At 61.6% G+C, this 115,343-nt stretch carries 102 protein-coding genes, 1 tRNA gene, 1 pseudogene and 1 riboswitch (1 of these 105 running past the window's edge); of the genes and pseudogenes, 74 read left to right on the top strand and 30 right to left on the bottom strand.

Going from position 1 to position 115,343, the window contains the following annotated elements; translation table 11 throughout:
* Nucleotides 1–89 precede the first annotated feature (89 nt).
* The 3 genes from KI811_RS11945 to KI811_RS11955 all read left to right on the top strand — a co-directional run bounded on the left by KI811_RS11945 (nt 90) and on the right by KI811_RS11955 (nt 1,451).
* Nucleotides 90–611, top strand: a complete 522-nt coding sequence (locus KI811_RS11945) for a hypothetical protein (protein WP_214186710.1) — start codon at nt 90–92, stop codon at nt 609–611.
* A gap of 87 nt (nt 612–698) precedes the next feature.
* The gene (locus KI811_RS11950; RefSeq protein ID WP_214186711.1) at nt 699–1,130 is read left to right on the top strand and encodes a hypothetical protein; all 432 of its coding nucleotides are present in this window, start codon (nt 699–701) and stop codon (nt 1,128–1,130) included.
* Nucleotides 1,131–1,211: 81 nt separating this feature from the next.
* Entirely contained in the window at nt 1,212–1,451 is a 240-nt protein-coding gene (locus KI811_RS11955) for a hypothetical protein (RefSeq protein WP_214186712.1), read from the top strand.
* A 14-nt stretch (nt 1,452–1,465) separates the two neighbouring features.
* Here KI811_RS11955 and KI811_RS11960 read toward each other — a convergent pair whose 3' ends face one another.
* From KI811_RS11960 to KI811_RS11975, 4 genes are all read right to left on the bottom strand, one after another.
* On the bottom strand, nt 1,466–1,780 hold the full coding sequence (locus KI811_RS11960; protein ID WP_214186713.1) for a helix-turn-helix transcriptional regulator: 315 nt from the start codon (nt 1,778–1,780) through the stop codon (nt 1,466–1,468).
* Nucleotides 1,770–2,102, bottom strand: a complete 333-nt coding sequence (locus KI811_RS11965; protein WP_214186714.1) for a type II toxin-antitoxin system RelE/ParE family toxin — start codon at nt 2,100–2,102, stop codon at nt 1,770–1,772. Before KI811_RS11965 ends, KI811_RS11960 begins: the two co-directional genes overlap by 11 nt.
* Before the next feature lie 328 nt (nt 2,103–2,430).
* Nucleotides 2,431–2,715, bottom strand: coding sequence for a HigA family addiction module antitoxin (locus tag KI811_RS11970; RefSeq protein ID WP_214186715.1), 285 nt, complete (start codon nt 2,713–2,715; stop codon nt 2,431–2,433).
* 11 nt (nt 2,716–2,726) lie between these two features.
* Nucleotides 2,727–3,152: a type II toxin-antitoxin system RelE/ParE family toxin gene (locus KI811_RS11975; RefSeq protein WP_281874630.1), complete on the bottom strand. Its 426-nt coding sequence runs from the start codon at nt 3,150–3,152 to the stop codon at nt 2,727–2,729.
* 139 nt (nt 3,153–3,291) lie between these two features.
* On the opposite strand from KI811_RS11975, the gene KI811_RS11980 reads away from it, so the two are divergent.
* Together KI811_RS11980 and KI811_RS11985 are read left to right on the top strand one after the other, a co-directional pair.
* Complete coding sequence (locus tag KI811_RS11980; protein WP_214186716.1) at nt 3,292–4,476, top strand: Fic family protein; 1,185 nt, start codon at nt 3,292–3,294, stop codon at nt 4,474–4,476.
* A gap of 142 nt (nt 4,477–4,618) precedes the next feature.
* Complete coding sequence (locus KI811_RS11985) at nt 4,619–5,338, top strand: hypothetical protein (RefSeq protein WP_214186717.1); 720 nt, start codon at nt 4,619–4,621, stop codon at nt 5,336–5,338.
* Between the two features lie 162 nt (nt 5,339–5,500).
* Here KI811_RS11985 and KI811_RS11990 read toward each other — a convergent pair whose 3' ends face one another.
* From KI811_RS11990 to KI811_RS12000, 3 genes are all read right to left on the bottom strand, one after another.
* Entirely contained in the window at nt 5,501–8,425 is a 2,925-nt protein-coding gene (locus tag KI811_RS11990; protein WP_214186718.1) for an HD domain-containing phosphohydrolase, read from the bottom strand.
* A gap of 190 nt (nt 8,426–8,615) precedes the next feature.
* Nucleotides 8,616–10,007, bottom strand: a complete 1,392-nt coding sequence (locus KI811_RS11995; protein ID WP_214186719.1) for a sensor histidine kinase — start codon at nt 10,005–10,007, stop codon at nt 8,616–8,618.
* A gap of 20 nt (nt 10,008–10,027) precedes the next feature.
* The gene (locus KI811_RS12000) at nt 10,028–10,396 is read right to left on the bottom strand and encodes a response regulator (protein ID WP_214186720.1); all 369 of its coding nucleotides are present in this window, start codon (nt 10,394–10,396) and stop codon (nt 10,028–10,030) included.
* An 85-nt stretch (nt 10,397–10,481) separates the two neighbouring features.
* Between KI811_RS12000 and KI811_RS12005 the strand changes: the two genes are divergently transcribed.
* Nucleotides 10,482–12,215, top strand: coding sequence for an ATP-binding protein (locus KI811_RS12005; RefSeq protein WP_214186721.1), 1,734 nt, complete (start codon nt 10,482–10,484; stop codon nt 12,213–12,215).
* 96 nt (nt 12,216–12,311) lie between these two features.
* Here KI811_RS12005 and KI811_RS12010 read toward each other — a convergent pair whose 3' ends face one another.
* The gene (locus tag KI811_RS12010) at nt 12,312–12,527 is read right to left on the bottom strand and encodes a hypothetical protein (protein WP_214186722.1); all 216 of its coding nucleotides are present in this window, start codon (nt 12,525–12,527) and stop codon (nt 12,312–12,314) included.
* 85 nt (nt 12,528–12,612) lie between these two features.
* Nucleotides 12,613–13,707: a putative NPN-dependent ornithine cyclodeaminase gene (locus tag KI811_RS12015; RefSeq protein ID WP_214186723.1), complete on the bottom strand. Its 1,095-nt coding sequence runs from the start codon at nt 13,705–13,707 to the stop codon at nt 12,613–12,615.
* A 226-nt stretch (nt 13,708–13,933) separates the two neighbouring features.
* Here KI811_RS12015 and arcC point away from each other — a divergent pair, with 226 nt between their 5' ends.
* Complete coding sequence (gene arcC / locus KI811_RS12020) at nt 13,934–14,878, top strand: carbamate kinase (RefSeq protein WP_214186724.1); 945 nt, start codon at nt 13,934–13,936, stop codon at nt 14,876–14,878.
* The gene (locus KI811_RS12025; RefSeq protein WP_214186725.1) at nt 14,875–16,248 is read left to right on the top strand and encodes a cyclic 2,3-diphosphoglycerate synthase; all 1,374 of its coding nucleotides are present in this window, start codon (nt 14,875–14,877) and stop codon (nt 16,246–16,248) included. Before arcC ends, KI811_RS12025 begins: the two co-directional genes overlap by 4 nt.
* Here KI811_RS12025 and KI811_RS12030 read toward each other — a convergent pair.
* Entirely contained in the window at nt 16,241–17,353 is a 1,113-nt protein-coding gene (locus KI811_RS12030) for a phosphotransacetylase family protein (protein WP_214186726.1), read from the bottom strand. The two genes, KI811_RS12025 and KI811_RS12030, sit on opposite strands and share 8 nt — an antisense overlap.
* 47 nt (nt 17,354–17,400) lie before the next feature.
* Complete coding sequence (gene metX, locus KI811_RS12035) at nt 17,401–18,510, bottom strand: homoserine O-acetyltransferase MetX (RefSeq protein ID WP_214186727.1); 1,110 nt, start codon at nt 18,508–18,510, stop codon at nt 17,401–17,403.
* A 95-nt stretch (nt 18,511–18,605) separates the two neighbouring features.
* A riboswitch (SAM riboswitch) is annotated at nt 18,606–18,735 on the bottom strand.
* A gap of 230 nt (nt 18,736–18,965) precedes the next feature.
* Between metX and KI811_RS12040 the strand changes: the two genes are divergently transcribed.
* The 5 genes from KI811_RS12040 to KI811_RS12060 all read left to right on the top strand — a co-directional run bounded on the left by KI811_RS12040 (nt 18,966) and on the right by KI811_RS12060 (nt 22,856).
* Nucleotides 18,966–19,355 carry a DUF948 domain-containing protein gene (locus tag KI811_RS12040; protein ID WP_214186728.1) on the top strand — a complete coding sequence of 130 codons (390 nt, stop codon included), beginning with the start codon at nt 18,966–18,968 and terminating at the stop codon, nt 19,353–19,355.
* A gap of 5 nt (nt 19,356–19,360) precedes the next feature.
* Nucleotides 19,361–19,675, top strand: coding sequence for a YtxH domain-containing protein (locus tag KI811_RS12045; protein WP_004511681.1), 315 nt, complete (start codon nt 19,361–19,363; stop codon nt 19,673–19,675).
* Nucleotides 19,676–19,751: 76 nt separating this feature from the next.
* Nucleotides 19,752–21,113: a YhjD/YihY/BrkB family envelope integrity protein gene (locus tag KI811_RS12050; protein WP_214186729.1), complete on the top strand. Its 1,362-nt coding sequence runs from the start codon at nt 19,752–19,754 to the stop codon at nt 21,111–21,113.
* Between the two features lie 122 nt (nt 21,114–21,235).
* Entirely contained in the window at nt 21,236–22,603 is a 1,368-nt protein-coding gene (locus KI811_RS12055) for a penicillin-binding transpeptidase domain-containing protein (protein ID WP_214186730.1), read from the top strand.
* Nucleotides 22,604–22,628: 25 nt separating this feature from the next.
* Complete coding sequence (locus KI811_RS12060; protein ID WP_214186731.1) at nt 22,629–22,856, top strand: YkgJ family cysteine cluster protein; 228 nt, start codon at nt 22,629–22,631, stop codon at nt 22,854–22,856.
* On the opposite strand, the gene KI811_RS12065 is transcribed toward KI811_RS12060, so the two are convergent.
* Nucleotides 22,853–23,572, bottom strand: coding sequence for a UDP-2,3-diacylglucosamine diphosphatase (locus tag KI811_RS12065; RefSeq protein ID WP_214186732.1), 720 nt, complete (start codon nt 23,570–23,572; stop codon nt 22,853–22,855). The genes KI811_RS12060 and KI811_RS12065 overlap by 4 nt on opposite strands.
* Before the next feature lie 62 nt (nt 23,573–23,634).
* On the opposite strand from KI811_RS12065, the gene KI811_RS12070 reads away from it, so the two are divergent.
* From KI811_RS12070 to KI811_RS12160, 19 genes are all read left to right on the top strand, one after another.
* Nucleotides 23,635–24,072: a UPF0158 family protein gene (locus KI811_RS12070; RefSeq protein ID WP_214186733.1), complete on the top strand. Its 438-nt coding sequence runs from the start codon at nt 23,635–23,637 to the stop codon at nt 24,070–24,072.
* A gap of 46 nt (nt 24,073–24,118) precedes the next feature.
* Nucleotides 24,119–25,165 carry an AI-2E family transporter gene (locus KI811_RS12075; protein ID WP_214186734.1) on the top strand — a complete coding sequence of 349 codons (1,047 nt, stop codon included), beginning with the start codon at nt 24,119–24,121 and terminating at the stop codon, nt 25,163–25,165.
* Nucleotide 25,166: 1 nt separating this feature from the next.
* Nucleotides 25,167–26,219 carry an AI-2E family transporter gene (locus KI811_RS12080; protein WP_214186735.1) on the top strand — a complete coding sequence of 351 codons (1,053 nt, stop codon included), beginning with the start codon at nt 25,167–25,169 and terminating at the stop codon, nt 26,217–26,219.
* Nucleotides 26,212–28,608: a heavy metal translocating P-type ATPase gene (locus tag KI811_RS12085; RefSeq protein WP_214186736.1), complete on the top strand. Its 2,397-nt coding sequence runs from the start codon at nt 26,212–26,214 to the stop codon at nt 28,606–28,608. The genes KI811_RS12080 and KI811_RS12085 overlap by 8 nt, the downstream gene beginning before the upstream one ends.
* A gap of 87 nt (nt 28,609–28,695) precedes the next feature.
* Nucleotides 28,696–29,520, top strand: coding sequence for a PstS family phosphate ABC transporter substrate-binding protein (locus tag KI811_RS12090; RefSeq protein ID WP_214186737.1), 825 nt, complete (start codon nt 28,696–28,698; stop codon nt 29,518–29,520).
* A 7-nt stretch (nt 29,521–29,527) separates the two neighbouring features.
* Entirely contained in the window at nt 29,528–30,757 is a 1,230-nt protein-coding gene (locus KI811_RS12095; protein ID WP_246551721.1) for a sensor histidine kinase, read from the top strand.
* An 85-nt stretch (nt 30,758–30,842) separates the two neighbouring features.
* Complete coding sequence (msrB, locus tag KI811_RS12100; RefSeq protein ID WP_214186739.1) at nt 30,843–31,241, top strand: peptide-methionine (R)-S-oxide reductase MsrB; 399 nt, start codon at nt 30,843–30,845, stop codon at nt 31,239–31,241.
* A gap of 87 nt (nt 31,242–31,328) precedes the next feature.
* Nucleotides 31,329–34,049, top strand: coding sequence for a 2-oxoglutarate dehydrogenase E1 component (locus KI811_RS12105; RefSeq protein ID WP_214186740.1), 2,721 nt, complete (start codon nt 31,329–31,331; stop codon nt 34,047–34,049).
* A gap of 57 nt (nt 34,050–34,106) precedes the next feature.
* Nucleotides 34,107–35,345, top strand: a complete 1,239-nt coding sequence (gene glgC, locus KI811_RS12110; protein ID WP_214186741.1) for a glucose-1-phosphate adenylyltransferase — start codon at nt 34,107–34,109, stop codon at nt 35,343–35,345.
* 32 nt (nt 35,346–35,377) lie between these two features.
* Nucleotides 35,378–37,885, top strand: a complete 2,508-nt coding sequence (locus KI811_RS12115; protein ID WP_214186742.1) for a glycogen/starch/alpha-glucan phosphorylase — start codon at nt 35,378–35,380, stop codon at nt 37,883–37,885.
* A 74-nt stretch (nt 37,886–37,959) separates the two neighbouring features.
* Nucleotides 37,960–39,174 carry a 2-oxoglutarate dehydrogenase complex dihydrolipoyllysine-residue succinyltransferase gene (odhB, locus tag KI811_RS12120; protein WP_214186743.1) on the top strand — a complete coding sequence of 405 codons (1,215 nt, stop codon included), beginning with the start codon at nt 37,960–37,962 and terminating at the stop codon, nt 39,172–39,174.
* Nucleotides 39,164–39,952, top strand: coding sequence for a tetratricopeptide repeat protein (locus KI811_RS12125; RefSeq protein ID WP_214186744.1), 789 nt, complete (start codon nt 39,164–39,166; stop codon nt 39,950–39,952). The genes odhB and KI811_RS12125 overlap by 11 nt, the downstream gene beginning before the upstream one ends.
* Before the next feature lie 62 nt (nt 39,953–40,014).
* Entirely contained in the window at nt 40,015–41,424 is a 1,410-nt protein-coding gene (gene lpdA, locus KI811_RS12130; RefSeq protein WP_214186745.1) for a dihydrolipoyl dehydrogenase, read from the top strand.
* A gap of 14 nt (nt 41,425–41,438) precedes the next feature.
* Nucleotides 41,439–43,385: an aconitate hydratase gene (locus KI811_RS12135; RefSeq protein WP_214186746.1), complete on the top strand. Its 1,947-nt coding sequence runs from the start codon at nt 41,439–41,441 to the stop codon at nt 43,383–43,385.
* Between the two features lie 59 nt (nt 43,386–43,444).
* Nucleotides 43,445–45,115: an ATP-binding protein gene (locus tag KI811_RS12140; protein WP_214186747.1), complete on the top strand. Its 1,671-nt coding sequence runs from the start codon at nt 43,445–43,447 to the stop codon at nt 45,113–45,115.
* A 31-nt stretch (nt 45,116–45,146) separates the two neighbouring features.
* Nucleotides 45,147–46,367: a CHASE domain-containing protein gene (locus KI811_RS12145; RefSeq protein ID WP_214186748.1), complete on the top strand. Its 1,221-nt coding sequence runs from the start codon at nt 45,147–45,149 to the stop codon at nt 46,365–46,367.
* 55 nt (nt 46,368–46,422) lie between these two features.
* Nucleotides 46,423–47,400, top strand: coding sequence for a pyruvate dehydrogenase (acetyl-transferring) E1 component subunit alpha (gene pdhA / locus KI811_RS12150; protein WP_214186749.1), 978 nt, complete (start codon nt 46,423–46,425; stop codon nt 47,398–47,400).
* Between the two features lie 30 nt (nt 47,401–47,430).
* Nucleotides 47,431–48,378, top strand: coding sequence for a YbgA family protein (locus KI811_RS12155; RefSeq protein WP_214186750.1), 948 nt, complete (start codon nt 47,431–47,433; stop codon nt 48,376–48,378).
* A 73-nt stretch (nt 48,379–48,451) separates the two neighbouring features.
* Complete coding sequence (locus tag KI811_RS12160) at nt 48,452–48,958, top strand: hypothetical protein (protein ID WP_214186751.1); 507 nt, start codon at nt 48,452–48,454, stop codon at nt 48,956–48,958.
* A 5-nt stretch (nt 48,959–48,963) separates the two neighbouring features.
* On the opposite strand, the gene KI811_RS12165 is transcribed toward KI811_RS12160, so the two are convergent.
* Nucleotides 48,964–49,569: a hypothetical protein gene (locus KI811_RS12165; protein ID WP_214186752.1), complete on the bottom strand. Its 606-nt coding sequence runs from the start codon at nt 49,567–49,569 to the stop codon at nt 48,964–48,966.
* 82 nt (nt 49,570–49,651) lie between these two features.
* On the opposite strand from KI811_RS12165, the gene KI811_RS12170 reads away from it, so the two are divergent.
* The 8 genes from KI811_RS12170 (at nt 49,652) to KI811_RS12205 (ending at nt 59,269) form a co-directional block, all read left to right on the top strand.
* Complete coding sequence (locus KI811_RS12170) at nt 49,652–50,560, top strand: NAD(P)H-binding protein (RefSeq protein ID WP_214186753.1); 909 nt, start codon at nt 49,652–49,654, stop codon at nt 50,558–50,560.
* Nucleotides 50,561–50,652: 92 nt separating this feature from the next.
* Entirely contained in the window at nt 50,653–51,639 is a 987-nt protein-coding gene (locus KI811_RS12175; protein ID WP_214186754.1) for an alpha-ketoacid dehydrogenase subunit beta, read from the top strand.
* Nucleotides 51,640–51,658: 19 nt separating this feature from the next.
* Nucleotides 51,659–52,945 (top strand): dihydrolipoamide acetyltransferase family protein, encoded by a 1,287-nt coding sequence (locus KI811_RS12180; RefSeq protein ID WP_214186755.1) that lies wholly within the window; start codon nt 51,659–51,661, stop codon nt 52,943–52,945.
* 107 nt (nt 52,946–53,052) lie between these two features.
* The gene (locus KI811_RS12185) at nt 53,053–54,882 is read left to right on the top strand and encodes a sensor histidine kinase (RefSeq protein WP_214186756.1); all 1,830 of its coding nucleotides are present in this window, start codon (nt 53,053–53,055) and stop codon (nt 54,880–54,882) included.
* Nucleotides 54,879–55,520 (top strand): lipoyl(octanoyl) transferase LipB, encoded by a 642-nt coding sequence (gene lipB, locus KI811_RS12190; RefSeq protein ID WP_214186757.1) that lies wholly within the window; start codon nt 54,879–54,881, stop codon nt 55,518–55,520. Before KI811_RS12185 ends, lipB begins: the two co-directional genes overlap by 4 nt.
* Before the next feature lie 65 nt (nt 55,521–55,585).
* Entirely contained in the window at nt 55,586–58,021 is a 2,436-nt protein-coding gene (locus KI811_RS12195; RefSeq protein WP_214186758.1) for a Lon protease family protein, read from the top strand.
* Between the two features lie 128 nt (nt 58,022–58,149).
* Complete coding sequence (locus KI811_RS12200) at nt 58,150–58,749, top strand: ComEA family DNA-binding protein (RefSeq protein ID WP_214186759.1); 600 nt, start codon at nt 58,150–58,152, stop codon at nt 58,747–58,749.
* A 49-nt stretch (nt 58,750–58,798) separates the two neighbouring features.
* On the top strand, nt 58,799–59,269 hold the full coding sequence (locus tag KI811_RS12205; RefSeq protein WP_214186760.1) for a YidB family protein: 471 nt from the start codon (nt 58,799–58,801) through the stop codon (nt 59,267–59,269).
* 79 nt (nt 59,270–59,348) lie between these two features.
* Here the strand turns inward: KI811_RS12205 and KI811_RS12210 are convergent, their stop codons facing one another.
* On the bottom strand, nt 59,349–60,386 hold the full coding sequence (locus tag KI811_RS12210; RefSeq protein ID WP_214186761.1) for an Ig-like domain-containing domain: 1,038 nt from the start codon (nt 60,384–60,386) through the stop codon (nt 59,349–59,351).
* Nucleotides 60,387–60,591: 205 nt separating this feature from the next.
* Complete coding sequence (locus KI811_RS12215) at nt 60,592–61,062, bottom strand: hypothetical protein (RefSeq protein WP_214186762.1); 471 nt, start codon at nt 61,060–61,062, stop codon at nt 60,592–60,594.
* 155 nt (nt 61,063–61,217) lie between these two features.
* On the opposite strand from KI811_RS12215, the gene KI811_RS12220 reads away from it, so the two are divergent.
* Complete coding sequence (locus KI811_RS12220; protein WP_214186763.1) at nt 61,218–62,090, top strand: diacylglycerol/lipid kinase family protein; 873 nt, start codon at nt 61,218–61,220, stop codon at nt 62,088–62,090.
* On the opposite strand, the gene KI811_RS12225 is transcribed toward KI811_RS12220, so the two are convergent.
* From KI811_RS12225 to KI811_RS12250, 6 genes are all read right to left on the bottom strand, one after another.
* Nucleotides 62,047–63,159: a TIGR04283 family arsenosugar biosynthesis glycosyltransferase gene (locus KI811_RS12225; RefSeq protein WP_214186764.1), complete on the bottom strand. Its 1,113-nt coding sequence runs from the start codon at nt 63,157–63,159 to the stop codon at nt 62,047–62,049. The two genes, KI811_RS12220 and KI811_RS12225, sit on opposite strands and share 44 nt — an antisense overlap.
* 128 nt (nt 63,160–63,287) lie before the next feature.
* Nucleotides 63,288–64,226, bottom strand: a complete 939-nt coding sequence (locus KI811_RS12230; protein ID WP_214186765.1) for a chemotaxis protein — start codon at nt 64,224–64,226, stop codon at nt 63,288–63,290.
* Nucleotides 64,227–64,351: 125 nt separating this feature from the next.
* The gene (locus KI811_RS12235; RefSeq protein ID WP_214186766.1) at nt 64,352–66,367 is read right to left on the bottom strand and encodes a molybdopterin oxidoreductase family protein; all 2,016 of its coding nucleotides are present in this window, start codon (nt 66,365–66,367) and stop codon (nt 64,352–64,354) included.
* A 232-nt stretch (nt 66,368–66,599) separates the two neighbouring features.
* Nucleotides 66,600–68,159, bottom strand: coding sequence for a sensor histidine kinase (locus KI811_RS12240; protein WP_214186767.1), 1,560 nt, complete (start codon nt 68,157–68,159; stop codon nt 66,600–66,602).
* A gap of 6 nt (nt 68,160–68,165) precedes the next feature.
* On the bottom strand, nt 68,166–69,029 hold the full coding sequence (locus tag KI811_RS12245) for an ABC transporter substrate-binding protein (protein WP_214186768.1): 864 nt from the start codon (nt 69,027–69,029) through the stop codon (nt 68,166–68,168).
* Nucleotides 69,030–69,049: 20 nt separating this feature from the next.
* The gene (locus tag KI811_RS12250; RefSeq protein WP_246551722.1) at nt 69,050–70,843 is read right to left on the bottom strand and encodes a TonB-dependent receptor plug domain-containing protein; all 1,794 of its coding nucleotides are present in this window, start codon (nt 70,841–70,843) and stop codon (nt 69,050–69,052) included.
* Between the two features lie 218 nt (nt 70,844–71,061).
* Between KI811_RS12250 and KI811_RS12255 the strand changes: the two genes are divergently transcribed.
* Both KI811_RS12255 and gptM read left to right on the top strand, forming a co-directional pair.
* A complete protein-coding gene (locus KI811_RS12255; protein ID WP_246551723.1) occupies nt 71,062–71,181 on the top strand; it encodes a geopeptide in 120 nt (39 codons plus the stop codon).
* Nucleotides 71,182–71,512: 331 nt separating this feature from the next.
* Entirely contained in the window at nt 71,513–72,847 is a 1,335-nt protein-coding gene (gene gptM, locus KI811_RS12260) for a geopeptide radical SAM maturase (RefSeq protein WP_214186771.1), read from the top strand.
* Nucleotides 72,848–72,872: 25 nt separating this feature from the next.
* Here the strand turns inward: gptM and KI811_RS12265 are convergent, their stop codons facing one another.
* Nucleotides 72,873–73,967 (bottom strand): AAA family ATPase, encoded by a 1,095-nt coding sequence (locus KI811_RS12265; protein WP_214186772.1) that lies wholly within the window; start codon nt 73,965–73,967, stop codon nt 72,873–72,875.
* 140 nt (nt 73,968–74,107) lie between these two features.
* On the opposite strand from KI811_RS12265, the gene KI811_RS12270 reads away from it, so the two are divergent.
* The 5 genes from KI811_RS12270 (at nt 74,108) to KI811_RS12290 (ending at nt 77,338) form a co-directional block, all read left to right on the top strand.
* Entirely contained in the window at nt 74,108–74,662 is a 555-nt protein-coding gene (locus KI811_RS12270; RefSeq protein WP_214186773.1) for a chromate transporter, read from the top strand.
* Nucleotides 74,662–75,186, top strand: coding sequence for a chromate transporter (locus KI811_RS12275; RefSeq protein ID WP_214186774.1), 525 nt, complete (start codon nt 74,662–74,664; stop codon nt 75,184–75,186). Before KI811_RS12270 ends, KI811_RS12275 begins: the two co-directional genes overlap by 1 nt.
* Before the next feature lie 165 nt (nt 75,187–75,351).
* Nucleotides 75,352–75,597 carry an AbrB/MazE/SpoVT family DNA-binding domain-containing protein gene (locus tag KI811_RS12280; protein WP_214186775.1) on the top strand — a complete coding sequence of 82 codons (246 nt, stop codon included), beginning with the start codon at nt 75,352–75,354 and terminating at the stop codon, nt 75,595–75,597.
* Nucleotides 75,594–76,004 (top strand): type II toxin-antitoxin system VapC family toxin, encoded by a 411-nt coding sequence (locus KI811_RS12285; RefSeq protein WP_214186776.1) that lies wholly within the window; start codon nt 75,594–75,596, stop codon nt 76,002–76,004. Before KI811_RS12280 ends, KI811_RS12285 begins: the two co-directional genes overlap by 4 nt.
* An 8-nt stretch (nt 76,005–76,012) precedes the next feature.
* A complete protein-coding gene (locus tag KI811_RS12290; RefSeq protein ID WP_214186777.1) occupies nt 76,013–77,338 on the top strand; it encodes a radical SAM family protein in 1,326 nt (441 codons plus the stop codon).
* 85 nt (nt 77,339–77,423) lie between these two features.
* Here KI811_RS12290 and KI811_RS12295 read toward each other — a convergent pair whose 3' ends face one another.
* From KI811_RS12295 to ligA, 3 genes are all read right to left on the bottom strand, one after another.
* Nucleotides 77,424–78,152 carry a PEP-CTERM sorting domain-containing protein gene (locus KI811_RS12295; RefSeq protein ID WP_246551724.1) on the bottom strand — a complete coding sequence of 243 codons (729 nt, stop codon included), beginning with the start codon at nt 78,150–78,152 and terminating at the stop codon, nt 77,424–77,426.
* Between the two features lie 310 nt (nt 78,153–78,462).
* Nucleotides 78,463–78,738, bottom strand: coding sequence for an acylphosphatase (locus KI811_RS12300; RefSeq protein WP_214186778.1), 276 nt, complete (start codon nt 78,736–78,738; stop codon nt 78,463–78,465).
* A gap of 2 nt (nt 78,739–78,740) precedes the next feature.
* Nucleotides 78,741–80,756 (bottom strand): NAD-dependent DNA ligase LigA, encoded by a 2,016-nt coding sequence (gene ligA, locus KI811_RS12305; protein ID WP_214186779.1) that lies wholly within the window; start codon nt 80,754–80,756, stop codon nt 78,741–78,743.
* A 234-nt stretch (nt 80,757–80,990) separates the two neighbouring features.
* On the opposite strand from ligA, the gene KI811_RS12310 reads away from it, so the two are divergent.
* From KI811_RS12310 to KI811_RS12320, 3 genes are all read left to right on the top strand, one after another.
* On the top strand, nt 80,991–82,187 hold the full coding sequence (locus KI811_RS12310) for an OmpA family protein (RefSeq protein WP_214186780.1): 1,197 nt from the start codon (nt 80,991–80,993) through the stop codon (nt 82,185–82,187).
* A gap of 83 nt (nt 82,188–82,270) precedes the next feature.
* Nucleotides 82,271–83,125, top strand: coding sequence for a KPN_02809 family neutral zinc metallopeptidase (gene ypfJ / locus KI811_RS12315; RefSeq protein WP_214186781.1), 855 nt, complete (start codon nt 82,271–82,273; stop codon nt 83,123–83,125).
* Between the two features lie 219 nt (nt 83,126–83,344).
* Nucleotides 83,345–85,381 carry an ATP-dependent helicase gene (locus KI811_RS12320; RefSeq protein WP_214186782.1) on the top strand — a complete coding sequence of 679 codons (2,037 nt, stop codon included), beginning with the start codon at nt 83,345–83,347 and terminating at the stop codon, nt 85,379–85,381.
* A 109-nt stretch (nt 85,382–85,490) separates the two neighbouring features.
* Here the strand turns inward: KI811_RS12320 and KI811_RS12325 are convergent, their stop codons facing one another.
* The 5 genes from KI811_RS12325 to KI811_RS12345 all read right to left on the bottom strand — a co-directional run bounded on the left by KI811_RS12325 (nt 85,491) and on the right by KI811_RS12345 (nt 91,332).
* The gene (locus KI811_RS12325) at nt 85,491–86,678 is read right to left on the bottom strand and encodes a class I SAM-dependent rRNA methyltransferase (protein ID WP_246551725.1); all 1,188 of its coding nucleotides are present in this window, start codon (nt 86,676–86,678) and stop codon (nt 85,491–85,493) included.
* A 65-nt stretch (nt 86,679–86,743) separates the two neighbouring features.
* Nucleotides 86,744–87,019 carry an ArsR/SmtB family transcription factor gene (locus KI811_RS12330; protein ID WP_004512990.1) on the bottom strand — a complete coding sequence of 92 codons (276 nt, stop codon included), beginning with the start codon at nt 87,017–87,019 and terminating at the stop codon, nt 86,744–86,746.
* 125 nt (nt 87,020–87,144) lie between these two features.
* Nucleotides 87,145–88,122: an ABC transporter ATP-binding protein gene (locus tag KI811_RS12335; protein WP_214186783.1), complete on the bottom strand. Its 978-nt coding sequence runs from the start codon at nt 88,120–88,122 to the stop codon at nt 87,145–87,147.
* On the bottom strand, nt 88,119–89,081 hold the full coding sequence (locus tag KI811_RS12340; RefSeq protein WP_214186784.1) for an ABC transporter ATP-binding protein: 963 nt from the start codon (nt 89,079–89,081) through the stop codon (nt 88,119–88,121). The genes KI811_RS12335 and KI811_RS12340 overlap by 4 nt, the downstream gene beginning before the upstream one ends.
* Before the next feature lie 118 nt (nt 89,082–89,199).
* Complete coding sequence (locus KI811_RS12345) at nt 89,200–91,332, bottom strand: HD domain-containing phosphohydrolase (protein WP_214186785.1); 2,133 nt, start codon at nt 91,330–91,332, stop codon at nt 89,200–89,202.
* 376 nt (nt 91,333–91,708) lie between these two features.
* Here KI811_RS12345 and KI811_RS12350 point away from each other — a divergent pair, with 376 nt between their 5' ends.
* The 23 genes and pseudogenes from KI811_RS12350 to KI811_RS12460 form a co-directional block, all read left to right on the top strand.
* Nucleotides 91,709–92,842 carry a SpoIID/LytB domain-containing protein gene (locus KI811_RS12350; RefSeq protein WP_214186786.1) on the top strand — a complete coding sequence of 378 codons (1,134 nt, stop codon included), beginning with the start codon at nt 91,709–91,711 and terminating at the stop codon, nt 92,840–92,842.
* Nucleotides 92,832–93,863, top strand: a complete 1,032-nt coding sequence (gene queA, locus KI811_RS12355) for a tRNA preQ1(34) S-adenosylmethionine ribosyltransferase-isomerase QueA (protein WP_214186787.1) — start codon at nt 92,832–92,834, stop codon at nt 93,861–93,863. Before KI811_RS12350 ends, queA begins: the two co-directional genes overlap by 11 nt.
* Nucleotides 93,864–93,908: 45 nt before the next feature.
* A complete protein-coding gene (tgt, locus tag KI811_RS12360; RefSeq protein WP_214186788.1) occupies nt 93,909–95,024 on the top strand; it encodes a tRNA guanosine(34) transglycosylase Tgt in 1,116 nt (371 codons plus the stop codon).
* A gap of 63 nt (nt 95,025–95,087) precedes the next feature.
* Entirely contained in the window at nt 95,088–95,408 is a 321-nt protein-coding gene (gene yajC, locus KI811_RS12365; protein ID WP_214186789.1) for a preprotein translocase subunit YajC, read from the top strand.
* Between the two features lie 19 nt (nt 95,409–95,427).
* A complete protein-coding gene (secD, locus tag KI811_RS12370; protein ID WP_214186790.1) occupies nt 95,428–97,029 on the top strand; it encodes a protein translocase subunit SecD in 1,602 nt (533 codons plus the stop codon).
* A 9-nt stretch (nt 97,030–97,038) separates the two neighbouring features.
* Complete coding sequence (gene secF / locus KI811_RS12375; RefSeq protein ID WP_214186791.1) at nt 97,039–97,947, top strand: protein translocase subunit SecF; 909 nt, start codon at nt 97,039–97,041, stop codon at nt 97,945–97,947.
* Nucleotides 97,948–97,965: 18 nt separating this feature from the next.
* A complete protein-coding gene (locus KI811_RS12380; RefSeq protein ID WP_214186792.1) occupies nt 97,966–98,562 on the top strand; it encodes a tetratricopeptide repeat protein in 597 nt (198 codons plus the stop codon).
* A gap of 71 nt (nt 98,563–98,633) precedes the next feature.
* Nucleotides 98,634–100,370: a single-stranded-DNA-specific exonuclease RecJ gene (gene recJ, locus KI811_RS12385; RefSeq protein WP_214186793.1), complete on the top strand. Its 1,737-nt coding sequence runs from the start codon at nt 98,634–98,636 to the stop codon at nt 100,368–100,370.
* A complete protein-coding gene (locus KI811_RS12390; RefSeq protein ID WP_214186794.1) occupies nt 100,364–101,263 on the top strand; it encodes a cation diffusion facilitator family transporter in 900 nt (299 codons plus the stop codon). The genes recJ and KI811_RS12390 overlap by 7 nt, the downstream gene beginning before the upstream one ends.
* A gap of 143 nt (nt 101,264–101,406) precedes the next feature.
* Complete coding sequence (locus KI811_RS12395; RefSeq protein WP_214186795.1) at nt 101,407–102,891, top strand: hypothetical protein; 1,485 nt, start codon at nt 101,407–101,409, stop codon at nt 102,889–102,891.
* 145 nt (nt 102,892–103,036) lie between these two features.
* Nucleotides 103,037–104,620 carry a LysM peptidoglycan-binding domain-containing protein gene (locus KI811_RS12400; RefSeq protein WP_214186796.1) on the top strand — a complete coding sequence of 528 codons (1,584 nt, stop codon included), beginning with the start codon at nt 103,037–103,039 and terminating at the stop codon, nt 104,618–104,620.
* An 18-nt stretch (nt 104,621–104,638) separates the two neighbouring features.
* Nucleotides 104,639–106,554, top strand: a pseudogene (locus tag KI811_RS12405) (GspE/PulE family protein).
* A 104-nt stretch (nt 106,555–106,658) separates the two neighbouring features.
* Nucleotides 106,659–107,726 carry a prephenate dehydratase gene (pheA, locus tag KI811_RS12410; protein WP_214186797.1) on the top strand — a complete coding sequence of 356 codons (1,068 nt, stop codon included), beginning with the start codon at nt 106,659–106,661 and terminating at the stop codon, nt 107,724–107,726.
* A 12-nt stretch (nt 107,727–107,738) separates the two neighbouring features.
* Nucleotides 107,739–108,599: a prephenate dehydrogenase gene (locus KI811_RS12415; RefSeq protein WP_214186848.1), complete on the top strand. Its 861-nt coding sequence runs from the start codon at nt 107,739–107,741 to the stop codon at nt 108,597–108,599.
* A gap of 38 nt (nt 108,600–108,637) precedes the next feature.
* Complete coding sequence (gene aroA, locus KI811_RS12420) at nt 108,638–109,927, top strand: 3-phosphoshikimate 1-carboxyvinyltransferase (RefSeq protein WP_214186798.1); 1,290 nt, start codon at nt 108,638–108,640, stop codon at nt 109,925–109,927.
* A complete protein-coding gene (gene cmk / locus KI811_RS12425; RefSeq protein WP_214186799.1) occupies nt 109,924–110,631 on the top strand; it encodes a (d)CMP kinase in 708 nt (235 codons plus the stop codon). Before aroA ends, cmk begins: the two co-directional genes overlap by 4 nt.
* A 39-nt stretch (nt 110,632–110,670) precedes the next feature.
* Complete coding sequence (locus KI811_RS12430; protein WP_214186800.1) at nt 110,671–111,519, top strand: 4-hydroxy-3-methylbut-2-enyl diphosphate reductase; 849 nt, start codon at nt 110,671–110,673, stop codon at nt 111,517–111,519.
* Between the two features lie 68 nt (nt 111,520–111,587).
* On the top strand, nt 111,588–113,348 hold the full coding sequence (locus KI811_RS12435) for a 30S ribosomal protein S1 (RefSeq protein ID WP_214186801.1): 1,761 nt from the start codon (nt 111,588–111,590) through the stop codon (nt 113,346–113,348).
* Between the two features lie 125 nt (nt 113,349–113,473).
* Nucleotides 113,474–113,761 (top strand): integration host factor subunit beta, encoded by a 288-nt coding sequence (locus KI811_RS12440; protein WP_004513014.1) that lies wholly within the window; start codon nt 113,474–113,476, stop codon nt 113,759–113,761.
* Nucleotides 113,762–113,770: 9 nt separating this feature from the next.
* Nucleotides 113,771–113,858: transfer RNA gene (locus KI811_RS12445), tRNA-Leu, on the top strand.
* Nucleotides 113,859–113,921: 63 nt separating this feature from the next.
* The gene (locus KI811_RS12450; RefSeq protein WP_214186802.1) at nt 113,922–114,275 is read left to right on the top strand and encodes a hypothetical protein; all 354 of its coding nucleotides are present in this window, start codon (nt 113,922–113,924) and stop codon (nt 114,273–114,275) included.
* Nucleotides 114,276–114,421: 146 nt separating this feature from the next.
* Nucleotides 114,422–115,099, top strand: a complete 678-nt coding sequence (cysE, locus tag KI811_RS12455) for a serine O-acetyltransferase (protein ID WP_214186803.1) — start codon at nt 114,422–114,424, stop codon at nt 115,097–115,099.
* A gap of 13 nt (nt 115,100–115,112) precedes the next feature.
* A protein-coding gene (locus KI811_RS12460; RefSeq protein WP_004513017.1) for an Rrf2 family transcriptional regulator crosses the window boundary here: on the top strand, nt 115,113–115,343 show its 5' portion. Its footprint extends 198 nt past the window's final position; 231 of the gene's 429 nt are visible here — the first part of the coding sequence; it begins with the start codon at nt 115,113–115,115; its stop codon lies off the right edge, out of view.

The raw sequence follows: 115,343 nt of genomic DNA on the forward strand, positions 1-115,343 counted from the left end.
CAACAGTTGAGATGAAACTGTATAACACTCGGGTGCTGCTGTTTCCGCTACGCTCCACAGCAGACCCTCAAGCCGTTAGGTAGACAAAAATGAGAATGAGAATACAACTCTGCATTTTCCTTATCCTTCTTGCTGCCAATACCGTTGCTGCCTCAGATGTCCACGTCCCCAAAGGGTGGCGCTTACCAACTGAAAAAGATATGTCTGGGGACTGGGCAGAATTCCGAAAAGACAACCCTCACCCATATTTAGCCCAAGCGGACTTCAACGGGGACGGAATTCCTGATGATGCTTACATTGCCCTAGCTGTGAACGGCAAGAGCTGGGCGCTATTCGTAAACCTGAACAAAAAGAAAAGCCCACCTAAAGTCCTCAAACTTGATGAGGACAATGGAGAAACCCCACCGCAGAGAATGGGACTAGACATAGCCGAGCCAGGCACCTACAAGACGGCTTGCGGCAAGGGTTATTGGGAGTGCGACAAAGATGAAACTGAGACTCTTAAGCTAAGAGTCCCAGCAATAGACTTCTATCTCTTTGAGAGCGCAAATTCATTTTTTTGGTGGGACAAAAAGCTTGGACATTTTCGTCGCACTTGGATGAGTGACTAAGACCTAACAGCGGCGTAGACACTGACGCGGCAAGAAACCGCCGCGCAGGTCACGCCGCGACACGTTGAGCGGAAGAAATGAAAGAAAATGAAAAGCTATAAAGTCATCAAAAGCATAGCGCACAACTTGGGCCATTCCTTCACGAGCCTTATGAACTATCACGGTACAGATTATGTCTTGGGACATATCCTCCGTGCGGCCAGAATTACAGGTAAAGACAAATTGGAAGTTGATTTTCTGGCCGGAACTGCGGAGCCATCAGAGCTGTTAGTTGCACCAGTCAAAGAATCAGTTGAATGGTACTGCAAGACTTTCGCTGATTTCGTCAATAGAAGTGGCTCAGATATTGATTTGATAGTTTCGGCAAAGATGACCTTTAAATATGATTTAAAAATCACTCGACCATACCCACGCGACCCAAAAATCATTGAGAACCCCTACACATGTGACGTAGTGATCATCGACAACAGACAGAAGGAACATGCCGTACACTTTGAAAGTTGGTGGTTTCCAGAGTAAAAAAATGCTCAACTAAGCGCTAGACCGGCCCAAAAACAAATGCGGCCGGTCAGCTCTCAGCCGTTGATGGAAAGACAAAATATGAAAAATGCGAAAAAAGCACTGAATGAAGTTGAACTTCAACGAGAATATCCTTTAGCCGATTTGGCAGCAGGATGGTTCTTCCGCTGTGAAGAAACTTCGGCTGGTTGCTACCAGGTGGAAGGAATGGATCTATGGGGCCGGCTAGTATCAGTGACGGGGTTTGATCCTGAGGCACTGCTACAGAGGTGCGTCGCAGACGCCAAAATGATTAACTCAGAAATCCAAGTGCCGGGTTAAACCTCTCAAACAAGTCATGAACGCTGCGGTACCAGCTTAATCTCCAGTTTGCAGTTAACAGCGGCAGCATACTTGCGGAGCATCTCCAGGGAGGGAGAATGGCGGCGAGAACCGAGTGACGCTTCTACTCTTGCCAATGAGGGCTGAGAAACTCCCATTTTGGCCGCCACTTGCTCTTGGGTCATCCCAGCCTGACGCCGCGCCGCTAGCAGGGCATCCAGAGCGGCAAATTCATCATCCAAGGCTTCCCATGCTTTCTTGAAATCGGGGTCTTGAAGCTCATTCTCCAATTTTTTCTTGGGGTGGTACGAAACCGGTTTATAGCTCATGACTGATTACCTCCTTCTGCCGAGTGAGCGCTATATCGAGTTCCCGTTTTGGAGTTTTGTCCGTCTTTTTGATGAAACTGTGAAGAATAACGATCTTCCTTCCGACCATGGTGCAGAAAAGCGCTCTTCCAATTCCTTCTTCTGCCTTGGCGCGGATCTCAAAAAGGCCATTACCAAGCGCGCGTGTATGCGGCATTCCCAAGTTGGGGCCGTATTCTTCCATGCGTATAGTCAATGCTCGAAATCGAGCACGCAAGCCAACAGGCCACGCATCAAGCTCCGCCTCGACAGTTTCATTGTAATATGAAAGTCGGAAAACCATGACTCAAATATACCACGCATGTTATAAAAGTAAAGGATTTTGAAAGCGCGGTCCCAACCATCGGCAAGAACCGCCGAGGGCGGGTCAGCCTCAGCCCCCGTTGAAAGATTAAAAGAGAAAAAGGCCGAATCACGAATCCGTGCAGGTCCCCGAAATTGGCGGGACAGGCTGAACCTGCCAAATTGGCATTCAGTAGAAACAAGGAAGCGGGAATACAGAAATGACGAGGAAACGGCAACAATCTGGTAAAAGCTGACAAAGGCGAGAGAAAATCAAAAAACGGAGGAAAAGCCGAAGAAAAGACGAGAGAAAAGATGCACTGCAGGTTTCAGGCAGCTTTCAGACGCTCGACTTTAAGGTCCTTTCGTTTCGCCCAAGCTTTCCATAAGTCATACTGAGTCTGCTGTGCAAGCCAGCTTTCAGGAGTTGTATCGAAGGCTATAGATAGCCTAATGGCCATCTCAGGCGAAACCCCAGTATGACCATTCAAAAGCTCAGATAGCGCCTTTCGGCTGACTCCAAGTGCCCTAGACGCTTCAGAAACCGAAACACCAAGTGGTTTGAGGCAGAGTTCGCGGATGATTTCACCTGGGTGTGGCGGATTGTGCATCATAATGAAGCTCCTTAGTGGTAGTCGAGGTAATCGACCAAAATAATGTCATGCCCCTCGAACTGAAAAATCAACCGCCAATTACCGCTGACGTCTACAGCCCAGAAACCTGCATACTCGCCTTCCAGCTTATGCAGGCGCAAACCAGGCAAGTTCATATCCTTCGGTTCGGCTGCGACGTTAAGTCTCGCCAAAATGAGCCGTAATCGGTCAGCATGTTTTGCTTGTATTCCGGCTTTGTTGCCCGTCTCGAAGAAATTTTTCAAGCCCTTGTGCCGGAAGCTTATGATCATAGGAGAAATATAAACTGTAACCCTGTGGGTTGCAAGAGATAAATCCGAAGCTTTCAACCAGGAGGCGGCAGCAGTCTCCGCTGACGCTCCGCTGCTGCGCCCCCGCGCCGTTGGCCGAAAAAAACACGAGAAACCATGCTTGATCACAGAAACTCATGCCCAGTCTGCCTCAACAAGACATCCCGCCTTGTCTATTCTGAAGCCGATCCTTTAATAGCACGCTTGCTTATTAAAGGTAATCAGAATATATTTTAATAGCGTCGAGCGTTATTAAAGGATTGTGTCCATGAAAACTTCAGATTTGAGCCCCGACCGGCAAAAGCTGCTTGTCGCCCTGAAGGAGTATCCAGGTGCTTCCGCGCTTGTACCCCCTCCTGCCCCTCGCACACTCGGACTGAAGGAAGTTTTCGGCGATGTAGTCAAGGCGCACGAGGCGCTTGGAGCAGTGCAGGCCTCCACTTCCCGTCTTCCCAACCCGAACCTTGTCACGAGGACGCTCGACCGTCGGGAGGCCGTCCGAAGCAGCCAGATTGAGGGAACGTCCTCGGACGTCGACCAGGTTCTTGAGTATGAGGCGACCGGCAGCGACGACGGACTTCCACGGGACGTTATGGTGACCCTCAACTACGTCAAGGCATTGCAATACGGCTTACAACAGGTGGCCATCAGAGGGTCCGCCGCTTTGGACCGCACACTGATTGAGATGCTCCACTGTCACCTTATGGAGGGGACCGACTACAAGGACACGCCCGGCGAGTTCCGGCAAAGACAGAACTGGATCGGCGGCCATAGAAACATCTACGATGCGAAATTCGTCCCGCCCCCTCATGAATATCTTGGAGATTGCATTACAGACCTGGAGGAGTTGCTGCGCTATGCTCCGTCAGAGGAAGACCAAACGGAGATATCTATCGTCATCCGCATGGCGATAGTCCACGCGCAGTTCGAGACGATCCACCCCTTCATAGATGGTAATGGCCGCGTAGGTAGGCTCCTTTTACCGCTCATGCTGTTTGCCGAAGGCTATCCGCCGGTTTACCTGGCCGGATTTCTCAAAGAAAACCAGCAGGAATATTACGACACTTTGGGCGCGGTGCAGTTGCGTGGAGAATGGGTACCCTGGGTCCGGTTCCTCGCCGAGGGGGTGCAGGTGGCCGCACGAGAGACAATACAAACAGCGGAACGTTTGACCGCCCTTCTTGATCAGTGGAAGACGCTCATTCGCACCAGCAACGTCCGGAGCGACGCCCTGCTCCACCGACTCCCTGAATACCTCATCGCTCACCCGGTTGTCACGGTCCGCTCAATCCAGGAGGCGTTCAACACCTCATTCCCGACGGCAAATGCCGCTTTGAACATCATGCGAGAGAAGGGGGTCGTCGCGCCGCATACTGAACGCAAACGGGACCGAATTTTCATTGCTACGGACGTGATCAATGTTCTGAATAGGCCTCCTGTTCCAGACCAGTAAACAATTCGCGGCTCTACCGTCCGCTTAATGCAGAGAATACAGAAGGGGCCAACCATCGGGTGGTGGTGCAGTCAAGCTGCACACCCTCAAGGCGTTATTGAAAGGACAGCCGTAGGAAAACATAGTGCAGGAGGTATAGATAATGCTCATTCCGGCCCGTTTCAGAGTCATCTGCTTTCTGATTGCCACATCCACAATGATCTGCAGTTGCACCCCCAGTGTTTTGCCCAGTGAAGAGCTGAAAAAGATCGGCCAATGCCCAAAGATTCATGCGGTACATAACCCTCCGCGTCTGGCATTCACCTTTTTCCCCGAAGAGGGTTTTAAAGGCGAGGCAATCGGGAAGTACTTCGGCCCCGTGGGTTTATTTACCGGTGCTTGGTCCGACATTCGGTCGGCGCAGGCACTGGGGGACAAGCTGATTCAAGGGTTCGGCCTGCAAGACCCGGTTCTCCGTGTGAAATCGAGGTCGATTGATCTGCTCGCGAGGGAAAACTTCCGAAACATCCAGCCGTACGATTCACAGTTGCCAGAAGACGATCTGGGAAACTTGAAGCAGAAATTGGACAGTGACATGATGATGGACTTTAAGACCATCACCTGGGTGCTCGCCTCAAACCCCAAGGATCCGAAGCGCTATCTGGACTCTTTCCGTGCGCGGTCCCGCCTGATAAGAGTCGAAGATGGAAAGGTGCTGTGGGAAGGAGAATGCGGCTTCAAAAAGCATGATCCGAAGTCTGCTCCCACCATAGACGAGATGATGGCCAACCAGGGAGCCCTGCTGAAGACCCTGTTCCAGGAGGATGCCGATGCCTGTGCCGGTGAGATAGTCGGCCAATTCCTGGGAAGGGCATCTCGATGATGCTCCGCACTGACCGCGGCAGCCCCCGCCAAAAAAGGGGAAGGCTAAGGGGTCGCGTCTCCAAAATCCAAAAAATTATGTAGATGATTTCTCAACTCATGGCTGGGCCGGCCCTAGAACCGGCCGGTCAGTCTAGCGTTGAGCGGCATGGGCGGGGCAATATCAGGCTTCGTCCATATCGGCAATCCTCTTGAACTCATCCTGAATCTCCAGAAACGCATCCACCACATCGGGGTCGAAATGGGAGTTCCTTTCGCCGGCTATTGCCGCGACTGCCTTTTCATGGGGCCAGGCGCTTTTGTAGGGCCGCTCCGACCGCAGGGCGTCATAGGTGTCGACCAGGGCCACTATCCGTGCCGAAAGGGGGATTTCCTCGCCTTTAAGGCCTTTCGGGTACCCTGATCCGTCCCATCTTTCGTGGTGATAAAAGGCGATGTCCCGCGCAAGCGCCAGATAGCTGTCTCTTCCGAACCTGGTGACGATGGAGCTGTTCCCGCGGCCGAGAATGTCCCCGGCAACAAGGGTATGGATTTTCATCTGCTCGAATTCTTCTGGGGTATATCTGCCCGGCTTTGTCAGGAGGTGGCGGGGGATGGCAATTTTGCCGATGTCATGAAGGAGGGATGCCGATGAAAGATCTTCGGCATAATTGGGTTTGGAGGAGAGGTAGGCTTGGAATTTCGGCGTCTGTGAGAGCCGTTGTGCAAGCATGCCGGCGTAATATCGAACCCGGCTGAGGTGTTCCCCCGCAGTCTTGTCGTTGTTATCCGCCAGGATGGCAAGCGTTTCGATGGCAGTGAGCCCGGTTGCCCGAATTTCCGCCGTTTTCTCGTCGATGATCCGTTCAAAGCTGGTGTCTGGTTCGTTGAAAAAAGCCTCGGATGCAGGAGGGGGGAGGTTGAAATAGAACGTCGCGCCTTCGCCTTCCTTGGCCTCGGCCCAGATCCTTCCGTTCTGGCGTTCGATAATCCGCTGCGCGACCGAAAGCCCGATGCCGCTCCCTTCGAATTCGTCCTCTTGGTGGAGGCGGCAGAACGGCTGGAACAGCTTGCCGGCAAATGCCATGTTGAATCCCACCCCGTTGTCCCGTACAAAACATGCCTTGTCGCCGGAGTGCCACGTCTCGCCGAATTCGACCTTTGCGTCGGGAGTATGGACGGTATATTTCACGGCATTGCCGAGGAGCTGTTCCAGGAGGATGGTCAAGAGACTACGGTCACCGGCAGCGACGATGCCGGGCGCAATCGTTACCAGCAGGCTCCGCTCTTTTTCTCCATCCAACAGTTTTGCCATGATCCGCCGGGCCAGCTCGGAGAGGTCGACCGATTCGATGTGCAGCGGGACATGCGAAAGCCGGGTTATCAGCAGGAGGTTGTCGATGACGCTCCTCAGGCACCGGCTTGCCACGCTGATCCGTTCCGCGAGGCGTCTCGATTCATCGAAATCCGTCTCGGCGACCGATTCCGTCAGCGCCTCGCTCAACCCTTCGAGGCGGGCGAGCGGAGCCTTCAGCTCGTGGGAAATGGAGTAGCAGAAGGACTCCAGTTCCCTGTTGACCCGCTCCAGCTCGGCGGTCCGAAGCGCCACCCGCTGGTCCAGCTCCTCGTTCAGCGCCCGGAGGTTCTCCTCCAACCGTTGTCGTTCCGTGATATCACGGGCGGCAGCGAAGATGCCGATGGTCGTTCCGTTCTCGTCCTGGAAGAGAGAGGCGTTGTAGAGGACCGGCGTGGTGTGGCCGCCCCGATGCCTGATCTCCAGGGGATAGTCCCGCACCTGCCCGTCGCGGAATACCTGGCGGTACCCTGCCCGGGCCAGTTCCGGATTGGTGAAGTAATCCGAGAAATCGGTGTTTATCAGCTCTGCTCGTGGGTGGCCGGTGATTTTCTCCGTGGCCGCATTCACATCGGTGATCCTGCCGTCGGGGCCGATTGTCACCAGCGGGTCGATGCTCGCCTCGATCAGGCTCCTGGTGTAGCGCGATATGGCGCGCACCTCCGCTTCGATCCGCCGTATTTCCGCAAGGTCTGTCGCGAGCTGCCCGTTGGCGACGGATAGGGCGGCTGTCCGCTCCTGAACGCGGTTTTCCAGCTCCTCGTTTGCCCCGCGCAGGTCTTCCTTCGCCTTGATTTCGCTTCGCCACCGGAGCATCAACGCCCTGGAATAGATGAACGTGCCAAGGGAGAAGAGCAGCAGAAACGCCGACACGATGGCCGATTCCTTGCGCCAGCCCGCCATGTACTCGCTCGTGGCTTTCCCCACGTTCAGATAGAGAGGATAGTCGCCTATCTTGTGGAAGGCATAGAGACGCTCGATATTGTCTACGGGGGTACGGGTCTGGTAGGTTGCCTCCTTCCTCCCCGATACGACCAATTCCCGTAATGTTCCGGAAACCTTCTTCCTGTTCATTCCCTTGATGTCGGGATGCCGGGCGATGAGTTCAAGCGCTCCGTTACGAAGCGCTATGGCGCCGGATTTGCCGACATCCACGTGGGAAAAAGCCTGTTGGAAGTGCTCGACGGTAATCGGCGCAACGACGATTCCGGCAAAGGAACCGTCCCTGTTGTTCAGGCGTCGGGCCATGTTCAGCACCCATACGCCGGAAAGGCGCCCCACTAGGGGGCTTCCGAATACCAGCCCCGCCTTGGGATTGTCCCGGAGCTCCGCGAAATAATCCCGATCCGCAAGATTGGCCCGATTAAACACGGTACTGGCGTAGAGCACATCCCCTGCTGCATTGGTTACATACAGCTCCGCGAACTGCGGGATACGGGAGTGGATTTTGGCGATGCTTCGATTGAGCAACGCTCTGTCGATGCCGCCGGCAGCAAGTTGGTCTTCAACTTCGTCCTTCACTGAAAAGAGGGAGAGGTTTATCTTTTCTATGGTTCCCGCGATACTGTCTTCGATGACACTTGCCAGATTCTGGACCGCGACGGTGTTTTCCTTCTGGTGATCGTTCCGGCTGCGATAGAGGTAGAACGCGGCGCAGGCATAGATGAGCAGATTGATAACGAGGATCCCGTTGGCGAGCCGCCGTATCAGATCCGAGAACTTGGAGGTTTCTTCGCGCATGTGAGGGTCGCGCACGGTGGGGCCCCAATTCCTGAAGAATAATGTGAGTTCATACTGGTTAAGATTACTAAATAAATTCTTAGAATCAAGGCGGTATCAAGGAAAGAACAAGGAGGGAAAGGTGAGTAAATAGGGAAAGGGTGGCGAGCCGATTCGCCACCGGTGGCGGAAAATTCAGAAGAACCGAGGGAGAGAGGGCAACCGGTTAACCACGCATTGCCCGACCGAGGGTGAAATAGAACGTTGCCCCTTCAGCCACCTTTGCTTCCGCCCAGATCCTGCCGCCGTGGCGGTGGATGATCCGCTGGACGGTTGCCAGCCCGACCCCCGTTCCTTCGAACTCGTCCTGCCGATGCAGGCGCTGGAAGGGGGAAAAGAGCTTCGAGGCGTACTTCATGTCAAAGCCTGCGCCGTTATCCCTGACGAAATAGACGTGCTCCTGGTTTTCCTCGAGAGCGCCGAATTCTATCCGCGCCGTTTCATTCTGCCGGCTGTACTTCCAGGCGTTGTTGAGCAGGTTGTCGATGACCGATGTGATCAGCGGCCTGTCCGCCTCCGCGGTCACGTCGTCGGCTATGACTAACGTCACGCGGCGCTCCGAGTCCGCTTCCTGCAGGGCGGAGATGATCTCCCGGACGATGGTGCTCAGGTTGACGGTGTCGGGATGCAACGCCGCAGAGCTGGCCTGTGACAGCCCCCGCAGCGCCTCGATCAGCTCGTTCATCCTGTTGACGCTCCGCTCGATTCTGCCGATATATTCCAGCACCGACCCGTCGACCGCGTTCTCGCACTCCTCGCGCACGATGCTGGCGTACCCGATGATGCTCCGGAGCGGCGCCTGGAGGTCATGGGTCACCGCCGAGCTGAAAGCCTCCAGTTCCCGGTTCAGGCTCTCCAGCGATTCGGTCCGCCTCACCAGAACGCCGTTCAGCAGGGCGATCTCGTCCTGGGCCTGCCTGGAGCGCTGGACTTCCTCCTGCAAGCGCCCGTTCGCCGCTGCCAGCAGGGCAGTGCGCTCGGCGACCCGTTCTTCGAGGGTACGGTTCACTTGCTGAAGCTCTTGTTCGGCCTTTTTGCGCCCTTCGATTTCGTGTTCCAGCGCCCGGTTGGCCTGCTCCAGGTCTGCCATCTTTTTTTCCAGCTTCCGGAACAGCGCTTCGCCATACTCCTGGAGGTGTCCAGCCTGCTCCTGGCCCTTCTCCGCCGGCTCAAGGCCGGTTCCAGGCCGCGGCACGGCGAGCAGCTCGCGGACAATCCGCATCATCTCATCCGGCTCCTGGGGCTTGAGGAGAAAGCGGTCGGCGCCGAGGCTCAGGGCAAGTTTCTCGTCCTCTTCCTCGGTGAAGGTGGCGGTGTAGAATATGAACGGAACATCCTTCAGCTGGGCCGTTTTCTTGCATTCGCGACAGAATGCGTACCCATCCATGACCGGCATGAGGATGTCGCTGATGATGAGATCGGGGAGGGAGGCCTGGGCCAGTGCCAGCGCTTCGGCTCCGTTTGCCGCTGAGAGTGCCTGAAAACCATGGGCGGAGAGTAAAACCTCCAGCATGTAGAGGTTCTGCTCGTTGTCATCGACGATCAGGATTCGAGTCATGCCTTCTCTCCTGTGGACAGTTAGGCCGGCAAGTGCTCCTTGACCTGCTGCATGAAGGTGTCGGGATTGATCGGCTTCTCGATATAGCCGCTGCATCCGGCGACCAGGGCCTTTTCCCGGTCTCCGGCCATGGCGTATGACGTGACGGCAACTATGGGGACATCGGCCAGGGAAGGATTGGTCCTGAGTTTGCGCGCCACGTCGTAGCCGTCCATTTCGGGGAGCTGGATATCCAGCAATATGAGGGTTGGCCGGACACTGTCGGCAAGGGCGATCCCCTCGAACCCGTCCATGGCGGCGAAGACTTCGTAACCGTGCTTCTCAAGGATGAACGACAGAAGATAGAGGTTTTGCTCGTTGTCTTCGATGATGAGAATTTTGTTGTTCACGATACAGTCCTTTGGGCTTGATCTATTGCTCGCTGTATCTTACCGTATGTCGGTTTTTTGGCAATTGCTCATTAGCGGGGTGTATATGATTTTGACAAGAAGCGCTGCCGTATGTGGACGCCATCTCCTGGCGATCCTCTTGGCCCTGTTCACGTTTTCAACTCTCGCAATTCCCACTGCCGGAGCCGATGTCGGGGTCGTGAACGTCGGCGTCTATGAAAACTCCCCCAAGATCTTCACTGACGAATCCGGCACGCCGTCGGGCATCTTTATCGATATTATCGAGCACATCGCGAAAACCGAGGGGTGGACCCTGCGGTATGTGCACGGCACCTGGGCGGAAGGATTGGATCGGCTCGCGAAAGGGGAGATCGACCTCATGCCTGACGTGGCATATACGGCTGATCGGGAAAAATTATACTCCTTCCACAAGATTCCGGTCCTCACCGGCTGGTCCCAAGTGTATGCCCGCAAGGGGAGCGGCATCCAATCGATCCTGGACCTGAACGGGAAGCGGGTTGCCGCCCTGGAGCAGACGATCCAGCTCGAAACCTTCAAGAGGCTCGCAAGCAGCTTCGGGTTGAAGATCATCCTCGTTCCCGTGCCGGACTATAAAGCAGAGTTTGACATGATTGCCAAGGGCACGGTCGATGCCGGCGTCACCAACCGTTTCTACGGCTTGATGCATGCGCGAGAGTCCGGGCTGGAAGATACGCCGATCATGTTCGACCCCGCTCCCTTCTTTTTTGCCGCGCCCCAGAACGCCTCCCGCCAACTGCTGGACACCATCGACCGCCATCTCTCGGGGCTGAAAAGGGATCCCCGGTCGGCCTACTATGCATCACTGAAACGATGGACCTCGGAAGACGTACAGTTCAAACTGCCTCTTTGGCTGCAAGTTTCGAGCCTGGTGTTGGGGGTGGTGGTCATTATGACGGTGACGGGGTTCATCCTGTGGAACCGCACGCTCCGGCGGACCGTCAGGCTTCGCACCGGGCAACTGGAGCAGGAGCTGGCCGAGCGCAAAGTGGCCGAGGCAGAGTTGCAGAAGTACCGGGAGAACCTGGAGGATCTCGTCAAGGAGCGAACTGCCGAGCTTGCCGTCGCCAAGGAGCGGGCCGAGGCGGCCGACCAGCTGAAATCTGCTTTTCTTGCCACCATGTCCCATGAACTGCGAACCCCTCTCAACTCCATCATCGGCTTTACCGGCATCCTTCTGCAGGGGCTGGGGGGCCCCATCAATGACGAACAGGCCAAGCAGCTGACCATGGTCCGGCATAGCGCCAACCACCTGCTTTCCCTAATCAGCGACGTTCTCGATATCTCAAAGATCGAGGCGGGGCAGTTGAAGATATCTCCTGAGCCGTTCCAACTGCGGGAGTCCCTTCAGAAGGTCACCCAGTCGGTGGCCGGGCTGGTTGACAAAAAAGGGCTGCACCTCATCCTGGAAATCGCGGATGACGTGGGAAGCATCGTCAGCGACCAGCGGCGCGTGGAACAGGTCCTGCTGAATCTGCTCAGCAACGCGGTCAAGTTCACGGACCAAGGGACCATCAGCGTGCGTTGCTCCCGCGAATCGGAGTGGTACGTCACCAGCGTCGCCGATTCCGGCATCGGCATCAAGGAAGAGGATCTGGAACGCCTGTTCAAGCCATTCCATCAGATTGACACCGGCTTGAGCCGAAAGTACGAAGGAACGGGATTGGGGCTCTCCATCTGCAAGCGGCTGGTTGAGTTGATGGGGGGGAGCATTACGGTTGAAAGCCGCCAGGGGGAAGGGAGCACGTTCTGTTTTCTGCTGCCGGCCAATGGCGGGTAGAAGCAACCAGTAGAGACTGTTCGGGCGGGGGGGATTTGGGGCAGCAGAAAGCCGCCTTTCATTGCAAGGCGGCTGGGTGGCAGTATCAGCGGGTGCTTATTCAGGTACGTAGGTGCCGAAGGTTTCAGTTACTTCCCGGGCAATATCCCGCATTTCACTGCAGCTTTCATGGAGTGCCGCTTCCAGTAGCTCATCCTGGATATCCATGGGTATTTCGTCACGGTCCAGAGCGACGCTTACTTCATCGCCCTTATGTATCCGAAGCTTTCCGGAATAGCTGACCCGTAGTCCGTCGTTGAATTCGCATCTCATACAACCCGCCTCCTTTCTGTCCATATTATACATCAGCAGGGGCTAAGCCGGTCAATACCCGCTGATTCCATTTCATTTCCCGTGTTCACCCCCGCAGGTTGTGCCAGAGATTGACCATGAAGTCCTGGGCGTTGGTCAAAATGGCCCGGGCCTGGGCGGAGCCCCGGTTGGCCAGTTTGTCGGCGATGAATTCAGACATGTCGACGACGTAGAAATAGACCGGCCGCACCGTGCCGTCGTCCATGACCCGGTAGCCCGGCGTCATGTTCCCGACGGCGATGGCGTGGAGCTGGGTGGCCAGCGCGATGACGGTGGTGGCGCGGCGTGCGTGGACCCGCATGGCGTCCTGGGCCCGGCTGGAGTCGGTGATGACCTCGGGGAGCGGCCCGTCGTCGCGGATGGAGCCCGCAAGGACCACCGGCACCCGGCGTTCCAGGCAGGCACGGATGATCCCGTCCCCAGTCCCCAGTTCGGCGATGGCCCGCTCCAGGGAGCCGTGGCGCAGGACCTCGTTGATGACGTCCAGGTGGTTGTAGTGTCCCCGGGAGACCAGGGCCTGGGTGTAGATGTCCTGGCCGAGCCCGGTGTGGAAGAAGGCCGCCTCCAGGTCGTGGGTGGCAAGGGCGTTGCCGGCCAGGAGGGCATGGCAGTAGCCGGCGCCGATCAGGCTGGCCATGGCGTCGCGGCTGTCCCGGTCAAAGGCCACGGCGGGCCCCAGCACCCAGACGATGGAGCCGTTGTCGCGGTCGTGGCGCAGGATGTCGTACAGCTCGTCATAGGAGCGGGAAAAGGGGGTCTCCCGGGTGCCGCGGCTCCGGAAGCCGAACTTGTCGCCCGATAACGCATCCGCCGGCAGATCGAATCCCGTGGTGTGCACGTAGATGCCATCCTCGCCGTTCTCCGTGCGCCCCACTACGACCCTCTCCCCTTCCCGCACCAGCCGGGGCTCCACCACCCTCACTCTCTCATCCTCAAGAACGAGAACCGCATCCATTCTGCTCTCGACGGCCAGGAGCCACCTGCCGCCCCCCAGGTGGACATACTCCGGGTGGTTTGAGGTGGCGTGGAAGCCGGGGGGGAGCACACCGTCGCGGGGAGCCTTCTCGGTGCGGGACGGAGGGGCGGCTGCCAGGTCGGGACGGGTGAAATCGGGGGGGATATACGGCGGGAACGGTGGCATGGCTATACCTCTTCAACAAAAACAATTCACCACTGAGACACAGAGGCACAGAGAATTGAAAAACGGAATTTTTGATTTCTCCGTGTCTCTGTGCCTCTGTGTTTAGTTGCCTTTTTTTAAAGTAAATCCCCCGAACCCACCCTTGTCAATGCCGACGCCTGCATCGGAGCCATCTCTGTGGTACCATTGCAGAGACTCTCATGAATTCCCACCGGGGGGAGCACCCATGACCCGCAACGCGAGCCGGCCCATCCTCCTGATCGCCCTCGGCGGCAACGCCCTTATCCGCCAGGGAGAGCGGGGGACCTGCGCGGAGCAGTTCGCCAACCTGAGGCGCCCCATGGAGCAGATCGCGCGCCTGGCGGACCGCTACCTGATCATCATCACCCACGGCAACGGACCCCAGGTGGGAAACCTCCTGATGCAGCAGGAGTCCTGCCCGGAGGTGCCGGCCATGCCCCTGGAGGTCCTGGTGGCCCAGACCCAGGGACAGATCGGCTACATGATCGAATCGACCCTGGAAAGCGAGCTTTTGGCCCTCGGCGGTGAGAAACGGTTTCTGGTGAGCCTCGTCAGCTACGTGCAGGTGGCGGAGGATGATCCCGCATTCCGCACCCCCACCAAGCCCATCGGTCCCTCCTACACGGCTGAGGATGCTGCGCGGTTCCCGTGGCCCATGGTGAGCACCCCCAGAGGGTACCGCCGGGTGGTGGCGTCGCCGGAACCCCTGACCGTGGTTGAAAAGGAGGAGATCCGGCGCCTCGTGGAGATGGATTTCATCGTGGTCTGCTGCGGCGGGGGCGGGATTCCGGTCACCAGGGAGGGGCGCGCCTTCCACGGCATCGATGCGGTGATCGACAAGGATCTGGCCAGCGCGTGCCTCTGCCTTGAAGTGGGGGTGGATATTCTGGTCATCGCCACCGACGTGCCGGGGGTGGCCACCGGCTTCGGGACGACGGCCGAGGAGTTCCTGAAGCGCCTCGATGCGGACGAGGCAGAGCGGTTGCTGGCGGCCGGCCAGTTCCCTCCGGGCTCCATGGGGCCCAAGGTGGAGGCGGTCCTCCGCTTTGTCTGCGGCGGCGGGAAGAGGGGGGTCATCTGCCATCTGGACGAGATCGAACAGGCAGTTGCGGGAACGGCGGGAACGGAAATAACCAGGGGGACGCCATGAAGCGGAAACGGATCATCATCATGGGGGCAGCCGGGCGGGACTTCCACAACTTCAACTGCTCCTTCCGGGATAACCCCGCCTTCCGGGTCGTGGCCTTCACCGCGGCCCAGATCCCCTATATCAGCAAGCGGCGCTATCCGGCGGGACTGGCCGGCAAACTCTATCCCCACGGGATACCCATCTTCCCCGAGGATGAGCTGGGGGAACTCATCCGTCGCCTCGGGGCGGAGCAGGTGGTTTTCGCCTACAGCGACGTCTCCCACGAGCGGCTCATGCACACGGCATCCCGGGTCCTGGCCTTGGGCGCCGATTTCCTCCTCATGGGGCCGGACGCCACCATGCTCCCGAGCCGTCTCCCGGTGGTGTCGGTCTGCGCGGTGCGGACCGGGTGCGGCAAGAGTCAGGTGGTCCGCTACTTCTGCGACATCCTCCGGGAGCAGGGGATTCGGCCCGTGGTGGTCCGGCACCCCATGCCCTACGGCGACCTGGCCGCCCAGGCGGTGGAGCGGCTGGAGAGCCTGGCGGACCTGGACCGCTTCCGGTGCACCATCGAGGAGCGGGAGGAGTACGAGCACCTCCTGGACCACGGGGCCATCGTCTACGCCGGGGTGGACTACCGGCGTATCCTCCGGCGGGCGGAAAAGGAGGCGAAGCTCATCATCTGGGACGGCGGCAACAACGACCTTCCCTTCTTCCGGCCCGACCTGGAGATCGTGGTGGTGGACCCGCTGCGGCCGGGCCACGAGACTTCCTGGTATCCGGGGGAGGTGAACCTGCGCCGGGCCGGGGTAGTGGTCATGAACAAGGTGAATGCCGCCGAGCCGGCGGCCATCGAGGCGGTGGCGGCGGCGGTGCGGACGGCGAACCCGTCGGCCTTGCTGGTGCGGACGGCGTCGGTCATCACGGTGGCCGAAGGGGAGCGGATCAGGGGGAAGCGGGTGCTGGTCATCGAAGACGGGCCCACCATTACCCACGGCTCCATGCCCTCCGGCGCCGGGCTCGCTGCGGCCCGCCAGCACGGCGCAGCCGAGGTGGTCGACCCGCGCCCCTGGGCCCAGGGGTCGCTGCGGGATGTCTATGGGGCCTGGCCCCACATCGGGCCGGTCCTCCCGGCCATGGGGTATAGCCCCGCCCAGGTGGCGGACCTGGCCCGCACCATCGAGGCGGTGCCGTGCGACCTGGTGGTGGCTGCCACCCCCATCGACATCGCCCGCCTGACCGGCACGGGGAAGACAGTTCTCCGTGCCTCTTACGCTATCGGCGAAGAGGAGGGGGAACCGCTTCGGGGTGCGTTCGACTCCTTTGTCAATACCGCGGAGAGTCTGAAAGTCCAAGCGTCCGGGAGTGCCGGGACGGACAGGATCACGTGAGGCCTGCCGGCCCGAAGAGCGCGTCGAGCCGGTCGAAGTCGAGGCGGGTCTCGGCCAGGCTCCTGATGAGGGCCAGCTTTTCGGTGTCCTCGGCGGTGATCTTCGAGACATCCTCGGTGATGAGGTGGTAGAGCTCGGCGGTGGTGTGGGTGTAGTTGCGGAGGAAGGGGATTTTGCTCCGTTCCAGGATCTGCTGGGTGATGGTGCTGACCGGGATGATCCCCGGGATGACGAGACCCACGAGCTTTGTGCGGTATTCGGGCATCTGGTAGAGGTTGGCCAGGGTCACGAGGAGTTCGTCGCGGCTGCTGGTGACGATGAGGAGGGTGGAGTCCCGCAGCAGTTCCGCCACCCGCTGGGTGGAGGCGGCGCCGATCTGCACGTTGTGGATGATCCGGTTCCGGTCGCGCCGGTTGCCGTGGAGGGGGAGGTCCAGGAGCTTCGAGACCCGGTCCAGGGTCGGGTTGGCCAGGACCGGCTGGTAGTCGAATCCGCCGATCACGGGGAAGGGTTCGTCGGCGAAGGCCCGCTGCAGGTAGTCGAGGATCTGCTCACGCTTGTGGGGGACCAGCTTGTTGGCCAGGATGGCCCGCACCTGGGCACCTTCTTTCTCGAAGAGGGCCAGGTCCACGGAGACGGCGTCAACCACGTTTCCCACGCCGCCGCCGGTCACCATGAGCACCGGCGCGTCGAGCATCCGGGCGATGCGGGCGTTGGAGAGCTTCATGACGGAGCCGACCCCCGGATGCCCCGACCCTTCGATGATGATGAAGTCGCACTGCTTCTCCAGTTCGGCATGGGCTTCCAGGATCCGCTCCCGGAGTTCGTCGGTGGAGATCTCGCCGTCGATCACCTTCCGGCTGGTGTCGGGGTAGACCACCACCGGCGACATCCAGCGCAGGTCTTTTGTCAGGCCGAAGACCTGGGCCATGAGGGCCGCGTCCTTGTCCATGGGGACCCCGCGCAGCGTCGCCGGCTTGGGGCCCAGGGGTTTCATGAAGCCGACCCTGTCGTATTTCTTCCGGGCCAGGTGGAGCAGCGAGAGGCTGGTGGTGGTCTTGCCGCAGTTCTGTCCCGTGGCCGCTATGAAGATTTTCCTCGCCATCGTCACCTCCCGGCAGTGCATCACTGCAACGCAATGTTCGCCCGAGGCTACTCCGAACGTTCCACCTTGTCGAGGAATTCCCGCACCATCGGCGCAAAGGTCTCGTGTTCCAGGAGAAAGGCGTCGTGGCCGTAGGCCGATTCGATCAGGTGGTATTCGACCGGTTTGCCGAGGGAGCGGAGGATGGTCGCCATCTCCTCGGTCTGGTAGGGGGGATAGAGCCAGTCGGAGGTGAAGGCGAAGAACTGGATCGGGGCCTTCACCCGGGAAAACGCCTCCTCCAGGGACTCGTACCCCCAGGCCGCGTCGTAGAGGTCCAGGGCCTTGGCCAGGTAGAGGAAGGAGTTGGTGTCGAAGCGGTCCACGAAGTTGTAGCCGTTGTAGGAGAGGTAGCGCTCCACCTCGAACTGGCCGAAGAAGTCGAAGAGGCCGTCCCGGGCGTTGAAACGGCGGCCGAACTTCTGCCACATGGACTCGTCGGAGAGAAAGGTGATGTGGCCGATCCCCCGGGCCAGGGCCAGCCCGTCCTTGGGGTTCTTGCGGTATTCCCCCTTCTTCCAGGTGGGATCGTTGAAGATGGCCCAGCGGGCCACGGCGTTCAGGGAAATGGCCTGGGGCGACGGGCGGCTCGTGGTGGCCAGGGCGATGGCGGAGCGGACCCGGTCCGGGAACTGGGTGGCCCACTCCAGTGCCTGCATCCCCCCCATGCTCCCGCCGAGGACGGTGAGGAGCCGGTCGATCCCCAGATGGTCCAGCAGGAGGGCCTGGGCCCTGACCATGTCGCGGACGGTGATGACGGGAAAGGTGAGGTTGTAGCGCTTGCCGGTTTTCGGGTTGATGGAGGCGGGGCCGGTGGAGCCGTAGCAGGAGCCGATGACGTTGGAGCAGATGACGAAGCACCGGTCGGTGTCCAGGAGCCGGCCGGGGCCGACGATGGCGTCCCACCATCCCGGCTTCGTGTCCTCTTCGCTGTTTTTCCCCGCCAGGTGGGCGTTGCCGGTCCAGGCGTGGGCCACCAGGATCGCGTTGGAGCGGTCGGCGTTCAGTTCGCCGTAGGTCTCGTAGGCCAGCGTGATGGGGCCGAGGATACGGCCGCTCTCCAGCCGGAGTTCCGTGTCGAAGGTTACTGATTGTTCCTGTACGATGCCGACGGACATGCGTCAATCCTGAATAAATGGTTCGAAAGCAAAAGCCCCTTCCCGCGGTGGCGAGAAGGGGCTTTGTTGACAGTTGTGGCTATCGTCAAGCGCCGTTCTCATCTTTGCCTCCCGGCAGGATTTAGCACCTGTCACCTTCCGGTTCGCCTTCGTACTCGAATGCGACCCGAAAGACCGGTTGCTGTGGTTTCGCAGGGCCTTTCCCTCCACCACTCTTGATAAGAATGCGTTTCTATTTAATTTTCCAGAAAGAATACGGAACCCCCCGGGGTTTGTCAAATGAAAATTTCCCCGGCGCTGGAGGTGAAACTCCGCGCCAAACCTGAGCATTTCGTTTGCAAACGCCGACGGGGATAGGGTATAGTGGCCCCGCTTCCGGCCTTAACGGTATGCTTGCATTATCCCGCTCCTCTTCTATACTTACACTACTTTCCGTCCCTGGAGGAATCGACCGCATGACTGTGACCGCAATAGCCGTGGTGGTGATTGCCCTCGCCCTGGTGGTGCTGGTGGCTTTCATTATCCCGACCCTGATCGAGATTCGGAAGGCCGCGGCAGACCTGCGTGGCTTCATGAGCCGTACCGGCAGCGAGTTGAAACCGGTGCTCCTGGAGTTTGAGCGGACCCTCACTGAACTGCGCACGGTGACCGAGGGGATCGCCGAGAAGCGCGAGGATGTCCAGACCTTCATGGAGGCGGTCGGCGACACGGGCCGCAACATCCGCACCATCAACGCCGTGGTCGGCTCCGTGGCCCACGCGGCGGCAACCTCGTCGGTGTGGATTGCCGGCGCCAGGACGGCAGGCAAATTTCTTGCTCAGCGACTCATCAAGAAAAGGGGGTAAATGACATGGCAGACGAAGAAAAAGGGATAAGCGTCGGAACGGTGTTCCTCTCCTTCCTGGCCGGCACGGCGGTCGGCGCGGGGCTGGGGCTCCTGCTGGCTCCGAAAACCGGCAAGGAGATGCGGGAAAACATCATGGATCTGACCGATGATGCGATCGACAAGATCAAGGGCTTCACCAAGGAGGCCCAGGGCAAGATCAAGGACACCTACGAGGAGACCAAGGACCTGATCGCCGAGAAGAAGTCGATCATCACCTCCGCCATCGAGGCCGGCAAGGAAGCGATGGATCGGGAAAAAGAAAAGTACGGACAGATGTAGCGGCCTCCGGTTTATGCACGAAAAAGCCCACCTCGCGTGGGCTTTTTCGTAAGCAGGGCCGTCCGGTGCGGGAGCCATGGCGCAAAGAGAAACGGCGGTGGACAGGATCATAGGGTTTTTCACCCATACCCTCTGGGAGATGGAGCCTGACTCCTTTGGCCCGGTGAGGGGGCGCCTGGTGCGGTATCTGCAGATCGGCGCCCTGGTGGTCAAGGACTTTCTGGACGACCAGTGCCTCATCCGGGCCTCAGCCCTGGCTTTTTCCACCCTCCTCTCCATCGTCCCGTTCTTTGCCCTGGCCTTCGCGGTATTAAAGGGGTTTGGAGTCCAGAACACCCTGGAGCCCTTCATCCTTGAACAGGTTGCAGCCGGCTCCCATGAGATCGTCGACAAGATCGTCACCTACATCAACAACACCAAGGTCGGCTCCCTCGGCGCCATCGGCCTTGCTGCCCTCTTTGTCACGGTTGTGACGCTCCTCGGTAACGTCGAGGAGGCTTTCAACGCCATCTGGGGGGTCCGGGAGACCCGTTCCCTCTACCGCAAGTTCAGTGATTACCTGAGCGTGCTGGTGAGCGGCCCGATCCTCCTTTTCGCCGCGGTGAGCACGACCACCACCATTGAAAGCCAGGCGTTCGTCCAGTGGATCATGGGATACACGTATCTCGGCGATGCGCTGCTGGCCCTTTTTCACCTGATTCCCTACCTCAGCATCTGGATCGCCCTTGTCTTTCTCTACATGTTCATCCCCAACACCAAAGTCCGCTTCCGCTCGGCCCTTGTGGGGGGGGTTATCGCCGGTACGATCTGGCAGGGAGCCCAGTGGGGGTACATCCACTTTCAGGTGGGGGTGGCAAAGTACAACGCCATCTACGGGACGCTGGCGGTGCTGCCGGTCTTCATGGTCTGGCTTTACGCCAGCTGGGTCATTGTTCTTCTGGGAGGGGAAGTGGTTTACGCCCATCAGCACCTGAGGACCTTCCGGCGCGAAGTGCGTACCCCCGCCATCAGCAGCGCGGCCCGGGAGCGCCTGGCCTTGGCCGTCATCTACGAGATCTCCCTGGCGTTTCATGATGATCGTCCGGCCTGGAGCGTCACCGGGCTTGCCGAGCACCTCGATGTGCCCGAGCGTTCCGTGAGGGAGCTCCTCGAATGCCTGTCGGATGAAGGGATACTGGCGGCGGGGTGCGGCGATGATCCCCTCTACCTGCCGGCCCGGGACCTGGAGCACATCAGGGTCGGCGAGGTGCTCTCCTCACTGAGGAATCAGGGGATCGGGCTGCCCGGTCAGCTGGGAGGAGAGGACCATGCCGCCGTGGACGAGCTCTGGGAAGCCATCGAGGCGGCGGTTCGGAGTGCCCTGGGTGATCTGAGTTTCCGGGATCTGGCGGAGCGTGTGCCGTCGTCGGGTGAACCTCTGTCGAGGCGCGATTCATGAGAGGTTGGTAACGGGGGCCGTCGTTGACAAAGGGAGGGGTTTTGCATATAGTGACGGCAATGTAACCGCCATGAATTCAATGTATTCACGCCTGTTTCGGGTAACCGGACCCTTTTCCCTATATGCAAGATTTTAAACATCTGACGAGAAAGCGCCGTTTTTCTTTTTCCGCCTTCACCGGGCGCCGGAAAGACCCTCCCCGCAACTCCTTCAAAAGACTCGAAAGCAAGAGGCTCGAAGAATCGAAGCCCCGGAAAAAAAGTCTTCGGGTCCTCCTTCCCGTGCTGGCGGCCCTTATCGCCGCTTACCCGGTGTTTTCTTCCGTGCTTTCGGGGCGAACGGCCGTTTCCAGCGATCAGAAGGAGGCGCAACCCACCGGGAAGCTTCCCCGCGATCTGGATATTTACAGCTCCTTCCGTCTCGGTGCCGGACTCTTTCCCCAGGCCCGGCTTGAAGGCGACCGCCTCGTTGCTCCCGTTCCCGAAGGGGGGAGAGTGGTCTTTGCCATCGACAGCACGATTCAGGAGAGGGTCAGGGAGGTCATGACCCAGTTCGATGTTCCCTATGGGGTCTTTGTTGCCATCGAACCCAAGAGCGGAAAAGTGCTGGCCATGGTTTCCCACTCGTCCGTCTCTCCCGAGTGGGAGGCGCGGGCCTTCTACGGGGTCTACCCCATGGCCTCCCTCTTCAAGATCATCACCGCCACGGCGGCCCTGGAACAGGGGAAAGTGACCCCCGATACGGTCGTCCCCTTCCGGGGAGGGCTCTATTCGGAGAGCGCCCGCTACTGGAGTTCCCTCCCGAAGCGGGGCGCCCAGGAGATGGACCTGACCACCGCCATGGGCAAATCGGTCAACCCGGTCTTCGGCCGTGTCGCCTGCGACATCGCAGGGAGGGAGTCGGTGCTGCGCTGCGCCGAGCGCTACGGGTTCAACCACTACCTCCTCCCCGGCACCCCGGTCCAGCCGAGCAGGGCCGAGTACCCCCGGACCGACAACGATCTGCGCCTCATGGGTGCCGGCCTCGGCCGGGAAGTGAAGATCTCTCCCATCCATGCGGCAGTCATGATGGCGGCCATCGCCAACGGCGGCACCATGCTCGCCCCCTCCCTCGTGGAGGAGATCAGGAACACCGGAAACAAGGTGACCTATACGCACCAGCCCCGGACCATCCGCTCCATCGCGGCTCCCGAGGTGACTGCCCAGCTCACGCGGATGCTCTCCACCACCGTCACCAGCGGCACCTCCCGCCGCGCCTTCCACGACAACCATGGACGCCCCCGGATCGCCAATGTCAACATAGCCGCCAAGACCGGCTCCATCAACGGCACCGATCCCGAGGGACACTACAACTGGTTTGCCGCCTACGCTCCCGTTGAAAATCCGCAGATTGCCCTCGCCGCCCTCGTCATCAATCAGGACAAGTGGAAAATCAAGGCGTCATATCTGGGTGAACAGGCTCTGGAGGCGTTTTTCGCCAAGGGCCGGTAATCGGGGCGCGGGAAGGGGGAGATCCATGGAGTGTCTGAAGTGCGGCACCTGCTGCACTGCCCCCGATATTACGACGCTCGGAAAGCCGGTGGGGGAGAGGTGCCGGCATCTGGGCGAGACAGGGCTCTGTACCGCCTATGATGAGCGACCGGCGGTCTGCCGGGGGTACCGCCCCGACGAAACCTGCCTCCTGGTGGCAGCGCCGACCCTGGAGGAGCGGGTAAGGAAGTATCGGGAACTGTTCGGGGTTTAGGTCTGTCGGTAGGATTTTAACGTGAGCGTTCCGTCCCGCCACTCCCCGTAGGTATAGTGGGTGAGCCAGTCCCCCAGGGAGAGGAGAACCTTTCCGTCGGCTTCGTCCAGGAACGGGATGTGGAAGTGGCCCGAGACAACCACGTCGCACCCCTCCCGGAAGCGCCGGGTGGCGAATTCCCGCAGGAGCGCCGGGTAATCCCAGCGGTGCTGCCGCCGGCCATGGTTCTTCCTGCTGCCGCGGGACATCCGTTCGGCGATGCGGGAGGCGACCGAGGGGGGAACGACACGGGTGGCCGCCCGGACGAGGGAGCTGTGGAGGATGATGCGGAGGAGCCGGTAGGAGTAATCCCGGCTGTTCACCTCGTCGCCGTGGCAGAGATAGACCTGCTTCCCCTCGATGGTGACGACGGCCGGGCCGGGGTGGACCCGGGCGCCGAGGGTCTTGGTGAAGAACGGCCCCATGTGGAAGTCGTGGTTTCCCTCCAGGTAGACGATCTCCGTGCCGCTTTCCGCCAGTTCCCGGAGCTTTTTCAGGATGGGAAGGTAGTGGGTGAAGGGGACCGTTTCGTAGCCGATCCAGAATTCGAAGAGATCGCCGAGGATGAAGAGGGTGTCGACGGTTCCCCGGAGTTCCGTCAGGAATTCAACGAGGAGCCGGTAGTTTTCGTCCCCCTCGTGCCGCAGATGGGCATCGGCGATGAAGATAGCGCGCATGGCGGCACTATAGAACAAAAGGCCTGCAAAGGTAAAGATAGAGAGAGGAAGACGGGTTAGCAATGGGGTTCATGCGTGATGTGGAGATAGTCTGGGACGATCTCCTGGAGGCCTTTGACAATCCGGACGAAGGGATCATGTACTTCCTCGACCGGGAGACGGGGGAGATATTCGCCGTCCCTGCCGACTACGAGGACGAGGAGTTCTGGCGCGATCTGGAGGCGAGCGGCGAGCGTTTCATCCATATTCCCGGCTTCGATTACGATCAGGAGCGCCTGCTGCTCCACGAGTTCATCCGCGGGGTCGAAAACGAGGCCTTGAAGCGGATGCTCGAACGGGCCTTCGAGGGGAAGAAGCCCTTCGGGAAACTGGACGAGATCCTCTCCTTCTATCCTGATGAGTTCGACCGCTTCATGGCCATGAAGGAGGAGATCATTTCGGAACGGATCAGGCGCTGGCTCGAAGAGCATGATCTCTTCGGAGCCGAAGAGGAATTCTAGGAGCCTGCCGGCCAGCGAGGGCGGCATCACGGGAACGGGGGCAACCATGGGAGAGAGAGCACCGGCCGCACAGAGGGGGATCATGTGGTTCCTTGCGGCCGCGGCCGTGATAGCCGCGGGCTATGCCGTCAGCCACACCCTTTCCTGCTTTCTCCTCTCCTTTGTCCTCGCCTATCTCCTCGATCCGGCCGTGGTCCTCCTGGAGCGGCGGGGCCTTCGCCGCAGATGGGGGATCGTCGCCCTCTACCTGGTCCTCACGGTCCTCTCGCTCTTCTTTGTCGCTTTCATCGTCCCCTTTGCCAGCATCCGCTGGGAGGCGTTCCTCAAGGGACTTCCCGCCTACCTCCAGAAGGGGAAGGCGATCGTCCTCTCCTGGAAGATGCAGGCCCTTCCCGCCGGTGCCGACGATGAGTGGCGCTGGCTCTTCGAGACGGCAACCGGCCAGATCGACAAGATGGCGGCACGCCTGGGCGCCGGCGTCTATGAGGCCGCCACGGGCTTTGTCTTCAACCTGTTCAACCTGGCCCTGGCCCCCATTCTCATCTTCTTCATGCTCTGGTACAAGAATGAGATCAAGACGGGGATCATCACGTGGCTTCCCCGTTCCCGGCGCGAAGCGGTCCTTACCCTGGGGCGGGAGATCAACGCCAGCGTCGGCGGCTACATCCGGGGGCAGCTCATCGTTTCGGCCATCGTGGCAATCCTTTCCATCATCGCCCTCTTCATTCTCGGCATCGACTATCCCTTCCTGAACGGCATCTTCGCAGGCCTCGCCTCGGTTCTCCCCTTCATCGGGGTGATCCTTGCGACGCTTCCCCCGCTGTTCTTCGCCTATGTCCAGTACCAGAGCGGTTTCATGCTCCTGAAGGTCATCGGGTCCTTCGCGGTGATCTACTTCCTTGAGGGATACGTGGTGAAGCCCCTGGTATTCAGGGAGTCCATGGACCTCAACCCCCTCGTGACGATCATGGTCGTCATGCTCTTCGGAGAACTCATGGGGTTCTGGGGGATCCTGCTCGCCATCCCCATCGCCGCGGCGGTCAGGATCGTCGCAGACCACGTGCGGCGCGGCGATCTTTCGGGAGGGGCGTGAGGTGCGCCCTCGGGACGCGGCCCATATCGCCTGGTTTCTGGCCGCCACCCTCGGGGTGGTGCTTCTGGCGGGCCACGTGGCCCGGCACAGCCTTTCGGCAATCCTCACCTCCCTCGTCATCGCCTACCTGCTGAACCCCTTCATGAAGTACCTGGAGCGCAAGGGGCTCGGCCGTATCCCCGCCATCGCCATCCTCTACCTGTGCATCGCGGTGATTCTGTTCTTTTCACTCTTTGCGCTTATCCCGTACCTGAACCATCAGCTGGAGGCGTTTCCCCGGGCGGTCCCCCGCTACGTGCAGAACCTGGAGAGGGTCATGGATCTGTGGAAGGGACGGCTTTCCCCCTATTACGGCGGCGACGAGGGGACATGGCTCATCGCCAGTGCCCAGGATTCCCTGAAAAAACTGGCCCTGGATGTGTCGGGCAAGGGATACCAGGAGTTGAAGGCGGCCCTCTTCGGACTGTTCAACCTGGTTCTGGCGCCGATCCTCGTCTTCTTCATGCTCTCCTCCAAGCAGTTCTTCAAGGATCTGATCCTCCGCTTCGTCCCCCACCGGGAGCGCCACTCCTTCCGGGAGGTGGGGAGGCGGATCAAGGAGTCCCTCGAGCGGTTCGTCATGGCCCAGTTCTTCGACTGCCTCCTGGTGGGGCTACTGTCGGCCCTGGCCCTCTACCTCCTCGGGATCGAGTTTCCGCTCCTGAACGGCTTCGTGGCCGGGTTCGCGTCGGTGGTCCCCTACGTGGGAGTGATGGTGGCGGTCATCCCCCCGGCTCTCATGGGGTACGCCGAGACCGGGGACCTCATGATCATCCCCAAGGTCTGCGCCGCCTACTTCGTCATCAACGTCATCATCGAGGGGAACCTCATCAAGCCGCTCCTCATGCGGGGAACCCTGCGCCTGAACCCCCTTGCGGTGGTCTTTGCCCTCATGTCCCTGGGGGAACTCATGGGGTTCTGGGGGGTGGTTCTGGCGGTGCCGGTGGCTGCGGTGGTGAAGATCTGCGCCGTGGAACTGAAGGGGTATCTGGTGGAAGGAGGCCGGGATGCGTAAGGCGATGTTCGGCATAACCGGCATGCATTGCGCCGGCTGCGCGGCCCGGATCGAGAAGGAGATCGGCCTGATGGACGGGGTCGGCATGGCGGTGGTGAACTTCGCCACCGAGGAGATGGCGGTGGAGTACGACGAGGCGACGACCTCGGAAGACGTCATCGCGGCCCGGGTGAAGGAACTGGGGTATGGGGCGCGGCGGGCAGCGGCGGCGGGGGAGCTCCGCTTCGGGGTCCGGGGGCTCCACTGCGCCTCCTGCGTGGCGAACCTGGAAAAGAAGCTTCTCTCCAACCCTGCCGTGAGCGCTGCCGTGGTGAACCTGGCCCAGGAGGAAGCCCTGGTCCGGTTCGACCCGTCCCGCCTCGGCCAGGCCGACATCTTCGCCCTGGTGACGGAGGCCGGGTACACCCCGGTGGAGCCGGAGCAGGGGGGAGCGGAAGCCGCTTCGGAGCTCCTCTCCCAGCGGAACTGGTTCATCCTGAGCGCCGTTCTCTCGCTTCCCATCATGTTCACCATGACCCAGCACGACAACCGGGCCGTGGGGTGGATGAACCTGGTGCTGGCCACCATCGTCCAGTTCTCGGCGGGGCTCACCTTCTACCGGGGGAGCTGGTTCGCCCTCAAAAACAAGAGTGCCAACATGGATGTCCTGGTGGCCCTCGGCACCTCCGCCGCCTACTTCTACTCCCTCTTCGCCTTCTTCGGCGCCTTCGGGGAGCACGGGGGCCATGTCTTCTTCGAGACCTCGGCCATGCTCATCGCTTTCATCCGTCTCGGCAAGTACCTGGAGGCCCGGGCCCGGGGGAAGGCGAGGGAGGCCCTGAAAAAGCTCCTGCGGCTCCAGGCCGACAAGGCCCGGCTCGTGACCCTGGAGGGGGAGCGGGAGGTGCCGGCCTCCGCCGTCCGGGTGGGGGACCTGGTGCGGGTCTTCCCCGGCGAGGCACTCCCCGTGGACGGGGAGGTGGTGGAGGGGAGTTCCACCGTGGACGAGTCCATGGTCACCGGCGAGTCGGTGCCGGTGGTGAAGAAGCCGGGGGACCCGGTCACCGGCGCCACGGTGAACAGAAGCGGCGTCCTCACGGTCCGGGCGACCCGCATCGGTGAGGAAACGCTCCTCTCCCAGATCGTGCGGATGGTGCGGGAGGCCCAGGCCGACAAGGCCCCCATCCAGCGCTTCGCCGACCGGGTCTCCGGCGTCTTCGTGCCGGTGGTCATCGCCCTGGCCGTCATCACCTTCGCGGTCTGGTACTGGGGGCTCCACCAGGAGTTTCTCTTCGCCTTCAAGCTGGCCATCGCCGTGGTGGTCATCGCCTGCCCCTGCGCCATGGGGCTCGCCACCCCCACCGCCATCATGGTGGGGAGCGGCGTGGGGCTCAACCGGGGGATCCTCGTGAAGCGGGGGTCGGTGCTGGAGAACATCTCCCGGGTTCAGGCGATCCTCCTCGACAAGACCGGCACCCTCACCCGGGGGGAGCCGGCCCTCACCGACCTCGTGCCGGCGCCGGGGGAAACGGAGGAGCGGCTTCTGACGCTCCTTGCCGCCGCCGAGTCCCGCTCCACCCACCCCCTGGCCCAGGCTGCCGTGGCCGGTGCCGCGGAGCGAGGCGTGGTGCCGGCTGAGGCGGCCGACTACCGGGAAACCGAAGGGGGGGGCGTTGCCTGCACCGTGGCCGGGGAGCCGGTCATGGCCGGGAATGCCCGCTTCCTGGAGGAGGCGGGGATAGCCACTGCACCCCTGGCGGCCGATGCGGCGCGGTTGGCGGGGGAGGGGAAGTCCCTGGTCTTCGTGGCGGCAGGGGGGCGCCCTGTGGGGGTCGCTGCCCTGGCCGACCGTCTCAAGGAGGGTTCGGCCGCGGCCGTGGCGGCCATGAAAGCCATGGGAATCGCCACCTTCATGATCACCGGCGACCACCGGGCCGTGGCCGCTGCCGTGGCCCGGGATGCAGGGGTCGACGGCTTCGAAGCGGAGGTCCTCCCCGGCCGCAAGCAGGAGGTGGTGAAGGAGTACCAGGCAAAGGGACTCTTCACGGCCATGGTGGGGGACGGCATCAACGATGCCCCGGCCCTGGCCCGGGCCGACGTGGGGATCGCCATCGGCGGCGGCACCGATGTTGCCAAGGAGACCGGCGACGTGATCCTCGTCCGGGACGATCTCATGGATGTGGTGCGGGCCATCCGGCTCGGTCGGGCCACCCTCGCCAAGGTGAAGCAGAACCTTTTTTGGGCGCTCTTCTACAATATCCTCGGCATCCCCGTGGCCGCGGGGGTTCTCTACTATCCCCTCGGCATCACCCTCAAGCCCGAGTATGCCGGGCTCGCCATGGCCTTCTCGTCGGTGTCGGTGGTGACCAACTCGATTCTTCTCAGGAAAGTTGGCAAGAAATTTGAATAAGCTTTAATTTGTTTTTCTTTTCAAAGATTTGGCATCGGCACTGTTCCGCGCACCATGCGCGGTCGGCGTTGTCCAGGGGGATGATGGATGGAGTGGATGGAACGGATGGTGCTGACATTTTTTGTCGCGGTGATGATGTCGGCCGGTGCGTCCGCGTGGGCACAGGACCCGCCGATTGTGGTGGCCGGTTCCGGCACGTGCATCCCCATCGTCCGCATTCTTGCCAAGGAGTTCCAGCGTTCCCATCCCGACATGGAGGTGCGGGTTTCCCCCAGCGTCGGTTCTTCCGGCGGAGTCACGGCCGTTGCTGACGGAGCGGTGGAGATCGGCATGGTTTCCCGCCCCCTGCGGACCGACGAAGCTGGAAAAGGGCTTGCATTCAAGCCGTTTGCACGGACGGCAATCGTCTTTGCGGCAGCGCCTTCGGTGCCCGACCGGGACCTGAGCTCTGCGGATATCGTTGCGATCTACCGCGGTCAGAAGAACCGGTGGAAGAACGGCCGCACGATCGTGGTCCTGACCAGGGAGCCCCGAGACAGCGGCCTAGCCGTGCTGCGGGGAAAAATCCCGGGGTTCGGCGAAGCCTATGATGCCAGCCGCGACAAGAAATTCTGGGCAACCTTTTACACCGACCAGGAGATGAATCAGGCCCTTTCGCGGTCGTGGGACGCCCTCGGCATTACCGATCGGGGCGCCGTTGTGGCGGAAAAGCTTCCCGTGAAGATGTTGAGCCTGAACGGGGTCGAACCCCATGACAATAATGTGCGCAGCGGGCGATACCCCCTGTTCAAGACCCTTGCCTTTGTCCATCGTCCGGAAACGCTTTCCCGGACCGGCACGTCGTTTCTTCAATTCGTCTTTTCCGGCAGGGGAAGGAAGATACTGAAAACGCATGGCTATCTGCCGGAATGAGGTGAGGATGAGGGAAGGCAAGCGGGGACATATAGCGATAGCAAAGCAGATGGCGAACCGGCTCTATCCCCTCGCCCTGGCGATCGCGCTCCTCATCGGCATCGGCTTCCCGGCGGTCTATGCCATTCTGGCAGCCGAAGTACAGATGAATACCGCGACGTGCCACGCCGGGGAGCTGGCGGAGCGGCTCGGGAAAATGGCCCGCGAGGATGTCACCCTCTGGAAGTTCCAGAACCAGAAGTATGCCGCTGTCCTTGACGATTTCCTTCCCCAGAAAAACATCATGCATGTCAGGATTCTCGATGAATCGGGAAAAGCGCTGACGATGTTCGAGCGTGTTGAAGCCCACGGAATGCCGATTTTCAGACCATTAGCCCTCAGCAGTGAGGCCCCCATCGTCTTCAACCGGCAAACCATAGGGACCGTTGTCATCGAAACGGCATCGGACCGGCTGATTTTCTCCACCCTTGCCGTTTTTCTCTTTTTCGCCGTTGTCGGTTTCGGCCTGGCGGTCTCCGTCTACCACTATCCCACCAGGGTGGCTAAGGGGCTCGAAGGGGAGATCGGGGGGCTCATCGCCGAGCTTGAATCCTTCAGCTACACGGTTTCCCATGATCTCCACGCGCCGCTGCGGCATATCAGCGGTTACAGCGGTGTTCTCCTTGAAGACCACGGCGACCGGCTCGGGCCAGATGTTCGGGAGATGCTGTCCCGCATCCACGGTTCCAGCGAGAGGATGAAGGAGATCATCGATTCCCTCCTGGAGCTGTCGCGTATCGGCAGGACCGAGCTCAAGCGAGAACGGGTCAATCTCGGAACCATTGCCCGTGACATCGCGGATGGCCTCAAGTCATCGGGAGGGGAGCGTCAGACAACCTTTCGCATTCAGGACAATGTCATGGTCGAGGGAGACCCCCACCTCCTGCGGAACGTGCTGGAAAACCTCCTCGGCAACGCCTGGAAATTCACCGCCAAAAGGAACGTGGCCGTCATCGAGTTCGGGACGGTGGAGGTTGACGGAAGCAAAACCTGTTTTGTTCGCGACAACGGCGCCGGGTTCGACATGGCTTACGCCGACAAGCTCTTCGCGCCGTTCCAGCGGCTTCACAGCGCTGCTGAATACGACGGGTCCGGCATCGGCCTCGCCACGGTGCGGCGCATCATCAACCATCACGGGGGAAATCTCTGGGCTGAAGGAAAGCCCGGCGAGGGAGCGGCGTTCTACTTCTCCCTCTGATTTCTTCACCCCCCTCTCCCTGTAGAATCGGCAGAACGTGGTATCCTTTCCGTGGATTGCGAACCGGCCATGGAAAGGTGATCCCATGAAGAAAAAGATCGTGAAATCCGATGACGAGTGGCGTGAGCGGCTTACTCCCGAGCAGTACGAGATAACCCGTCGCAAGGGGACGGAGCGAGCCTTTACCGGCGCCTACTGGGACTGCCACGAGGAAGGCGTCTACCGCTGCGTCTGCTGCGGTGCCGAACTCTTCACTTCCGCGGCCAAGTTCGACTCCGGCAGCGGGTGGCCCAGCTTCACATCTCCCGCAGATCAAGAAACCATTGAGGCAGAACCTGATGCCAGTTTCGGCATGAACAGGACCGAGATCCACTGCGCGTCCTGCGGCGCCCATCTGGGGCATCTGTTCGACGACGGCCCAGCCCCCACCGGCAAGCGTTACTGCATCAACTCGGCCTCCCTGAAGCTGGAAAAGACTGGATGACAGGAGGACGGTCCCTGGCAGCTTCTGTTTGAAACCCCACCCCCCTCTGCTATACTTTCGGCGTTATCCCGTCGAGAGGAAGTACCCATGACCATTCTCCCCGGCGCCGACCCGGAATTCATAGAATCACTCTACCTGCGGTGGCGTGACGATCCCGCCGCCGTTTCCCCCCAGTGGCATGCCTTCTTCAGCGGGTACGAACTGGGGGGGGGCATTCCCGGCGCGGAAGCCCTCCCCCCCGAGCTTGCCGCCAAACAGTCGGCGGTGGATTCCCTCATCTACCGCTACCGGGACCTGGGGCACCTCCTGGCCTGCACCGATCCCCTCTCCCCCTGCAAGCTGGAGCATCCGCTCCTGGCCCTGGACCGCTACGACCTGGGCGAAGAAGATCTCGATCGCACCTTCCATCCCCGGCGCTTCCTGAAGAAAGAGGCGACGCTGCGGGAGATTCTCGACACCCTGCGGGAGACCTACTGCCGCTCCGTGGGGGTGGAGTTCATGCACATCCAGGATCCCGCCGTGCGGAGCTGGCTCATGGAGCGGATGGAGCCGGTCCGCAACCGGCCCGCCGTCTCCCGGGAGGAGAAGCTCCGCATCCTTGGCACGCTCCAGGAGGCGGCCCTCTTCGAGGAGTTCCTCCACCGCAAGTTCCCGGGGCAGAAACGCTTTTCCCTCGAAGGGGGGGAGACTCTCATCCCGCTCCTCGATGCGGCGGTGGAGCGGGGCGCGGAGCACGGCGTCACCGACCTCATCCTGGGGATGGCCCACCGGGGGAGGCTGAACGTCCTGGCGAACATCTTCGGCAAGCCGTTGGAGAACATCTTTGCCGAGTTTGCCGACAACGCCGAATTGGGTATCGTGGGGGACGGCGACGTGAAGTACCACAAGGGGTTCTCCCACGACCGGGAGGTGGCCCCGGGACGCTCCATCCACCTCACCATGGCCTTCAACCCCTCGCACCTGGAGGCCGTGGACCCGGTGGTGGAGGGGAAATGCCGGGCCCGCCAGGACGCCGCCGGGACGGGGAGCGACAAGCGGGTGCTCCCGGTCCTGATCCACGGTGACGCCTCCTTCGCCGGCCAGGGGGTGGTTGTCGAGACCCTCAATCTCTCCCAGTTGGAGGGGTACCGGACCGGCGGCACCCTCCACATCGTCATCAACAACCAGATCGGTTTCACCACGCTCCCGGTCGACGCACGCTCGTCCCTCTATGCCACCGACGTGGCCAAAATGGTGGCGGCGCCGGTTTTCCATGTCCACGGCGAGGACCCGGAGGCGGCGGTCCACGTGGTCAGGCTTGCCCTGGACTACCGGCAAACCTTCGGCGCCGACGTGGTGGTGGAGATCATCTGCTACCGCCGCCACGGCCACAACGAGGGAGACGAGCCCTACTTCACCCAGCCTGCCATGTACAGCCTCATCAAGGATCGGTCACCGGTCCATGATCTCTATGCCTCCCGGTTGGCCGAGGAGGGGATCGGCCGGGAGGAGATCGACGCTCGGGCAACAGCCATGGGGCGGCGCCTCGACGCGGCCCTTGCTGCACCACTCGGCCCCGTCCCCGGGGGCTTCGAGGGGAAGTGGGAGCGGTACCGGCGGGAATACGCCCCGATAACGGTCGAGACTGGCGTTTCTCAGGAGATCCTGCGGGATCTGGCCGGCCGGCTCGCCGCCATCCCGGACGGCTTCACCCCCCATCCGAAGGTGGCGGCCCTCCTGGACAAACGGCGGGAGGCGGTGGAACGGGGAGAGGGAATTGACTGGGGGAACGCCGAGACCCTCGCCTATGCCACGCTCCTGGCCGAGGGGGTCCCTATCCGCCTCTCCGGCGAGGATTCCCGGCGGGGGACCTTCGGCCACCGCCACTCCTTCCTCTACGACATGGCAACGGACGCGCACCACGTCCCCCTTGCCGGTGTGGCGGCGGAAGGGGCCACATTCCATGCCTGGGACAGCATGCTCTCCGAGTTTGCGGTTCTCGGGTTCGAGTACGGCTACTCGGTGGAGGCTCCCGAGTCTCTCGTTATCTGGGAGGCCCAGTTCGGCGACTTCGCCAACGGCGGGCAGGTCATCATCGACCAGTTCATTGCCGGCGGCGAGTCCAAGTGGCAGCGGGTGAGCGGCCTCGTCCTCTTCCTCCCCCACGGCTTCGAGGGGCAGGGGGCCGAACACTCCAGCGCGCGGATCGAGCGCTATCTCCAGCTCTGCGCCGACAACAACATGCAGGTGGCCTACCCCTCCACCCCGGGGCAACTCTTCCATCTCCTGCGGCGGCAGATAAAACAGCCGTTCCGCAAGCCCCTCGTGGTATTCACCCCCAAGAGCCTCCTGCGCCACCCCCGCTGCATCTCCCGGTTGGAGGAGTTGGCGGAGGGAGGGTTCCGGGAGGTGATCGTCTCCGGTGCCGCCTCCGACAAGGCGCGGCGGCTTCTCCTCTGCAGCGGAAAGGTCTACTACGATCTTCTGGAGCGGCTGGAGAAGGATGGCCGGGAGGATGTGGCCATTGTCCGGGTGGAGCAGCTCTACCCTCTGCGGACTGACCTCCTGGGGGAAATGGTGGAGCGGTTCCCGCAGGCAAAGGACGTGGCCTGGGTCCAGGAGGAGCCCCGGAACATGGGGGCATGGAGCTTCATCCGGCCGCACCTGGCGGAGATTCTCGGAGCGGAGCCCCGCTACGTGGGGCGGCCGGAAAACGACGTCCCCGCGGTGGGTTCCCACCGGCTTCACGGGGAGGAGCAGGAGCGGATTGTGGAGGAAGCGCTCGGAGCGGGCCCCGGACGGGGCTCCTCCGGCAAACCCGGCGATTGACCGTTTTATGGCGAGCAGTTCATGTGTATGCACATTGTGAGGAAGGAGGGTACCATCATGTATGTAACGGGCAATCTTGCGGGGAATACGATAGCGATGGTTCTGGCAGGTGGAAAGGGGGAGCGGCTCACCCCCCTGACCCTGAGACGGCCGAAGCCCGGCGTGGCCTTTGGCGGGAAGTACAAGATCATCGATTTCGTTCTGAGCAACATGTTCAATTCGGGGATCAAGAAGGTGTATGTCCTGACCCAGTACCGGGCATATTCCCTGATGAAGCACATCAGGGAATCATGGGGGAAATGGGCCGGTCTCGGCGAGTTCTTCGTGGCCATATCGCCCGAGACGAGCAGCGAGAGCGAGGAGTGGTTCAAGGGGACCGCCGATGCCATCTATCACTATCTGCGGTTCATCGAATCGTCCGATGCTGACTATGTTGCCATCTTCGGCGGCGACCACATCTACCGGATGGATATCAGCCAGATGATCCATTACCACCGCATGAGCCGGGCTGACATCACCATTGCCGCCCTCGAGGTGCCATGTGCCGAAGCCAGGAGGTTCGGGGTCTTTTCCGTTGACGATGACAACCGGGTGACGGCCTTTGAAGAGAAACCGGCCAATCCCGTCCCCATTCCCGGGAGGGCTACCTGTTTTGCCTCCATGGGCAACTACATCTTTTCCACAAGAAGGCTCATCGAGGTTTTGCAGGAGGGGAAAAAGCTCCATGCCGATCTCGATTTCGGCAAGCACGTGATCCCGATGATGCTTGCGAAAAAGGATCGGGTCTTCGCCTATAACTTCAACGACAACCTGATCCCCGGCATGAAGCCCGAGGAAAAAGGGTACTGGAAGGATGTGGGGACCATCGATTCCTACTACGAGGCCAACATGGACCTGATCCATGTCTCCCCGCAGCTGAACCTCTACAACTACAAGTGGCCCATCCTGACCAACCAGGGGAATTACCCGCCGGCAAAGACGGTGTTCGACGAGGATGGCCGCCGCGGCATGAACATCGACTCCTACGTCTGCGCCGGCTGCATAACCAGCGGGAGCGTCGTGCGCCGGTCCATCGTCGGTCCGCTCACCAAGGTCAACAGCTACAGCATGGTGGAGGACTCGATCCTCTTCGAGAACGTCAATGTCGGCAGAAACGTGAAGATCAGAAGGGCGATCATAGACAAGAACATCATCATTCCCGACGGGACCACCATTGGCTACGACCATGAGGAAGACCGCCGTCGAGGATATACCGTAACCGAATCCGGCATTGTTGTGGTACCACAGGCCGAGTAGAGGGAAATAAACGCCGATAGGAGCTTGCAGTGATGATTCAGAAGAAGAGAGGAAAGACGGTACACATCCCCGGGCTTACCGACCTCCCCCCCCTGCCGCGGGACGTGCCGAGCCTGATGGATGATTTCCGCCACTACTATACCTACAACCTGGGGCGCGACAAGTTCTGCCGGTCGGTCCACTACCACTACAAGGCCCTGGCCCTCGCGGTCCGGGACCGCCTTATGGAGGACTGGAAAAACACCCGCTACGCCTGCCTGGATGCCGACTGCAAGCGGGGCTACTACCTGTCGCTGGAATTCCTCATGGGGCGGGCCCTCGGTAATGCCATGCTGAATCTCGGCATCACCGATGCAACGTCGAAGGCCCTCATGGACCTGGGCATTGCCATGGAAGACCTGGCCGAGGCCGAAATCGACGCCGGGCTTGGCAACGGGGGGCTGGGGCGGCTGGCGGCCTGTTTCCTCGATAGCTGCGCCACCCTGCAACTGCCGGTCATGGGGTACGGCATCCGGTACGAGTACGGGATGTTCCGGCAGCGGATCGTGAACGGCCACCAGGTGGAGGAGCCGGACCACTGGCTGCGCAACGGCAACCCCTGGGAGATAGAGCGCCAGGAGTACACCCAGCGGGTCTGCTACGGGGGACGCACGGAGCGCTACGGGACCGATGACGGCGGTTTCCGGGTCCGGTGGGTCGATACCCATGACGTGCTGGCCGTTCCCTATGATACGCCGGTGCCGGGGTACACCAACGGCACGGTCAATACCCTGCGGCTCTGGAAGGCGGTCGCCACCGACGCCTTCAACCTGAGCGAGTTCAACGCCGGCAGCTACACCGAATCGGTCGCCGCCAAGAACGAGGCGGAGAACATCACCATGGTGCTCTACCCCAACGACGCCAGCGAGAGCGGCAAGGCGCTTCGGCTGCGCCAGCAGTATTTCCTGGCGTCGGCCAGCCTCCAGGATGTCATCGAGCGCTGGGTCGTGATCAGCAAGGGGGATTTCAGCGACTTTGCCGAGAAGAACTGCTTCCAACTGAACGACACCCACCCCAGCTGCGCCGTGCCGGAGCTGATGCGCCTTTTGATGGACGAGCAGGGTATGGGGTGGGAGGAGGCCTGGCGGATCACCACCCGCACCATGGCCTACACAAACCACACCCTCCTCCCCGAGGCCCTGGAGAAGTGGTCGCTCTCCCTCTTTGCCCAGCTTTTGCCGCGCCTTCTGGAGATTATTCTGGAGATTAACGCCCGCTTCCTTGCCGAGGTCGCCAGCCGCTGGCCCGGCGACCACGAACGCCTGCGCCGCATGTCCCTCATCGAGGAGGGAGCGGTGCCCCAGGTCCGGATGGCTTACCTGGCCATCGTCGGCAGTTTTTCCGTGAACGGGGTCGCCGCCCTCCACTCACAGCTCCTTGCCCAGGGGCTGTTCCGGGATTTTTACGAGCTCTGGCCCCACAAGTTCAACAACAAGACCAACGGGGTCACGCCGCGGCGCTGGCTCGCCTGGTGCAATCCGGGCCTGGGCCGGCTCATAACCGAGACCATCGGCAACGGATGGGTTTCGGACCTGGAGCAGATCCGGAAAATCGCCGAATTCGCCGACGATCCCGGCTTTCGGGACCGCTGGCATGGAGTCAAGCTGGCCAACAAGGAGCGCCTTGCGGCCCTTGTCCAGGATAAATGCGGCGTCACCTTCAACCCGGAGTCGCTCTTCGATGTGCAGGTGAAGCGGATCCACGAGTACAAGCGCCAGCTCCTCAACATTCTCCACGTCATCCATCTCTATGACCGGATCAAGCGGGGCGATACCGCCGACTGGACCAACCGGTGCGTCCTCATCGGCGGCAAGGCGGCCCCCGGTTACTTCATGGCCAAGCTCATCATCAAGCTGATCAACAACGTCGCCCAGGTGGTGAACGGCGATCCCCAGGTGGGGGACCGGCTCAAGGTGGCGTTTCTCCCCAACTACCGGGTCACGGCCATGGAGGTTGTCTGTCCCGGCACCGACCTGTCGGAACAGATATCCACCGCCGGGAAGGAGGCATCGGGCACCGGCAACATGAAATTCATGATGAACGGCGCCCTGACCATCGGCACCCTGGACGGGGCGAACATCGAGATCAGGGAAGAGGTGGGGGACGACAACTTCTTCATGTTCGGCCTCACGGCTGAAGAGGTGGAGACGATGCGCAGGGGGTACGACCCCGGTGCCATCATTGAAGCAGACTCCGATCTGGGGCGGGTCATGAACCTCTTGACGTTCGGCCACTTCAATCTTTTCGAGCCGGGGCTGTTCGATCCGATCATCGGCGCCATCACCACCCCCCACGACCCCTGGATGGTTGCCGCCGATTTCCGCAGCTACGTGATGGCCCAGGAGAGGGCCGCTGCCGCCTACAAGGATCGTGACCGGTGGACTCGCATGAGCATCATCAACAGCGCCTCCAGCGGCAAGTTTTCCACCGATCGGACCATCCGGGAGTACAACGGGGATATCTGGCGCCTGCAGCCGGTGCCGGCACGGTGTGGGGGGTAGGCTGCGGGGAAAGGGCTTCAGGCCTCAGGCTGGCGAACGGAACGTGCGCACGCAGGATGTGAAAGGTGGTCGGTATGGAAATCAAGGTCCCGTCGGTGGGCGAATCGGTCTTCGAAGCTTTGGTGGGGAAGTGGCTCAGGAGAAACGGCGAGGCGGTCCGGAAAGACGAGCCGGTCTGCGAGATCGAGACCGACAAGATCACCATGGAGATCGACGCCGGGGCCGACGGTGTGCTCACCATCATGGTGCCGGAGGGGACCACGGTGAAGATCGGCTCCGTCATCGGCATCATCGCTGAGGGGGCAACGGTAGCGCCGGCACCTGCCAAGCCCGAAGCCCCGAAGGAGGTGCCTCCCCTGTCCCCGGCGGCCCGGAAGCTGGCCCAGGAGAAGGGGATCAGCCCAGAGACGGTGCAGGGGACCGGACGGGGGGGGCGGGTGACGGTGGACGACCTGCTGAAGGGTGAGGGGAAAGGAGCGGAAAAGGTTGAAGAGAAAGCTCCCGCGCAGCCACCCCTTTTTGCCTCTGGGGCACCCGCTGTTCTCCCGGTCCCTGCACCGCCCCAGCCGAAGGAGCCGGCGGCGGAGGCGGAGCGTGTCACCCGCACCCCCATGACCCCCATCCGCAGGCGGATCGCCGAGCGGCTCCTGGCGGCGCGGCAGCAGACCGCCATGCTCACCACCTTCAACGAGGCGGACCTGGGTCGGGTGATGGAACTGCGGAAGAAGTACAGGGAGCATTTCCAGAAGAAGCACGGCGTCTCCCTCGGGTTCATGTCGTTTTTCGTAAAGGCGTGCGTGGAGGCCCTGAAGGAGTATCCGGCGGTAAACGGCTCCATCGAGGGGGATGACATCGTCTCCCACCACTACTACCATGTCGGCATCGCCATCGGGGCCGAGAAGGGGCTCGTGGTGCCGGTCCTCCGGGACGCGGACCGGCTCTCCTTCGCCGAGATCGAAGCGACCATCGCAGGGTTCGCGGATAAGATCAAGGCCAACCGGCTGGAGCTGTCGGACCTCCAGGGGGGGACCTTCACCATCTCCAACGGCGGGGTCTACGGCTCGCTCCTCTCCACTCCCATTCTCAACCCGCCCCAGAGCGGCGTCCTCGGCATGCACGCCGTTCAGGAGCGCCCCGTGGTCCGCGATGGCCAGATCGTTATCCGTCCCATGATGTACCTGGCCCTCTCCTATGACCACCGGATCATCGACGGCCGCGAAGCGGTGGGGTTCCTGAAGAAGGTGAAGGAGTATGTGGAGGAGCCCGAGGAGCTCTTTCTTGAAGGGTAGATTGGCCGCCGCAGTGACCTGCACGGTGCTGGCAGTCCTTCTCCTGGCCACCCCTGATCCGTCGGCATCGGCCCGGGTCGGCAGGAATGGCAAAACACCGGCGGCACAGGAGTTTGCCCGGACCAGGGGAGCGGCGCAACGGGGTGACGCCGGCGCCGCCTTCCGGCTTGCCCTGATGTTTCTCGATGGCGCGGGCGTTGCGCGCAATCCCGCCGAATCGGTCCGGTTCATGAAAATCGCCGCGGAGCGGGGACACGTCCGGGCCCAGTACTTCCTGGGCACCCTCTTTCACGAAGGCGCGGGGGTGAAGCAGGACCAGAAGGAAGCCGCCCGCTGGATCGCCAGGGCTGCGGCCGGTGGCGATGCCGAGGCCCAGTACGCCTATGGCCTCCTCCTTCTCTCCGGCGATGGGGTTCCGGTTGACAAGGTGGCAGCCATGGAGTGGCTTGGCAAGGCGTCCCGCCAGGGGAGCGGGGGGGCCCGCGACGTGCTCCGGCAACTGGTTGCCCTGCCGGGACGCCCCACCGAGATCCGCTCCCTGGAGCCGTTCATTGCGGCGCCCCGTGCCGCGACTTCGGGCGGCGCTGCCGATGGGGGAGCGCATCTTGAAGGGATGGGGGTGATCCTCGACCAGGGGGAGTTCGGCCTCCGGTTTTCCGTGCCCCATCTGAAGGAGGCGATTGCCCCGGCCTATCCGGCGTATTCCCCGGACAAGGGGGTCTGGAACCGCATTCAGGGGGGGACGTTCGAAATCATCTACCGGCCGGGAGCGAAGTAGTTCTTCCGCCGGCCTGCTTCGCATTTCAGTAGCGGATACTACAATCATTCCGGGAGGATTCCATGTCTGAAGAGCTTTACGACCTCATTGTCATCGGCGCCGGACCCGGCGGGTACGTGGCCGCCATCCGCGCGGCCCAGTTGGGGATGAGTGTCGCGGTGGTGGAGAAGCGGGAGGCCTTGGGCGGGGTCTGCCTCAACGAGGGGTGCATCCCCAGCAAGGCGCTCCTGGATTCCTCGGAGCTCTTCGCCCTGGCCCGGGACAGGTTCGCCGGCCACGGCATCGCCATCGACCCGCCACGGCTCGACCTTGCCCGGATGATGGCCCGCAAGGACGACGTGGTGAAGAAGCTGACCGACGGGGTTGCCTTCCTCTTCAAGAAGAACAAGATTGCCCGGGTGCAGGGGACGGCCCGGCTCACGGGCGCGCGGGACGGAGCCCACGGCGTTGAGGTTTCGGCATCCGAGGGGACGCAGCAGCTCAGGGGAAAGCGGGTGCTTCTGGCCACGGGAAGCGAGGCGGCGGTGATTCCGTTCATGCCCTTTGACGGTGAACTGGTGGTGAGCGCCCGGGAAGCCCTCTCCTTTGACCGGGTGCCGGAGCATCTCCTGGTGGTTGGGGCGGGATACGTCGGCCTGGAGCTCGGCTCGGTCTGGCGGCGGCTCGGAAGCCAGGTGACGGTGGTGGAGATGCTCCCCAAGATGCTCCCCAACACCGATGGCCAGGTGGCCGACACCCTGATGCGCTCCCTGAAGAAGCAGGGGATCGCTTTCCGGATGGAGACCAAGGTGACCGGTTTCGCCAAACGGGACGGGAAGGGGGCGGTCACCGTGGAAGCGGGGGGCGCCACGGAGGAGATCGTCTGCGACCGGGTTCTGGTGGCGGCGGGGCGGCGTCCCCTCACGGCGGGGCTCGGCATGGAGGATCTGGGAGTCCGGCTGGAGGCGGGACGGATCGCGGTGGATGACAATTACCAGACATCCCTTCAGGGGATTTACGCCATCGGCGACCTGATCCACGGCCCCATGCTCGCCCACAAGGCCATGGCGGAGGGGGAGGTCTTTGCCGAGCGGCTTACCGGCCAGGCGTCGGTGGTGGACTACGCCTACATCCCTGGTATCGTGTATACGTGGCCCGAGGCGGCAGGCGTGGGGCGGACCGAGGAGGAGCTGAAAACGGACGGGGTCGAATACCGCGTCGGCAGGTTCCCCTTCATGGCCAACGGCCGCGCCAGGTGCATGGACGAGACCGAGGGGTTCGTGAAGATCCTCGCCACCCCCGACACCGGCCGGGTCCTCGGCATCCACGTCATCGGCCCCCGGGCCTCGGATGTCATCGCCGAGGCGGTCACGGTCATGACCTACGGCGGCAGCGCCGCCGACATCGCCATGACCTTCCACGCCCATCCAACCCTTTCCGAGGCCATGAAAGAGGCGGCCCTGGATGTGGAGAAGCGGGCGATACATGCGTGAACACGGAGGTTCCCATGGGTAAGAATCTCGCAACGAAAATTCTTGAAGCGCACCTCGTCAAGGGAGAGCTGAAGCCGGGCACCGAGATCGCCCTGAAGATCGACCACGCTCTCCTGCAGGACGCCACCGGCACCATGGCCATGCTGGAGTTCATCGCCATGGGGGTCGACCGGGTGAAGGTGGAGCTGTCGGCCCAGTACATCGACCATAACCTCCTCCAGACCGACAACCGCAACGCCGACGACCACATCTTCCTCATGACCGCGGCCCAGCGGTTCGGCATCCATGTCTCCAAGCCGGGGAACGGGGTCTCCCACCAGGTGCACCTGGAGCGCTTCGGCGTGCCGGGCAAGACCATGCTCGGGGCCGACTCTCACACCACCTCCGCCGCCGGCCTCGCCATGATCGCCATCGGCGCCGGGGGGCTCGACGTCTCCCTGGCCATGGCGGGTCATCCCTTCTACCTCCCCTGCCCGAAGATCTGGGGGGTGAAGCTCACGGGAGAGCTCCAGCCCTGGGTTTCGGCCAAGGATGTGATCCTGGAGATGCTCCGCCGCCACACGGTGAAGGGAGGGGTCGGGAAGATCATCGAGTACTACGGCCCCGGCGTGGCGACCCTCTCGGCCACCGATAGGGCCATCATCGGCAACATGGGGGCGGAGTTGGGGGCCACCACCTCCGTCTTCCCCTCGGACCACCGGACCCGAGAGTTCCTGGAGGCCCAGGGGCGCGGCGGGGTCTGGCAGGAGCTTGCCGCCGACCCGGACGCCGCCTATGACGAATACGAGGAGATCGACCTTGCCACGGTGGAGCCCCTCATTGCCTGCCCCTCGTCGCCGGGGAACGTGGTGCGGGTGGCCGACATCGAGGGGCTGAAGGTGGACCAGGTGCTCGTGGGGAGTTCCGCCAACTCCGCCTTCCGGGACCTCATGACCGTCTGCCGCATCCTGGACGGCCGGCGCATCGCCCCCCACCTCTCCTTCAACGTGAACCCGGGGAGCCGACAGGTGCTGGAAAACGTGGCGGCCGAAGGGGGGGTGATGATGCTCCTCCTGGCCGGGGCCCAGATCCACCAGCCCGGGTGCCTCGGCTGCATCGGCATGGGGCAGGCGCCGGGGACCAACCAGGTGAGCCTCCGCACCTTCCCCCGCAACTTCCCGGGGCGAAGCGGCACGAAGGATGACAAAGTCTACCTCTGCTCCCCCGAGACGGCGGCCGCCGCCGGCCTCTTCGGCGTGGTGACCGACCCCCGCAAGCTGGGCGACCTCATGCCGTGGCCCAGCGTGCAGAACCCGGCGAAGTACGTCCTGGACGACTCCAGCATCATCTTCCCCCTTCCGCCGGAGGAGGCGAAGAACATGGAGATCGTCACTGGCCCCAATATCATCCCCTTCCCCGACTTCGACCCGCTCCCCGAGACCCTGGAGGCGGAGGTCATCATCACCGTGGGGGACAACATCTCCACCGACACCATCATGCCGGCCGGCAACAAGGTGCTCCCCTTCCGGAGCAACATCCCGGCCATCAGCCAGTTCGTTTTCGAGCAGCTGGACCCGGATTTCCACACGCGGGCCAAGGAGAAGGGGAACGGCGTCGTCATCGGCGGGGAGAACTACGGCCAGGGGTCGAGCCGGGAGCATGCGGCCCTGGCGCCGCGCTACCTCGGCATCCGGGCCAAGATCGTCAAGAGCTTCGCCCGGATCCACAAGGCGAACCTGGTGAACTTCGGCATCCTCCCCCTCACGTTCAAAAATCCCGCCGACTATGACCTGGTGAAGCAGGGGGACCGCCTGGTCTTCCCCGACGTCAGGAGGCTCGTGGCCTCCGGCGCCGCCGAGATACCGGTGAAGGTGGGCGGACGGGAGATTGTCACCATTCTGGAGGTCTCCGACCGGCAGCGGCAGGAGCTTCTGGCCGGGGGAACGCTGAACTTTGTGAAAAAAGGAGGGTCGGAGGGATAAGAGGTGAGAGGGCCGACGGAGAAAGGGAGGACGATGGAGAGTGAAGCGGGGAAAAGCCGATGCGATTGAACAGGGCGACCCTCTGGGCACTGTTGGTGTTCGCCCTTTTCATGGGGATCGGCGCGGTGATCGCCGGAGAGCTGGTTCGCGAACGAAAGCAGGAGCGTCGCCAGACCGTGTCCCAGATTGCCGCCAACGCGGCCCACTCCCTTAAGCGCCAGCTCTCCCGCTCCCTGTCTGCCACCAGCGCCCTTGCCGCGATCCTACGGCAAAACGGCAGGATAGAGAATTTCGACGCTCTGGCGGCCGAAATTATCAAAATCTACGGCGGCATCAGTGCCCTCCAGCTGGTGCCCGATGGGGTCATAACCCAGGTCTATCCCCTGGCCGGCAACGAAAAGGCTGTCGGGTTCGACATCCTCAAGGATCCCGCTCGCAGCTTTGAGGCACTGCGGGCCATTGAGTCGCGCCGGCTTTCCCTTGACGGTCCCTTTGAACTGAAACAGGGGGGGACCGCAGTCGTCGGCAGGCAGGCGGTGTTTCTTCCCGATGGCCAGGGGGGGGAGCGGTTCTGGGGGTTCACCGCCGTGATTATCCGATTGCCGGCGTTGATGGATGCCAGCAACCTGAGCCTCCTTGAGAAGAACTGTTACGTGTTTCAGGTGTGCCGGGTACACCCCAATACCGGCGAAAGAATAGCGTTTGCCCGGGGGGGAGGCACGTTGCCGAAGGAACCGGTCGAGTTCACCTTCGATGTTCCCAACGGCAGGTGGGTGCTCTCGGTGTCGCCGACGGCGGGGTGGCTCACGGTATCCGACAAGGTATTGTACGGCGCCACGGTTATCCTGGTCAGTCTGGCTCTCGGTGGCCTCGCCTACGTGATCCAGCGCCAGCCGGAACTGTTGCGCAGCGAGGTGTCGAGACGAACGGCCGAGCTCGAAGGGGCCAGGGGCCGGCTTGAAGAGGAGGTCCGGGAGCGGACCAGGGTCGAGGAGGAGGTTCGGCGCCTCAATGCCGATCTGGAGCAGAGGGTTGCCGAGAGGACCTCCCAGTTGGCGGCCGTCAACCAGGAACTGGAATTGTTCACCTATTCGGTTTCCCACGACCTCCGGGCGCCTCTGGACACCATTGAAGGCTTTACCCGGACCCTCAGGGAGAAGCACGCCGGCTCCCTGGACGAAAACGGCATGCAGGTCCTGATGCGGATATGCAAGGCCGGTGACCGGATGCAAGAACTCATCGGCCATCTCCTCGAGCTGTCCCGGGTGAGCGGCGGCGAACTGGTTCGCCAGAGCGTCGATCTTAGCGCCATGGCCCGGGAAATCGCCGCGGATCTCCAGGGGGGCGATCCTGGCCGTTCCGTGACCTTCCGCATTGCCGACGGGGTTGTGGCGCCGGGAGGTGCGGGGCTTCTGCGGGTTGTCCTGGAAAACCTCCTGGGCAATGCCTGGAAATATACCGGGGGAAAAGAGGGGGCGCTGATCGAGTTCGGGGTGGAGGCCAAGGAGGGGGAGCGGTTATTTTTCGTCCGGGACAACGGCGCCGGCTTCGACATGAGATACGCCGACCGGCTCTTCGGCGTGTTCCAGCGGCTCCACAGTGCCGCGGAGTTCGAGGGGACCGGCGTCGGTCTGGCCACGGTGCGGCGGATAATCCTTCGCCACGGGGGGCGGATCTGGGCGGAGGGGTCGGTCGGCCGTGGAGCCACCTTCTTCTTTACCCTGGGGTGAAGAGTGGTGGCGTGGGGAGGATGATGCGGCCATGAAGAATGGCGGTCCGATACGGGGGGCGATCCTGCTCTTCGTTCTGTTCCTGGGAGCCGGATTGGTCTTCGTGCGCCAGGTGGAAGAAGGGCGTTGCCGTGAGCAGCGCCGGAACGTGGCCCAGCTCGCCGCGGGCGCCGCCTATTCGCTGGAACGTCAGATATCCAGCTCCCTCTCCGCCACCTGCGCCCTTGCCGCCATCCTGCGCCAGGCCGGCTCCATTAAGGACTTTGATGCCCTCGCCGCCGAGTTGATCCGGACCTACGGCGGCATCAGCAGCCTCCAACTCGCCCCGGCAGGGGTCATTACCACTATCTATCCCCTTGCCGGCAACGAAAAGGCCATAGGCCACGACCTCCTCAGCGATCCCCTCCGTCGCACCGAGGCGCTGCGGGCGATCGAGAGCCGGCAAATGACCCTTGCCGGCCCCTTCGAGCTGAGGCAGGGGGGGGTAGGAGCCGTTGGCAGGCTGGCGGTATTTCTTTCCGAACCGGATAAGGGGGAGCGTTTCTGGGGCCTCGTCAATGTCTTGATGCGCCTCCCGGACCTCCTCGCCGCAAGCAATCTGGATGCCCTCGATAAGGGGGGGTACGGGTATGAGCTCACCAGGCTCAACCCGGACACGGGCCGATGGGAATCCATTGCCCACTCCGACGGGCCGCTCCGGGCGCCGGTGGAAAGCACCATCGACGTCCCCAACGGCACCTGGAAGCTGGCCGTGGCGCCGAAACAGGGTTGGCAGACTTCCCCGTTCCTTTACGTGGAATACCTCATGGTTGGCGGCATCAGCGGCATCCTGGCGCTTCTCGCCTATCTCATGCTGAGGCAACCGGAAAAGCTTCGCCAGGAGGTCCTCCTGCGGACGGCGGACCTGGAGAAGGCCAACCGGCAGCTGGAGGCTCAAATCCGGGAGCGGCAGCGTGCCGAGGACGAGTTGCGCCGCCTCAACGCCGACCTTGAGCGGCGGGTAGCCGACCGGACGGTGCAGCTCGAGAACTCCAACCGGGAACTGGAGTCCTTCAGCTATTCGGTCTCCCATGACCTGCGGGCCCCCCTGCGGCACATGGAGAGTTTCAGCCGCATCCTTGCGGAAGATCACGCCGGGCAGATCGGCGAAGGGGGGGAGCAGTGCCTGGAACGGATCGTGGCGGAAACCCAGCGCATGAAGCTCCACATCGACAGCCTGCTGGAGCAGGCCCAGGTTGAAAGAATACGCTGAACTTACCGAGGTTGCCCCCAGGGCGGGCACTACCCGCCCGGATAGCGAGGTCCCCATGGAATCGAAACTCCGCGCCATTCTTCCCGATGCCGAACTCATCAGGATGTACGAGCAGATGGTCCTTTCCCGCGAGTTCGAGGAGTCGTGCGCCGAACAGTACACCAAGGGGCACATCACCGGCTTCCTCCACCTCTACAGCGGCCAGGAGGCCGTGGCCGTGGGGGCCACTGCCGGCCTCCACCGGGACGACTACATCCTCTCCGCCTACCGGGAGCACGCCCAGGCCATCGTCCGGGGGGCCGAGCCGCGGCGGGTCATGGCCGAGCTCTTCGGGAAGCGGACCGGCATCTGCAAGGGGAAGGGGGGCTCAATGCACCTCTTTGACCCGAACCTCTCCTTCATGGGGGGATACGCCATCGTCGGCGGCCAGTTCCCCATCGCCGTTGGGCTCGCCTTTGCCGCCAAGTTCCGGAAGGAGGGGCGGATCGTCGCCTGTTTCTTCGGCGACGGTGCCGCGAACCAGGGGACTTTCCACGAATCCCTCAACTGGGCCCGGCTCTGGGAGCTGCCGGTCCTCTTTGTCTGCGAGAATAACAGCTACGGCATCGGCACATCGGTGGCGCGGGCCTCGGCACTCCCCGACATCCACCGGCGGACCTGCGGCTACGACATCCCGTCGGAGCGGGTCTACGGCATGGACGTGATAGCGGTGTACGAGGCGATCAAGTGGGCGGCCGAGTGGGTGCGGGAGCAGAATCGCCCCTTCCTCATCGAGGCGATCACCTACCGCTTCCGGGGGCACTCCATGGCCGATCCGGGCAAATACCGCAGCCTTGCCGAGGTGGAGCTGTGGAAGAGCCGCGACCCCGTCCCGGCCTTCGCGAACCGGCTGGTGGAGGAGGAGATAGCCACCGAGGCCCAGTTGGAGGGTATCCGGCAGCAGGCCCTGGTGACGCTGGCCGATGCGGTGAAGTTTGCCGAAGAGTCGCCGTGGCCCGAGGATAGCGAGGTGTGGGAGGATGTTTATGCCTGAGGCGATTATACCGTTATCCAAGGATATGCCATGTACAGACCGATAAAGGTTGGCGTCAGTTCCTGCCTTCTGGGAGAGAAGGTGCGCTATGACGGCGGCCACAAGCATGATCGTTACATAACCGACGTACTTGGCAAGTTCTTCACCTTCGTTCCGGTCTGCCCGGAGGTCGGCTGCGGCATGCCGGTCCCTCGCGAGGCAATGCGCCTTGAGGGTGACCCCGAGCATCCCCGGCTCGTGACGAACAAGACCCGAATCGATAAGACTGAACAGATGCGCGCCTTCTGCCAGCAAAAGGTCACGGAATTGGCCGATGAAGAGCTGTGCGGTTTCATCTTCAAGAAAGATTCCCCCAGTTCAGGCCTGTTTCGGGTAAAGGTTTACAATGAGGGGATGCCGGCCAGGAGCGGCAGCGGCCTGTTTGCCGCAGCAGTGGTCAAGCATTTCCCTCTCCTTCCGGTAGAGGAAGAGGGGAGGCTCAATGACGCGGCCATCCGGGAAAATTTCATCGAGCGGATCTTCTGCTGCCGCCGCTGGAAGGATTTCCTGCTGGACAGTCCCGACCTGGGCCGCCTGGTGACCTTCCATGCCCGTCACAAGCTGCTTATCCTGGCTCACAGCACCAGCATCTACCGGGAAATGGGAAGCCTGGTGGCGCACGGCAAGGAGATGAGATGGTCCGAGCTGGCCCAACGCTACGAAGCGCTTTTCATGAAGGCCCTTGCCCTGCATGCCACGGTCAAGAAGAACACCAACGTGCTGATGCATATCATGGGCTATTTCAAGCGGGATCTGAGCCCTGCTGAAAAGGAAGAGTTGCTCGGGGTAATCAAGGAATATCACGACCGACTGGTCCCCCTCATTGTTCCGCTTACCCTGTTGAAGCATTATGTCGGCAAGTACGGCCAGAGCTACCTGCATCAGCAGTACTACCTGTCGCCTCATCCGGCCGAGCTGATGCTGCGCAACCATGTGTGAGCCCTGCACCTCGTTTGCTGCAAGGTTGGTAAAAACGCTATCCGCAGGGGCTGCAGCAGAAAAGAGACGGACCATGGACCCAATAAACGTAGTCGTGGACGACCTCATGCAGAGGAACTACATCTATACCCTGTCAGAACCGATGGGCATGAATTTCCATCCGGAATTCAAGCCCGAACTGACGCCAAAGGAGATGCTTGAGCTGGGCGTTTTCGGCGGGAAGTACATGACTGACTGCACGAAAGAGTTTCCTGAAGATTGGTTTACCCACGCCAGGCTCTGTCACGAACGCCACGTTCCCGAATTGAACCATTTCGGCGTCAACGCCTCCAAGCCATTATCCTACTGGCGGGCCAGGGGGTGGATCTATCACGAAGACCCCCGGGGGTGGTTCCAGTGGTATTGCCGTTACTTCATGGGGAGGAGATGTGCGGATGATGCCCGGCAGATCGGCAGGTGGAAAGCCATGAGAAGACATATTGCGCAGCTGACGTTGAATTGTGTTCCGGGGGATCTGAATTGCCGGAGAAAACAGCGCCAGGCATTATTGCACTGGGCTTACGACAGCCGCACGATCTGAACAGATCAGGTCGTGATGCCCTTTCGGACAACAATAGTTACCACCCCGCGCCGTACCGGTTTTCCGGTAATGCTGCGGTAGACCATGGCCAGAAAATTGACGGTGACGACCTTGTGGATAGAGGCCTGGGTGAATCGGTAAAGCCATTTTCGCCAAAGCGAGGGCTTTCTGCTGCCAAGAAGCAGCGGGCAATAGTCGGCAAGTTTCAGGGTCAGCCTGCTTCCCGCGGCAATTTCTTCAACGATGAATTCGAGCTGACCCCGGTCGCATTCCTGCTTGTCAACCAGCAGGCCGCCGGAAATGTTCAGGATCGTTCTCTCCCCGGCAGCGTCTGGGGTGTGCCGTGGGGGTAAAAACTGTATCAGTGCCCAAGAGCTTGTCAGGAGGCGGAACTCCACGCCGGCAGTTGTTTGCACCGGACGGATGATCCCTGCGGTACAATGTTGAATATAGCGCAGGTAGCGGTCCAGCAGACTGGCAGATGAGATGGTGCCTGGAGAGACGCCCGGAATCACCACCCACTGGATGGAGAATACGGAATGATCCTCCTCAAGAATCTGCTGGCAGGCAATTTTGTCGGCATCGATTTCGGGCAGTCTGTCGGGGCTCATGCCGGACATTCTAGCATCAATTTCATCCCATATCGTTAAGGTTGTCGCTTCAGGTTCAGTTTTCTGTAAAACGGGAGGGATCATGGCAGGAACAGTTCTGGTTACCGGCGCGTCGGGGTTCATCGGACAGCGTCTGGTCAAGGCGCTGTGTGTGGCAGGTGAAAAACCCCGCTGCCTGCTGCGGCGCTCTCTGCCGCTCCCGCCTGGCGCGGAAGCCGTCAACGGCGATCTGCTGCAGCCCGAAACCCTCACGCAGGCACTGGCCGGAGTCGACACCGTCTACTACCTGGTCCACTCCATGGCCGCCGGCCGTGCCGGATTTGAATCCAGGGAGCGAACCGCTGCCATCAATTTCATTACTGCCGCAGCCAACGCCGGCATCAGAAGGGTCATCTATCTCGGCGGGCTCGGCGAGACCGGCAGCGGCCTTTCCGAGCATCTGCAGAGCCGGCTGGAGATCGGCAATCTTCTCAAGGCAGCCCCGTTTGCCACGACCTTTCTTCGCGCTGCAATCATCCTGGGCAGAGGTGGCGCCTCCTTCGAGATGATCCGCTGGCTGGTGGAGCGCCTGCCCGTGATGATCACCCCCCGTTGGGTCAGCACCAGATGCCAGCCCATTGCTGTCGATGATGTCATCCGCTATCTGACCGGCTGTCTGCATGAAGAGCGCACTGCCGGGGAGACCTTTGATGTCGGCGGGCCTGAGATTTTGACCTACCGGGAGATGATGGAACGGTTTGCCGCCATAGAGAAAAAGAGAGTGCTCATTATCCCGGTTCCGGTGCTGACTCCGAAACTCTCTTCCTATTGGGTCGGGCTGATAACTCCTGTTAAACCGTCCATATCCATGCCGTTGATCGAAGGGCTGGCAAATGAGGTTGTCTGCCGGGAAAATCGTATCCGCGAACTGATTCCGTTCAGGCTGACTCCCTATGATGAAGCGGTGCGGATTGCTCTTGCGGAAGAGGAGCCGCGAACCGGCAGTACTTAAATTCTGACGGCAAGAAAGAGGAACTTCTTCACGTGCGTACTGCAACAAACACATCCGCCTTTGGCGGAAGCAACCTTCTCCGGAGGTTTCCCATGTCTGAAATGACCTACCGCGATGCCCTGAATCTGGCCCTGAAGGAAGAGATGCGCCGCGACCCGTCGGTAGTTACCTGGGGCGAGGACGTGGCCCTGTACGAAGGCTCCTTCAAGGTGACCCGGGGGCTTCTGGCCGAATTCGGCGAGGAGCGCGTGAAGGATACCCCCATCTCCGAGAACACCATCGTGGGGGTCTCCATCGGTGCGGCCATGGGAGGGCTTCGACCCGTGGCGGAACTGATGACGGTGAACTTCGCCCTCCTCGCCATGGACCAGATCGTGAACCACATGGCCAAGATCCGCTCCATGTTCGGGGGGCAGACCCGCCTCCCCATGGTGGTCCGCGCACCGGGGGGAGGGGGGAGCCAACTGGGGGCCCAGCACTCCCAGAGCCTGGAGACCTACTTCATGCACTGCCCCGGCATCCACGTGGCGGTGCCGGCCACCCCGGCCGACGCCAGGGGGCTCCTGAAGGCCTCCATCCGCGACAACAATCCGGTGATGTTCCTGGAGCACGAGCTCCTCTACAACAGCAAGGGGGAGGTGCCCGACGACACGGAGTCACTGGTCCCCCTGGGGAAGGCCGAGGTGAAGCGGGAGGGGAAGGACGTGACCATCGTCGCCTATTCGCGCATGACCATCTTGGCGCTGCAGGCTGCGGCGGAGCTGGAGAAGGAGGGAATCTCCTGCGAGGTGGTGGACCTGCGGACCCTCTCGCCGCTGGACACGGAAACCTTCATCGCCTCCGTGAACAAGACCGGCCGGGCCGTGGTGGTGGAGGAGTGCTGGCGCGCCGCCGGACTCGGCGGACACCTGGCCTCCATCATCGCCGAGGAGTGCTTCGACCGGCTCCTGGCGCCGGTGCGGCGGGTATCGGGGCTTGACGTCCCCATGCCCTACTCGCGCAAGATCGAGAAACTCTGCATCCCGCAGGTTGAGACCATCGCCGCGGCGGTGCGGGATGTAATGAGCCAGAAATACTGATAAGGATAAGGAGGCACGGATGCCAACCGATATCACCATGCCCAAACTCTCCGACACCATGACCGAAGGCCGCCTCGTCTCCTGGAAAAAGAGCGTTGGCGACCGGGTGGAGCGGGGCGAGATCATCGCCGAGGTGGAGACCGACAAGGCCACCATGGAGCTGGAGGCGTTCGCCTCGGGAACCCTTGTCGAGCAGCGGGTGAAGCCGGGGGAGCTGGTGGCCGTCGGTACGGTGATCGGCGTCATCGGCGCGGCGGGGGAATCTTCCGGCCCATCAGCGGGGAAACCGAAGCCGTCGGTCGAAGCCGAAGAGAAGCCGCCGGAAGAGCCGAAGCCGTCGGCAGAGGCCCCACAGCCGCAGGCGGAAGCGCCCCCTGCCGTACCGGCGGGAGAGGTTCCGGAGCGGGTCCTGGAGCTTCCCGAGGAGAAGGAAACGGCCCCTTCTCCGCCCCAAGAGGACCGCGGCGAAGGGGAACGGGCAGCCCCCGTGGTTCGGCGGATGGCGCGGGAGCGGGGCATCGACCTGGGCCTCGTGACCGGCAGCGGCCCCGACGGGAGAATCCTCCAGGAGGATCTGGAGCGGTACCTGGCGGAGAAACCAAAACCGGAGAGTGCTGTCGCCGCCGGGGAGGGGGTCGAGGGCGAACCCCTGTCGCGGATGCGCGGCGCCATTGCCCGCGTCACCGCCCAGGCCTGGCAGAGCATTCCCCACTTTTACGAGACCGTCGAGATCGCCATGAAGGAGGCGGTGGAGATCGTCCGGGAGCTGAAGGGAAGCGGAAGCGAGGTCACCTATAACGATCTCGTGATCAAGGCGTCGGCCATGGCCCTGGCAAAGTATCCGAAGCTGAATGCCTCCTTTGCCAACGATCGGATTGTGACCCACGGGCAGGTTAACATCGGGATCGCCGTGGCGGTGGACGACGGCCTCCTGGTGCCGGTGGTGAAGGGGTGCCAGGGGCTTGCCCTGAAGGAGATCGCCCTCGAAACGGTGCGCCTTGCGGATCGTGCCCGCAGCGGGAGGATCAGCCAGGATGAGATCTCCGGCGGCACCTTCAGCATCTCGAACCTGGGGATGTTCGGCATCGAGGAGTTCGCCGCGGTGATCTTCCCTCCCCAGGCGGCAATCCTGGCTGTGGGGAGCGTTGCAGAGCGCCCGGCTGTCCGGGACGGCCAGGTGGTGGCGGTCAAGACCATGCGGGTGACCCTCTCCTGTGACCACCGGATCGTTGACGGCGCCTACGCGGCCCAGTTCCTCGGGGAGCTCAAAAGGATACTGGAGAATCCGGTCCTGATGCTGGTGTAGGGCTGATTGGTGCATTTTTTGCTGGAATTGCCTCGTTCGGCGGCGGAGATCGGCAGTTCTGCCCAATCGCCCGCTTGCCGCAGTTTTGCAGGACGGGAAGGTGACGGTTGATTGACAGCTCGTACCATAGATCGCTGAATTTTCTCTTCGTGGAGCTGTTGGAGAATATCCTGCGGCTTGCGGAAAACCCGGCGGAGTGCGGCAGCTACATAACAGCGCAGATTAGCGGGCTGATCGGGGTGCGAATTGTGGCGCTGATGCAGTGCGTTCATTCGTCCGATGAACCGCAGTATGAACTGGTGAGTGTCTCTCCCGACCTCCCCCCGCTGGAGCCTCTGCGGCAGCTTGCCGTGGCGAGCCATGCTGCTCGGGGGCCCGTTGTCTGGTCGGCCGAAGAGTCACCGCCGGCGGTGGAGGAGCTCCTTGCCCCGATGGGAGGGGAGAGTCTGGCCTTCCCCCTCGATGCTGGCGGGGAGCGGGTCGGCGTCCTCATGCTGCTGGGAGTCATGGAGAGTACCGGCCTCGACACCGTTTATGCGTCGCTGGCGCGGCTTTCGGGTGTTCTGGCGTTGGTGCTCCGCAACAGTCTCCTTTTCCGGGATCTGGAGCAGAAAGTGACGGATCGGACCGAAAAGCTGCTCTGGCAGTCCCGCGTCGATGCAGCCCTGGCCGAACTCTATCCCCCCCTGATCTCCACCTCCGCCACGTTTCGGGACGTGGCGGTCATCGTCCTGCAAAAAGCCAAGGAATTGACGGAAAGCGAACACGGCTTTGTCGGCATCATTGAACAGGAAACCGGCGTGTTGCACCGGAACCACACCACCGACATGATGGATGGAAACGGCCTGGCCCTGCGGGAGAGTCTGGCCTTCACCCCCGACGCCGACGGGCACTATGGGGGGCTATGGGGTCATGCCCTCACGACGCGCAAACCGTTCTATACCAACGATCCTTCCCGCCATGTCGCCGCCCGGGGGGTGCCCCCGGGGCATATCCCGGTCTATCGTTTCCTGTCGGTGCCCGTGGTTTTCGCCTCCTCCCTGGTCGCCCAGATTTCCCTCGCCAATCCACCGCGAGATTACACCGACCGGGATCTCGACGTCATTTGTCGGATCTCGGAGTTCCTGGCCCTTGCCCTCCAGCGGTTGCGGAATGAAGAGGAGATCCGCCGGCTCAACGCGGACCTCGAGCGGCGGGTGCGCGAGCGGACGGCGCAGCTTGAGGCGAGCAACCGGGAGCTGGAGAGTTTCTGTTTTTCGGTTTCCCACGACCTGCGGGCCCCGCTGCGCCATATCGAGGGATACAGCCAGGTGATCGTGGAAGACCACTGCGGGGAGATCAAGGACGAAGTTTTCGGCTACCTGCAGCGGATCAGGGAGGCGAGCGTCAAGATGGAGCAGCTGATAGACGCCCTGCTGAATCTGTCACGACTGTCGCGGGAGCCCCTGAAGCGGGTTCCCCTCGATCTCTCGCAGATGGCGCGCAAGGTGGCCGATGATCTTGTCCTGTCGGAACCCGAGCGCCGCGTGACGTTCACAATCGCCGAAGGGATTCGGGCCCATGCCGATCCCGTGCTGATGGGGGTGGTCATGAACAACCTCCTCCACAATGCCTGGAAGTACACCGCAAAGAAGGATGCTGCGCAGATCGAATTCGGTGCTGCCGACACGGACGGCGGGACAGCGTATTTTATCCGCGACAACGGCGCCGGGTTCGACATGCGGTACGTGGGGAAGCTCTTCGGTCCCTTCCAGCGGCTCCACTCCGTCGAGGAGTTTGAAGGGGTCGGCATCGGCCTGGCAACGGTGCAACGGGTCATCCACCGCCACGGCGGCACCATCCGGGCCGAGGGGAAGCTGGGGGAGGGCGCCTGCTTCTCATTCACCCTTGGCAGCGAAACTCCCCCTGCCCCGCCGAACGTCGCCGACACGGCATGATGATTCGCGACCTGGGGGATTTGAAGTTCGAGGCGGCGCTGGCCATTCAGGAGAACCTGACGGCCGAGGTGGCTGCCGGCACGGCGCCGGAGACGCTTCTCCTGGTGGAGCATCCGCCGGTCTATACTATCGGTCGGGGCGGTTGCCGGGACAATGTGCTCGACTCCGGAATTCGGGTGGTGGAGACCAACCGTGGCGGCGACGTGACGTTCCACGGGCCGGGACAACTGGTCGGCTACCCCATCATCGACCTGGGGCGTCGGGGCCGCGACCTTCACCGCTACCTCCGTTTCCTCGAAGAATTACTCATCAAGGTGGCGGCCGAGTTCGGCGTCACCGCCCGCCGCGAACCGGGCCGTACCGGCATCTGGACCGACGGGGGAAAGCTGGCTTCCATCGGTGTCGGCGTTCGCCGCTGGGTGACGATGCACGGTTTCGCCCTCAACGTCGCCAACGACGTGACTCCCTTCCACTCCATCAACCCCTGCGGCATTGTTGCCTGCCCCATCACCTCTCTCTCCGCCATCCTCGGTCGCCCCATCCCCCTGGATGACGTCCGCCGTTCGGTGGCCGGGCGGTTTCCGTCCCTCCTCGACGAGCGGCTTCCTTTCCTTGAGACGGCTGAACCGGCCCCCTGACCTTACAAATCCCGAAGGCGTGGTATACTTGTTCAATTCAAATGCAATGAATAAGGAGGCCCACGATGTCCGTCACTCAGCAGAGGAAACTTCTTCCCGAGCAGCTCCGCTGGACCTGCGACCCCGGCCAGTTCGATTTCGCCACCACCGACGACCTCCCCGAGCTGGAAGGGACCCTGGGGCAGGCCCGGGCGCTCGCTTCCATCGACTTCGGCCTCGACATCCGGGAGAGCGGCTTCAACCTCTTCCTGACCGGCGAGGCCGGCACCGGCCGCACCTCCACCATCAAGAACATCCTGAAAAAGAAGGCCAAAACCGAGCCGGCTCCCTTTGACTGGGTCTACGTCAACAACTTCAAGAGCCCCGACCTTCCCATCGCCCTGGCACTGCCGGCGGGGAAGGGGACCGAGCTCGCCCATGACATGGAGGAGCTGATCGACGCGGTGCGCACCATCATCCCCAAGGCTCTGGACAGCAAGGAGTACGAGACCAACAAATCCGCGATCGTCGAGGCCTACCAGGAGAAAAACAACGAGCTGTTCGGAAAGCTGGAGGCCGAGGCCGAGGAGAAGGGCTTTGCCCTGCAGCGGACCGTGTCGGGACTCGTCATGGTTCCCCAGAAGGAGGGGCGCAACTACACCCAGGAGGAGTACGAAGCACTCGGCGACCAGGAAAAGGAGAAGCTGGAGGAGGTGGGGCAGGAACTGACCGAGAAGCTCAATGACGTGCTCCGCCAAGTGCGGGAGAACGAGAAGCAGACCAAAGAGAGCCTTGCCCAACTGGACCGGGACTTGGGCAATTCCTCGGTGGGGCACCATATCGACCCCCTCCGGGAGAAGTACGGCGACACCCCCAAGGTGGTGGCGTACCTGAACGCGGTCCAGGATGACATCATTACCAACCTGGAGGATTTCAAGCCCCAGCAGCCGGTTCAGTCACCTATTCCGGGGCTGAAGCTCCCCCGCCAGGAGCCCTCCTTCGAGCGCTACCAGGTGAACATATTCGTCGACAACCACGACGCCCAGGGGGCGCCGGTGGTCTTCGAGCCGAACCCCACCTACAGCAACCTCTTCGGCCGCACCGAGCACATCATGCAGATGGGGGGGACGGCCACCACCAACTTCACCATGATCAAGCCGGGGGCGCTCCACAAGGCCAATGGCGGCTACCTCATCGTCGACGCCCGCGAGGTCCTCGTGAACCCCTACTCGTGGGATGCGCTGAAGCGCTGCATTCGCAGCGCCGAGATCAAGTTCGAGGATCCCCTGGAGCAGTACCGCTTCATCACCATCGTCTCCATGAAGCCCGAGGCAATACCCCTCCAGGCCAAGATCATCATGATTGGCTCGCCGTGGATCTACTACCTCCTCTACCACCTGGAGCCCGACTACCGGAAGTTCTTCAAGGTGAAGGTGGACTTCGACAGCCGCATCGCCCGCACCCCCGAGGTGCTGCAGGACTACGCCCTCTTCGTCTCCACCCACTGCAAGAACGAGAAGCTCCTCCCCTTCGACAGGAGCGGCGTGGCCGGGCTCATCGAGTATTCGGCCAGGCTGGTGGAGGACCAGGAGAAGCTATCCTCCCAGTTCATGGAGATCGCTGACCTCATCCGCGAGGCCAGCTACTGGGCCGGCAAGGACGGCGGCGGCCCCGTCACCCACTCCCACGTGGCCAACGCCATCGAGCAGAAGATCTACCGGAGCAACCGGATCGAGGAGCGGATGCAGGAGCTCTTCGACGACGGGACCATCCTCGTGGACGTGGACGGCGCCGTGCCGGGGCAGATCAACGGCCTCTCGGTCATCTCCCTGGGGGACCACACCTTCGGACGCCCCTCCCGGGTCACGGCCCGGGTTTATCTCGGACGGGCCGGCATGGTCAACATCGAGCGGGAGGTAAAACTTTCCGGCCCCATCCACGACAAGGGGGTCCTGATCCTCACCGGCTACCTGGGGGGAAAGTTTGCCCACGACATGCCCCTCTCGTTCTCCGCCTCCATCTGCTTCGAGCAGAACTACGAGGGGGTCGAGGGGGACAGCGCCTCCTCCACCGAGCTCTACTGCCTGCTGTCAGCCTTTTCCGGGGTACCGATCCGGCAGGGGATCGCCGTTACCGGCAGCGTCAACCAGCACGGCATGATACAGCCCATCGGCGGCGTCAACTTCAAGATCGAGGGATTCTACGCCGTCTGCAAGGCCAAGGGGCTCACCGGCGAGCAGGGGGTCATCATCCCCAAATCCAACGAGCGGCACCTGATGCTCAACGACGAGGTGGTCCAGGCGGTGCGCGACGGCAGGTTCCACATCTGGAGCGTCGAGACCATCGACCAGGGGATCGAGCTCCTCACCGGCGTTGAGGCCGGCGAGCGGCAGGAGGACGGCACCTATCCCGAGGGGACCATCAACCACCTGGTGGACAAGCGGCTGCGGGAGATGATCGAAAGCATGAAGAAGTTCGGCGCTTCCGACAAGGATGAGAAGAAGCAGGAAGGGGAAAAATGAGGAACCGGTAAGTGAATTTTTCCTGCCGTGGGGCAATTTGTTAGAGATTTCCGTTGAAAATGCGGTAATATTTTGATACGCACGGCAGAAGCCGAAGCCTGACTATTATGGAATTGAAAGGGGGAAGTATGAAGCGAGGTATCATCAGAAGAATTGCAGCATGTGCGGGGATGCTCTCTCTTGTGGCGCTCATGCCGCTTTCCAGCGCATTCGCAGCGCCCAAGGCCGCGGGCGTGGCAGCAACGGCCGTCTCTGGACCCGTTGACCTGAACTCCGCCACCCAGGCGGAACTGGAGAAACTCCCCGGGGTTGGCCCCGCGGCGGCCAAGAAGATCATGGCCGGCCGTCCCTACGCCTCCACATCCGAGCTTTCAACGAAGGCAAAACTGCCGGCCAAGACGGTGGAGAAGATCTCTCCTCTCGTGACCGTGGGGGGCGGCGCAAAAGCGGCTGCAAAATCTGCAAAACCGGCGATGCCGGCTGCGCCCAAGCCCACCATGACCGTGCCGGCCGCCAAGACCCCGGCTATGCCCAAGGCCGCTGCCCCCGCCAAAGTCGCCGTACCTCCCGCCGGCAGGGGGATGGTCTGGGTGAACCCCGATTCCAAGGTCTATCACAAGGAAGGGAGCCGCTGGTACGGCAAGACCAAGAAGGGTAGCTACATGACCGAGTCCGAGGCCATCAAGGCGGGCTACCGGGCGCCCAAGCAGGGTGGCAAGGAACAATAACCCGATCGAGGCTTTGGAGTATCTCCATCACGGACAGAGGAGGATTATCATGGGACTGCTTGACGAGTTGGTTGGAAAAGCGGCAGGGATGCTGGGCGGCGGCCAGGGAGAGGGCCAGGAGGGGCTCCTCGGCGAGGTCATGGGGATGCTCTCCGGCGGCCAGGGAGAGGGCCAGGAGGGGCTCCTCGGCGAGGTCATGGGGATGCTCTCCGGCGGCCAGGGTGGCGGTCTGAGCGGCCTCGTCCAGAACTTCAAGGACAAGGGGCTCGGCGACATCATCTCCTCGTGGGTCGGTACGGGTCAGAACCTCCCCATCAACGCCGACCAGATCAAGGAAGGGCTCGGGAGCGAGACCATCCAGAACCTGGCCGCCAAGGTGGGTATCTCCCCGGACGACCTGAGCTCGAAGCTCTCCGAGCTTCTTCCCGGCGTCGTCGACAAGCTCACCCCTGACGGGCAAATCCCCGAAGGGGGACTCCTGGAGAAGGGGTTGGAGTTCCTGAAGGGGAAACTGGGGTAGGCTGAAATCAAAGGTTGGAATGGAAAGGGGGGCGATGCGCTGCATCGTCCCCCTTTTTCATTTCTTCCTTGCGGGAGTCTTACGGCGGCGTTGTACCTGTCGTGAATTGCCACTGGAACAAAGGCATCAGATTGCCGGCAAGGTCCCTTACCCGGATGGAGACCGTGTAGGGAGTGTTGGCTGTCAGAAGGGTCGTGGGTTTCATGGTGACGGTGTTGGTTGTGTAGTCGATGTCCACCTTTGTCGGGTAGCCGTTGATGGAGCCATAGTAGAATGGGGTTATCGGTTCGTTGAACGAGATGGATATTGGCGTATCGCGGGGCACGCCGGTTCCTGTCGGTAAATTTGAATTCTGCACGACGGATGGAGCCTCTAAGTCAACCGCGGGAGGGGGGGCAGTGGTGAAATCCCAGGTGAAGGGAGCTGCCATCCCGTTGCCTGCCAGATCTTTGGCCGCTGTGGTGATGGTGGCGGTATAGGTCTTGGAAGGGTCAAGAAACGAGGTTGGCGTGAAAACCGCCGTTGCGCCTGTGAAGCTGAGGGTGCCGGGAATGTCGGTCGTTCCCTGTTTCAGGGTGAATGCGGTGCTGGCGGTAGCGGTATTCATCGGCTCGCTGAAGGTTATGGCGATGGTTGAGTTGATGCCGACGCTGGACCCGGTCGGCGCAAATGACTGGACGGTCGGCGGCGTGGTGTCCGGCCCTATGCCGGTTGTGAACGTCCAGGCATGATCGCTTCCCAGGCTGTTTCCCGCCGTGTCCTTCGCGGAGGCGGCGATGGTGGCGGTATACGTCATATTGGCGGCAAGGGGGGACGACGGTGTGAATGTAGCAGTGGAACCATTAAAGCTGAAAGCGCCCGTTATGCTGTTTCCGCCTTGAGGCACAAGAGAGAATGCGCTTTCAACGGAAGGGTTGTTCATCGGTTCGCTGAAGGTGATGACGATGGGGGTGGTGGTTCCTACGTTTGTGTCACCGTTGGCTGGCAGGGTCTGGGTTATATCCGGGCGGATGAGATCAAGTGAGGTAGTTCCCCCGCCCCCTCCTCCGCCCCCGCATCCGGCGACGAGGGCGCCAAGAACCATTACGGCGAACAATACCTTTAGAAAACCTTTCATTACGACTCCTCCCTTGCTGTTTTTACGTGATGTCCACTCTGCAAAAATCCTGTTGCTATCGCAGATCCGAAAATGAAGCACTGAACAAGATTAGTTGATTTTATTCTTTCGTCAAGGCGGGAGCGCGATCTGGAGCGTAGGAAAAGAAAAAAGGCCGTCCTGGGGGCGGCCTTTTTCACCAATTGCGGGATAACGGTGGAAGGTATTATTTCATGTCATTCGTCTGCTTCGGGCACTCCTTCACCCGATTTTTCCGCTTTTCCCACCGCTCCTTGGCCTTTTTCCGCATGTCATCGGCTTTCTGGCGCTGTTCGGCGGTTAGCTGCTCACCGATCCTGGCGTGATACCTGTCGCGCATCTCCTGCATCTTCTCACGCTTCTGGACCCGGGTGAGAGTGGTGTCGTTGCGGATGGCCTGCATCTCCTGTATCTCCTCCTGGAGAATCGGCCTGATCTTCTCCTTCTGCTCGGCGCTCAGGCCGAGGTTCGCCTCCATTCGTTTGAGCATCCGTTCCGGGTCCATCTTCCGCATCTTGCCCGCGCCCCTCTTGGGCCCCGTGCCCGCTCCCGTTCCCGCTCCATCTCCCGGCCCGATCTGGGCCAATGCCCCGTGGTTGATTCCGGCAAGGGAGACGACGACCGCTGCAGCCGCCAGCACAAAACTGATCCGTTTCATCTCAGAACCTCCTATTGTTCGATGGGTGACGCATATAGTACCCAAAACGCCCCATCGGCAATGCCGGTTGACACGGCCGTCCATCAAAATCGTGGTCCCTCTCCTGAGGGGGGTGCTATACTGCCGCCACATGCCATTTCACAAGGAGTTGTTTCGTGCCCCTTTCCTGCACCCTCATCATCAATCCCACGTCGGGGAGCTATTCTGCGTCATTGGTCGACCGGGTGATGGCTCTCCTGGCCGCAGCCGGCTTTTCCCCCTCAGTGCTCCTCACCGGCGGTCCCGACGATGCCGCCGCCTTTGCCGCCCGGGCCTGCGCGGAGGAGGATCATCCTTTCATCGTGGCGGGCGGGGGGGATGGAACCATGAACGGCGTCATCAACGGCCTTGTGCCGGGAAAGGCTACCCTGGCCTTCCTCCCCCTGGGCACCGCCAATGTCTGCGCCCGGGAGCTGGGGATCGGCTCCGTGGACGAGGCGGTGCGCCGGATCATCCGGCAAGAGGCCCGTCCCTTGTCGGTGGGGGTGCTGGAGGGGTTCGGCGTCAGTCGGCGCTTTTTCCTCATGGCCGGCGCCGGTTTTGACGGTTTCGTGGTGGAGGGGGTGCTTGGCGCGGAAAAGAAGCGCTTCGGCAAGGGGGCCTATCTCCTCTCGGCCCTGCGGACCTTTTCCGCCTGGGATGGGAGGCCCATGGAGGTGGAGGCGGCGGGGGAGCGCCGCTCCTGCCACAGCGTCATCGTCTGCAATGCCGCCCGCTACGGGGGGAGCTTCGTCCTGGCCCGGGGCGCGAGCCTCTTCGAGCCCCGCTTCCGGGTGGTCTGTGTCGAGGGGAGGAGGCGGCGCGATTACCTCAGGCTCGCCCTGAGGGTGGCTGCCGGCCGCGGGGCCGCCGGGGCGGGGGTCACGGTCTTCGATGCCGATACCGTCGCCATCGGCGGCAACAAGGCGGTGCAGGTGGATGGTGACTTCATCTGCCACGGTCCGGTCACGATCCGTACTCTTCCGGATTTCGCGCGGCTGGTGGTGTAAGGGGCTCCCTGAGGAGGGACAGCCGGAACCAGATCCAGACCAGGAGCGCCGTTGCCCGATGGCCGGCCCCGTTGTCGGTGAGCCGGTCGAAGATGCGGTCGTGGAGATCGAGGCGCGGCGTCTCTCCCTCCCCCACGGGCGTCTCCTGCCGGAAGTGGCGCCGCACGTCGAGGAAAAAGGGAATCTGCCAGGCGTTGGCCCGCACATAGCGCCCGGTTTCGCGCCAGAGCCGCCGGCGCTCCCGGCGGGGAAGGGGGCGGAGGAGGTCGGCGATGAGGCGGAGCACCGGCCCCAGGAGGAGGCGTCCGGCCCGGTCCTGGCTCTGGTAGAGGCGCGGCAGTTCCGCCAGGAAGGGATCCCAGCCTATGGACGCGAAGTTCATGAGGAGGGCGTTCAGGGTCTGGCGCTCCCGCAATCCTTCCCTCTCGAAGCGGCGGGCCGAGGTGACGATCTCGGCCGGCAGGAGCAGCCACTGCCCCAGGGCCGCGACGCGCTCGGCCAGCCCCACGTCCTCCAGGATCGGGAACGACTCGTCGAAGGGGCCTGCCTCGGCAAAGAAGCGCCGCCCCAGGAGGAGCCCCTGGTCGCCGTGGGTGCATCCGGGCCGGTGGAGCCGGGCCTTCCACTCGTAGAAATAGTAGGGGAGGGAGAGGCCTGGGGCGATGCGGTCGAAGCGGAGCCGGAAGTGTCCGGCCACCCGGTCGCTTCCCCCGGCGGCAATTGCCTGGGTGAAGGCATCGAGGGCGGTCCGCAGGGCCAGGGGATCGGGGAAGGCACAGTCGGCGTGGAGAAAGAGGAGAACGCCGCCCGAGGCAGCCGCGGCGCCGGCATTCATCTGCTTCCCTCGTCCCCGCTCGGTTTCAATGACCTTCACTGCGAAGGGGGCTGCGGCGGCCAGCTTCCGGGCGCGTTCGGCCGTCCCGTCCGTGGAGCCGCCGTCGGCGATCACCAGCTCAAACCTGGTTCCCCGCTGGGCGGAGAGCATCGCGAAGAGGCGTTTGAGCCCCTCGGCCTCGTTCAGGGTCGGGACGATGAGGGAGAGTTCAGGATGGTCCGCTTTGTCGTACATGGCAACCGCATACTACCGTAGCCTGCGGAGAATGAGAACGCCCTTTCTCCGAACGTGCAGGCTCCCAAACGCAAAAAAAGCCGCCCCCTTTGACCGGGGCGGCTTGTCCAATTTGCAACTGACAGTGTTCAGTTCATGACACCATCGGCGATCTTCACCAGGTTCGGCAGGTCGGGCTTGGTGACGATGTCGAGCGCCCCCAGATCCTTCCATTTGCGCCGGTTATCCTCGGTGGCCAGGGACGAGAAGATCAGTACCGGCAGGTCCTTGAGCGCGTCATCCTTCTTCACGAGGGAGGTGAGGTGGAGCCCGTCCATCTTCGGCATCTCCACGTCGGTGATGAGGAGGTCCACCTCACTTCTGAGGGGGGCGCCGGCGGCCCGGCAGTGGGAGAGCTTGGCGTTGAGCATGTTCCACGCATCCTCGCCGTTCTCCGCCTCCTCCACGTTGTAGCCGGCGGCCCGCAGCGACGAGCAGATGCTGTTGCGGATGAAGGTCGAGTCGTCCGCCACGAGGATGCGGCGTCGGCTCCGGTCGAGGATGGCCCCCTCCAGGAGCTGGTCATGGCCGATCTCATGGAGGATATCCATGCAGCAGATCTCGCCGACGATCTTCTCGAAGTCGAGGATCAGGATGATCCGGTCCTCCATTTTCACCAGGCCGGTCACGTAGGCCGACTCGATGGCCCGCACCGGCGGCTCCACCTGTTCCCACGAGATGCGGTAGATGCGCGAGACGCCGTTCACCAGCACGCCGATCATCATCCGGTTGAATTCCAGGACGATGACCCGGTCCGGGGCGAGGCAGCTCATGCTCTTGCCGAGGGTGGTGGCCAGATCCACCACCGTGATGACCTTGTCGCGGAGCTTCATCATCCCCGCGATGGCGGGATGGGCGTTGGGAACCTTCCACATCTGGGGCTTGCGGATGATCTCCCGGACCTTCGCCACGTTGACGCCGAAGTAGGAGGGGATCGCCTCCCCCTGTTCATTGTGTTCATTGAGCATGAACTCGACGATTTCGAGCTCGTTGGTGCCGCTTTCCAGCAGGATAGTGTGGTCAGCCATGGGCGCGTTCCCCTCGTCGCAGAGATCTGCCTTCCGACCGAAGGCCTGATACTCGTATCGGCGGACGTTGGGAAAACTTTAGTGAAATAGCGAGGTGGCGAGATGGTGAGGTAGTTTGCTTCTTACTATCTCGCTTTCTTTACCTCTATCCTCGTGTCGTAAAACGTGCTCCCGTTCCCCCGGTCGGTGAGGCGCTGGCTAGTGAGGGCGTTCACTGTCCGGTCGCCGGGGGCGTGCTCCGACCACCAGACTCCCTCGGCCACGGCCACGCCGGGAGGGACCCGGTCGGTCACCGCAAGGGTGAACTCCACCTTGCCCCGTTCGTTGCAGGCGATCACCCGCTCGCCGTCCCCGATTCCCCGTGCCTCGGCCTCGGCCGGGTTCACCATGAGGAGCATCCCCCCCTGCCTTTCCCTCAGTTCATCCTGCTCGTAGAAGGAGGCGTTGAGGGCGAAGAGGGTCGGCGCGGTCATGAGCATGAGGGGGAGATCCCCCTGTTCCTCGTGGGTGGGGAGATGCCGGGGAAGGGGCTCCGGCTCCCGGTGGTTAAGGATCTCCACCTTCCCCGACGGGGTTCGGATGGTGCGGGGGGCGTCCGGGGCCAGGGGAAGCTCCACCCCCTTTCCTTCCTCGAAGCGGGCCAGGTCGATCCCCTCGCGCATGGGGGCGGGGATCGCTACAAGGTGCTCGATAATCTCCTCCTCGGTCTGGCTGAAGTACGGTTCGTCAAACCCCATGGCCTCGGCCAGAAAAGCGAAAGTGTCCCAGTTGGACCTGCTCTCCCCAACCGGCGGGATGGCCGGCCATGCCCTCTGGATGCAGTAGGTGCCGTAGGCCCGGTAGACATCCCCCGTCTCCAGGGACGAGCAGGCGGGGAGCACCACGTCGGCCCAGCGGGCCGTGTCGGTCATGAACCGTTCGTGCACCACGGTAAAGAGGTCCTTGCGGGCAAGCCCCCGAAGGATCGCGTTCTGGTCCGGGGTCACCGACGCCGGGTTTCCGTGGTAGACGTAGAGGGACATCACCGGCGGACCGGCCAGCTCCGTCAGGGCGTGGCCCAGGCGGTTCATGTTCACGATCCGGGTGGGGCGCAGCATGAAGTCCTCCCGGGTTACCTCTTTCATGGCAAAGGCGGCGCCGGTGCTGGTGGAGGCCATGAGCCCTCCCCCCCGTTTTCCGTAGGCCCCCACCAGGGCCGGCAGCGCGCAGATGGTGCGGACCGTCATGGCGCCGTTGCCGTAGCGGGAGAGCCCACTCCCCAGCCGGATGAAGGGGGCCTTCGCCCGGGCATAGAGCCGTGCCAGCTCCTCGATGACGGCGGCGGGAACGCCGGTGATGGCGCTTGCCCGTTCCGGCGGGTAATCGGGGAGAACCTGCTCCGCCAGTTCGGCAAAGCCCTGGACCCGCTCCTCCACGAAGGCCTTGTCGATGAGCCCTTCCCGGGCGATGACGTGCATCATCCCCAGGGCAAGGGCGCCGTCGCTCCCGGGGCGGGAGAGGATGACCCGGTTCGCCGCTGCGGCGGTGGGGGTGTTGTAGGTGTCGATGAGCCAGACCTGGGCGCCCCGTTTCCGTGCTTCCCTGACCCCATGGAGGAAGTGGATGTTGGTGGCCGCCGCATTGATCCCCCAGAGGATCACCAGGTCGCTTTCCGCCACCTCGTCCGGGTGGGGGGACGGCGTATCCCCCATGGCCGCTTTCCACCCCGCCTCCTTGGCCGGCGAGCAGATGGTCCTGTCGAGCCGCGACGCCCCCAGCCGGTGGAAGAACGCGTGGCCGCAGTTGCGGTGCACGAGCCCCATGGTCCCGGCGTAGGAGTACGGGAGGATTGCCTCGGCCCCATGGGCGGAGATAATCTCCCGCCAGCGGGCCGCGATTATGGCAACCGCCTCGTTCCAGGTGGCGGCGCGGAACTCCCCCTTTCCCTTGGGACCGATGCGGACGAGGGGGGTTGTGAGGCGCAGGGGAGAGTGGACCGTCTTCTCATAGTGGAGCATCTTGGGGCAGAGGGTGCCCCGGGTGAAGGGGTGCTCCGGGTCGCCGGAAACCCGCACGGCCCGGCCGTCCTCCACCTCCACCAGGAGGCCGCAGGTGTCGGGGCAGTCGTAGGGGCAGACGGAGCGTCTCATTTCGGTGGGCATGGGTACCTCGTGGATGGAGAATGGAATTTCAAAGGCTACACACCCCTCACCCCTGCCCCTCTCCCTCAGGGCGAGGGGGTAAATCAAACCCTCTCCCTTGGGGAGAGGGTGGCCAAAGGCCGGGTGAGGGGAGACAAGGAGGCAGCCTCAATGTATCATCGTGACTGCAATCGATAATAACACATATGGGTGGTTTTCTCCGTGTCTCCGTGGTGCAAGGTTTTTTCAGCCGCTATCGAGGAGAGGACGGAGCGCAGGCGGGAAGGGTGAAGTAACAGGTGGTTCCGGCCCCCGGCGTGCTTTCGAGCCAGACGCGGCCGTCGTGGCGCTCCATGACCCGGTGGACGATGGCGAGCCCCACCCCGGTGCCGGGGAACTCGTCGGGGCCGTGGAGCCGCTCGAAGGGCTTGAACAGCTTGCCCACATAGGCCATGTCGAAACCGACCCCGTTGTCCCGCAGGAAGAAGACCTTCTCCCCGTCCCGCTCGATGCTGCCGAACTCGATGCGGGCATCGGGGGTGCGCGAGGTGAACTTCCAGGCGTTCCCCACCATGTTCTCCAGGGCCGTCCACATGAGCTCCGTGTCGCCCTGGGCCATCACCTCCGGCGCCACCGCTAGCGCCACCTCCCGCAGGGGGTCGGTCTGCCGCAGCGTCGCCATGATCGCCCGCACCATGGCGCCAAGGTCCATCTCCCGGCAGGTCATTTCCCGCCGCTGCACGTTGAACAGGGTCGACATGGTCGAGATCACCCGCTCCATCTGCCTTCCCACCGTGGCGATGCGCCGGATATACGCGCGGGTCTCCTCGTCGAGCCGCTCGCCGCAGTCCTCCTTCAGTGCCTTGCAGAGGCCGTTCAGGCGCAAGAGCGGCGCCCGCAGGTCATGGGCGGCCGAATAGCTGAACGACTCCAGCTCCCGGTTCACCGCCTCCAACTGGGCGGTCCGGTCAATGACTTTATCCTCCAGGCGCGCATTCAGCTCCCGTAGCCGCCGCTCCGCCTCGTCCCGCTCCTCCCTCCGCTGCCTGAGGGCGCTCACCATGGAGTTGTACGAGCCGGTGAGATCGCCGATCTCGTCATCCGATTCCACCGGGAGGAGCACATCCGTCTTCCCCTTCTCGATGGCCTTGACCCCCGCTGCCAGGTGAGTGAGGGGACGGGTTATGCCGCGGATGATCAGGTAGATCAGCCCCATGCCAAGAACGAGAAACACCACCGCTGCCATGCCCGCCGTGACGGAGAGGCGGCGGACGTGGGCGTGGACCTTCTCTTCATCCATCACGACCCGCACCGTCCCGAGGCGCTGGCCGGCGGGCTCCGGCTGTTGCGCCGGCGAGAAGTAGAGGTCATCATCGCTCCCCTTGCCCTGGAGCGCGAAGACCGGTTCCGAAAATTCCTGCGTCAGGACGGAGCTGCTCCCGCCATCGCTCCCCGATGGCCGCGCCGCGTGGGCCAGGGTCCGGCCATCCCGGTCGACGATGGTCACCTCCAGCACGTCGGGGGTTCGTATCACCCCATCTGCCAGGTCGGCGAGCTGGTCGCGGTTGGCGGCAAAGAGCCCCAGGCGCGCGTTATGGGCAAGGAGGCGGGTCAGGAGCTGGCCCTCGGTGACAAGATTCTCGTGGAGTATGGCGTGCTGGTTGGTGAGGAAGAAGACGATGAAAACGGCCGAGAGGATAACGATGCCGGCGGCTGTCGCCGAGAAGAGTTTGGCGCGAAAGCTCCCGCTGACGCCCCGTGGCGGGGTGGGGCTCGCCGGTTGGGAAGAATCACAGGGGGAGTTCTCATTCATGGGGGGTTACTCCTTCAAGGTGATGCCCAAGTGCTGCGCCACGGACGTGTTCACTTTCAGGCGCGTCTTTGCGGGATGTTCCGGCGTTTCCGAGTGAGGCGAAGCGCCGTCCAGGATGCGGCGGGCCATGCGGCCGGCCTGGCGCCCCATGTCTGCGGGGTCCACCTCGATGGCGGCAACGGCACCCTGCTGCAGGTACTTGGGGGCAAAGGCCACCACCGGCACCCGGTTTTGCTGGGAGAAGAGGGCGAAAGACTCCATTGTGTCGCGGGTCACCACCGTCGGGTCGGGGAGGAGCCAGAGGGCGTCCACCTTCCCCTTGAGGGAGGAGAGCTCACGGACCGCCTCGCGGGGGTCGTCGGCCCTGCGGATCACCAGGGTGATGCCGAGGCGCTCCGCCGCATGGCGGGCCTCCTGCACCAGGGCACCGGTCTTGGCCGGATTGTGGATGATCCCCACCCGCTTGCCTCCCAGCTGATTTACGCAGAGGGAGAGGTAGCGTTCCGCCGGCGCGTCCATCTCGATGCCGGTCACGTTGCGTCCCGTGACGTCGGCGGTTGCGGAGGGGGGCACCATGACGTAGATCACCGGAATCTCGCGAATATCCCGCACCCTCGCCAGGGCGTCGCGGCCCACGGCCAGCACCAGCCGGGGGCGGGCCTCCCGCACGGCCCGAGCCACGTCGGCCCCCCGCAGGTCGGAGAGCACGAACCGCTCCACGGAACGCACGCCGGCCGTGGCCTCGAAGCCGTGGAATGCGGCCTCGAAGGGTGCCATGCGCTCGCCCTGCACCACCACGACTTCCGCGGCGAAAGCCGGGAAGCCCCAGAGGAGCAGTACAGCGAGTATGTGGAGGATCAGTCGGTTCATGCGTTCCTAAATAACGTTCGTTACCACTTGATGCGGAGGCCGCCTTCGAACCAGCGGCTGGGGTTTTTGAAAATGTCCAAATGGTACTGCTGGCCGTCAAACAGATTGTGGCCGGTGGCGAAGAGTTCAGCCTCGGTGTTGTTTCGCTTGAAGAAACGCCATGCCAGGTTGATATCCCAGATGAAGTCCTTGTATTCGGCCGCCCAACTGCTTGGGGTGTTCCACCATCGGTATGCGCCGGTGAGGGCGCCGCGGAAGGTGCGGTCGTCGTAGTGGAGACCCAGGTCCCAGGTGTGGCGTGCAACGCCGGGAAGTTTTTCGTCGGTTTTGAGGTCCTTGGCGTCGGTAAAGACGTAGCCGGCGGTGAGCCAGGTGTTGTAAAGCGGAGCGGTGCGGGTCTCGACTTCGAAGCCTTCCCGCAGTGTCCTTACCACTTCGTCGCCCTGTTCCTTGAATTCGTTGCGGAACCAGGTTCCCTTGAGCCAGAGGAAGGGGATGTCGGTGGTTTCGAGCCCGGCCTGAACGGTCCAGCCGCTATCTCTGGTGGCAAAAGATGGACTCAGGGTCGGGAGGTTGTAGCCCCGGGCGGCGTAGGCCCGCAGGAGGGTCTTGTCGGTGATGCCGAGGGTTGCCCCGATGCTTGGACTGAAGAAGTCGCCGGAGTGGCTGGTGATGTCATACCGAACCGCGGGGGTGATGGTCAGGCGATCCCAGGCGATGGTGTCGTTCAGGAAGAAGCCCCACTTGTCGTTGGTGGCGTCGACCTTCTGGTTGAACAGGAAGAGGGGGTAGTCGAGATTCGTTTCGATCTGGCCATGGTCGAACTCGGCCCCGCCGGTCAGGGTGTGGAGTCCCTGGCGCCAGGTAAGGAGGGCCACGCCGCCGGAGGTCTTCTCGTCATTGGTGACCGTGGCGAAGCGCTCTCCGGTGCTGATGGTGTTGTCGATTGTGGTCGAATCTAGCCGCGTTCCCTTGATGAGTGCATTGAAGGAGAGCCGGTCGGTCAGGGCGTAGTCGAGGGAGAGGGTCGACTGGAGGATGCGGTGATTAATCCGTTCCGAAAAGTCGGCGAAAGTTATGAGACCAACCTGCGGTCTCGTCTCCAAGGAGTTGAAGGTGAGGCGGAGGCTCCCCCTGTCGGCAAGGTCCCAGCGGAGCTTGGCGTAGGCGTTGTTGTTCTCGGTGGCGTTGAAGGGATGGAAGCCGTTGCTCTGGAGGTTTCCGCCCGACAGGTAGTAGCCAAGGCTTCCCACGGTTCCGGAGAGTTCTCCCCGGCCGTCGCGGGTGCCGTTTTCGCCGCCGGAGAAAGATGCGGCGCCGCTGAAGGGGGAGTGGAGAGCTGGCTCTTTGGTGATGACATTGACGATCCCCCCCAGGGACGAGCCCCAGCTCGAGGATGCAGGCCCCTTCAGAACCTCGACCCGATCGATGATCTGGACCGGGACCATTCCGGGGATGGCATAGCTGTCGATCTGGTTATCGATGGGGACGCCGTCGATCTGGATCTGGACGAAGCGGGTAGTGGCTCCGGCGAACTCGGTAAGGGTGGGGGCGCCTGGGGCGGTGTTGCCGGCAACCTGGACCCCCGGGACGATGGCGAGAACGTCGGCCAGGGTGTGGGCGTTCATCGCCTCTATCTGCTCGGCGGTGATGACGGTGATGTTCTCGGCGCTCCGGGAGAGGGGGCGCGGCGAGCGGGTCGCAGAGGTGACGGTCAGATCGTGGGGTTCGTAGTAAAGCTCAAGGAGTTCACGGTCGGTGTCCGTGTCGGCGTGGGCCGCGTGCGGCGCTGGCAGGATAGCTAGAGCGCCCAAGAAGAAAAGCCCCAGCAACAACGACGAAAAGCGGCGGAAGGAAGTTCCGACGCGCGTTTTCGCAGGGTTGGAGGGGCTCTGGATTGGCATGTGGCTTGCTTTAATGAGGATACGAAGTTGAGATGAGCGATATGGCTTATAGCAGATAAATTGCTTAGTTGTCCATTGTTTTATCCGCTCAGGGACCGAGCCCCATGGATGGAAGGGAGGTGAGATTCATGAGCCAAATGACGGATGAAGTGACGGTTCTTGACGCCGGGAGTCCGACTCCCCCGGAGGGGCCGACGGCCTGCTGCAAGGCTTCATTGGTGGCAACAATCGTTCAGCCGGAAGAGTAGCGTTAGTGGTAAAGGGGGGCTTTGCCCCCCGGCCCCCCACGTACTTTCTTTGGGCGGCCAAAGAAAGTACGCAAAGAAAACCGCCCCCGATGCCTTGGCCGCTGGCGCGGCTTCCCTCGCTCCGTCGGCCGCCGCGGCGGCGGCACAATTCGCTTCGCTCAGGGTGCCACCTTCTTCCGCAGCGTCCTTACTCACTCGGCTGCGGCAAAGGGGGAAAGGCGCAAAGGCGCAAAGGCAGCCACCCCCCTGCTTCGCTTGCGCTCGCTTCCCCCCTACAAGGTAGGGGGGATTGAGGGGGGTCCTTCCATGGTCCACCCCTCGGAGCCCTCCCATGATCCTCTCCCGTTATGTCACCTCCTACCTCTGCCCTGATTTTCCCGACCATCTCCTCCTCTTCTCCTGCCGTACCGGCGCGGTTGTTCGGGTCTCCCTCGTAACCCTCGAAGCGGCGCGGAGCGGCACCCTTTCTTCATCGGCGGCTGAGGTGCTGGGAAAGCACGGGTTCCTCACTCCCGACCGCGTCACGGAACGGGAGGAGATGCTTTCCTGGTTCGACCGGACCAACGCCCAGCGCCGCCGCGCCGGGGTCGTGGCGGTCATGACCCGCCGCTGCAACCTGGCCTGCCCCTACTGCTTCGAGGGAGGGCAGGCGCCGGCGGGTGACATGACGGAGGAGACCGCCGATCTTCTGGTGGCGATGATCGGGCGGGAATACTTCGCAAAAGGGTGGCGGGTGGATCTGGATTTCTACGGCGGCGAGCCGCTCCTGCGCCCGGACCTGATCCGGCGGATCGCCGCGCCCCTGAAGGCTGCGGGGGGCGGGTTGTTCCACGGCCATCTGGTCAGTAACGGCACCCTCATGGACCGGAAGGTGATGACGGAGCTTGTGGAGCTGGGGATCGAATCGGTGAAGGTGACCCTGGACGGCCCGCCCCGCGTCCACGACCGGTGCCGCCCCTACGGCGGCGGCACCGGCAGCTTCCGCGACATCCTGCGGGGGATGAGTGAGGTGGCGGACCTGGTGACGGTGCACGTGGGGGGGAATTTCACCCGCGAGACCTGGCGCGAGTATCCCGCGCTCCTGGACATCCTCCGGGCCGAAGGTTTCACCCCCGACCGGCTTGGCACGGTGCGGTTCACCCCGGCCGTGGGCGGGAAGGGAGGAAAGGCGCTCCCCCATTTTGTCAAGGGGTGCGTGACCTGCGAGGAGCCGTGGCTGGCCGAGGCGGAGCTGACCCTCCGAGATGAGCTGACGAGACGGGGGTTCCGGGTGCCGAAGCCCGGCCCCTTCTCCTGCATGATCGAGCTGGCGAGCGACCTGGCCGTGGATGCCAACGGCGCCTGCTACAAATGCCCCGCCTTCATGGGGCACGAAGGGTACGCCGCGGGGAACCTGCACGATGGCCTGACCGGCATTGCTCCGGCCTACGGGCGCGACATCTGGAAGCAGGAGGAGTGCTTTGACTGCACCTATCTTCCCTTGTGCTTCGGGGGCTGCCGCTTCATGGAACTGGTGGGAAAGGGGGCGGTTGACGCCGTGTCGTGCCAGCGGGAGTACCTGGGCGCCACCTTGGAGGCAATGGTATGCCGGGCGAATATCCCCTCACCCGCCCTTCGGGCACCCTCTCCCAAGGGGAGAGGGGCTACGATTTTCCCCTCGCCCTGAGGGAGAGGTGCAGGGGTGAGGGGGATTACGACAGCATTCTATCCAGTTCATCGAAGTCCAGCACCTTCTCCGCCTGGGCCTTGACGAGATCGATCTTCTCGGCGTCTTCGGCGCTGATCTTGGAGACGTGGTATTTCATGGCGGAGAAGATGTCGGCGGTGGTTTCGTGGATGCGGATGTAGGGGATGGAGCTGTCGTCGAGGATCTTCTGGGTTATGGCCGAGACCGGCGCGTGGCCGGGGATGACGAGGCCGGCGATTTTTTCCCGGTAGGCCGGGATGTTGTAGAGGGATGAGAGGGTGACGAGGAGTTCGTCCCGGGAGCTGGTCACCAGGAGCATGGTCGATTCGGCGAGCCCGTCGATGACCTTCTGGGACGAGGCGGCCCCCAGTTGGATGTGGTGGACGATGCGGGTACCCTGGCTCTGGTCTCCCCTGAGGGGGTGGGCCAGGAGTCGCGCGATGTTGTTGAGGGTGGGGTTGGCGAGGATCGGCGACCAGTCGAAGGCCCCGACGACGTTGATGCCGTGGGGCGTGAACGCCCGCTGGAGGTAGGAGAGGGAGGTCTCCCGCTTCTCGGGGATGAGCTTGTTGACCAGGAGCATCCGCAGGTCGGCCCCCTCCATCCGGTAGAGGGGGAGGTTCAACTGGACCGAGTCGATGACGTTGCCGATGCCTCCGCCGGAAACCATGATGACCGGTGCATCCACCAGCTTGGCCACCTTGGCGTTGTTCATGCCGATGACGGAGCCGACCCCGCCGTGCCCCGATCCTTCGATGATGAGGTAGTCGTTTTTCCGCTCCAGCTCCCGTACCGCCTCGGTGATCCGCTCCGCGGGCCAGAGGGTGGGGATCTCCCCGTCGATGAATCTCTTGGTGGAGCCCCGCTCCAGCACCACCGGCGACATGTGGGCGATGTCCTCTTCGAGGCCGAAGATGCGCGCCATGAGGGCCGCGTCCATATCGACGGTGATATCGTTGAAGAGCTGGCACTTGGGGCCGATGGCCTTGATGAAGCCGACCCTGCCGTACTTCTTCCGGGCCAGATGCATCAGCGAGACGCTGATGGTGGTCTTGCCCGAGTTCATTCCCGTTGCCGCGATGAAAACCTTCTTGCACATGGTGATTGCTGTCACCTCTGACCGCTGAGATCCACTGCCCAAACGCTAACTATAATTTTAGCAGAAGTTTCAATGCAAGCATGTATACCGTATGGCTTTTCCCTTGCCCCCCACGGATGCCCCTTGCTATAAGGAATTCCATGGAAACGACAGGTAACCGGGTATCCCTCGGGGAAATTTTTCGCACGTTCCTCATCATCGGCGTTACCGGCTTCGGCGGGGGGATGGCGGTGGTGGCCCTGGTGGAGCGGGTCTGCGTCCACGAGAAGGAATGGATTGGCCACGAGGAGTTCATGCACGGGCTTGCCTTCGGCCAGTTCCTGGGCCCCTTCTCCCTCAATGCCTGCACCTTCGTCGGGTGCACCCTCCGTGGCCGCATCGGGGGAACCGTGGCCGCGTTCGCCTTCATCCTCCCGTCGTTTCTGATTGTCTCGTTCCTTTCGCTCCTCTACTTCCGCTACCATGAGCTTCCCGAACTCCAGGCGGCACTGCAGGGGACCAACCCCGTCATCATCGCCCTGATCCTGGTGGCGGCAATTGGCATGGGCCGCAAGATCCGCGGTGTGGAGCCGTGGGCCATCGCCCTCCTTGCCTTCATTCTTGCCGCGTTCTTCCAGGTGAACGGCCTCGCGCTCCTGGTCCTGACCGCCCTCTGGTCCCTGGCCCGGGCCCGGTTCCGTCAGGAGCACCGCTGATGGGGTCCCTCGCCACCATTGCCTGGACGTTCCTGAAGATAGGCCTGGTCTTCGTGGGGGGAGGGTACGTCTTGATCCCGCTTCTCCACCGGATCATGGTGGACCAGTACCACTGGCTCACCATGAAGGAGTTCCTGGACGGCCTGGCCCTCTCCCAGCTCACCCCTGGCCCCCTGGCGATCCTCGCCACCTTCGTTGGGTTCCGGGCCGGCGGCTTTGCCGGCGCCCTGGCGGGTACCGTCGCGATCTTTCTCCCCTGCACCGCCCTCATGGTCTTTCTCACCCGGCGCTATGAGCGGCTGCGGAACATCCGCCTCATCCGCGAGGTGCTGGACGGGGTCGTGCCGGCCGTGGTGGGGCTCGTGGCCGCCGCCGGTTGGAAGCTGGGAGGTACCTCCCTCGTCTCGCTCCGTGACATTCTCCTCTTCGCCGCCGGCTTCGCCATCCTCCAGTTCACGAAGGTGAGTCCCCTGTTTGTCATCCTCGGCGCCGGGGCGCTGGGGTATTTCCTCCATTTTTCGTGAGGCGTAGGGATGAAGCAAGGTTACCTGCTTCGCCCTTGCCTGAATGGAGAAAAGGGCGAAGCAGGTGAGGCATTTGCTTCGCCCCTACATACGCTTTACTTTTCACGTAGCCCTTAGTATTCTTACTTTAAGGTTAAGGTAAGAAATATCATGGAGGTAAGAATCATGCTCTCAACGGTTACGTCGAAGGGGCAGATTACCATCCCGAAGGAGATACGGTCGCTCTTGAACATCAAGCCCAACGACCGGGTTGATTTCGTCATCGAGGGGGGAAGGGCCATCCTGGTGCCGGTGAAGACCCTCAGGGACCTGCGGGGCACCGTGGCTCCCCGGGAGGGAAGCAGCTTTGCCGGAGAGCGTGAAACCGCCAAGAGCGCGGTCGCCCAGCGCGTCCGCGAGGAGATGGAATGAACCGCTGCTTTGTCGACACCAACCTCTTTATTCGCTATCTCACCAACGACGACCCTGCTAAGGCCGACCGTGTTGAGAAGCTCCTGGACGACGCAGCCCGGGGCGATATCGCCCTGGTGACCACGGAGATGGTTATGGCCGAGGTGGTCTGGGTGCTGGAGTCAGCCTACGGGCTCAAGAGCATCGACGTCTCGCCCCTCATCCGGGGGATTCTCGCCACGCCGGGGCTGGAGGTTATCAACGCACCCCTCGTTTCCCGGGGGTTGGAATTCTACGAAACGCACAGCATTGACTTCATTGACGGCTACATCGCGGCGGTGATGGAAAAGCAGGGGATCACGGAGCTCTATTCTTTTGACCGCAAGCACGTCTCCCGCCTGAAGACCATCACCCGCAAGGAGCCGTAGGACTAACCATGAAACGAAAAACCCTTCCAAAACTCCTCTACGCCGACGCCCAGGGGAACATCTTCGATCACCCCGACCTCTGCATGGCCGGCATGAGCGGCCCCGACGCGGTCATCCCCGAGGGGGTGGAGCTGATCCCGCTCCCCGAGGGGAGCCGGCTCTTCACTATTCCCGACACCCCGCCCCTGGCCTGGGACGAGAAGCAGCGGAAGTTCGTGACCGTGGCCACGGTCCGCGAAGGGCGGCGGTCCCTGCCGGTGCAGGCGGTGTCGGCCTTCATGGCGCCGGGGTACGTGCGAACCCTACTCCCGGCCTGCGACTACGGCAAAAAGAAGGTGCACCTGCCGCTCTGGTCCTACACCGCCGTGGGGTGGGACGAGGAGCGGGACTGCTTCGTGGTGGCCGCCTCCCGGGTGGATACCAACGACAACTGGAACCCCTGCAACTACGACGACCGCAAGCTGGACCCCCTGGTGCGGGAGCGGCTGGCGGAGATGCCCAATAACCGCCTCCTGGAGCAGCTTGCCCGCTGCGCCGTGGACTACCACTGCTTTGCCGCCAAGAACCTCTTCTTCCGCCGCTGGGAGGCGCCCCTTCCCACCTCGCCGGCCTGCAATTCCCGGTGCCTGGGGTGCATCAGTCTCCAGCCATCGGACTGCTGCCCCTCGAACCACGAGCGGATCGGCTTCGTCCCCACTCCGGAAGAGATCGTGGAGCTGGCCCTGCCCCATCTGGAGCAGGCGCCGGAGCCCATTGTCTCCTACGGTCAGGGGTGCGAGGGGGACCCCATCATGCAGGCCGACACCGTGGCCGAGGCGACCCGGCGGCTCAAGAAGGCCACCAGTCGCGGGACCGTGAACTTCAACTCCAACGGCTCGTTCCCCGACCGGATCGCCCTGCTCTGCGACGCTGGCATGGACTCCATGCGCTTCTCCATGAATTCGGTGCGGGAAGAGTTCTACGACAAGTACTACCGGCCGGTGGGGTACCGCTTTGCCGACGTGAGGGAGTCGGTGCGGCTGGCCAAGGAGCGGGGGCTCTTCGTGATGATCAACTACCTAGTCTCGCCGGGGCTCTCGGACAATGCCGACGAGGTGGAGGCGCTCCTGCGCTTCATCGGCGACACCGGCGTCGACATGATCCAGATGCGGAACCTCTCCATCGATCCCGACTTCTACAACAAGCGGATGGGGGTCACGGGGCGGGGAATCGGCATGTACCGGATGCTTGAGCGGGTGAAGCGTGAGTTCCCGCGGATCCAGTACGGGTACTACAATCGGACCCGGGAGAACTTCTATCCGGCGGGGTTGGAGAAGAGCTGGCCGATCCGCTGATGCCAGTTTTTCAGCGCTGTTGAACGGAAAAGAGGCTTCCCGAACAGGAAGCCTCTTTTTGCGTGTGACGAATGGGCGTGTCGGTTCAGTTCTTGTTCCGGCGCCACCCGGCGAGGCCCAGGCCGGCGAGGCCCAGCCCCAGGAGCGCCACAGTGGAGGGTTCGGGGACGGTGGAGGTCTCATTGGGAGCCGCGGCAGGTAACTGTTCAAACGTCGCCGTCATGGTTCCGGATTTGAAGATGAGATCACCCTCGATGCCCGTCAGCGAAAAGGCGATCTGGGACAGGTCCGTCAGGAGAGCTGCATCGAGGGTTTGAGAAAGCTCGAATTCGCCGCTGTACCCTTTCTCCCCGCTTCTTTCAATGGTTGTGTACTTGACCTTGTTGCTGCCGCTTCCGATAAAATAGAACGAACTGCCCTTCTCTTGTAGAGATTCAGAGTATGCGGTTTGACCGGTTTGGGTTGCCCCGGCGATGGAAAGGGAAACCCCTTCCGCCGGGTTGATGTTCCAGGTGTCGAGGTAGCGGGTCATGAATTTATTGCCGTTGTCCTGGCTTACCCACGCTCCCGTGATGGTTTGTTGGCTCAGGGTGTCGGCATTGTCCTGAAACAGGAACATGGCAAAGGCGCTGGTGAGTAGGTAGCTGCTACCCGACGGCAGGGCGGAGGCGAGATCAAATGCCCCATTCATGGTGCTTTTTGGTGCAAGATAGCTATTGTCCGAGATGTTGTCGTTTACCGTAATCGTGAGCGCCGAGGCGCAGGTTGCCGAAAGGCATGCGGACACCGCGAGCATTGAAATAAAGGTCTTCATAAAGTCCCCCCAAGGGTATTGCGGCAATCCGACGGAATCCGTTCGCGTCTACCGGCCGTATAGAGATACGGTCCAAGACAGCAAACACTATGCCGTTATTTGGCAAGATTCACAGTTATCATGAAAGAAAGGGTAAGGGATTGAAATCAGGAGGGCATCGAATAAATTGTTTCGCATTTATGATATGTTGAACCTAATGCTTTTATTGGAGAGGCATGTATTGTGTAAAACATTCCGACGGTTTCGTAGTGTTTTTCGACAGCCAAATAACGATTAATGGTAACGTCCTGAATTTATTGGCACACACCTCTCAGTATCGGACGTCGAAACTGTCAAATTCTCCTTTAAACGGCTCCCTTTCCACAATCACCCGGTCGACCCGGGCCCGGGAAGGGCCGTGGTGGCACCACTCCACGAGGGCCTGGACGTCCGGCTCCTCCCCCTCGAAGCATCCCTGCACGTCGCCATTTGGCAGATTTTTTACCCAGCCGGTTACTCTGAGCTGATTTCCCTTGAGTACCGTGTGATGGCGGAATGCGACCCCCTGCACGAGCCCCTCGACGGTGACGATGGCGCGTATCTTCATGGTTATTGCTCTCCCTCCAGCATCTGCAGAAATCCATCCTCGGTGAGGACCGTTACCCCCAACTGCCGTGCCTTGTCCAGCTTGCTTCCCGCCTCGGCACCGGCCACCACGTAGTCGGTTTTCTTCGACACCGACCCGGCCGCGTGCCCCCCCTCGTTCTCCACCATTTTCTGGGCCTCGCTCCGGCTGAAGCGGGTCAGCGCCCCTGTGAAGACGAAGGTCTTGCCGGTGAACCTTCCACCCACCTTCTTCTCTTCCACGGTTGGCTCCACGCCCGCCTCGACCATCCGCCGGATGGTCTCGCGGTTTCCCTCGTTGTGGAAGAAGGTGGTGATGCTCCGGGCCACCTGGGGGCCGATCTCCCGAATGGAGAGGAGCTCCGCCTCTGTTGCCCGGGCCAGGTTGTCGATGCTCCCGAAGGCCGTGGCCAGGAGCCTTGCCGTGTGCTCCCCCACGTGGCGGATGCCGAGGGCAAAGATGAAGCGGGAGAGTTCCCGCCTTTTGCTGGCCTCGATGGCGTTCAGGAGGTTTTCCGCCAGTTTGTCCCCCATCCGGTCAAATTTCATGAAATCGTCCCTGGTGAGGGTGTAGAGGTCGGCCACGTTCCCCACGAGTCCCAGCCGCAGGAGTTGCTCGATGTACTTCTCGCCGAGCCCCTCCATGTCCATGGCGTTGCGGGAGGCGAAGTGGATGATGGACTCCCGGATCTGGGCCGGGCAGGAAAGCCCCATGCAGCGGACCGCCACCTCGTCGGGGATCTTCACCACCTCGGAGCCGCATTCGGGGCAGGCGGCGGGAATCGGCAGGAACCGCTCGCTCCCCGCGCGCTTCTCGGTGAGGACCCGCACCACCGCCGGGATCACGTCGCCGGCCCGCTCGATCACCACCGTGTCGCCGATGCGTATGTCTTTCCGCTCCATCTCCTCCCAGTTGTGGAGGGTGGCCCGGGAGACGGTGACCCCGGAGACCTCCACAGGGCGCAGGTTCGCCGTGGGGGTGATGACCCCGGTGCGCCCCACGGACGGGACGATGTCCTCGATGACCGTCACCGCCTGGCGGGGGGGGAACTTCACCGCCACGGCCCAGCGGGGGGAGCGGCTCTTTTCCCCCAACTCCCGCTGGAGGGAGAAGGAGTCCACCTTCACCACCACTCCATCGATCTCGTAGGGGAGGGTGTCGCGCCGGTCGGTCATCTCCCGGTAGAAGGAGAGCACCCCCTCGACCCCCGTCACCCGTCGGACCAGGGGATTGACCGGCAGCCCCCACTGCCGCATGGTGTCGAGGAATTCCGTCTGGGAGGCGAATGCGGCGCCCCGCACCTCGCCGGGGGCGTAACAGAAGATGGCCAGGGGGCGTCGGGCCGCGATACGGGGATCCAACTGGCGGATGGAGCCCGCCGCAGCGTTGCGGGGATTGGCAAAGGGGGGTTCCCCGTCCTCCTCCCGCTGGACGTTCAGTCTCTGGAACGCCTCCAGGGGGAGGTAGACCTCGCCCCGTACCTCCAGAAGCGCCGGCGGATGAGCGCATTCCAGCCGAAGCGGGATACTCTTCACGGTTTTCAGGTTCTGGGTGACGTTCTCCCCCACGAAGCCGTCGCCCCGGGTGGAACCCACGGCCAGGGAGCCATTCTCATAGACCAGTTCCACGGCCAGGCCGTCCATCTTGGGCTCGCAGACGTAGGCGATTTCTTCGGTAGCCGAAAGCCCCAGAACGCGCTTCACCCGTGCGTCAAACTCAGCAATGTCGCCGTCGGTGAAGGCGTTTTCCAGGGAGAGCATGGGAATCCGGTGGGTCACCTGCTCGAACTTGTCCAGGGGGGCCCCTCCCACCCGCCGGGTGGGGGAGTCGGGGGTGACCAGCTCGGGATGCTCTTGTTCCAGCTGCACCAGTTCCCGGTAGAGGAGGTCGAATTCCGCGTCGGTGATCTCGGGGCGGTCGAGAACGTAGTAGAGGTGGTCGTGACGCCTGATTTCGGCGCAAAGCTGGGCGATGCGCCGCTCGGCGGCGTTTCTGTCCATGGGAATCTCCGTGGTTCGGTAATAGGTGATGCTTATACCATAGCGGGGGTGCCATGGCAATTTGTCGGGAAGGTTTACATGGCTGTGTAGGGATTGGCTACAATCACGCCCATGCCGACGGTTGGCATGGGCGCAAGGGGGGGTGTTTTCGGTAACGCGGTGAAAGGATTGATAGTTGCATTAAGTATGGTTTAATTTCAGTTGTCGATGATTACCACGTCAAAGGAGGCTACCATGGCGACGAACCTGTTGGAGCAGCTTAGCGGGATGTTTACCAGCGACATAGTTGGGCAGATCGGCCATTTCCTGGGGGAGGGAACACCGGCTGTCCAGAAGGGGGTGCCGGCCGCCCTCTCGGCGCTGGTGGGAGCGGTAGCCTCCAAGGGGGCGACGACAGAGGGGGCGGCGCAGGTTCTCGATCTTGTCCGCTCGGGCGGGTTCGGGGAGAAAACCCTCTCGGGCATGGCCGCGTCGCTCTCCGGGGGCGCCGATACCAAGGGGCTCCTGGAACGGGGCACCTCCCTGGTCGGGTCGATCCTCGGCAACAGGGCCGGCGGTGTTGCGGACTGGCTATCGTCTGTGAGCGGCCTCGGAAAGGGGAGCGCCCAGTCGCTGCTGGCTCTCCTGGCCCCCTTCGTCATGGGGATGATCGGCAAGGAGGCGAAGGAGAAGGATCTGGGGGCGGTGGGGCTTTCGGGGCTTCTGGGTGGCCAGGGGACATTTCTGCAGCAGGCGGCCCCGGCTGGACTGGCCGGCCTTCTCGGCCTCTCCACCTTATCCGGCCTGGGAGGCGGCGCGTGCCCCAGCACTATCTTCTCCGGTCCCGTCGGCACGATCTTATGGCTTCTGACGGGCCTCATCATTGCGTTTATCATGTACACCCTGCCCCAGCGCTGCTCCATGAAGACCCCGGTAATCCAGCCGGCGCCGCCGCAGGTGCAGATGCCTGCCGTCAAGGTGGATCCGAAGCTGGGGGCTTTCGGTGACGTGACGCTTCCCGACGGCGTCACGCTGAACATCCCCGAATTCGGCATCGAGCGCAAGCTCCTCGCCTTCATCCAGGATGCGGGGAGGCCCGTGGACAAGACCACCTGGTTTACCTTCGACCGGCTCCAGTTCGAGACTGGCAGCGCCGTGCTGAAGCCCTCGTCCCAGGAGCAGCTCGGCAATATCGCCGCGATCCTCAAGGCGTTCCCCCAGGTGGCCATCAAGATCGGCGGCTACACCGACAACGTGGGTGATCCCCAGGCGAACCTCAAGCTCTCCAAGGACCGGGCAGCCAACACCATGCAGGAACTGGTGAAGCTCGGCATCGATCCTTCCCGCCTTGAGGCCGAAGGGTACGGGGATGAGCATCCGGTTGCCGACAATGCCACGGAGGAGGGACGGCAGCAGAACAGACGGATCGATGTCCGGGTGACGAAGAAATGATGGAACGGGGCACGGGTGACAGGTCGCGGTTTCCCGTGCCCCTTCCGTATTCAGACGCCAAGTCTCGATAGGAGTCATGTGACATGCGATGGAGTGACGGACGGAGAAGCGACAACGTGGAAGACCGCCGGGGGATGACGATGGGCCGGAAGGTGGTGGGGGGCGGCATCGGCACGATCATCCTCGCGCTGGTCGCCATGTACTTCGGCATCGACCCGTCGGTGGTCCTGCAGCAGGGGGGCTCTCCCCTCACGGCGCCGACCGAGACGAGACAGGCCGGCAAGCCCCCTGCCAACGACGAGTTAGCCCAGTTCGTGTCGGTGGTCCTGGCCGATACCGAGGACACCTGGCACGAGCTCTTCCGGAAGAACGGCAAGACCTACCAGGAGCCGAAGCTGGTTCTCTTCACTGGCGCCGTGGAGTCGGCCTGCGGCTATGCCCAGGCCGCCATGGGCCCCTTCTACTGCCCCATGGACCAGAAGGTCTACATCGACCTCGGCTTCTACCGCGACCTGAAGGATCGCTTCCAGGCACCGGGGGATTTTGCCCAGGCGTACGTCATTGCCCACGAAGTGGGGCACCACGTCCAGTCGCTCCTGGGGATTTCGGAGAAGATCCATGATCTGCAGCAGCGGAGCGGCAAGGCCGAGGCGAACCAACTCTCGGTGCGGCTCGAACTCCAGGCCGACTGCCTGGCCGGTATCTGGGCCCACCACGCCAACCGGACACGGCAGATTCTGGAAGCCGGCGACGTGGAGGAGGCGCTCCAGGCGGCCACCAGCATCGGCGACGACCGCCTCCAGCAGCAGGCCCAGGGGTATGTCGTCCCCGAGAGCTTCACCCACGGCAGTTCCGAGCAGCGGGTCCGCTGGTTCAGGTCCGGCCTCGAAAGCGGAAGCTTCGGGTCATGCAATACCTTCGGGGGCGGCACGCTGTGAGGATATGGCGGCAGGGGGATGGATTCAATTTCTGCAACCCTGTGGTGCCAGAGCTGTTGAAGCATTGTTGCAGCCGCCGCCTTACGCACGTCCCCTTGGCACGGTAATCGCTCCCTTGCATTTTTGCTGAAACCTCTGCTATCAATGATGACAGCCGGGCCCCATAGCCCGGCTGTCGTGCGTCTGGAGCACCGATTCAACTGTTTCGAGGATTATTTCATGCTTGATCTCTCCACCCTCAATCCCCCCCAGCGGGCCGCCGCGGAGCAAACCGAGGGGCCGCTTCTTGTCCTGGCCGGCGCCGGTTCCGGCAAGACCCGGGTCATCACGTACCGGATCGGCCATCTCCTCCTCGACAAGAAGGTGAAGGCCGAGAACATCCTGGCGGTCACCTTCACCAACAAGGCGGCCGGCGAGATGAAGGAGCGGGTTCGCGAGCTGGTGGGGCGCGGCAAGGCCAAGGGGATGGTCATCTCCACCTTCCACTCCCTGGGGGTCCGGATCCTGCGCCGGGACATCGAGCGGCTCGGCTACAAGAAGAACTTTTCCATCTACACCACCTCGGATCAGATCGGCCTCATCCGCCAGGCCATGCGGGAGGTGAACGCCGACGGGAAGAAGTTCGACGCCGAGACGCTCCTTTGGCGGATTTCCGGCTGGAAGAACGGGCTCATCACCCCCGACCGGGCCGTTCCCCGCTACGACGATCCCGATGAACTGCTCGCCTGCGACGTCTATCCCCGCTACCAGGCGCTCCTCCACGCCTGCAATGCCATCGATTTCGACGACATCATTATGCTGACGGTGCGACTCCTCCAGGATTATCCGGAAGTCCTCGACCACTGGCAGGAGCGGTTCCGCTACATCATGGTGGACGAGTACCAGGACACCAACGCCTCGCAATATCTCTTCATCTCCCTTCTGGCGAAAAAGTACCGCAACCTCTGCGTGGTGGGGGACGACGACCAGTCCATCTACGGCTGGCGCGGGGCCGACGTGGGGAATATCCTCGATTTCGAGCGGGACTACCCAGGGTGCCGGGTGGTGAAGCTGGAGCAGAACTACCGCTCCACCGGGACTATCCTGGAGGCGGCCAACCAGGTCATCAAGAACAACGCGAAGCGGAAGGAGAAGCGCCTCTGGACCGACGTGGGGGAGGGGCGCCCCATCGACATGGTCATCGCCCAGGACGACGAGGAGGAGGCGACCCTAGTGGTGGAGCGGCTCCAGATGGAGCGCTACCAGCACAACCTCTCCTTCGGCGACTTCGCCATCCTCTACCGGACCAATTCCCAGAGCCGGGCCTTCGAGGAGCAGCTCCGCTTCGAGGACATCCCCTACGTGCTGGTGGGGGGGATGCAGTTCTACGAGCGGAAGGAGGTGAAGGACGCCCTCTCGTACCTGAAGGTGATCGACAACCCCCTGGACGAGCAGGCGCTCCTTCGGGTGGTGAACTTCCCCCGCCGGGGGATCGGCGACGGGACCGTGGTGAAGGTCAACCAGTGGTCCCTGGAGCACGAGTGCCCGCTTCTGGAGGCCATGGGGCGGGTGGGGGAGATCGAGGGGATCACCGAGGCGATGCGGGAGAAGGTCCTCGCCTTCCACCGGCTCATCACCGGCGCGGCCGGGGAGTTCCGCCGCCCCGGCAACCTGGCGGCACGGGTGAAGGGGTTCTACGACCGGATCGGCCTTGAGGAGGAGCTCTACCGGACCATCGAGGAGCCGGCCACGGCCCGGCGCAAGGTGGAGAACGTGGAGCAGATCATCAACTCCATGGCGGGGTACGAGGAGCGGATCCCCGGGGCGACCCTCTCGGGGTTCCTGGAAAAGGTATCGCTCATGGACGAGGACCGCTTCAGCGGCAAGGACAAGAAGGAGCACGGCAAGGACGCCGTCACCCTCATGTCGCTCCACTCCAGCAAGGGGCTGGAGTTTCCCTTCGTCTTTCTGGCGGGGTTCGAGGAGGAGATACTCCCCCACAAGAAGTCAGTGGAGGAGGGGATGAGTATCGACGAGGAGCGGCGCCTCTGCTACGTGGGGATCACCAGGGCCCGGAAGCACCTGACCATCACCCGCTGCCTGTACCGGAAGAAGTACGGCAAACTCTTGGAGCGGCAGCCGAGCCGGTTCCTGGAAGAGATACCCGACCGGCTCCTGCAGGTCCATGAAGGTGAGGTGAAGAAGGCCGCCACCGAGGAGGAGCAGGAGGCCATGGCCCAGGATTTCTTCGCGCGGATGCGGGCGAAGCTGGGGTGATTGAAAACTTCAGGTTACACACAGAGCAAGACACAGAGTTACAAGCCAAACAATCATAGAGGGGTTTCCCTGTGTTTCAGTGTCACTGTGTTGAATTGGATTTTGACGGTTAAACGCACTGCAATACGAAACACTTGAGATACTCGGTCTCCGGCACGGCCAGGAGTACCGGGTGGTCCGGGGCCTGGGAGCGGGTCTCCACGATCCGTACCTGCCGCCCCGCCTGGCGGGCCGCCTGGGCCAGGAGATCCCTGAACAGCTCCCGCCCCATGTGGTAGGAGCAGGAGCAGGTGATCAGGTACCCTCCTGCGTCGAGGAGTTCCAGCCCTCGCCGGTTGATGGTGAGGTATCCCTTTTCCGCCTCCTTCAACGCCTTCTTGTTCTTCACGAAGGCAGGGGGATCGAGGACCACCACGTCGAAGCGCCGCCCCTCGTGCCTCAGGCTCCGGAGCCGGTCAAAGGCGTCGCAGACTTCCACACGCACCACCCCTCCCAGCCCGTTCAGGGCGGCGTTCTCCCGGGCAAGGGCCGCGGCCCGCTCCGAGATGTCGAGGCAGGTCACTTCCGCGGCGCCAAAGGCCGCGGCATGGACTCCCCAGCTCCCCGAGTAGGAGAAACAGTCCAGGACCCTCTTTCCTGCCGCCATTCCCTTCAGCACGAGATGGTTTTCCTTCTGGTCCAGAAAGTGGCCGGTCTTCTGGCCTCCGGCCAGGTCAACCCGGAAGCGCAGGCCGTGCTCCTCCGCCTCCACCGTTTCCGGGATCTCCCCATGCAGGACTTCCACCGTTTCCGCCAGCCCCTCCAGTGACCGCACGGCCACGTCGTTGCGGGCGATGATTCCCTTGGGGGCGAGGATCTCAACAAGGGCCTCCACGATGGCCCCCCGGCGCGCCTCCATCCCCGCGGTCAGGATCTGGACCGAAAGCCAGTCGCCATACTTGTCGACCACGAGGCCGGGGAGGAAGTCTCCCTCGCCGTGGACGATGCGGAAAGTCGACATGTCCGGATAGAGGCGGTGCCGCAGGTCAAGCGCCCGGCCGATCCGCTCCTTGAAAAACGCCGGCGAATCGATCTCCTCCCGTTCCCGGGAGAGGAGCCGCACCGCGATGAGGGAGTGGGGGTTGTAGTAGCCGGTGCCCAGAAATCCGCCCCCTGTATCGTAGACCTCGGCGGTGGCGCCGGGGATCCGTTCCCCCTTTGTCTCCCGGATCTCGTTGCTGAAGACCCAGGGGTGGCCTCCCCTGATTCGGCGGTCTTCGCCACGGTTGAGGGTCACGCGGATAGTGGTCGTTTCCATGGTCATCTCCAAAAAAAATCCCCTCGCCGGGAGGGGATTCGTGGTGTTGGTGTGCAAGCTGCCGTTCAGCCGAGAACCTCGATGAGCTTCTTGGCCAGGGGGTGTACCACCGAGTAGTGGACTTCCACCCCGTCCCGCTTCCCCTCGATGATCCCCTTGTTCTTCAGAAGGGCCAGATGCTGGGAAACGGTGGCCTGGGGAAGTCCGAGGCACTCCCAGATATGCTTCACGTTGCACTCCCGCGTGCAGAGCCCTGCAACGATCTTGAGCCGGATCGGGTGGCCGAGCACCTTGAAGATTTCCGCTTCCTCGGAGAAATTTCTGCTGATGTCGAAGTCCATGGATTCCGTCCTGTGTGCCGGGGGAGAACCCTTGCCATGCAGAGTGCAACTCCCCTCACGTTTGAGGAAAAATCTAAATATATTTATATTGTTCCCGACCTATGTTGTCAAGGAAAAGGTACCGATTAGCAAAACAGTTTATTGCTGAAATGACAGGCTGCCAGATGCCCTGTCCGCTTTTCTTCGAGGGGAGGGGAAGTGGTGGCGCAGACCGGTTCCGCATAGGGGCAGCGGGGGTGGAAGGGGCATCCCGTCGGCGGGTTGAGGGGGGTGGGGGGATCCCCCTTGAGGATGATCCGTTTCTTCCCCTCGGAAGGGGTGATCCGGGGAACAGCCGACAGGAGCGCCTCGGTGTAAGGGTGCTGGAAGCGGGTGAAGATGTCGTCCCGGGGGCCGGTCTCGACAATCCTCCCCAGATACATGACCGCAACCCGGTCGCTCAGATGCCGGACCACGGAGAGATCATGGGCGATGAAGAGGTAGGAGAGCCCCAGGGTCCGCTTCAACTCGTCCAGGAGATTGATGATCTGGGCCTGGATGGAAAGGTCAAGGGCCGACACCGGCTCATCGGCAACAATCAGTCTTGGAGATACCGCCAGTGCCCGGGCAATGCCGATCCGTTGCCGCTGCCCTCCGGAAAACTCGTGGGGGTAGCGGTTGATCTGCTCCGCCGTGAGTCCTACCATCTCCATGAGCTCCAGGACCCGATCCCGGCGCCTCTCCTTCGGGACGAGGCCGTGGATGGCCAGGGGCTCGCCGATGATGTCCCCGACCCGCATCCGCGGGTTGAGAGACGAGAAAGGGTCCTGGAAGATCATCTGCACGTCCTTGCGGAAGGCAGCCCGTTCATCAGCCGTCGTCCCGGCCATATCTGCGCCCCGGAACCGGATTGCGCCGCCGTCGGGCTCAAGAAGACCCATGAGGAGCTTGCCCACGGTGGACTTGCCGCAGCCGGATTCGCCGGCAAGCCCCAGGGTTTCCCCCTCTCCTATCCGGAGCGATACGCCGTCGACGGCCCGCAGCACCTTGCGGGGGGTGAAGGGATTGGGTCTTACGATAAAGGTCTTGGAGATGTTTTCCAGTTCGATGAGAGGTGTCGTCATCGGTATTTCCAGCACCGGACCCGGTGTCCCGGCGTGATCTCCCTGAGCTGAGGCGTTTCCCGGTTACATTCCCACTGTTTCCGGGGGCAGCGGGAGCAGAAACCGCAGCCGGGGAGATCCCCGAAGAGGCTCGGCACGTGGCCCGGTATCGTCGTGAGGGGGCGGCCCGGTTCGCTCCGCTGGGGGAGCGAGGCGAGAAGCCCTTCGGTGTAAGGGTGGAGGGGAGTGGCCAGGAGCTTATCCGTGGGGCCTTCTTCCACGATCCGGCCCGCGTACATGACAAGGGTCCGGTCGGCCCGTTCGGCCACCACCCCCAGGTCGTGGGTGATGAGGAGAAGCGCCATCCGGTGCTCTTCCCGGAGCCGGTCCATGAGCTCCAGGATCTGGGCCTGGATGGTTACGTCGAGGGCGGTGGTCGGTTCGTCGGCAATGAGGAGCCGGGGTTTGCAGGCAAGGGCCATGGCGATCATGACCCTCTGGCGCATCCCTCCTGAAAGCTGGTGGGGGTAGTCCCGGAGTCTTTCGGCCGGGGAGGGAATCCCCACCTGGGCCAGGAGCCGCGCCGCTTCCTCCAGTGCCTCCCGCCGGGAGACTCCCCGGTGGATGATCAATCCCTCCGCGATCTGTCGGCCGATGGGAAATACCGGGTTCAGGGAGGTCATGGGCTCCTGGAAGATCATGGCGATCCGGTTTCCGCGGATGTCCTGCATCTCTTCGTCGCTGACACGGAGGAGGTCGCGTCCGTCAAAAACGATTTCGCCTGCCGTGATCACGCCGGGGGGGAGGATAAGGCGCAGGAGCGACAGGGCGGTCACACTCTTGCCGCATCCGGATTCTCCCACGACGGCCACGGTCTCGCCTTCGGCCACGGTGAAATCGACGCCGTTCACGGCATGAACGTCCCCCGCGGAGAGGCGGAAGCGGGTGGTGAGCCCTCTGACGGTGAGAAGGTCCGGCACGATGGGGTTCCTGAAATGGTAATTGCGCTGATGTGTGATGTGCGGGTCAGGGAGACCTTATACCATGATCACGGAAGGGGGGCAAATCGTTATGCGATGTTGGGGAGAGACGGTAAGGTCAGCCGACGCGGACACCGTAATCGCTGAGGGGGACCACTTTGCGCCGTTCCCGCACCAGGGTCCCTTCCATGTCGGATTTGTCGCAGGAGAAGCCAAAGGTGCCGCTCTCGATGAGTTCGATGAAGTGAGGCACCAGTTCCGGGTCGAACTGGGCTCCGGCGTGGTCGATCAGTTCCTTTGCCGCCGTTTCAACGGGAAGCGCTTTGCGGTAGGGGCGGTCTGATGTCATGGCGTCAAAGGCGTCGGCGATGGCGAGGATGCGCGACTCCAGAAGGAGTTCGCCGGCGGGGATGCGGTTCGGGTAGCCCCGGCCGTCGTACCGCTCGTGGTGCTGGCCGATGCAGATGCGGACATCCTGGAGGAAGTCGATGGGCTCCAGAATCCGCATGCCGATGACCGGATGCTGCTGGAGGTCGTGAATTTCCTCGGGAGAGAGCTTTCCTTCTTTGTGGAGAAGGTTCAGGTCGATGCCGATCTTTCCGATGTCGTGGAGGATGGCGGCCCGTTCGATAATTTTGAGCCGTTCGGGGGGGAGCGTCAGTTTGCGGGCCAGCTCCAAAGAATAGCGGGTCACCCGCTCCGAATGGCCGCGGGTGTAGCTGTCGCTGGCCTCGATGGCAGAGACAAGGGCCTGGATCGTATGGAGATAGGTGGCCTGCTGCTCGTCGTAGAGCTGGGCGTTCTTGATGGCGATGCTCGCCTGGGCGGCGATGGTGACGAGAAGTTCCAGTTCTTCCGCGTTGTAGGTGGAACTGTCCCGCTTGTTGACGGCGGTGATGGTGCCGATGATCTCGTCCTTGACCATGAGCGGCGCGCAGATGAGGTTTTTGCGCTCATAGCCCAGGGCGCTGAAACGGTCGAACTGGGGAAACTCGTTGATGTCGGGAATGAGGAGCGGAGTTCGGTTTTCAATGACCCAGGCAGAAACGCTCGAAGGCTTCATCTGCAGGACGGTGGAGGCTTCCGGCGTCACTTCGTGCCCCAGGAGCGTGGTGACCCGCAGGTTCCGTCCCTGCTGGTTGTAGAGGATGATATATCCGATCTCCGCTTTGAGCGTCTCAACGGTGGTCCGCACGATGAGATCGAAGATCTTCTCGCTCTCCATGGTGGAGTTGACGGCGAGACCAACCTTGTACAGGGTCGAGAGGCGGGCCACGGCCCGCTCCAGGTTTACGTTCTTGTCTTCGAGTTCGCTGGCGAGGTCGGCGATGCGGTAGTTGGCCTCCTCGATCTCCTCGATCCGCTCCTCCATGCCGACGTTGAGGTTTTCGATCTCCCGGAGTTGCTCCTCCAGTTTCTGGTTCATGAGGTGCATCTCGTGGTGGTGGGCAAGTTTTGACTGGGCCCGTGCCAGTTCCCGTTCGTGGCCGATGGTGGTGTCCACGAAGTAGCGGAGTTTGCTCACCATCATGTTGAAGTTGTCGGAGAGGGTTTTCATCTCGGTGCTGCTGGCAATATCGGTCTGGACGTCGAAATCGCCCCGCTCTATCCCTTGCATGGACGAGATAATGGCCTTGAGCGGACGGTTCACGTAGGCGTGGAGAAAAATGAAAATGGTGGCGAGAATGAGGACGACCATGGTCAGCATCGAGACCGACATGAAGAACTTGTCCTGATCAAGATACGACTCAAGGTACTTTATGGAGAGTTCAACCTCGAGGGCGCCAAGGAGCGTGGTGCCGGCATCGTGGCAGGCATGGCACGCCGGTTTGTTGTAAATGGGGGCTATGCTCTTGAAAACTTTGTCGCTGTCTTCGTTGCCGACATTAACGAGAGCGATTCGTTTCCCCTCCTTGTACATCTCCAGGTCGGCGGGACTGACTTGAAGACCGATTTCCGGCTTGATGGCGGAGTTGAGGATACGGCCCGTTTCGTCAAAAATCCGCAGGTTCTCGATCTTGTCCTTTTCCTTTAACCGACCGAGGATGCGTTGCACCTCGTCGGTCCGGCCACTCATCATCACGTTCTCAATGGTGCTTTGGAGCGTCGTGGTAAGAAGGACGGCGTTTTGGGCGGAGATCTGCGTTATCAGCCGCTTCTGGTGCTGATATTCCAGGATGCTGACTACGAAGACGAGTAAGCTCACAATGAGGGTTATCGTCCCGAGTATTTTGACTTTCAGTGAATTCATAGCGTCAATATATCGACTGCCCCTGGCAACGTCGGTGTTTAGCGTGGCCTTTTTGGGTCTGAAGTATGGCTATATAGCGATTAGTTTTGGTTAATGCTGCATTTTATGGGTTGCGAAAGCGTTTTTCGGTTGCCGTCCACAGGATGACGATACTAGTCCAAACCGGCATGAACAGTGGTTTCCGCCCCCTAAATGCTTGACATTGAACTGGTCTGCACCTATGATGACCATCCGTTGCAGCATCTGGTCAATGTCCCTGTTCTTCGTACTGGATAAGCAATTTGGTTGCCAAGTATACTATGCTCAAAGGGGACTTTTCCCCTTCCTTTATTTTGGGTGTCGTTGAAAGTCGGTATCGGAAGGTCGCTCTGTCACCGTGAGGTTTCTGTTTGCCATAGCGGCTCTGCTCCTGCTCCTTACAGCAGCGGATGGTTTCGCCGCGACTCTCCCCCGGCAGGAGGCCGTTCGGGTTGCCATCATCAAGGGAGTCGAGAGCGTAAGGATTGACGGTGATGGCGTGCTTGCCACCGATGGGAGGGGCGAACCGCTTCGTCTGACTCTCCCCGCGCAGGTCAGGCGTGTCGGAGGGGCTCTCGCCGTGGGGGGGCAGACGGTTGCCCGTCTCACGGTTACTTCTCCTTTGTCCATACAGGTTAACGGCAAGCGTTACCGCGGCACCATTGAGGTTTCTCCCGTCGACAGAGGGGTCCTCGTGGTGAATGACCTCCCGCTTGAGGATTATCTGGTTGGTCTCATCAACTGCGAGATCTCGTCCCAGTGGCCCATCGAGGCGGTGAAGGCCCAGGCGGTGGTGGCGCGCACCTATGCCTCATACCAGAAGCGGGTACGCGCTAACGCCCCGTACCACCTGGAGTCATCGGTGCTTGACCAGGTCTATGACGGGTGCGAGATCGAGGATAGCCGTGCTGCACGGGGGGTACGGGAAACTGCCGGGGAGATTCTCACCTACGGAGGCCAGCCGATCCAGGCATTCTACCATTCCAACTGTGGCGGCCGAACCGAAGTCGCCGAGAACGTCTGGGGGGTAAGGCTGCCTTATCTGAGAAGCCTCGACTGCGCCTACTGTTCCACAACCCCTTCCGTCCGCTGGGAATATTCCATCTCGTTGAAGAAGCTCGAGTCGCTTCTCAGAGGATCGGGGACCCATGTTTCAGGCCTTCGGGATATCAGGGAAGGGAAGCGAAACGAGAGTGGCAGGCTCATTGACCTTGCTTTTGTTTCAGGCGGGGGAACAACGACCGTGACGGCGGTGAACTTCCGCAAGATCGTCGGCTATACCGCCATCAAGAGCACCAATTTTACAGTCAGAGTCACCAGCGACTCGGTTCGCTTTACCGGTACCGGTTACGGGCATGGAGTCGGCCTCTGCCAGTGGGGCGCGAAGCAGCGGGCATCCGATGGTTTCACCTACCGGGAGATTCTTGCCTATTACTATCCCGGTGCGATCCTGAGCAAGCTCCCGGCGGGGCAGGGTGTCGATGCGCGTTGACGATTTCGGCTATGATCTGCCTCCGGAGCTGATAGCCCAGGAACCCCTGGACCGACGTGACGCCACCCGACTCATGACCGTCGACCGGTTGAAGGGAGAGGTCAACGAGGTTCCTTTCCGCGAAATAATCCGGCTTTTCCGGCCGGGAGACCTCCTTGTGGTGAACGACACCCGTGTCATTCCGGCGCGTTTTTTCGGCGTCAAGGAGAGTGGTGGCCGCGTGGAGGTTTTCCTGGAAAGGAGGCTTGCCGCCGATGGAGAACGGTGGCAGTGCCTGCTCCGTTCCTCCAAGCCGTCGCGACCCGGTACCCGGATAGTGCTCGCAGAAGGTGTGTCCGCAGAGGTCATCGAGCGCGGTGAAGGGGATACGTGGCGCGTTTCGTTCACCCCCGTGACAGGGTTCGATGAATGGCTGGATCGCAACGGTTCAATGCCTCTGCCTCCTTACATAAGGAGGAGCGCGGCTGAAGCTGACCGGGAGCGGTATCAGACGGTTTTCTCCCGCCAGCGGGGCGCGGTCGCTGCACCGACGGCAGGCCTCCATTTTACTCCCGAACTGCTGGATGAGCTACGGGAGCGAGGCGTAGAGATTGCCACCCTTACCCTCCATGTGGGGCTCGGCACGTTTATGCCGATCAGGGTTGAACGGGTGGAAGAGCACCGGATGCACCGTGAACGGTATATCATCCCCTCTGCGACCGCCGACGCGGTGAATGCCCGGAAGGGGGGCAAAGGGAGGGTGGTCGCCCTGGGAACCACAGTGTGCCGTACCCTGGAACATGCCGCCCGTGACGATGGCAGCGTGGCAGCCGGCGCGGGAGAAACAGGCATCTTTATCTATCCGGGCTACCGCTTCAAGACGGTGGATGCCCTCATCACCAATTTTCACCTCCCCAAGTCGACCCTGCTCATGCTTGTCTCGGCCTTTGCCGGGAAGGAGCTCCTCTTCAGGGCATACCATGAGGCGGTGACTCGGCGGTTCCGGTTTTTCAGCTACGGCGACGCGATGTTTGTATATTAGGCCGCTTGCCGTTACCGGTTGGCCGCGAGACAATCAGGACGGATTTTGATCCATTTCAAACTTATAAAGAAAGACGGCGCAGCCCGTCTCGGCTCTTTGACAACCCCCCGCGGCACCATCGAGACGCCGATTTTCATGCCGGTCGGAACCCAGGCCACGGTGAAGGCCATGACCCCCGAGGAACTGAAGACCATCGGTGCCCGGATCATCCTGGCCAACACGTACCATCTTTATATTCGCCCCGGCCATGAATTGGTGAGGCGCATGGGCGGGCTTCACCGTTTCATGAACTGGGATCGGCCGATCCTTACCGACAGCGGCGGGTTTCAGGTCTTTAGCCTGAACGAGTTGCGCAAAATCACCGAGGAGGGGGTGAAGTTCCGGTCCCATCTGGACGGTTCCTACCATTTCATCTCTCCCGAGGACGCCATTGCCATTCAGGAGGCTCTGGGGAGCGACATTGCCATGTGCTTCGACGAGTGTACTCCCTACCCGGCCACCCATGACTACGCCCGTCGCTCCATGGAGATGACCACCCGGTGGGCCAGGCGCTGCAAGGATGCGAAGACGCGGGAGGATCAGGCCCTCTTCGGGATCGTTCAGGGGGGGATGTACCGGGACCTGCGGGAGCGAAGCGCCGCGGAACTGCGGGAGATCGGCTTTGACGGCTACGCCATGGGAGGGCTCTCCGTTGGTGAGGAAAAGGAAGTCATGCACGAGGTGCTGGAGTACGCCGCTCCGATGCTTCCCGAAGACCGGCCCCGCTATGTGATGGGAATCGGGGCGCCGGAAGATCTCATCGAAGCGGTCTGGCACGGCTTCGACATGTTCGATTGCGTGATGCCCACGCGAAACGCCCGTAACGGGATGCTCTTCACCTCCTTCGGGCGGGTCAACATCAAGGGGGCAGCCTATGCCGAGGACGCCGGCCCCCTGGATCCCGAATGCGACTGTTACGTCTGTCGCACCTACAGCAGGGCCTATCTGAGGCATCTGTACCGCTCGGGGGAGATTCTCGCGTCGCGGCTCAACACATACCATAACCTGTACTATTATCTGTCCCTCATGGCAAAGGCGCGGGCCGCCATTGCTGAGGGAAGGTTCGCCGCGTTCCGGCAGGAGTTTTACGCCAAGAGGGAGTTGCAGGGGCAATCCTCGTGATCGCTCCATAAAAAAGAGGGACTTTCGGGTTTCCTCTCTATAAATTGTCCGGAGGTTACACAAATGTTCGGAGTTGCTTTTGCCATGGCTGCACAACCGGGAGGAGCCCAGCCGGGCGGCGCCATGGGCGCTTTTCAGGCTATCCTGCCCCTCGTCTTCATGTTCGCCATCTTCTATTTCCTTCTTATCCGTCCCCAGCAGAAGAAGGCCAAGGATCACCGCGCTCTTCTCGATTCCCTCAAGAAGGGGGATCAGGTTGTCACCGCCGGCGGCATCCACGGGAAGGTGAACGCCATAGACGGCGACGTCGTGCTCCTCGAAATTTCCTCGGGGGTCACCATCAAGATTTCCAAGGGCTATATCGCCACCCTGAAGAAGGATTAGAACGAAAGGAGCTTCGCGCATGTCAAAGGGGCTTACCTGGCGTTTCGGCCTTATCCTGCTGTTTATTTTTCTGTCATGTCTCTACATGACTCCGACCTTTGTGTCTCCCCTTCCGTCGTGGTGGAAAGGGCTTCTTCCCAAGGACCGGATCAATCTCGGGCTTGACCTTCAGGGGGGGACCCACCTGGTGATGGAGGTGGAGATCCAGAAGGCGGTGGAAGGCGCCCTCGACCTCATCGCGGGCGATCTGGAGGACAGTCTTGCCGCCAAGACCATCCGGTTCAAGAAGATCGGACGGATCGCATCCGATCGCATCCAGCTCACCTTCTACGACCGGGGCACTGCCGACACGGTGCAGAAGATAGTCAAGGAGAAGTATCCGACCCTGGAGATCGTCCCTCCCTACGACGAGGGGGGGTTCGTCAGCATGCAGCTCCGCGTGGGTGCGAAGGAAGCCCAGGAACGCAAGGACCGCGCCGTTGCCCAGGCCCTGGAAACGATCCGCAACCGGATAGACCAGTTCGGGGTTTCAGAGCCGGTCATTGCCCGGGAAGGGCTCACCAACATCGTGGTTCAGCTTCCGGGCATAAAAGACCCGAAGCGGGCCATCGAACTTATCGGCCGAACGGCCCGGCTGGAATTCAAGCTGGTTGACGAGACGGTCAATCCTGCCACGGCAACTCCCGGCACCATCCCTGAGGACTCCGAGCTCCTCATGGAGAAGAAGACCGACCCCACCACCGGCGCCGTGACCGAAATACCCCTGGTGGTCAAGAAAAAGGCGATGATTACCGGTGATCTTCTCACCGACGCCCAGGTCCGGATCGATTCCCAGTTCAACCAGCCCTATGTGGCGATAGAGTTCAACTCCACCGGCGCCCGCCTCTTCGACCAGGTGACCGCCGCCAACGTGGGGAAGCGTTTCGCCATCGTGCTCGATAACAATATCTACTCCGCGCCGGTGATCCGGGAGCGGATTTCGGGAGGGAGCGCCCAGATATCCGGCTCGTTCTCCGAGAAAGAGGCCGCCGACCTCGCTATCGTGCTCCGGGCCGGTTCTCTTCCCGCACCGGTCAAGATAATCCAGAACGAGACGGTTGGTCCTTCCCTGGGGCAGGACTCCATCACCAAAGGGTTGATGGCCGGTCTCGTGGGAGTGGCGCTCGTCGTTGTCTTCATGTCGATATACTACAGGCTCGCCGGCCTGGTGGCCAACTTCGGCATGGTGCTCAACGTGCTCTACCTCATGGGCGCCCTCGCGGCCCTGGGGGCGACTCTGACCCTGCCGGGCATCGCCGCCATCGTCCTGCTGATCGGTATGTCCGTTGACTCCAACGTCCTTATTTTCGAACGGATACGGGAGGAGATGCGGCTTGGCAAGCCACCCAAGGCGGCCCTGGATGCCGGTTATGACAAGGCGTTCCTTACCATCATGGACTCCCACGTGACGACTCTGATAACGGCCGCCGTTCTCTTCCAGTTCGGCACCGGACCGGTAAAGGGGTTCGCCGTGTCGTTGAGCCTGGGGATTATCATCAACCTGTTCACCGCTCTCGTGGGCACCAAGTCGATTTTCGACTTCGCCCTTTCGCGCCTGCGGATCAAGCGTTTGAGCATCTAGGGGGAGTCCATGGAATTTATCGGCAAGACACATATTGATTTCATGGGGAAGAAGAAGTTTTCCTTCGCCATTTCCATTGTCATAGGGATTCTCGGAATCATTGGCATCGTACGGATTGCCCTCGGGACGGCCAATATGGGGATCGACTTCTCCGGAGGCACCGCCGTGCAGCTCAAGTTCGCCCAACCGGTGCATATCGACCGGGCCCGGGAAGCTCTGGCAAAACACGGCCTGAAGGATGCTAACCTCCAGGAAGTCAAAGCTGGAAACAAACTTCTGGTGAAGATCGGCAAAACGTCGCTCCCCCAAGGGAACGCGGCGGACCTGATCCAGGCTGCCTTTCAGAAGGAGTTGACCGGCAATACGTTCGTGGTGGAAAGCTCCACCGAGATCGGCCCGGCCATTGGCGACAAACTCCGCAAGGACACCCTGATCGCTGTGGCCATCTCTTTGATCGGCATCCTTATCTACATTGCCTGGCGGTTCGACTTTACCTTTGGGATTGGGGCGCTCGTCGCAACCCTCCACGACGTCCTCGCCATGTTTGCCGTCTTTTTCCTCCTGGACAAAGAGGTCAATCTCCTCTTCATTACGGCGGTCCTCACCATTGCCGGCTACTCACTCACCGACACCGTGGTCGTCTTTGACCGCATCCGGGAGAATCTCCATAAGAACACAAAGGATTCACTCGAGACGATCTTCAACTTCAGCATCAACGAGGTCCTCTCCCGGACGATTATTACGGCGCTTACCACCTTTCTGGCCGCCGGATCCCTCTATTTCTTCGGCGGCGAGGTTATCCATGACTTTGCTCTGGCCCTTGTGGTCGGAATCCTCGTCGGTGTCTACTCATCCGTGTTTGTGGCGAGTCCCATTGTCGAGGTCTGGGGACGCCGGCCCAAGACCAGCAAGGCTTGACGTCCAGAGGAGACGATGATGAACAAGGAAACTGTGCTTTACGTGGTCATTGCGCTTCTTGTCGGCATCCTCGGCACCGTGCTCGTGGTCGGCGTGGTCAACAAGCAGAAGCCCGCCCCAGCCACGGCCGGCATTCCCGCCGGCGGCGGATCTCCCGTCGACTACCAGCAGCGGATTGCCGAGGCCGAGAAAATCGTTGCCGGCGATCCGAAGAACCTCCAGGCCTGGATACAGCTTGGCAATGACTATTTCGACACCGATCAGGCCCAGAAGGCGATCAACGCCTACGGCAAGGCCCTGGAGCTCGACCCGACCAACGTCAACGTCCTTACTGACCAAGGCATCATGTTCAAGCGGGTCGGGTGGTTCGACAAAGCTATTGCCAACTTCGAAAAGGCGCAGCAGCTCGATCCGAAACACCTGCAGAGTCTTTACAATCTCGGGGTTGTTTATATGAGCGACCTGAAACAACCCGCCAAGGCTGTGAAATACTGGGAACGCTACCTTGAACTGGATCCCATGGGGCCCAACTCCCAGCAGATTCGGACGATGTTGGAAGAGGCCAAGGGGATGGCGCAGACTCCATCCCCCCAGGGGCAACTCTTCAAGAAGTGATTTAACGGCATTGAATTCCCCGCTTCGGCGGGGTTTTTTTGTGGCAATTGTTCGAGGTAGGGCGGCGGAATATGAACGTGGTTGCCGAAAAGCGTTGGGAGTTACGGATCCATGACAAGGAGGCTGCGGAGAGAATTGCCTCGGACTCTTCGATCGACCCCTTCCTGGCAGCGCTGCTCGTCAACCGAGGCATCACGGACGGCGAATCTGCGCGCCGCTTTCTTTCCTCATCCCTGGGGGATGTGAGCGACCCCTTCCTTCTGAAGGGAATGGAAGAAGCGGTTGTCCGCCTCTGTGCGGCACGGGCACGACGTGAGACTGTGTGCGTCTACGGCGACTATGATGTGGACGGAATTACCGCCACGGCACTGCTGGTAAGTTTTTTTCGTGCAGTCGGTATCCGCTGTTTCTATCATATTCCCAAACGCCTCGAAGAGGGGTACGGCCTTTCGGGGGACGGCCTGCGCAAGGTGGCCGAACAGGCGCGGGTTGTCGTTACGGTCGACTGTGGGGTGAATGCCGTGGCCGAGGCGGAACTCTGCCTCACGTTAGGGGTTGACCTCATCATCACCGACCACCACACCCCTGGTCCGGTCATCCCGAAAGCCTGTGCCGTTATCAATCCTCTTCAGCCGGGCTGTCCCTATCCCTTTAAATTCCTTGCAGGCGTCGGCGTCGCTTTTAACGTGATGGTTGCCCTTCGGGGGCGTCTCAGGGCGGAAGGGGCATTCGCCGGCGGAAACGGACCGAATCTGCGGGAATACCTCGACCTCGTTGCCCTCGGAACCATTGCCGATGTGGTTCCTCTCGCGGGAGAGAACCGGATATTCGTGAAATATGGGCTTCGGGAACTTTCCGCTTCGTCGCGGGTTGGAGTGAAGGCCCTTAAGGATGTCGCGGGAGTCACCGGCCCTGTGAGTTGCGGTGCTGTCGGTTTCAGGCTTGCACCCCGGCTTAACGCAGCCGGCAGAATGGAGGATGCCGCTTCCGGCGTTGAACTTCTCCTCGAGTCCGAGCCGGGTCGTGCCGCGGCCATTGCCGCGGAACTGGAGGCGAATAACGCCGAGCGCCAGGCCCTGGAGCGGCAGATTCTGACGGACGCCCTGGAGCGGGTTCAGGGAAATCCCGCCATGGAGGGGAGAAAAAGTATTGTTCTCGCCTCCGCTGCGTGGCATCCGGGGGTTATCGGGATCGTTGCCTCGCGAATGGTCGATCTCTTCCATCGTCCGACAGTGCTCATTGCGCTGCAGGAAGGAAACGGCCGGGGATCGGGGCGCAGCATTCCGGGCTTTCACCTCTACGATGCCCTAGAGACCTGCGCAGACCACCTCGTGAAGTTCGGCGGGCACCGTTACGCTGCCGGGCTTTCCATTGATGAGCCAACCCTGGAACGGTTCGTGGACCGCTTCGAAGAAGTTGCTGCGGGGCTGCTGTCCGCCGACGACCTGATGCCGGTGCTCCGCGTGGATGCTGAACTCTCGGCCCAGCAGGTGACAGCTGATCTGGCGGACGCGCTTTCGTCCCTGGAGCCCTTCGGAGCGGGAAATCCTGAACCGCTGTTCGTTCTTAAAGATATGGAGATCGTGCGGCGGTGGGCCGTTCGCGGCAACCATCTCAAAGTACGGCTTTTGGGTGGAGGATGCACGTTTGACGCCATAGGGTTTAATCTTGCGGAGAAGGGGGACAGCTTGCCAGATCTCGTGGATGTCGCTTTCACGCTCGGCTGGAACGAGTGGAACGGCCGCAAAACCCTGCAACTGAATCTCAAGGACATCAGGGAGTCCGGACAGGTGCGTGAGCAATGCTGAGGGAAGAGCGTTTCAATAAAGCTGACCGTATTATTGCGGTCGGATTCTGGGCCAACGCAGGACTCATGACCATGAAACTCCTGGCCGGCTATTTCGGGAAATCGGAAGCGGTGGTTGCCGATGGCCTGGAAAGCGCCTGCGACTTCATTGCGATCCTCTCCACGATGATTGCGCTTAAGGTCGGACGTCAACCATTCGACCCGAAACACCCCTACGGGCACGGCAAGGCGGAGAGTATCGCGGCAGTCCTTGTTTCGCTGGTCATCTTTTCAACGGGCATAGGGATTCTTGTAAAGGCCGTCCACACCATTACGGACCGCACCTATCAGACCCCTGATCTGATTGCGGTCCTCGCGGCTCTCATTACCATTGGGGTCAAGGAATGGCTGTACCGTTACACGGTATCGACCGGAAAGCGCCTTGAGAGCCCCGCGCTGGCGGCAGTTGCCAAGGATCATCGCAAGGACGCTGTGACGTCCGTGGCCACGCTTGTCGGCGTTTCCGGCGCCTACCTGGGGGCCGGCATCATGGATCCCCTGGCAGCCGGACTCACGTCGTTCTTCATCTTCCACATCGGCTATGAAACGTGCATGGGAGCCATCCATGACCTCATGGATGGCCTCCCCTCCGGTGATCTGATCCAATTGATCTCCGAAGTGGCTGAAGCGGTTGACGGGGTGGAACACGTCCATGAAATCCGGGGGAGGAGATCGGGCCAGTACGTCATTATTGACCTCAAACTCGATATGGATCCAGAGATGACCGTCAAACGCTCCCATGACATTGCCACGACGGTTAAACGGCTTATTTTCGAGCAATTCCCCAATGTGGGGGACGTGATGATCCACATTAATCCCCACGATGAAGAACACGAGGATCTGATCAGGCTGTAACGGTTGCAATAGGTTGACATTGTCACGTTTTTATGGGTATTAATGGCAACTTAATTTACGTGCCGAATTCGTAGCGCCAAGGAGCCGTTAGTTGTCAATGTCGCTAGCTGGCCCATGCCAGTGACGGACACTCAGGGAATACGATGATAACGATACTCTTCATCTCCGACGATACCCGGGTTCCTGACTTCATTGCCCGGGTGCAGTCTCAGCTCAAGGCCAGAATGAGGCTCGCTACCGATTTCGACCAGGGGCTCAAGGAGGTGTTTGACAACAGGCCCTCTGCAGTCTTTATCCAGGGTGACATCTCGGGAATATCCGGTGAGACCGTTGCGCGCCACATAAAGACCCTCCTCCGTGGTGATGCACCCCGCATTGTGCTCATACATACAGCACCACTGCCGACGCAGGGAGTGAAAAAATGGTTCGATGATGCAGTCGATTTCTCTCTTCCGCAGGCAGAGCTTGCTGATCAGTTTAAGCTTCGGCTGATGGAGATCGCCCCCGATCTCCGGATTGAAACGAATGACGTGCCGACCCCTCATGCTGGAAACGTCGCCGCTGCTCCCCCTAATGTGTCGGACCACCCCGCATCTTCTTCTGGAGAGGTTGAGCCCTTTGATTGGGAGGCGCCCGGGGATGCCGTTCCCCATGCCGTTCAGCCACCCTGTCAAGAGATGCGCTCCGAAGTTGCGGGGAGGGAAGAAAGTGATTCTTCACCGGATGTCTCGCAGGTCCTGGTCGGCAGGGGAGTGGAAACAACCTGTCCTGTGATGCCTTCGCCAGGGGCCGAACTTCGGAACGTGATGCCGTCGATTATCGAAGAGTCCGCCACCACCCAGTCTGCCTTTTCTGAACAGGTTCTCTCGACCCCGGCCACCCCTCCTCCGCCACTGACTCCCCTGCGCGAAGCGGAGCCGAAACCAGCCCCCTTACGTCAGCCAGCTCCGCTTCAAACGGTCGAATCTTCCAATGAGAGATCCGCCGCATCCATGGCCGACTTCAGCGCGGAGAGGACTAAAGAGTCAAAAGCGGAGTGGGTAACCATTCCTCCGCCGGACCGGGAATCCGGAGGGGCAACAGGGCAGCGTCTCACCGCATGGGCTGTCGCCATTGTGGTGCTCCTCATTGGCGCGATGGTGGGCGGGGCATTACTGCTGAAGGGGGAAGGGAATAAGAAAAAATCTTCCCCAAAACCGGAAGCCATGAAACCGGCCCCGACCCGGACTTCGTCTGCGTTGGCTCCTCCTGCAAAGGCTATTACCCAGAAGACTGCTCCGGTGGCGCTTCCTTCTTTTATCCCCGCATCGGGGAGGGATGAGGGTTTTGGTAAGGTCCATCCCGGTTGGGAGCGATATGTCGACAAGGGAATAGAGTACCGTCTTTTCCGTGAGAATGGCCGCCTGAAGGCGGTGCAGGTCATTGCTCTCCGTGGCAAGGCGGTCCCCGAAACCCTTGTTGTTGCCGTTGTCCGGGAATTGACAGGGAGCGAACGCCTCGGCGCCGTATCATCCCAAACGAAAAAGGGGGGATACCTGCGTCAGATAGGTAAGGTTGACGGAAAGGGCGAGGTCGTCATCTACCGCAAAGGGGGGGGCGTCCGGGGGGTGGTTGTAACTCTCAGCTGAGGCATGGTGCCCCGGGATAATCACTGGCCTGCCCCTGTTCTCACGGCCAGAGCTTTACAATCGCAATTTTTCATTGATACACGGGGGAGACTTTTTCGGTTCTTCCCATAACAATTCATACAAGTACTTGGAAACGGGAGATGCAATGTTAGCTACCCCCCCTCGACAAGCTGTTGCCATCGCACTCGCGATGCTGGCCTTCGGCGCTCTGCCGACGCAGGTGCGCGCTATTGACCCTCGCTTTGAGCTCGATCCGCGTTTTCTTGACAAGACCGCTGAATCACCTGCCAAGGAACGGGAGGAACGGCCGGTTCGAAAAGCGGCACGTTCGGCGACCGGGGCGTCTAGCTATACCGTTAAGCCGGGGGACCACATTTTCAAAATCCTCATGAAGGAGTACGGTCTTTCCAATGCCGAGGCCGAAGCCCTCGTGCCCGAAGTGAAGCGTCTTAACGGAATCACGGATATCAGGAGACTCCATGCGGGGCAGTCTTTGCGCATCCCGCTGACGCACCGGCGCGAACATGCCGATGTGGCTGAGCGGAAGGAGTCGAAGATTGTCCGCGGCGCGCCCGCAAGGACTGACGGTGCTGGAGAGAAAAGGCCCGAGTCTCTTGCCGCAGCCTCAGCCGGCAGTGACGGGAAGTCGGCGGGTCACACCATGCGGATGATGAATCTCGCCCTCGCGCAAGAACCGGCCAATCTCGACGCGGTTCGTCAAGTCTGGGGCGGTCTTGTCCCTTCCCGGCCGGTATCCTCTCGGCCGATTTCCATCGAAGACAAAAACTTTTCCCTGTCCCTTGACCCGGAATCATTCCCCTCGTTCCCCGCGGCAGACGGGGGAAGGGTGCTTGTGGATGCCGGGGGGAAGATTCCTCCTCTCGTGAGATCCCTCATCGAGGAGAAGGATCCGTCGGTGCGCATCGTTTCCGAGAGTCCCCGCAACCGCAAGCGCTTCATGGCGTCGCTTCTGGAAGGCGCCCGCTTCTATTCGGTGGCGGACAATGTCGCCCTCTCGTTTGGCGCCGATCCCAAGCTGACGGTCAACGCTGATTTTAAGATCGAAAAGACCCCGGAAAGCGTCCTGAACCACGATGTGGTGCTGATGAGCGTCGAGGAGTACCGGCGCGGCATGCCGCCGGTTCTGGTTCAGTTCCTTCGCCGCGAGGGGTTTCAGGTTCTGGAGCCTTTCCCCACCGGTGATCAGGCATTGCCCCGTGGCGGGCGGACCCTTCACCAGATCACTGCCCACGATACCCGGGGGATCGTCGATGGTCTCCTGCGGGCACTCAACGTGCGCTACGAGGCTGACCGCAGCGTAGAGCTCTACGGGATGGCCGACGGTGGGCTCAGGCTCGAAGTGCGGGCCGACCGCTACTTCGAGGACGGGCGCGACCGGTATGTCGTAAGCTACTTTGACGGAGATCCGGTTTCCTATACCCTGACGAGACTCCTTGAGACCCGGGGATATCGGGTCGTTGTCCTTGACCCGAAGGACGACTTCCGGAAGGTTTCCGAAAAACTCCTGGCCAGGCTGCGGCTTCCCGGCGTCTTCGCCCAGCACGATCTCCTCCAGTACCGGGATGCGCCCTACGGCATCCAGATGTCGGGGGTCCGCATGCGTGCCCATGGGGCAGAGGGGGAGTCGGTCTTTCTCACCAATGTCGAGCTCGATCCGCTCTTCAGGGATCTCCTCGATTACAGCGGCTACTCGGTCATTTCCCATTAAAGAGGGTTCCCTGCTGCCATGTCCGTAAAGAAGGTCGGAGAGATACTTGTTGAAAACCGGCTGATTACCGAAGATCAGCTGCGGGAGGCTCTGGAACTTCAGAAGGTCTTTCCCGATCAGCCCGTGGGGCAGCTCCTCTGCAAGCTCGGCTTCCTTACCGAAAGCGATCTTTCCTATATCCTCGAACAGACCGGAAAGCGCCAGAAGCTTGGCGATATCCTCTTGCGTGAGCGGCTCATCGACCAGGAACGTCTTGGTCAGGCCCGCGAGGTCGCCAAGCGGGACGGCATCCCCCTCGCCAGGGCACTGCGCAAGCTTCGCCTTGTGGAGGAGGAGCCCCTCGCCAAGGCGGTGGCAATCCAGTACGATCTGTCTTTCGTGCACATCAATACCCTTGAGATCGAAGCGGAGCTTGCCCGCTACATCAACCCCTCCTACGCCCAGAAACAGCGGATTGTCCCCATCGCCAAAATCGGCAATACCCTGACCCTGGCAATGGCCTATCCGATCAAGCTCCAGGAGCTGAAGGATCTTGAGCAGAGCATCCGAGCGCGGATCATTCCCGTTATCGCCGTGGAGAGTGAAATCCTCAAGGCCCAGCAGCGCCTCTACCGGACTTCTGCCAGTTCTGCTGCCACCTTTGATGAGGCTGACCTTGAGATCGGGCCGGGGAGCATCTCGGAAATCCTGGGCGCCAATGCCGACGACGAACCCGACATCGAGGACGAGGTCAAGAAGGTATCCGAGCGTGACAGCATCATTGTGAAGCTCGTCAACAAGATCATCTTTGACGCGCATCAGAGCCGCGCCTCCGACATTCATATCGAGCCGTACCACGGCAAGAACGATATTGTTGTCCGGATGCGGGTTGACGGCAGATGCAAGGTCTACCAGCGCATACCCTACCGCTACAAGTACGCGATTCCTTCCCGCCTCAAGATCATGGCTGAGCTCGACATTGCCGAAAAGCGCAAGCCCCAGGACGGAAAGATCAATTTCAAGAAGTTCGGTCCCCTCGACATGGAGCTTCGCATCGCCACCATGCCCACTGCCGGCGGGTTGGAGGATGTGGTGATCCGGCTCGTCAATACCGGCGAGACCTTTTCCTTTGATAAGCTGGGCCTGACCGAACGGAACATGCGCATCTTCAGCGAGGCCGTAAGCAAGCCCTACGGCCTGGTTCTCGTGGTGGGGCCAACGGGGAGCGGCAAAACCACCACGCTCCACGCGGCGATTTCTCGGATAAACAGTCCCGAGGTGAAGATCTGGACTGCCGAGGACCCGGTGGAGATCACTCAGAAGGGACTGCGGCAGGTGCAGGTCAACCCCCGGATTGGCCTCACCTTTCCGGCGGCGCTTCGTTCGTTCCTGCGGCTCGACCCCTGGGGGAAATGCGGGACGAAGAAACCGCCTCCATCGCCGTGGAGGCTTCCCTGACCGGGCACCTGGTCCTTTCCACGCTTCATACCAACTCGGCCCCCGAAACGGTGACACGCCTTCTGGAGATCGGGCTTGATCCGTTCAGCTTTTCCGATTCGCTCATCTGTATCGTTGCCCAGCGCCTGGCCCGGCGTCTCTGCGAGGAGTGCCGGGAGATCTACCGCCCCGACAGGCAGGAGCTTGCTGAGATCATCGCGGAGTACGGTGAGGAGCAGTTCGCCGCCACCGGCCTCGTGGGAAACGAACTCGTCCTTGCCCGGGCCGTGGGGTGCCCTTCCTGTGGCCAGACCGGTTACCGCGGCCGCCTCGGTATCCACGAGGTGCTCGAATGTACGGATAGTCTGAGAAGTCTGATAAAAAAGCGGTCTGAAACCGAACTTATCCGCCGCCTGGCCATGGACGAAGGGATGACGACCCTTCGCCAGGACGGCATACTCAAGGTATTCCAGGGTCTCACCGACATCCACGAGGTGCGCAAGGTCTGTTTGAAATGACGTTTGTGTAAACCAGAAAAGGTTTGCATTTTTACCCCCTTTCCTATACAGTACCCCCTCCACGGCATGTCCGCTTACTCCCCACCGGATGGTCCCTACGCACCATGAAAACGCTCCAAGAGCTGCGTCGTGATATCGACGCGATAGATGACGAAATTCTGGTTCTTCTCAACCGTCGCTCCCGGCTGGTCATAGAGGTCGGCAAGGTCAAGGCGGGGGAGAACCGTGACTTTCACGTGCCGAGCCGGGAGCGGGAGATCTACGAGCGGCTTACGGCCGGAAACCCGGGACCCTTTCCCAACGAGGCGATCAGAAGCGTCTTCCGGGAGATCATCTCAGCGTCCCTCTCCCTCGAATCCCCCATGAAGGTTGCCTTTCTCGGCCCCAAGGCGACGTTCACCCATCTCGCTTCCCTGCAGCATTTCGGTCTGTCGGCGGAGCTCGTCCCCCAGAAGTCTATCCCTGCGGTCTTCGAGGAGGTCAGCAAGGGGCGCTCCCTCTATGGCGTGGTGCCGGTGGAAAACTCCACCGAGGGTATGGTTTCCCACACCCTCGACATGTTCATGGAGAGCGATCTCAAGATCAACGCAGAGGTTCTCCTGGAGGTTTCCCATGACCTCCTCTCCCGCACCGGCCGCCTTGATGATGTGAAAAAAGTTTACTCCCACCCCCAAGCCATAGCCCAGTGCCGCAACTGGCTCGACGAGAACCTGCCGGGGGTGCCGGTGGTGGATGTGGCCTCCACGGCCCTGGCGGCCCAGATCGTCGGGGAGGATTACACCGCCGCCGCTATTGCCAGCGAGTTTGCCGCGACGCTGTATGATCTGAAGGTGGTGCGCCACAGAATCGAGGACCAGGTGAACAACTTCACCCGCTTCCTGGTTGTGGGGCGGAAAATGGCAGATCGGTGCGGCGACGACAAGACCTCTCTCATGTTTTCGGTCAAGGACGAGCCGGGAATCCTCCACCGGATGCTGGAGCCCTTTGCCAAACGGGGGGTCAACCTGTCCAAGATCGAGTCGCGCCCCCTCAAGAAAAAGGCCTGGGAGTACATCTTTTTCCTCGATCTGGCCGGCCACATCTCAGATCCGGTGGTGTCCGATGCGGTCCAGGAACTGAAGAACTACTGCCAGTTTGTCAAGATCCTCGGATCATACCCCCGGGCGAAATAGCCGTTGGAAACAATGCCCTTCATCCATAGATTAGCCATCATCGGCGTTGGCCTCATCGGCGGCTCCCTGGCCCGCATCCTGCGGGAGAAGGGGGCGGTTGGGGAAATTGTCGGAATCGGGCGCGGCGAGGCAAACCTGCGCAAGGCGGTGGAACTTGGGGTTATCGACCGGTACTCCCTGGATTCTGCAGCCGGCGTCGAGGGGGCTGACGTCGTTTTTCTGGCCACGCCGGTCTGCTCCATTCCTTCCATAACGGCTGAGATTGCCCCCCATCTGGCTCCCGGTTGCGTAGTGACCGACGGGGGGAGCGTGAAGGAAGAGATTGTTTCCGCCTGCGAACCCCTCATGCCGAAGGGGGTTCATTTCGTCGGCGGACACCCCATCGCCGGCACTGAGCACTCGGGTGTGGAAGCGTCGTTTTCCTCCCTCTATGTGGGAAAGCGCTGCATCGTGACCCTTACCCCCCGTACCAGTCAGGATGCCCTTGCCAAGGTGGTGCGGATGTGGGAGGTCGCCGGTTCCGAAGTGGTCATCATGGATACGGAGAAGCACGACCGGGTGGTTGCGGCCATTTCCCATCTCCCCCACATGGTTGCCTATGCTCTTGTTAATGCCGTTGAAGGGTACGATCGCTTCGAGGAGAGTATCCTTCGTTACTCCGCCGGCGGGTTCCGCGACTTCACCCGGATAGCCTCGTCGGACCCGGCCATGTGGCGGGACATCGCCCTCATGAATCGGGAAGCGGTCATCGAAATGATGGACCATTTTGCCGCATACTTTGCGAGACTCCGGGAGTTGGTGGCAGCGGCCGACGCCCCTGGGCTCGAACGCTTCTTCCGGGAATCGAAGGAAAGCAGAGACGCTATTCTGTAGGGAAGGCAGCTCCTAAATCTCAGCCAAGGTGGTTAATCGTGCAGAGCTATACCGTTCGGCCGGCCAAGGGGATCCGTGGCGAGATCACGGTTCCCGGCGACAAGTCCATATCCCACCGTTCCATAATGCTCGGTTCCATTGCCCGCGGGGAAACCACGGTGCGCGGCTTTCTCCGGGGCGAGGACAATATTGCCACCCTGAACGCCTTCCGGGCCATGGGAGTTGTCATTGATGACGATGGCGAGACACTCCGCATCGCCGGAAAGGGACTTCGTGGCCTCGCGGAACCGACGGACGTCCTTGACTGCGGCAATTCCGGGACCTCCATGCGGCTTCTGACCGGCCTTCTGGCTCCCCAGCGGTTCTACTCGGTGCTGTCCGGCGACCAGTACCTGCGGCGCCGTCCCATGCGGCGGGTGGTGGAGCCCCTCTCACGGATGGGGGCCTGCATCCATGGCCGTGAAGGAGGGGAAAAGGCGCCCCTTGCCATTGTCGGGCGGGACCTGAAAGGGATCTCCTACACCTCGTCCGTCGCGAGTGCCCAGGTGAAGTCGGCGCTCATGCTGGCCGGGCTCTACGCAGAAGGTGAGACGCGGGTAACCGAGCCGCACCTTTCCCGGGATCACTCGGAGCGGATGTTTCGCCACTTCGGTGCCGATATCGAGAACGGCCCCGCCGGAGTTGTCGTCCGCGGCGGCAGGGAGTTGGAAGGGCGGGACATCATAGTCCCCGGAGACATCTCGTCTGCCGCCTTCTTCATGGTGGCGGCCCTCATCGTCCCGGGCTCCGAACTTCTCATCCGCGGGGTCGGAGTGAACCCGACACGCACCGGCATCATCGACATCCTGACCGCCATGGGGGGCTCCCTGGAGTTGCTTGACCAGCGGGAGGTTTCCGGAGAGCCGGTTGCCGATATTCTGGTGCGCTCATCTCGCCTCAAGGGGATTGAGATTGCCGGCGAGGTGGTCCCCCGGGCCATCGATGAATTTCCCGTCATCTGCGTCGCCGCTGCCGTGGCCGAGGGGCGCACTGTCGTCAGGGAGGCCCGGGAACTCCGTGTCAAGGAGACCGACCGGATTGCCGCCATGGCCACCAACCTGCGGGCGGTAGGTGTAACGGTCACCGAAACCGAAGATGGCATGGATATCGAAGGGGCGGAGCAGATTGCCGCAGGCACCGTGGAGAGCTTCGGCGATCACCGGATCGCCATGTCGATGCTCATCGCTGGCCTCACGGCAGTGGGGGATATAACCGTCACCGACACCGAGTGTATAGGTACGTCGTTCCCCACGTTCTTCCCGCTGCTCGAAAAGGTTGCGGCCCGGTGAGCGGCGTGGGAAGACGGGGCCTCATCATCGCCATCGACGGACCCTCCGGCGCAGGGAAGAGCACCATTACCAAGCGTCTTGCCGACCGCCTCGGCTATGTCCACATCGACACCGGCGCCATGTTCCGGGCAGTGGCTCTCGTTGCGAAACGGGCAGGCCTTGACGGTGCCGATGACGAGTCCCTTGAGCGGTTGTGCCGTGGGATCGAGATCGATTTTTTTCGCAACAACGGCTGCTGTCGCGTCATCGTCAACGGCGAGGATGTGACCGAAGCCATAAGGACGCCGGAAATCAGCTCTCTGACATCGGCCATCTCGGCCCGCAAGGTCGTGCGGGATTTTCTTCTGACGCTCCAGCGCCGCATGGGGAATGAAGGGGGCGTGATCCTGGAGGGGCGGGACATCGGCACCGTGGTATTTCCCAATGCTGATGTCAAATTTTTCCTCTCCGCGTCGGTGGAGGAGCGCGGGCGACGCCGCTGGCTCGAGTTGACGGCCAAGGGTGAGAATGTCACCTTGGAAGACACGGTTTCTGCCGTCGCCCTGAGGGATAAACAGGATTCGGGGCGCGAGCATGCTCCCCTCAGGCGAGCCGATGACGCCATAGACGTCGATTCGACCGGCCTTTCCATAGATCAGGTGGTTGCCCTCATGGAGGGTATGGTCCGGGAAAAGGAGCAGGTCCGCAGTGTCTGCACCCCCTGAAACACCAATGAGAAAAGAACACTCTGGAGTCTCAATCATATGGAAATAATTCTGGCCAAGCGGGCCGGCTTTTGCTTCGGCGTTAAACGGGCCACCCAGATGGCCTTCGAGGCGGCCGAAAAAGAGGGGAAAACCTACTCACTCGGTCCCATAATCCACTCGCCTCAGGTGGTGCATCGGTTGGAGGAGATGGGGGTTAAGGTTCTCAAGGGACTCGGCGAAATCACCGACGGGACCATCATCGTCCGTTCCCACGGCGTGACTTCGGAGGAGTTGGAAGAGGCCGTCCAGAAGGAACTTGAAGTCGTCGATGCCACCTGTCCCTTTGTCAAAAAGGCCCAAGAGAATGTTCAGAATCTCTCCGAAGCCGGTTACGAAGTGGTTGTCGTGGGAGATGCCGATCATCCCGAGGTCCAGGGGATTGTTTCCTATGCCAAGGGGAAGGTGTACGTGGTTGGGTCTGAGGAGGAAGCGGCACGGTTGCCGAAGATGAAGAAGATCGGCATAGTCGCCCAGACCACACAATCTTTCGATAACCTGAAGCATGTAGTCCTCGAATGTCTTCGCAAGGGGGCCGAAATTCGCATCTTCAACACCATCTGCGATGCGACGGCCGTGCGCCAGCAAGAGGCGACGGCCCTGGCCCGCACGGTTGACTGCATGATCGTTATCGGCGGCTACAACAGCGCCAATACCAAACGACTTGCTGAGGTCTGCGCTGAACTCCAGCCCCGGACCCATCAGATTGAGACGGCCCAGGAGATCAACCCTGCCTGGTTCGGGGGCGTGGCCAAGGTGGGGGTGACCGCCGGAGCGTCGACTCCCAAGTGGCTCATTGATGAGGTGATCGAGCGGATCAGAGAGATAGATAGTGCTAAAACCAGTTGAATTTTCAAATAGATATGTGTTACGTTTGCATATCCTAATCCACAAACGATTCAGGGAGGCCAGCTTTAATGAGTGAAGACAAGGACATGAAGAACCGCAACGCCATGACGATCAAGCGATTCGTCGATGTGGAGGAGGATGGGGAGCACGGGGGGTCGGGGGAGTTTGCCGAGCTTTTCCAGGAGAGCATCAAGCAGCACCGCGTGGGAGAGGTCGTTACCGGCAAGGTCGTTCACATCAGCAATGAATTTGTGCTTGTCGACATCGGCTACAAGTCCGAGGGGTGCATTGCCATAGACGAATTCCTTGGCGAAGACGGTAATCTGACCGTCAAGGTTGGCGACGAAGTGAAGGCGCTCTTCGAGCGGAAGGAGAACCAAAAGGGGTATGCGGTTCTCTCGCGGCGCAAGGCCGAGCGTCTGGCCGTCTGGGATGTTATCGATGAAGCCGGCGGCGAAGGGGGCATCATCGAAGGAAAGATTACCGGTAAGGTAAAGGGTGGGCTTACCGTCGATATCGGCGTTCAGGCTTTCCTTCCCGCCTCCCAGGTCGATCTCCGGCCCGGTGGCAACCTCGACAAATACATCGGCACCACCGACCGGTTCAAGGTTCTCAAGCTCAACAAAAAGCGGGGCAATATCGTTCTCTCCCGCAGGGTACTCATGGAGGAGGAACGGGAGTCTTCGCGCAAAGAGACCCTCACCACCCTTGCCGAAGGGCAGATCCGTGAAGGGGTGGTCAAGAATATTACCGATTATGGCGCCTTTGTGGACATCGGCGGTGTTGACGGCCTCCTCCACGTAACCGATATGTCGTGGGGCCGCCTTGGGCATCCTTCCGAGATTCTCAAGCCGGGCGACAAGCTGAATGTCAAGGTGCTCAAGTACGACCAGGAAAAAGGGAAGATTTCCCTCGGCCTCAAGCAGGTTACCCCTGACCCCTGGGTCTCCGTCGAGAAGAAGTACAACCAGGGCGACCGGGTAAAGGGGAAGGTTGTGAGCCTGACCGATTACGGGGCATTTATCGCCCTGGAAGACGGGGTAGAGGGGCTTGTCCATGTCTCCGAGATGTCGTGGACCCGCAGGCTGCGCCATCCCTCGGAAATCCTTACCGTGGGCGACGAGGTGGAAACGGTGGTCCTCGGTGTCGATATGGGCAACCGCCGCATCTCCCTCGGCCTCAAGCAGGTGCAGGTGAACCCCTGGACGCAGCTTGAAGAGAAGTACCCCGTGGGCACCAAGCTTGAGGGGCAGATCAAGAGCATCACCGACTTCGGTGTTTTTATCGGCATTGAAGAGGGGATCGACGGTCTTGTCCATGTCTCCGACATCTCGTGGACAAAACGGATCAAGCACCCGGGTGAAGTGTTCACCAAGGGGCAGACGGTCCAGGCTGTCGTGCTGAACATCGACCCCGAGAACGAGCGCCTCTCCCTCGGCATCAAGCAGCTTCAGCTTGATCCCTGGAGCGAGATTCCGGTCAAGTATCGTCCCGGCACCCGTGTTCACGGGAAGGTGACGTCGGTCACCGACTTCGGTGTTTTCCTGGAGATCGAGGAAGGGATCGAAGGGCTTATTCACGTGTCCGAACTTTCACGGGAAAAGGTGGCATCTCCCAAGGAGTTCACCAATGTCGGCGACGAACTTGACGCGGTGGTGCTCAGCGTCGATGAGTCGGAAAAGAAAATCGCCCTTTCCATCAAGTCTCTCCAGATGGCGGCTGAAAAAGCAGAGATCGAGTCGTACATGCAGGCCCAGGGCGAGGCCACGTCCAACCTCGGCGAGCTTCTCAAGGTGGGGCTCCGGAAAAACGGCGACGGAAACGACTAATCGCGCTGGTGCTGTTAACGTGAATGAGCATGAGCCGGCCGGGTATGCAATCCCGGCGGAACTTCCGCAGGAGGGGGGCGGGCCGCTGGCCCGGCTCACGGAACCTTGCAGCAAGGAGTGCATGAATGACGAAAAGTGAACTGGTAGAGCAGTTGGCAGAGAAGAATACGTGGCTGACCCGCAAGGATTCGGAGATGATAGTGAACCTTGTTTTCGACAGCATCAGCGACGCGCTCAAGCGGGGCGAAAAGGTGGAAATACGTGGCTTCGGCAGCTTCACGGTCCGAGAGCGCGGCGCCCGCGAAGCGAGAAATCCCAAGAGCGGTGATGTTGTGAAGATCCCCGCCAAGAAAACGCCGTTCTTCAAGACCGGCAAGGAGCTTCGCGAGCGGGTCAACACCAAGGAAGAGTAGATTCCTTTAGCCCGAATGGTGGAATTGGTAGACACAAGGGACTTAAAATCCCTCGACACTTAGTGTTGTGCCGGTTCGACCCCGGCTTCGGGCACCAATGGATGGGCGTGAAGGGGCTTTGCTTTCAGTGGCTGAGCCCCTTTCTTTTTGGATGGATCCGATGATCGATGAAAGATTGACAAGGCTTCTGCACCGTTTCGCTGTCGCGGCCGAGGCCCATGCTGCGGCCATGGATGCCATGGACGAGGAGAAGGCCAACCGGCATGCGCTTGTGCTCCAGGGGCTTTATCGTGAAATAGTGCTGGCGGGGGATGTGGGGAGAGAAGAACTCCTCGCCCTTGTGGACAGCGACCGAAAGGCCGTGGCAGGGATGGCGGCCGTCTATTCGCTCCGCTACTGCCCCGGGCGTGCCATTGCCGTGCTTCGCAGGCTTTCCGCCGAGGAGGGTCTCTTGGGTTTTCGGGCAGGCATGGCCCTTGAGCGCTGGGAGCGGGGAGAGTGGAACCTTGAGTGAGGGAAACTATAGTTGACAGATTTTGTAAGGTATGATACCTGACATATGTACAGCTATTCAGTGAGACGAGTGTCTGCCAGAGAAGGCCGGCACTCGTTCTGTTTCCACTCCCGCGGAGGGGACTCTGTCCCCGGGAAGGATCGTCAATGTTCGCACGCCTGCATGAGGACATTCAATCGGTTAAAGAACGGGACCCTGCTGCCCGCAGCAGCGTTGAGGTCTTTTTCTGCTACCCCGGCCTTCACGCCATCTGGTTCCATCGGTTCGCCCACTGGTTCTGGTTGCGCAAGTTCTTTTTCTTAGGCCGTTTCCTCTCGCACATGGGGCGCTTCTGTACCGGCATCGAGATCCATCCCGGTGCCACCATCGGCCGGCGGCTTTTCATTGACCACGGCATGGGTGTGGTGATCGGCGAGACGGCTGAAATCGGCGACGATGTCACCATCTACCACGGGGTTACCCTTGGCGGCGTGAGCCTGGAGAAGAAGAAGCGCCACCCTACCATAGAGAGCAATGCGGTCATCGGTTCCGGTGCCAAGGTGCTCGGACCCTTTACCGTGGGAGCGGGGGCAAAAATCGGCTCCAACTCGGTGGTGGTGAAGGAGGTGCCGGCGAACGCGACGGTGGTCGGCATTCCGGGACGGGTGGTCATGGCTGCCGATGAACCGGCCAAGAAGGCTGACTTCGAGCACGGCAAGCTTCCTGACCCGGAAGCAAAGGCCATTTCGTGCCTCTTCGAGCAGTTGCGGGAACTGGAGCGCAAATATGCTGATCTTGCGGACGAACATGCCGCGCTCAAGCGCCGGGTGGAGGCGGGAAAGTAGGAGAGTTTGATTCATGCGACTTTCGACACGGGCACAGTATGCGGTGCGGGCCATGGTGGACCTTTCCCTCCACTCGGAGGGGAGGCCGGTCTCGCTCAAGGATATTGCCCTGCGGGAGGATATTCCCCTCAACTATCTGGAGCAGCTCTTCAACCGGCTGCGCCGCGGCGCCATCGTGGAGAGCGTGCGGGGACCCGGGGGAGGATACCTCCTGGCCCGGGAGAGTTCGGCAATCCGGGTGGGG

Origin of the sequence: Geobacter hydrogenophilus (assembly GCF_018501225.1) — a bacterium.
Taxonomy (GTDB): Bacteria; Desulfobacterota; Desulfuromonadia; order Geobacterales; family Geobacteraceae; genus Geobacter; species Geobacter hydrogenophilus.

Bases quoted from the DNA above. Each gene is read 5' to 3' on its own strand.
- KI811_RS12265 (WP_214186772.1), bottom strand. From the start codon at position 73,967: ATGTGCAAGAAGGTTTTCATCGCGGCAACGGGAATGAACTCGGGCAAG.
- msrB (WP_214186739.1), top strand. From the start codon at position 30,843: ATGAAGAAAAAGATCGTGAAATCCGATGACGAGTGGCGTGAGCGGCTT.
- KI811_RS12105 (WP_214186740.1), top strand. From the start codon at position 31,329: ATGACCATTCTCCCCGGCGCCGACCCGGAATTCATAGAATCACTCTAC.
- KI811_RS12295 (WP_246551724.1), bottom strand. From the start codon at position 78,152: ATGAAGACCTTTATTTCAATGCTCGCGGTGTCCGCATGCCTTTCGGCA.
- KI811_RS12225 (WP_214186764.1), bottom strand. From the start codon at position 63,159: ATGTACGACAAAGCGGACCATCCTGAACTCTCCCTCATCGTCCCGACC.
- KI811_RS12275 (WP_214186774.1), top strand. From the start codon at position 74,662: ATGGGGTCCCTCGCCACCATTGCCTGGACGTTCCTGAAGATAGGCCTG.
- KI811_RS12415 (WP_214186848.1), top strand. From the start codon at position 107,739: ATGCCCTTCATCCATAGATTAGCCATCATCGGCGTTGGCCTCATCGGC.
- KI811_RS12180 (WP_214186755.1), top strand. From the start codon at position 51,659: ATGCCAACCGATATCACCATGCCCAAACTCTCCGACACCATGACCGAA.
- ypfJ (WP_214186781.1), top strand. From the start codon at position 82,271: ATGCGATGGAGTGACGGACGGAGAAGCGACAACGTGGAAGACCGCCGG.
- KI811_RS12450 (WP_214186802.1), top strand. From the start codon at position 113,922: ATGATCGATGAAAGATTGACAAGGCTTCTGCACCGTTTCGCTGTCGCG.
- KI811_RS12440 (WP_004513014.1), top strand. From the start codon at position 113,474: ATGACGAAAAGTGAACTGGTAGAGCAGTTGGCAGAGAAGAATACGTGG.
- cysE (WP_214186803.1), top strand. From the start codon at position 114,422: ATGTTCGCACGCCTGCATGAGGACATTCAATCGGTTAAAGAACGGGAC.
- KI811_RS12335 (WP_214186783.1), bottom strand. From the start codon at position 88,122: ATGACGACACCTCTCATCGAACTGGAAAACATCTCCAAGACCTTTATC.
- KI811_RS12160 (WP_214186751.1), top strand. From the start codon at position 48,452: ATGGACCCAATAAACGTAGTCGTGGACGACCTCATGCAGAGGAACTAC.
- KI811_RS12085 (WP_214186736.1), top strand. From the start codon at position 26,212: ATGCGTAAGGCGATGTTCGGCATAACCGGCATGCATTGCGCCGGCTGC.
- recJ (WP_214186793.1), top strand. From the start codon at position 98,634: ATGAACGTGGTTGCCGAAAAGCGTTGGGAGTTACGGATCCATGACAAG.
- KI811_RS12270 (WP_214186773.1), top strand. From the start codon at position 74,108: ATGGAAACGACAGGTAACCGGGTATCCCTCGGGGAAATTTTTCGCACG.
- KI811_RS12115 (WP_214186742.1), top strand. From the start codon at position 35,378: ATGATTCAGAAGAAGAGAGGAAAGACGGTACACATCCCCGGGCTTACC.
- KI811_RS12330 (WP_004512990.1), bottom strand. From the start codon at position 87,019: ATGGACTTCGACATCAGCAGAAATTTCTCCGAGGAAGCGGAAATCTTC.
- KI811_RS12175 (WP_214186754.1), top strand. From the start codon at position 50,653: ATGTCTGAAATGACCTACCGCGATGCCCTGAATCTGGCCCTGAAGGAA.
- KI811_RS11945 (WP_214186710.1), top strand. From the start codon at position 90: ATGAGAATGAGAATACAACTCTGCATTTTCCTTATCCTTCTTGCTGCC.
- KI811_RS12380 (WP_214186792.1), top strand. From the start codon at position 97,966: ATGAACAAGGAAACTGTGCTTTACGTGGTCATTGCGCTTCTTGTCGGC.
- KI811_RS12255 (WP_246551723.1), top strand. From the start codon at position 71,062: ATGAGCCAAATGACGGATGAAGTGACGGTTCTTGACGCCGGGAGTCCG.
- KI811_RS12135 (WP_214186746.1), top strand. From the start codon at position 41,439: ATGGGTAAGAATCTCGCAACGAAAATTCTTGAAGCGCACCTCGTCAAG.
- KI811_RS12005 (WP_214186721.1), top strand. From the start codon at position 10,482: ATGATTTTGACAAGAAGCGCTGCCGTATGTGGACGCCATCTCCTGGCG.
- KI811_RS12050 (WP_214186729.1), top strand. From the start codon at position 19,752: ATGGCGCAAAGAGAAACGGCGGTGGACAGGATCATAGGGTTTTTCACC.
- KI811_RS12400 (WP_214186796.1), top strand. From the start codon at position 103,037: ATGTTAGCTACCCCCCCTCGACAAGCTGTTGCCATCGCACTCGCGATG.
- odhB (WP_214186743.1), top strand. From the start codon at position 37,960: ATGGAAATCAAGGTCCCGTCGGTGGGCGAATCGGTCTTCGAAGCTTTG.
- metX (WP_214186727.1), bottom strand. From the start codon at position 18,510: ATGTCCGTCGGCATCGTACAGGAACAATCAGTAACCTTCGACACGGAA.
- KI811_RS12090 (WP_214186737.1), top strand. From the start codon at position 28,696: ATGGAGTGGATGGAACGGATGGTGCTGACATTTTTTGTCGCGGTGATG.
- secD (WP_214186790.1), top strand. From the start codon at position 95,428: ATGTCAAAGGGGCTTACCTGGCGTTTCGGCCTTATCCTGCTGTTTATT.
- KI811_RS12200 (WP_214186759.1), top strand. From the start codon at position 58,150: ATGAAGCGAGGTATCATCAGAAGAATTGCAGCATGTGCGGGGATGCTC.
- KI811_RS12165 (WP_214186752.1), bottom strand. From the start codon at position 49,569: ATGAGCCCCGACAGACTGCCCGAAATCGATGCCGACAAAATTGCCTGC.
- KI811_RS12025 (WP_214186725.1), top strand. From the start codon at position 14,875: ATGAAGCGGAAACGGATCATCATCATGGGGGCAGCCGGGCGGGACTTC.
- KI811_RS11965 (WP_214186714.1), bottom strand. From the start codon at position 2,102: ATGGTTTTCCGACTTTCATATTACAATGAAACTGTCGAGGCGGAGCTT.
- KI811_RS12045 (WP_004511681.1), top strand. From the start codon at position 19,361: ATGGCAGACGAAGAAAAAGGGATAAGCGTCGGAACGGTGTTCCTCTCC.
- KI811_RS12195 (WP_214186758.1), top strand. From the start codon at position 55,586: ATGTCCGTCACTCAGCAGAGGAAACTTCTTCCCGAGCAGCTCCGCTGG.
- KI811_RS12300 (WP_214186778.1), bottom strand. From the start codon at position 78,738: ATGAAGATACGCGCCATCGTCACCGTCGAGGGGCTCGTGCAGGGGGTC.
- KI811_RS12280 (WP_214186775.1), top strand. From the start codon at position 75,352: ATGCTCTCAACGGTTACGTCGAAGGGGCAGATTACCATCCCGAAGGAG.
- KI811_RS12070 (WP_214186733.1), top strand. From the start codon at position 23,635: ATGGGGTTCATGCGTGATGTGGAGATAGTCTGGGACGATCTCCTGGAG.
- ligA (WP_214186779.1), bottom strand. From the start codon at position 80,756: ATGGACAGAAACGCCGCCGAGCGGCGCATCGCCCAGCTTTGCGCCGAA.
- KI811_RS12230 (WP_214186765.1), bottom strand. From the start codon at position 64,226: ATGGCTGACCACACTATCCTGCTGGAAAGCGGCACCAACGAGCTCGAA.
- KI811_RS11985 (WP_214186717.1), top strand. From the start codon at position 4,619: ATGCTCATTCCGGCCCGTTTCAGAGTCATCTGCTTTCTGATTGCCACA.
- KI811_RS11970 (WP_214186715.1), bottom strand. From the start codon at position 2,715: ATGATGCACAATCCGCCACACCCAGGTGAAATCATCCGCGAACTCTGC.
- KI811_RS12170 (WP_214186753.1), top strand. From the start codon at position 49,652: ATGGCAGGAACAGTTCTGGTTACCGGCGCGTCGGGGTTCATCGGACAG.
- KI811_RS12320 (WP_214186782.1), top strand. From the start codon at position 83,345: ATGCTTGATCTCTCCACCCTCAATCCCCCCCAGCGGGCCGCCGCGGAG.
- KI811_RS12395 (WP_214186795.1), top strand. From the start codon at position 101,407: ATGATAACGATACTCTTCATCTCCGACGATACCCGGGTTCCTGACTTC.
- KI811_RS11995 (WP_214186719.1), bottom strand. From the start codon at position 10,007: ATGACTCGAATCCTGATCGTCGATGACAACGAGCAGAACCTCTACATG.
- KI811_RS11960 (WP_214186713.1), bottom strand. From the start codon at position 1,780: ATGAGCTATAAACCGGTTTCGTACCACCCCAAGAAAAAATTGGAGAAT.
- yajC (WP_214186789.1), top strand. From the start codon at position 95,088: ATGTTCGGAGTTGCTTTTGCCATGGCTGCACAACCGGGAGGAGCCCAG.
- KI811_RS12075 (WP_214186734.1), top strand. From the start codon at position 24,119: ATGGGAGAGAGAGCACCGGCCGCACAGAGGGGGATCATGTGGTTCCTT.
- KI811_RS12390 (WP_214186794.1), top strand. From the start codon at position 100,364: ATGCTGAGGGAAGAGCGTTTCAATAAAGCTGACCGTATTATTGCGGTC.
- queA (WP_214186787.1), top strand. From the start codon at position 92,832: ATGCGCGTTGACGATTTCGGCTATGATCTGCCTCCGGAGCTGATAGCC.
- KI811_RS12435 (WP_214186801.1), top strand. From the start codon at position 111,588: ATGAGTGAAGACAAGGACATGAAGAACCGCAACGCCATGACGATCAAG.
- gptM (WP_214186771.1), top strand. From the start codon at position 71,513: ATGATCCTCTCCCGTTATGTCACCTCCTACCTCTGCCCTGATTTTCCC.
- lpdA (WP_214186745.1), top strand. From the start codon at position 40,015: ATGTCTGAAGAGCTTTACGACCTCATTGTCATCGGCGCCGGACCCGGC.
- KI811_RS12030 (WP_214186726.1), bottom strand. From the start codon at position 17,353: ATGGCGAGGAAAATCTTCATAGCGGCCACGGGACAGAACTGCGGCAAG.
- KI811_RS12245 (WP_214186768.1), bottom strand. From the start codon at position 69,029: ATGAACCGACTGATCCTCCACATACTCGCTGTACTGCTCCTCTGGGGC.
- KI811_RS12055 (WP_214186730.1), top strand. From the start codon at position 21,236: ATGCAAGATTTTAAACATCTGACGAGAAAGCGCCGTTTTTCTTTTTCC.
- KI811_RS12430 (WP_214186800.1), top strand. From the start codon at position 110,671: ATGGAAATAATTCTGGCCAAGCGGGCCGGCTTTTGCTTCGGCGTTAAA.
- KI811_RS12010 (WP_214186722.1), bottom strand. From the start codon at position 12,527: ATGAGATGCGAATTCAACGACGGACTACGGGTCAGCTATTCCGGAAAG.
- KI811_RS12325 (WP_246551725.1), bottom strand. From the start codon at position 86,678: ATGGAAACGACCACTATCCGCGTGACCCTCAACCGTGGCGAAGACCGC.
- arcC (WP_214186724.1), top strand. From the start codon at position 13,934: ATGACCCGCAACGCGAGCCGGCCCATCCTCCTGATCGCCCTCGGCGGC.
- KI811_RS12095 (WP_246551721.1), top strand. From the start codon at position 29,528: ATGAGGGAAGGCAAGCGGGGACATATAGCGATAGCAAAGCAGATGGCG.
- KI811_RS11980 (WP_214186716.1), top strand. From the start codon at position 3,292: ATGAAAACTTCAGATTTGAGCCCCGACCGGCAAAAGCTGCTTGTCGCC.
- KI811_RS12285 (WP_214186776.1), top strand. From the start codon at position 75,594: ATGAACCGCTGCTTTGTCGACACCAACCTCTTTATTCGCTATCTCACC.
- KI811_RS12310 (WP_214186780.1), top strand. From the start codon at position 80,991: ATGGCGACGAACCTGTTGGAGCAGCTTAGCGGGATGTTTACCAGCGAC.
- KI811_RS12345 (WP_214186785.1), bottom strand. From the start codon at position 91,332: ATGAATTCACTGAAAGTCAAAATACTCGGGACGATAACCCTCATTGTG.
- KI811_RS12240 (WP_214186767.1), bottom strand. From the start codon at position 68,159: ATGAATGAGAACTCCCCCTGTGATTCTTCCCAACCGGCGAGCCCCACC.
- KI811_RS12235 (WP_214186766.1), bottom strand. From the start codon at position 66,367: ATGCCCACCGAAATGAGACGCTCCGTCTGCCCCTACGACTGCCCCGAC.
- KI811_RS12145 (WP_214186748.1), top strand. From the start codon at position 45,147: ATGAAGAATGGCGGTCCGATACGGGGGGCGATCCTGCTCTTCGTTCTG.
- KI811_RS12015 (WP_214186723.1), bottom strand. From the start codon at position 13,707: ATGCCACCGTTCCCGCCGTATATCCCCCCCGATTTCACCCGTCCCGAC.
- secF (WP_214186791.1), top strand. From the start codon at position 97,039: ATGGAATTTATCGGCAAGACACATATTGATTTCATGGGGAAGAAGAAG.
- glgC (WP_214186741.1), top strand. From the start codon at position 34,107: ATGTATGTAACGGGCAATCTTGCGGGGAATACGATAGCGATGGTTCTG.
- KI811_RS12205 (WP_214186760.1), top strand. From the start codon at position 58,799: ATGGGACTGCTTGACGAGTTGGTTGGAAAAGCGGCAGGGATGCTGGGC.
- KI811_RS12040 (WP_214186728.1), top strand. From the start codon at position 18,966: ATGACTGTGACCGCAATAGCCGTGGTGGTGATTGCCCTCGCCCTGGTG.
- pdhA (WP_214186749.1), top strand. From the start codon at position 46,423: ATGGAATCGAAACTCCGCGCCATTCTTCCCGATGCCGAACTCATCAGG.
- lipB (WP_214186757.1), top strand. From the start codon at position 54,879: ATGATGATTCGCGACCTGGGGGATTTGAAGTTCGAGGCGGCGCTGGCC.
- KI811_RS12065 (WP_214186732.1), bottom strand. From the start codon at position 23,572: ATGCGCGCTATCTTCATCGCCGATGCCCATCTGCGGCACGAGGGGGAC.
- KI811_RS12140 (WP_214186747.1), top strand. From the start codon at position 43,445: ATGCGATTGAACAGGGCGACCCTCTGGGCACTGTTGGTGTTCGCCCTT.
- KI811_RS12060 (WP_214186731.1), top strand. From the start codon at position 22,629: ATGGAGTGTCTGAAGTGCGGCACCTGCTGCACTGCCCCCGATATTACG.
- KI811_RS12215 (WP_214186762.1), bottom strand. From the start codon at position 61,062: ATGAAACGGATCAGTTTTGTGCTGGCGGCTGCAGCGGTCGTCGTCTCC.
- pheA (WP_214186797.1), top strand. From the start codon at position 106,659: ATGAAAACGCTCCAAGAGCTGCGTCGTGATATCGACGCGATAGATGAC.
- KI811_RS11950 (WP_214186711.1), top strand. From the start codon at position 699: ATGAAAAGCTATAAAGTCATCAAAAGCATAGCGCACAACTTGGGCCAT.
- KI811_RS12155 (WP_214186750.1), top strand. From the start codon at position 47,431: ATGTACAGACCGATAAAGGTTGGCGTCAGTTCCTGCCTTCTGGGAGAG.
- KI811_RS12290 (WP_214186777.1), top strand. From the start codon at position 76,013: ATGAAACGAAAAACCCTTCCAAAACTCCTCTACGCCGACGCCCAGGGG.
- KI811_RS11955 (WP_214186712.1), top strand. From the start codon at position 1,212: ATGAAAAATGCGAAAAAAGCACTGAATGAAGTTGAACTTCAACGAGAA.
- KI811_RS12210 (WP_214186761.1), bottom strand. From the start codon at position 60,386: ATGAAAGGTTTTCTAAAGGTATTGTTCGCCGTAATGGTTCTTGGCGCC.